This is a genomic window from Phycobacter azelaicus (assembly GCF_014884385.1).
GTDB classification, from domain to species: domain Bacteria; phylum Pseudomonadota; class Alphaproteobacteria; order Rhodobacterales; family Rhodobacteraceae; genus Phycobacter; species Phycobacter azelaicus.
Genome location: NZ_WKFH01000003.1, coordinates 225,179 through 340,521, shown reverse-complemented (window position 1 = coordinate 340,521; position 115,343 = coordinate 225,179). Strand labels below are relative to the sequence as shown.

At 59.4% G+C, this 115,343-nt stretch carries 98 protein-coding genes and 1 pseudogene (2 of these 99 running past the window's edge); 60 read left to right on the top strand and 39 right to left on the bottom strand.

Translation table 11 applies throughout. From position 1 onward, the window contains the following. Positions 1–465, top strand: partial view of an EamA family transporter gene (locus tag INS80_RS02730; RefSeq protein WP_192964133.1) — the 3' portion only. The gene continues 438 nt to the left of window position 1, outside the view; 465 of the gene's 903 nt are visible here — the last part of the coding sequence; its start codon lies off the left edge, out of view; its stop codon occupies positions 463–465. Positions 466–475: 10 nt separating this feature from the next. Here INS80_RS02730 and INS80_RS02725 read toward each other — a convergent pair whose 3' ends face one another. Both INS80_RS02725 and INS80_RS02720 read right to left on the bottom strand, forming a co-directional pair. Continuing rightward, entirely contained in the window at positions 476–1,207 is a 732-nt protein-coding gene (locus INS80_RS02725; RefSeq protein WP_192964132.1) for an NUDIX hydrolase, read from the bottom strand. 32 nt (positions 1,208–1,239) lie between these two features. After that, positions 1,240–1,644: a DUF983 domain-containing protein gene (locus tag INS80_RS02720; protein WP_192964131.1), complete on the bottom strand. Its 405-nt coding sequence runs from the start codon at positions 1,642–1,644 to the stop codon at positions 1,240–1,242. A gap of 197 nt (positions 1,645–1,841) precedes the next feature. Here INS80_RS02720 and INS80_RS02715 point away from each other — a divergent pair, with 197 nt between their 5' ends. Genes INS80_RS02715 through INS80_RS02700 form a run of 4 tightly spaced genes read left to right on the top strand, consistent with a single transcriptional unit; the run spans position 1,842 to position 3,888 of the window. Then, entirely contained in the window at positions 1,842–2,339 is a 498-nt protein-coding gene (locus tag INS80_RS02715) for an EF-hand domain-containing protein (protein WP_192964130.1), read from the top strand. 28 nt (positions 2,340–2,367) lie between these two features. After that, complete coding sequence (locus INS80_RS02710; protein WP_369411438.1) at positions 2,368–2,982, top strand: RNA polymerase sigma factor; 615 nt, start codon at positions 2,368–2,370, stop codon at positions 2,980–2,982. Next, the gene (locus tag INS80_RS02705) at positions 2,969–3,376 is read left to right on the top strand and encodes a hypothetical protein (protein ID WP_192964129.1); all 408 of its coding nucleotides are present in this window, start codon (positions 2,969–2,971) and stop codon (positions 3,374–3,376) included. The genes INS80_RS02710 and INS80_RS02705 overlap by 14 nt, the downstream gene beginning before the upstream one ends. Then, positions 3,373–3,888, top strand: a complete 516-nt coding sequence (locus INS80_RS02700; protein ID WP_226892540.1) for a periplasmic heavy metal sensor — start codon at positions 3,373–3,375, stop codon at positions 3,886–3,888. The genes INS80_RS02705 and INS80_RS02700 overlap by 4 nt, the downstream gene beginning before the upstream one ends. Before the next feature lie 77 nt (positions 3,889–3,965). On the opposite strand, the gene INS80_RS02695 is transcribed toward INS80_RS02700, so the two are convergent. Continuing rightward, a complete protein-coding gene (locus tag INS80_RS02695) occupies positions 3,966–5,366 on the bottom strand; it encodes a diguanylate cyclase (RefSeq protein WP_192964128.1) in 1,401 nt (466 codons plus the stop codon). Between the two features lie 114 nt (positions 5,367–5,480). Here INS80_RS02695 and INS80_RS02690 point away from each other — a divergent pair, with 114 nt between their 5' ends. From INS80_RS02690 to INS80_RS02670, 5 genes are all read left to right on the top strand, one after another. After that, positions 5,481–5,765 (top strand): DUF3572 domain-containing protein, encoded by a 285-nt coding sequence (locus tag INS80_RS02690; protein ID WP_192967164.1) that lies wholly within the window; start codon positions 5,481–5,483, stop codon positions 5,763–5,765. Positions 5,766–5,812: 47 nt separating this feature from the next. After that, a complete protein-coding gene (locus tag INS80_RS02685) occupies positions 5,813–6,511 on the top strand; it encodes an HAD family hydrolase (RefSeq protein WP_192964121.1) in 699 nt (232 codons plus the stop codon). A 238-nt stretch (positions 6,512–6,749) separates the two neighbouring features. Further along, positions 6,750–8,309, top strand: a complete 1,560-nt coding sequence (locus tag INS80_RS02680) for a trimethylamine methyltransferase family protein (RefSeq protein ID WP_192964119.1) — start codon at positions 6,750–6,752, stop codon at positions 8,307–8,309. Positions 8,310–8,770: 461 nt separating this feature from the next. After that, on the top strand, positions 8,771–10,663 hold the full coding sequence (locus INS80_RS02675; RefSeq protein ID WP_192964117.1) for a methyl-accepting chemotaxis protein: 1,893 nt from the start codon (positions 8,771–8,773) through the stop codon (positions 10,661–10,663). Positions 10,664–10,905: 242 nt separating this feature from the next. Beyond that, positions 10,906–12,237, top strand: coding sequence for an MFS transporter (locus tag INS80_RS02670; RefSeq protein WP_192967163.1), 1,332 nt, complete (start codon positions 10,906–10,908; stop codon positions 12,235–12,237). An 88-nt stretch (positions 12,238–12,325) separates the two neighbouring features. Here the strand turns inward: INS80_RS02670 and INS80_RS02665 are convergent, their stop codons facing one another. Continuing rightward, complete coding sequence (locus tag INS80_RS02665; RefSeq protein WP_192964116.1) at positions 12,326–14,542, bottom strand: NADP-dependent isocitrate dehydrogenase; 2,217 nt, start codon at positions 14,540–14,542, stop codon at positions 12,326–12,328. Between the two features lie 421 nt (positions 14,543–14,963). Between INS80_RS02665 and INS80_RS02655 the strand changes: the two genes are divergently transcribed. Continuing rightward, on the top strand, positions 14,964–16,112 hold the full coding sequence (locus INS80_RS02655) for a metallophosphoesterase family protein (protein WP_192964113.1): 1,149 nt from the start codon (positions 14,964–14,966) through the stop codon (positions 16,110–16,112). Continuing rightward, positions 16,109–18,733, top strand: a complete 2,625-nt coding sequence (locus tag INS80_RS02650; RefSeq protein WP_192964112.1) for an AAA family ATPase — start codon at positions 16,109–16,111, stop codon at positions 18,731–18,733. Before INS80_RS02655 ends, INS80_RS02650 begins: the two co-directional genes overlap by 4 nt. Positions 18,734–18,749: 16 nt before the next feature. Here INS80_RS02650 and INS80_RS02645 read toward each other — a convergent pair whose 3' ends face one another. Further along, on the bottom strand, positions 18,750–19,229 hold the full coding sequence (locus tag INS80_RS02645; protein ID WP_226892688.1) for an SH3 domain-containing protein: 480 nt from the start codon (positions 19,227–19,229) through the stop codon (positions 18,750–18,752). Between the two features lie 248 nt (positions 19,230–19,477). Between INS80_RS02645 and INS80_RS02640 the strand changes: the two genes are divergently transcribed. The 6 genes from INS80_RS02640 to INS80_RS02615 all read left to right on the top strand — a co-directional run bounded on the left by INS80_RS02640 (position 19,478) and on the right by INS80_RS02615 (position 27,748). Continuing rightward, positions 19,478–20,464 carry a 2-hydroxyacid dehydrogenase gene (locus tag INS80_RS02640; RefSeq protein WP_192967161.1) on the top strand — a complete coding sequence of 329 codons (987 nt, stop codon included), beginning with the start codon at positions 19,478–19,480 and terminating at the stop codon, positions 20,462–20,464. A gap of 52 nt (positions 20,465–20,516) precedes the next feature. Beyond that, entirely contained in the window at positions 20,517–22,307 is a 1,791-nt protein-coding gene (ggt, locus tag INS80_RS02635) for a gamma-glutamyltransferase (RefSeq protein WP_192964111.1), read from the top strand. A 97-nt stretch (positions 22,308–22,404) separates the two neighbouring features. Further along, positions 22,405–23,808, top strand: coding sequence for an FAD-binding oxidoreductase (locus tag INS80_RS02630; protein ID WP_192967160.1), 1,404 nt, complete (start codon positions 22,405–22,407; stop codon positions 23,806–23,808). A gap of 226 nt (positions 23,809–24,034) precedes the next feature. Then, the gene (locus tag INS80_RS02625; protein ID WP_192964110.1) at positions 24,035–26,542 is read left to right on the top strand and encodes a GcvT family protein; all 2,508 of its coding nucleotides are present in this window, start codon (positions 24,035–24,037) and stop codon (positions 26,540–26,542) included. A 122-nt stretch (positions 26,543–26,664) separates the two neighbouring features. Beyond that, the gene (locus tag INS80_RS02620; RefSeq protein ID WP_192964109.1) at positions 26,665–27,024 is read left to right on the top strand and encodes a CidA/LrgA family protein; all 360 of its coding nucleotides are present in this window, start codon (positions 26,665–26,667) and stop codon (positions 27,022–27,024) included. Next, on the top strand, positions 27,017–27,748 hold the full coding sequence (locus INS80_RS02615) for an LrgB family protein (RefSeq protein ID WP_192964108.1): 732 nt from the start codon (positions 27,017–27,019) through the stop codon (positions 27,746–27,748). Before INS80_RS02620 ends, INS80_RS02615 begins: the two co-directional genes overlap by 8 nt. Before the next feature lie 6 nt (positions 27,749–27,754). Here INS80_RS02615 and INS80_RS02610 read toward each other — a convergent pair whose 3' ends face one another. The 5 genes from INS80_RS02610 to INS80_RS02590 all read right to left on the bottom strand — a co-directional run bounded on the left by INS80_RS02610 (position 27,755) and on the right by INS80_RS02590 (position 31,504). Beyond that, positions 27,755–28,345, bottom strand: a complete 591-nt coding sequence (locus INS80_RS02610) for an HD domain-containing protein (protein WP_192964107.1) — start codon at positions 28,343–28,345, stop codon at positions 27,755–27,757. 60 nt (positions 28,346–28,405) lie between these two features. Continuing rightward, entirely contained in the window at positions 28,406–28,744 is a 339-nt protein-coding gene (locus INS80_RS02605) for a carboxymuconolactone decarboxylase family protein (protein ID WP_192967159.1), read from the bottom strand. 74 nt (positions 28,745–28,818) lie between these two features. Beyond that, the gene (locus tag INS80_RS02600) at positions 28,819–29,475 is read right to left on the bottom strand and encodes a DUF938 domain-containing protein (RefSeq protein ID WP_192964106.1); all 657 of its coding nucleotides are present in this window, start codon (positions 29,473–29,475) and stop codon (positions 28,819–28,821) included. Then, positions 29,475–30,551: an NAD(P)/FAD-dependent oxidoreductase gene (locus INS80_RS02595; protein ID WP_192964105.1), complete on the bottom strand. Its 1,077-nt coding sequence runs from the start codon at positions 30,549–30,551 to the stop codon at positions 29,475–29,477. Before INS80_RS02595 ends, INS80_RS02600 begins: the two co-directional genes overlap by 1 nt. Then, a complete protein-coding gene (locus INS80_RS02590; protein WP_192964104.1) occupies positions 30,548–31,504 on the bottom strand; it encodes an aldo/keto reductase in 957 nt (318 codons plus the stop codon). The genes INS80_RS02595 and INS80_RS02590 overlap by 4 nt, the downstream gene beginning before the upstream one ends. 119 nt (positions 31,505–31,623) lie before the next feature. On the opposite strand from INS80_RS02590, the gene INS80_RS02585 reads away from it, so the two are divergent. Further along, positions 31,624–32,238, top strand: a complete 615-nt coding sequence (locus INS80_RS02585) for a CDP-alcohol phosphatidyltransferase family protein (RefSeq protein ID WP_192964103.1) — start codon at positions 31,624–31,626, stop codon at positions 32,236–32,238. Positions 32,239–32,311: 73 nt separating this feature from the next. On the opposite strand, the gene INS80_RS02580 is transcribed toward INS80_RS02585, so the two are convergent. From INS80_RS02580 to INS80_RS02550, 7 genes are all read right to left on the bottom strand, one after another. Continuing rightward, a complete protein-coding gene (locus INS80_RS02580) occupies positions 32,312–33,385 on the bottom strand; it encodes a BMP family ABC transporter substrate-binding protein (RefSeq protein WP_192964102.1) in 1,074 nt (357 codons plus the stop codon). A 71-nt stretch (positions 33,386–33,456) separates the two neighbouring features. Then, the gene (locus INS80_RS02575) at positions 33,457–34,377 is read right to left on the bottom strand and encodes an ABC transporter permease (RefSeq protein WP_192964101.1); all 921 of its coding nucleotides are present in this window, start codon (positions 34,375–34,377) and stop codon (positions 33,457–33,459) included. Next, positions 34,377–35,459 (bottom strand): ABC transporter permease, encoded by a 1,083-nt coding sequence (locus tag INS80_RS02570; RefSeq protein WP_192964100.1) that lies wholly within the window; start codon positions 35,457–35,459, stop codon positions 34,377–34,379. Before INS80_RS02570 ends, INS80_RS02575 begins: the two co-directional genes overlap by 1 nt. 39 nt (positions 35,460–35,498) lie before the next feature. Further along, positions 35,499–37,016 (bottom strand): ABC transporter ATP-binding protein, encoded by a 1,518-nt coding sequence (locus INS80_RS02565; protein ID WP_192964099.1) that lies wholly within the window; start codon positions 37,014–37,016, stop codon positions 35,499–35,501. Continuing rightward, entirely contained in the window at positions 37,013–37,999 is a 987-nt protein-coding gene (gene xdhC, locus INS80_RS02560) for a xanthine dehydrogenase accessory protein XdhC (RefSeq protein WP_192964098.1), read from the bottom strand. The genes INS80_RS02565 and xdhC overlap by 4 nt, the downstream gene beginning before the upstream one ends. Beyond that, a complete protein-coding gene (xdhB, locus tag INS80_RS02555) occupies positions 37,989–40,286 on the bottom strand; it encodes a xanthine dehydrogenase molybdopterin binding subunit (RefSeq protein WP_192964097.1) in 2,298 nt (765 codons plus the stop codon). The genes xdhC and xdhB overlap by 11 nt, the downstream gene beginning before the upstream one ends. Beyond that, on the bottom strand, positions 40,283–41,644 hold the full coding sequence (locus INS80_RS02550) for a xanthine dehydrogenase small subunit (protein ID WP_192964096.1): 1,362 nt from the start codon (positions 41,642–41,644) through the stop codon (positions 40,283–40,285). Before INS80_RS02550 ends, xdhB begins: the two co-directional genes overlap by 4 nt. Positions 41,645–42,031: 387 nt before the next feature. Between INS80_RS02550 and dnaE the strand changes: the two genes are divergently transcribed. Next, entirely contained in the window at positions 42,032–45,544 is a 3,513-nt protein-coding gene (gene dnaE / locus INS80_RS02545; protein WP_192964095.1) for a DNA polymerase III subunit alpha, read from the top strand. A 176-nt stretch (positions 45,545–45,720) separates the two neighbouring features. Then, positions 45,721–47,283, top strand: a complete 1,563-nt coding sequence (locus INS80_RS02540; RefSeq protein WP_192964094.1) for a putative bifunctional diguanylate cyclase/phosphodiesterase — start codon at positions 45,721–45,723, stop codon at positions 47,281–47,283. A gap of 74 nt (positions 47,284–47,357) precedes the next feature. On the opposite strand, the gene INS80_RS02535 is transcribed toward INS80_RS02540, so the two are convergent. Next, positions 47,358–47,552: a SlyX family protein gene (locus INS80_RS02535; RefSeq protein ID WP_192964093.1), complete on the bottom strand. Its 195-nt coding sequence runs from the start codon at positions 47,550–47,552 to the stop codon at positions 47,358–47,360. 52 nt (positions 47,553–47,604) lie between these two features. Between INS80_RS02535 and INS80_RS02530 the strand changes: the two genes are divergently transcribed. The 4 genes from INS80_RS02530 (at position 47,605) to hisG (ending at position 51,861) form a co-directional block, all read left to right on the top strand. After that, a complete protein-coding gene (locus INS80_RS02530; protein WP_226892539.1) occupies positions 47,605–48,447 on the top strand; it encodes a crotonase/enoyl-CoA hydratase family protein in 843 nt (280 codons plus the stop codon). Positions 48,448–48,588: 141 nt separating this feature from the next. Beyond that, positions 48,589–50,073: a histidine--tRNA ligase gene (hisS, locus tag INS80_RS02525; RefSeq protein WP_192964092.1), complete on the top strand. Its 1,485-nt coding sequence runs from the start codon at positions 48,589–48,591 to the stop codon at positions 50,071–50,073. 4 nt (positions 50,074–50,077) lie between these two features. Then, positions 50,078–51,166 carry an ATP phosphoribosyltransferase regulatory subunit gene (locus INS80_RS02520; RefSeq protein ID WP_192964091.1) on the top strand — a complete coding sequence of 363 codons (1,089 nt, stop codon included), beginning with the start codon at positions 50,078–50,080 and terminating at the stop codon, positions 51,164–51,166. Then, the gene (gene hisG, locus INS80_RS02515; RefSeq protein ID WP_192964090.1) at positions 51,163–51,861 is read left to right on the top strand and encodes an ATP phosphoribosyltransferase; all 699 of its coding nucleotides are present in this window, start codon (positions 51,163–51,165) and stop codon (positions 51,859–51,861) included. Before INS80_RS02520 ends, hisG begins: the two co-directional genes overlap by 4 nt. 110 nt (positions 51,862–51,971) lie before the next feature. Here hisG and INS80_RS02510 read toward each other — a convergent pair whose 3' ends face one another. Then, positions 51,972–52,403 (bottom strand): DUF1489 family protein, encoded by a 432-nt coding sequence (locus INS80_RS02510; RefSeq protein ID WP_192964089.1) that lies wholly within the window; start codon positions 52,401–52,403, stop codon positions 51,972–51,974. A gap of 359 nt (positions 52,404–52,762) precedes the next feature. On the opposite strand from INS80_RS02510, the gene INS80_RS02505 reads away from it, so the two are divergent. Continuing rightward, positions 52,763–55,057, top strand: coding sequence for an adenosylcobalamin-dependent ribonucleoside-diphosphate reductase (locus INS80_RS02505; RefSeq protein WP_192964088.1), 2,295 nt, complete (start codon positions 52,763–52,765; stop codon positions 55,055–55,057). A 525-nt stretch (positions 55,058–55,582) separates the two neighbouring features. After that, complete coding sequence (locus INS80_RS02500) at positions 55,583–56,569, top strand: hypothetical protein (protein WP_192964087.1); 987 nt, start codon at positions 55,583–55,585, stop codon at positions 56,567–56,569. Positions 56,570–56,874: 305 nt separating this feature from the next. Here the strand turns inward: INS80_RS02500 and INS80_RS02495 are convergent, their stop codons facing one another. The 3 genes from INS80_RS02495 to INS80_RS02485 form a co-directional block, all read right to left on the bottom strand. Continuing rightward, a complete protein-coding gene (locus INS80_RS02495) occupies positions 56,875–60,897 on the bottom strand; it encodes a hypothetical protein (protein ID WP_192964086.1) in 4,023 nt (1,340 codons plus the stop codon). A gap of 164 nt (positions 60,898–61,061) precedes the next feature. Next, a complete protein-coding gene (locus INS80_RS02490; RefSeq protein ID WP_192964085.1) occupies positions 61,062–61,514 on the bottom strand; it encodes a hypothetical protein in 453 nt (150 codons plus the stop codon). A 74-nt stretch (positions 61,515–61,588) separates the two neighbouring features. Continuing rightward, positions 61,589–61,927: a hypothetical protein gene (locus INS80_RS02485; protein WP_192964084.1), complete on the bottom strand. Its 339-nt coding sequence runs from the start codon at positions 61,925–61,927 to the stop codon at positions 61,589–61,591. A gap of 765 nt (positions 61,928–62,692) precedes the next feature. Between INS80_RS02485 and INS80_RS02480 the strand changes: the two genes are divergently transcribed. Next, a protein-coding gene (locus INS80_RS02480; RefSeq protein ID WP_192963700.1) for an IS3 family transposase occupies positions 62,693–63,819 on the top strand; the annotation gives its coding sequence in 2 pieces (ribosomal slippage) (positions 62,693–62,957 and positions 62,957–63,819; 1,128 coding nt in all). Positions 63,820–64,015: 196 nt separating this feature from the next. Further along, the gene (locus tag INS80_RS02475) at positions 64,016–64,474 is read left to right on the top strand and encodes a hypothetical protein (protein WP_192964083.1); all 459 of its coding nucleotides are present in this window, start codon (positions 64,016–64,018) and stop codon (positions 64,472–64,474) included. Between the two features lie 17 nt (positions 64,475–64,491). Here INS80_RS02475 and INS80_RS02470 read toward each other — a convergent pair. After that, positions 64,492–65,618, bottom strand: a protein-coding gene (locus tag INS80_RS02470) for an IS3 family transposase (protein ID WP_192964082.1) whose coding sequence is annotated in 2 segments (ribosomal slippage) — positions 64,492–65,354 and positions 65,354–65,618 — 1,128 coding nt in all. Because the reading frame shifts where the segments join, the coding sequence is not laid out codon by codon here. Positions 65,619–65,660: 42 nt separating this feature from the next. On the opposite strand from INS80_RS02470, the gene INS80_RS02465 reads away from it, so the two are divergent. From INS80_RS02465 to INS80_RS02440, 5 genes and pseudogenes are all read left to right on the top strand, one after another. Further along, complete coding sequence (locus tag INS80_RS02465; protein WP_192964081.1) at positions 65,661–66,902, top strand: hypothetical protein; 1,242 nt, start codon at positions 65,661–65,663, stop codon at positions 66,900–66,902. A gap of 610 nt (positions 66,903–67,512) precedes the next feature. Continuing rightward, a pseudogene (locus tag INS80_RS02460) lies at positions 67,513–67,856 on the top strand (transposase); the annotation flags it as partial. 368 nt (positions 67,857–68,224) lie between these two features. Further along, positions 68,225–69,357, top strand: a protein-coding gene (locus tag INS80_RS02450; protein ID WP_226892492.1) for an IS3 family transposase whose coding sequence is annotated in 2 segments (ribosomal slippage) — positions 68,225–68,492 and positions 68,492–69,357 — 1,134 coding nt in all. Because the reading frame shifts where the segments join, the coding sequence is not laid out codon by codon here. Positions 69,358–69,682: 325 nt separating this feature from the next. After that, positions 69,683–71,914 carry an ATP-binding protein gene (locus INS80_RS02445; RefSeq protein ID WP_192964078.1) on the top strand — a complete coding sequence of 744 codons (2,232 nt, stop codon included), beginning with the start codon at positions 69,683–69,685 and terminating at the stop codon, positions 71,912–71,914. Then, the gene (locus INS80_RS02440) at positions 71,907–72,542 is read left to right on the top strand and encodes a biliverdin-producing heme oxygenase (protein WP_226892538.1); all 636 of its coding nucleotides are present in this window, start codon (positions 71,907–71,909) and stop codon (positions 72,540–72,542) included. Before INS80_RS02445 ends, INS80_RS02440 begins: the two co-directional genes overlap by 8 nt. On the opposite strand, the gene INS80_RS02435 is transcribed toward INS80_RS02440, so the two are convergent. The 5 genes from INS80_RS02435 to INS80_RS19455 form a co-directional block, all read right to left on the bottom strand. Further along, positions 72,536–73,615, bottom strand: a complete 1,080-nt coding sequence (locus tag INS80_RS02435; RefSeq protein ID WP_192964076.1) for a sensor histidine kinase — start codon at positions 73,613–73,615, stop codon at positions 72,536–72,538. The two genes, INS80_RS02440 and INS80_RS02435, sit on opposite strands and share 7 nt — an antisense overlap. A gap of 12 nt (positions 73,616–73,627) precedes the next feature. Next, complete coding sequence (locus tag INS80_RS02430; RefSeq protein WP_192964075.1) at positions 73,628–74,074, bottom strand: response regulator; 447 nt, start codon at positions 74,072–74,074, stop codon at positions 73,628–73,630. 1 nt (position 74,075) lies between these two features. Beyond that, positions 74,076–76,358, bottom strand: a complete 2,283-nt coding sequence (locus tag INS80_RS02425; RefSeq protein WP_192964074.1) for a sensor histidine kinase — start codon at positions 76,356–76,358, stop codon at positions 74,076–74,078. 147 nt (positions 76,359–76,505) lie between these two features. After that, the gene (locus INS80_RS02420) at positions 76,506–77,255 is read right to left on the bottom strand and encodes a response regulator (protein ID WP_192964073.1); all 750 of its coding nucleotides are present in this window, start codon (positions 77,253–77,255) and stop codon (positions 76,506–76,508) included. A 407-nt stretch (positions 77,256–77,662) separates the two neighbouring features. After that, entirely contained in the window at positions 77,663–78,514 is an 852-nt protein-coding gene (locus INS80_RS19455; RefSeq protein ID WP_192964072.1) for a helix-turn-helix domain-containing protein, read from the bottom strand. A 185-nt stretch (positions 78,515–78,699) separates the two neighbouring features. On the opposite strand from INS80_RS19455, the gene INS80_RS02410 reads away from it, so the two are divergent. From INS80_RS02410 to INS80_RS02370, 9 genes are all read left to right on the top strand, one after another. Continuing rightward, positions 78,700–79,911 (top strand): amino acid ABC transporter substrate-binding protein, encoded by a 1,212-nt coding sequence (locus INS80_RS02410; protein ID WP_192964071.1) that lies wholly within the window; start codon positions 78,700–78,702, stop codon positions 79,909–79,911. Positions 79,912–79,980: 69 nt separating this feature from the next. Beyond that, complete coding sequence (locus INS80_RS02405; RefSeq protein ID WP_192964070.1) at positions 79,981–80,853, top strand: branched-chain amino acid ABC transporter permease; 873 nt, start codon at positions 79,981–79,983, stop codon at positions 80,851–80,853. A 3-nt stretch (positions 80,854–80,856) separates the two neighbouring features. Further along, the gene (locus INS80_RS02400) at positions 80,857–81,783 is read left to right on the top strand and encodes a branched-chain amino acid ABC transporter permease (RefSeq protein WP_192964069.1); all 927 of its coding nucleotides are present in this window, start codon (positions 80,857–80,859) and stop codon (positions 81,781–81,783) included. Continuing rightward, positions 81,780–82,508: an ABC transporter ATP-binding protein gene (locus INS80_RS02395; protein ID WP_192964068.1), complete on the top strand. Its 729-nt coding sequence runs from the start codon at positions 81,780–81,782 to the stop codon at positions 82,506–82,508. The genes INS80_RS02400 and INS80_RS02395 overlap by 4 nt, the downstream gene beginning before the upstream one ends. After that, positions 82,501–83,235, top strand: a complete 735-nt coding sequence (locus tag INS80_RS02390; protein WP_192964067.1) for an ABC transporter ATP-binding protein — start codon at positions 82,501–82,503, stop codon at positions 83,233–83,235. The genes INS80_RS02395 and INS80_RS02390 overlap by 8 nt, the downstream gene beginning before the upstream one ends. Before the next feature lie 17 nt (positions 83,236–83,252). Next, entirely contained in the window at positions 83,253–84,701 is a 1,449-nt protein-coding gene (locus INS80_RS02385; protein ID WP_192964066.1) for an aldehyde dehydrogenase, read from the top strand. Positions 84,702–84,863: 162 nt separating this feature from the next. Further along, positions 84,864–85,919, top strand: coding sequence for a Hint domain-containing protein (locus tag INS80_RS02380; protein WP_192964065.1), 1,056 nt, complete (start codon positions 84,864–84,866; stop codon positions 85,917–85,919). Between the two features lie 271 nt (positions 85,920–86,190). Further along, the gene (rpsD, locus tag INS80_RS02375) at positions 86,191–86,811 is read left to right on the top strand and encodes a 30S ribosomal protein S4 (RefSeq protein ID WP_192964064.1); all 621 of its coding nucleotides are present in this window, start codon (positions 86,191–86,193) and stop codon (positions 86,809–86,811) included. Between the two features lie 218 nt (positions 86,812–87,029). Continuing rightward, positions 87,030–87,602: a PA14 domain-containing protein gene (locus tag INS80_RS02370; protein WP_192964059.1), complete on the top strand. Its 573-nt coding sequence runs from the start codon at positions 87,030–87,032 to the stop codon at positions 87,600–87,602. Positions 87,603–87,628: 26 nt separating this feature from the next. Here the strand turns inward: INS80_RS02370 and INS80_RS02365 are convergent, their stop codons facing one another. Further along, on the bottom strand, positions 87,629–88,090 hold the full coding sequence (locus INS80_RS02365) for an Lrp/AsnC family transcriptional regulator (protein WP_192964057.1): 462 nt from the start codon (positions 88,088–88,090) through the stop codon (positions 87,629–87,631). A gap of 101 nt (positions 88,091–88,191) precedes the next feature. On the opposite strand from INS80_RS02365, the gene INS80_RS02360 reads away from it, so the two are divergent. The 7 genes from INS80_RS02360 to INS80_RS02330 all read left to right on the top strand — a co-directional run bounded on the left by INS80_RS02360 (position 88,192) and on the right by INS80_RS02330 (position 96,975). Further along, positions 88,192–89,616: an aminotransferase class V-fold PLP-dependent enzyme gene (locus tag INS80_RS02360; RefSeq protein WP_192964055.1), complete on the top strand. Its 1,425-nt coding sequence runs from the start codon at positions 88,192–88,194 to the stop codon at positions 89,614–89,616. A 111-nt stretch (positions 89,617–89,727) separates the two neighbouring features. Next, positions 89,728–90,819, top strand: coding sequence for a histidinol-phosphate transaminase (hisC, locus tag INS80_RS02355; RefSeq protein ID WP_192964053.1), 1,092 nt, complete (start codon positions 89,728–89,730; stop codon positions 90,817–90,819). Then, positions 90,816–91,733: a prephenate/arogenate dehydrogenase family protein gene (locus tag INS80_RS02350; protein WP_192964051.1), complete on the top strand. Its 918-nt coding sequence runs from the start codon at positions 90,816–90,818 to the stop codon at positions 91,731–91,733. The genes hisC and INS80_RS02350 overlap by 4 nt, the downstream gene beginning before the upstream one ends. Further along, complete coding sequence (locus INS80_RS02345; protein ID WP_192964050.1) at positions 91,733–92,548, top strand: extensin-like domain-containing protein; 816 nt, start codon at positions 91,733–91,735, stop codon at positions 92,546–92,548. Before INS80_RS02350 ends, INS80_RS02345 begins: the two co-directional genes overlap by 1 nt. Positions 92,549–92,793: 245 nt before the next feature. Then, positions 92,794–93,324, top strand: coding sequence for a gamma-glutamylcyclotransferase (locus tag INS80_RS02340; RefSeq protein WP_192964048.1), 531 nt, complete (start codon positions 92,794–92,796; stop codon positions 93,322–93,324). 78 nt (positions 93,325–93,402) lie between these two features. After that, entirely contained in the window at positions 93,403–94,596 is a 1,194-nt protein-coding gene (locus tag INS80_RS02335; protein ID WP_192964046.1) for a biopolymer transporter ExbB, read from the top strand. Positions 94,597–94,599: 3 nt separating this feature from the next. Further along, complete coding sequence (locus INS80_RS02330; RefSeq protein WP_192964045.1) at positions 94,600–96,975, top strand: peptidoglycan -binding protein; 2,376 nt, start codon at positions 94,600–94,602, stop codon at positions 96,973–96,975. Between the two features lie 9 nt (positions 96,976–96,984). On the opposite strand, the gene INS80_RS02325 is transcribed toward INS80_RS02330, so the two are convergent. The 3 genes from INS80_RS02325 to gloB form a co-directional block, all read right to left on the bottom strand. Then, the gene (locus INS80_RS02325; protein WP_192964043.1) at positions 96,985–97,956 is read right to left on the bottom strand and encodes a M23 family metallopeptidase; all 972 of its coding nucleotides are present in this window, start codon (positions 97,954–97,956) and stop codon (positions 96,985–96,987) included. After that, positions 97,956–100,283, bottom strand: coding sequence for an ATP-dependent Clp protease ATP-binding subunit ClpA (gene clpA, locus INS80_RS02320; protein WP_192964041.1), 2,328 nt, complete (start codon positions 100,281–100,283; stop codon positions 97,956–97,958). The genes INS80_RS02325 and clpA overlap by 1 nt, the downstream gene beginning before the upstream one ends. 179 nt (positions 100,284–100,462) lie before the next feature. Then, positions 100,463–101,236 carry a hydroxyacylglutathione hydrolase gene (gloB, locus tag INS80_RS02315; RefSeq protein WP_192964039.1) on the bottom strand — a complete coding sequence of 258 codons (774 nt, stop codon included), beginning with the start codon at positions 101,234–101,236 and terminating at the stop codon, positions 100,463–100,465. 55 nt (positions 101,237–101,291) lie between these two features. Here gloB and INS80_RS02310 point away from each other — a divergent pair, with 55 nt between their 5' ends. The 7 genes from INS80_RS02310 (at position 101,292) to INS80_RS02280 (ending at position 107,808) form a co-directional block, all read left to right on the top strand. Continuing rightward, positions 101,292–102,038: a methyltransferase domain-containing protein gene (locus tag INS80_RS02310; protein WP_192964037.1), complete on the top strand. Its 747-nt coding sequence runs from the start codon at positions 101,292–101,294 to the stop codon at positions 102,036–102,038. A 417-nt stretch (positions 102,039–102,455) separates the two neighbouring features. Further along, a complete protein-coding gene (locus tag INS80_RS02305) occupies positions 102,456–103,016 on the top strand; it encodes a F0F1 ATP synthase subunit delta (protein ID WP_192964035.1) in 561 nt (186 codons plus the stop codon). Then, positions 103,017–104,555, top strand: coding sequence for a F0F1 ATP synthase subunit alpha (atpA, locus tag INS80_RS02300; protein WP_192964032.1), 1,539 nt, complete (start codon positions 103,017–103,019; stop codon positions 104,553–104,555). It abuts the gene before it with no gap. A gap of 14 nt (positions 104,556–104,569) precedes the next feature. Beyond that, on the top strand, positions 104,570–105,445 hold the full coding sequence (locus INS80_RS02295; protein ID WP_192964031.1) for a F0F1 ATP synthase subunit gamma: 876 nt from the start codon (positions 104,570–104,572) through the stop codon (positions 105,443–105,445). A 22-nt stretch (positions 105,446–105,467) separates the two neighbouring features. Next, a complete protein-coding gene (gene atpD / locus INS80_RS02290) occupies positions 105,468–106,892 on the top strand; it encodes a F0F1 ATP synthase subunit beta (RefSeq protein WP_192964029.1) in 1,425 nt (474 codons plus the stop codon). 11 nt (positions 106,893–106,903) lie between these two features. After that, a complete protein-coding gene (locus INS80_RS02285; protein ID WP_192964027.1) occupies positions 106,904–107,317 on the top strand; it encodes a F0F1 ATP synthase subunit epsilon in 414 nt (137 codons plus the stop codon). A 140-nt stretch (positions 107,318–107,457) separates the two neighbouring features. Further along, positions 107,458–107,808 carry an H-type lectin domain-containing protein gene (locus INS80_RS02280; protein WP_192964025.1) on the top strand — a complete coding sequence of 117 codons (351 nt, stop codon included), beginning with the start codon at positions 107,458–107,460 and terminating at the stop codon, positions 107,806–107,808. A 68-nt stretch (positions 107,809–107,876) separates the two neighbouring features. On the opposite strand, the gene INS80_RS02275 is transcribed toward INS80_RS02280, so the two are convergent. Continuing rightward, positions 107,877–108,896: a ribose-phosphate pyrophosphokinase gene (locus tag INS80_RS02275; protein WP_192964023.1), complete on the bottom strand. Its 1,020-nt coding sequence runs from the start codon at positions 108,894–108,896 to the stop codon at positions 107,877–107,879. 106 nt (positions 108,897–109,002) lie between these two features. Here INS80_RS02275 and INS80_RS02270 point away from each other — a divergent pair, with 106 nt between their 5' ends. Then, positions 109,003–109,599 (top strand): 2-hydroxychromene-2-carboxylate isomerase, encoded by a 597-nt coding sequence (locus tag INS80_RS02270; RefSeq protein ID WP_192964022.1) that lies wholly within the window; start codon positions 109,003–109,005, stop codon positions 109,597–109,599. Positions 109,600–109,604: 5 nt separating this feature from the next. Further along, entirely contained in the window at positions 109,605–110,420 is an 816-nt protein-coding gene (locus tag INS80_RS02265; protein ID WP_192964020.1) for an alpha/beta fold hydrolase, read from the top strand. Here INS80_RS02265 and INS80_RS02260 read toward each other — a convergent pair whose 3' ends face one another. From INS80_RS02260 to INS80_RS02240, 5 genes are all read right to left on the bottom strand, one after another. Next, complete coding sequence (locus INS80_RS02260) at positions 110,421–111,455, bottom strand: threonine aldolase family protein (protein WP_192964018.1); 1,035 nt, start codon at positions 111,453–111,455, stop codon at positions 110,421–110,423. Next, positions 111,455–111,907 (bottom strand): YcgN family cysteine cluster protein, encoded by a 453-nt coding sequence (locus INS80_RS02255; protein WP_192964016.1) that lies wholly within the window; start codon positions 111,905–111,907, stop codon positions 111,455–111,457. Before INS80_RS02255 ends, INS80_RS02260 begins: the two co-directional genes overlap by 1 nt. Beyond that, complete coding sequence (locus tag INS80_RS02250) at positions 111,904–112,836, bottom strand: bifunctional riboflavin kinase/FAD synthetase (protein WP_192964014.1); 933 nt, start codon at positions 112,834–112,836, stop codon at positions 111,904–111,906. The genes INS80_RS02255 and INS80_RS02250 overlap by 4 nt, the downstream gene beginning before the upstream one ends. 96 nt (positions 112,837–112,932) lie before the next feature. Next, positions 112,933–113,376 carry a MaoC family dehydratase gene (locus INS80_RS02245; RefSeq protein WP_192964012.1) on the bottom strand — a complete coding sequence of 148 codons (444 nt, stop codon included), beginning with the start codon at positions 113,374–113,376 and terminating at the stop codon, positions 112,933–112,935. A gap of 126 nt (positions 113,377–113,502) precedes the next feature. Beyond that, the gene (locus INS80_RS02240) at positions 113,503–114,378 is read right to left on the bottom strand and encodes a TIGR01459 family HAD-type hydrolase (protein ID WP_192964010.1); all 876 of its coding nucleotides are present in this window, start codon (positions 114,376–114,378) and stop codon (positions 113,503–113,505) included. Between the two features lie 246 nt (positions 114,379–114,624). Here INS80_RS02240 and INS80_RS02235 point away from each other — a divergent pair, with 246 nt between their 5' ends. Further along, positions 114,625–115,038 (top strand): hypothetical protein, encoded by a 414-nt coding sequence (locus INS80_RS02235; RefSeq protein ID WP_192964009.1) that lies wholly within the window; start codon positions 114,625–114,627, stop codon positions 115,036–115,038. Between the two features lie 66 nt (positions 115,039–115,104). Here INS80_RS02235 and INS80_RS02230 read toward each other — a convergent pair whose 3' ends face one another. After that, positions 115,105–115,343 carry the 3' end of a manganese-dependent inorganic pyrophosphatase gene (locus tag INS80_RS02230; protein ID WP_192964007.1) on the bottom strand. 682 nt of this gene lie beyond the right edge of the window, so the window shows 239 of its 921 coding nt (coding positions 683–921); its start codon lies beyond the right edge, outside the window — the gene reads right to left on this strand; its stop codon occupies positions 115,105–115,107.

Here is a 115,343-nt window from a genome sequence, read left to right as displayed (position 1 = left end):
AAAGGCGCCTGGTGGCAGCATCTGACCAACAAGGCATCATTGCTGGGGCTTGGATCCGGGGTGCTCTTTGCCTTTTCCGCCGTCAGCTATCGTGGGGCATCCCTGCAACTGGGCGACCTTGAGCCGATGCTGCGTGCAGGCATCACCCTGTCTGCCGTCGTCACCTTGCAGACGCTCTTCATGCTTGTCTGGCTGGCCTTGCGTGAAAAGGGAGAGATCACAAGGGTGTGGCGCGCGCGCCGAGTGGCGGTTTGGGTGGGGCTGACCAGCATGGGCGGTTCTTTCTGCTGGTTCTGGGCCTTCACCTTGCAGAATGCAGCCTACGTCAAGGCACTGGGGCAGATCGAACTTGTGCTTTCGCTTCTGGCCTCAGTCTTGTTCTTCAAAGAGAAAATCTCGGCTCGCGAGATTATCGGTATGGGGCTGCTGGGCCTGTCGATTCTTGCGCTGGTCCTGGCGCTTTGACCATGCCGCGTCAGTGGCTCTCGGGCATCGGATAGCCCTTGAGTCTCAGGAAAAGGCTGGTTTCATCATCGTTGCGGAAATAGGGCACACTGGCGGGCGGGCTGGTGTCGCGGATGCGACCTGTGACCTCGGCCAGAACAACTTCGGTAATGAAGGGGAGATCGAAGGTGCGCACCTCGCTCAGCGGGATCCACTGAAGATGGGACAGCTCATCCGAGGCTTTTGAAAAATCATCAAGATCGCCTGAGATCTCGGCCGCATCTATTAGAAAGAAGCGCGCGTCGAACCGCCGTGGCCGTCCGGGAGGCGTCAGGGCGCGGAACACGAACTGAAGTGCCCGGGCCGATGGCAGATGACCACTTTTGGCAAAGGCGTGCCAGTCTTCCGGTACCGCTCCGGACCACTCCCCCTGCCTCCCCAAGAGGAGGCCGGTTTCTTCCCACAACTCCCTAATGGCAGCGGCTGCAAGGGCGTGATGCAGGTCTTTGGGGGCCTGCTCTGACAGGCGGTTGCGGCACACATCGGGCAGGGGATCGGCCAGTGGAACGAGCGCATCGGCTGGATCGACAGCGCCACCTGGAAAGACGAACTTGTTGGGCATGAACGCTGCCTTGGCTCCGCGTTGTCCCATCAGGACCTGCGGGTCGTCGGACATCCGGTCACGCACTGCGATCACCGTCGCTGCGTTGCGGATGGCCGATTTGTCCTGGCTGGTTTCACCTTGTACCTCTGCTTTGCTCATCTGCCTCCCCCCTTGCTGGTCGTGGAAAGGAATCAGGTCCTGTTGTCGAACCCATGCATGCGCCGGGCCCATTGATAGGCCACGACAATTCCCTTCAGTCTCGGCAGAAGATATAGGGAGGACGCGAGACAGCCAATCGAGAAAACAGTAAATGTCACAAGCGGTTCCGGTCTGTACGCGAAATAGACCACATGCAGGATCGGGGCCATCAGATGGCCAACGATCAGGATGGTCAGATAGGCCGGGCCATCGTCGGCGCGGTGTCCGGAAAGATCGAGACCGCAATTGCTGCAGTTGTCGTTCACCTTGAGGTAGGAGTGCAGCAGGTCGCCTTTGCCGCAGTCCGGGCATTTGCGGCGCCAGCCTTTGATGAGGGCCGGTTTGGTGGGGCGGTCGTTTGCAATATGGGGCGCCTGTACGGCTTGAGACTCGGTCATGGAAAATCCTGTGTTGCGTGCCCATGTTCGCGCGCTTCATGCACGAGTAAAAGGGGGTGGCACAAGCTCTGCGGCTGGATGCCGCAAGGCTAATGCTCAAGACTTAATTCACTTTAGTGCGACGGAAAGTTGGATCCGGGGCGTTTCATACTTGCAACAGGCAGCACAGCGTTGCTGCGAGCACAAGGAAAATTGCTATGAAACATACGCACTTTATTGCCGTTATCGTCGCAACTGCTGGCCTTGCCGGGGCATCTGCCGCTTTGGCCAAGCCGGGAATGCACGGCCCTCGCGCCTCTTTCGAAGAACTCGACGCCGATGGCAATGGCCAAGTTACCAAGGCCGAGATCGAGGCTCACCGCGCTGCTCGCTTTGCTGCGACAGATACGGACGGAGACGGGAAACTGTCAGCGGCGGAAATCGAGGCGGAGGGCGTCAAGCGTGCGGCAGAGCGTGCAGTTCGCATGATCGAACGCCACGATAGCGATGGAGACGGTGCCCTTGGCCCTGACGAGTTGCCCAAATCGCGCCAGCGTGGTGATATGTTCGCGCGCATGGACAGTGATGGCAACGGCGCGATCTCGAAAGAAGAATTCCAAGAGGCACGTGCAAACATGCGCGGCAAACACCACAAAGGCCGGGATTGTGGCCAAAAATCTGGCCAAAAGCCGGGACAGGGCATGGGACAAGACTGATTTCTCAGGCGTGCTGCAAAGACCGGACATATCGCTGGGCGGGGCTTTTTCGGAAGGCCTGCCCGAAGTGAGCGGATCACCGCCTGATGATGACGCTCTACTGGCGCGTTTGGTGGCGGGCGATGGGCGTGCAGCAGCGGTATTGACTGATCGACTTGGCCCTCGCGCGTATGGGGTTGCTCTGCGGGTTCTTGGAAACCCCGCCGAGGCCGAGGATGTTACTCAGGAGGCGATGCTGCGCTTGTGGCGCATGGCTCCGGACTGGCAGCCGGGGCAGGCACGAGTATCGACCTGGCTCTATCGTGTGGTGATGAACCTCTGCATCGATCTCAAACGGCGCCAGCGCGGCGGACATCTTGATCTGGATGCAGTGCCTGAGCCGACCGACCCGGCAAAAGGTGCACCTGAGCAGATGCAGGATGACGCCCGCAACGACGCGCTGCAGGCAGCCTTGATGCAATTGCCCGAGCGTCAGCGACAGGCAGTTATCCTGCGCCACCTGGAAGAACTGGCGAATCCTGAGATTGCCACGATTATGGATATCAGCGTCGAGGCGGTCGAAAGCCTGACCGCCCGGGGTAAACGGGCACTGGCGGGCATGCTGGCCAAGCGCCGCGAGGAACTGGGGTATGACGATGGCTGACACCAATGAAGATCTGAACCAGCTGGACACATTGTTTGCAGAAGCGCGTCACAGCCGACCTGACATGCCGGAGAGCTTGAGGACGCGGGTTCTTGCAGATGCGATGTCTGTGCAGGCGGAGCAAAAGGGCCACGGTGCAATGCTGCAACAGCCTGCGCGGCAGGCGCTGGGTGCTCGTGTTTTGCGGAACTGCCAGCAGTTCTGGCGCGCCGTCGGCGGCTGGCCGGCCATGGGCGGCATGGTTGCGGCCTGCGGTGCAGGGCTTTGGATCGGTCTGGTGCCGCCTGATTTTCTGCCGGACCCGGTGGAAATCCTGACAACGCCCTCGCAGACAGAGGCTCTGCCGTATGAAAGTTACGACCTGACCGCGCTCTTGGATGAGGACACGCAATGAGCACCGATGAGAAGATCCCAACCTCCGGGCAGGAGCGCCGGACCGGCATGCGGCCTTGGCTGAAGGTACTTTTGGCGGTCTCATTGGCTGCGAACCTCGCGGTTGCGGGGCTGGCTGTCGGGGCCGCGCTGCGCTGGCATGATGGGGGACACCCCAGTCATCGCCCGCCCTCGGTCGGGTCATTGATTTTTCACGATCTGGACCCTGACACGCGCCGCGATCTGCGCCGCCGCGCCGAAGGAGAATTTCGCAGCTATTCTGCGCGCCGTCGCGCCGAAGGGGACGCAGTCATTGCAATCCTGATGGCGGAGCCCCTTGATTTGGACGCTCTGGCCGATCTGCTGCGCGTACAGGCCGACACCCGCCACGGTTTTCATCTGTCTGTTCAGCAAGCCTGGATCACTCAGGTCGAGGCCATGACGCCGGATGAACGCAAACACTATGCGACACGGCTGCAGTCCAAGCTGCATCACCATGGGGGCTGGGTAAAGCATCGTCCAGCCCAGGAGTAGGCGGTGATGTCCGCCTTGCAAGGCCACTCGGTGAGGTTCCATGTCTCGCCCCGAAATCTGGGCAAGGACGTGAAAGGTCAGGCGACTGCCGCACCCGGCGCTGAGAGTTTGGCGCGGTTGCGTCCTGCATTCTTGGCATTGTAAAGGGCCTGGTCGGCATTGGCGATCAGGTCGTTGACCGGGATCTTATCAGTCTTGGCCCCGCCGCCGACCACGGCGCCGATGCTGATGGTCACGGAAACCGGGTGATTGATCCCAGGCACCTCGAAGGGTTGACTGTTGATCGCATTGCACAGTGCCACGGCAGCCTGACCAGCCTCCAGTTCATCGGCGCCCGGCAGCACAATCATGAACTCTTCGCCCCCTACACGGGCCAGCAAATCGACAGGACGCAGATGGCCTTGTAGGCGACGCGCGGCTTCGATCAGAACGGCGTCTCCGGCCGGGTGGCCATAGCGGTCGTTGATCTGCTTGAAGTGATCTAGATCGGCCAGCATGAGGGCGAATTTGTCACCGGTTTCGGCAGCGCTGCGGGCGGTGCGATCAAGGAATGGCTTGGCATAGCGGCGGTTGTACAGACCAGTCATCGGGTCCTCGACGGCGGCGCGCAGCCCGTTGCGCACGCTGGCCCGCAGCAAATCATGGCGATGTTTGTACTGAAGTTGGGTATCAAGACGCAGCGCAAGCTCTTCGACGTCAAATCCGGTTTGCAGGACGTCATGAGCTCCCCGGTCGAGGGCTTCGGCTGCCACGTGCGGATCGCCCGGGTTGGGTACAGCGATCACAACCGATTGACGAGTGGCTGCCCGTGCCCGCAGGTCGGCGAGCAGTCGCAGGCCCGCGCCTGAGGTCGTCTCGTTCAGCTCAATGATAAAGACATCGGCAACGGGCTCGCTCATCAGCGGCTGGATGTCGCCGATCTGATGGGTGCGGATGTCGTGGTACACATGGCTCGACAGACGTTCGTGCCAGTCTCGGGCAGTCTGCAGATCTTCGGCTACCAATGCGATGCTGGCCGGCGGCGTGTGGGCTGTTGCTGCGCGGTCCGTCAGAGGCAGAACGAACCCGTGCGAAGCGTCTCGCTGCATGTTCAGCTCTTCGTTGGTGCTGCGCACTCGCAGGAGGCTGCGGATCCGGGCCTGGAGAATGACGTCGTCCAGCGGCTGCGGCAGCACATCGTCAATGCCCGCCGATAGGGCTTCGAGACGTCGGACGGGATTGTCGGTGCGGGTGACGGCGATCACCGGCACATCCGCCAAAGTGTCGTCACGTCTCAGCTCTTGTTTGACATCTGCGGCGTTCCCATCCGGGAGGGCATTGGCTGTGAGCACAAGATCGGGACGACAGCTGCGCGCAACCTCCAGCACGCCATCCACACGGGAGGCGAGTACGACGTCGTAATACGCCGCCGTCAGCTGGACCTTCATCATGATCCGGTTGGTGGAAACACCGTCTATGACCAGAATGGTTCCCTGCACGCAGTACCCTTTCGATGCATGGGTTTCGATGACTGGAAGTTTTCTCAGTCACTGGTTAATAAACTGTTTCGTATTTTTACTAAAATGGCTGCAACGTGTCAGGAAGGTGCCCATATGCAGATTTCCGCTGATCAAGCTGAGACAATCGCACTGCAGGCGCTGGCCTGGTTGTCTGGAAATGATGAGCTTTTTCCAGTGTTTATGGGAGCGACGGGCGCAAGCATCGACGATTTGAAGAGCCGTGCCGCGGATCCGGAGTTTTTGGGCTCCGTGCTCGATTTCTTAACGATGGACGATGCTTGGGTGATTGAGTTTTGCGATAGCGTGGGACTTCAATATGAATCACCCATGCAAGCTCGGATGGCCCTTCCGGGTGGTGCGCAGATCCACTGGACCTGATAGATCGCTCGCAGACTGATGTTGAAACTTTTGCGCAGGACATGCCCATGCCCGTAGATGCTTTTCTGTTCGACAAGGACGGAACGCTGTTCGACTTTGCCGCCACCTGGAACGGGTGGGCGGCGAAAATGTTGAAGTCGCTTTCGGCAGGGGACGAGGCGCTTGCGCAGGCGATGGCACACACGCTTGGCTTTGACTTGGCGGCGGAGGTTTTTCGTCCCGACAGCTTTGTGATCGCAGGCACCAATGCCGAGGTCGCCAGCGCCCTATGCCCGTATGTGCCGCATATGCCGGAACCAGAGCTTGAGCAGTACCTGGCCCGCAATGCTGCCGAGGCGGATCTGGCTGAGGCTGTGCCCTTGGCGGCTTTTCTTGATGGGCTGTTGGAGCGCGGCAAGGTTCTTGGTGTTATGACAAATGACGCTGAGGTTTCGGCTGTAAGTCAGCTTGAGCGTGCAGGGGTTCTGGACCGTTTTGCCTTTGTCGCTGGGTTCGACAGCGGGCATGGGGCTAAGCCCGACCCGGCACCTCTTCTGGCGTTTTGCGAGCATTGCGGCATTTCCCCGCAAAGATCTGCAATGGTAGGGGACAGCCTGCATGATCTTCAGGCTGGCGCCTCTGCTGGCATGCGCCGCATTGGTGTGCTCACAGGTTTGGCGCCTCGTGAGGAATTGCACCCGCATGCGGACGTAGTTCTTCCGAATATCGGACATATTCCGGACTGGCTTGATCAACAGGATCATTGAGCGGGAACGCAGTCCTAGCGCGTGGTATCCGATGCAAAGAGACACTCGCTCGTGACCATTACTGTTCATATCTGTCCAGAAAGTGCTGCTCACGGCGGTATGCTGCGAAAAAACGACAAGCGATGTCGTGAATGGAAAGGTTGCCTCCGTCGATATCGGGCCAGTTGAAAGCCGCAGAGCGGCAAACCGGAAGAGCCAGTCTTGGGCTGGCGCCGGGCGCAATTGGATGGAGGATACCATGGCACGAGCAGCAGCGGCCCGCAGGCGCGGTGGTGGCAGGGCAGGTGCGGCCGCTCGGCGCGGTGGGGCAGCGCTCAACCAGATGCCATGGTCTGTTCCCGTCAACACCGACCGGCCCACCGAACCGCTTGCCCCTGAAGGCGTGGCCGCCATTCACGACGGCGCCATGCGCATCTTGGAAGAAATCGGCGTTGTATTCCTCAACCCTGAAGCCATCGAGATCTTTAAGGAGGCAGGCTGCAGGGTTGAGGGCGATCTGGTTCGCATGGACCGTGAGTTTGTCATGGAGATGGTGGACAAGGCTCCGGACTGCTTTGAGATCACACCGCGAAACCCGGACCGCAAGATCCCAGTGGGTGGCAACCACATCCTCTTTGGCAATGTTTCATCGCCACCGAATTACTGGGATCTGGAACTGGGAAAAAAGGTCACCGGCACGCGTGAGCACTGTCAGAACCTTCTCAAACTCACCCAGTACTTCAACTGCATTCATTTTGCAGGCGGCTATCCGGTTGAGGCCGTAGATATCCATGCCTCGATCCGGCATCTGGACGTGCTCTATGACAAGCTGACACTCACGGACAAGGTGATGCATGCCTATTCGCTGGGTAAGGAACGGGTCGAAGACGTGATGGAAATGGTGCGCATCGCAGGCGGTCTCAGCCATGAGGAGTTCGAGAGCCGCCCGCATATGTACACAAACATCAACTCCACCTCCCCGCTGAAACATGATTTTCCCATGATCGACGGCTGTTTACGTATGGTGCGCAAGGGACAGGCAGTGGTGGTCACCCCCTTTACACTGGCCGGAGCCATGGCTCCGGTGACCATGGCGGGTGCGGTGGCGCAGTCGATTGCGGAATCCCTTTGCGCCATTGCGCTCTTCCAATATGTGCGCCCCGGCACGCCCTGCGCCATTGGTACCTTCACCTCGAACGTCGACATGAAATCGGGCGCGCCCGCCTTTGGCACACCCGAATACATGCGTGCGACGCAGATGACGGGACAGATGGCGCGTTTTTATGGCTTGCCGATGCGTTCTTCGGGAGTCTGTGCGGCAAATGTGCCCGATGGGCAGGCCATGTGGGAGACCTCCAACTCCCTTTGGGCGGCGGTGCAGTCGGGCACTAACATGGTTTATCACGCGGCGGGCTGGCTCGAAGGCGGCCTGATCGCTAGCCCGGAAAAGTTCATTATGGATTGCGAGGTTCTTCAGCAGATCCAGCGTTATCTGCAGCCCCAGATCTGCGCCACCGGCACCGAAGACATCGCCCTTGAAGCAATCCGGGAAGTGGGCAACGATGGGCATTTCTTTGGCATCCAGCATACCCAGGACCGCTACACCGACGCCTTCTATCAGCCCTTTTTGAGCGATTGGCGCAACTATGAGGCCTGGGAGGTGGCGGGCGCGATCTGGACACCGGAACGCGCGCACAGTCTCTACAAGGAGATCCTGGCGGACTTCGAAGCCCCAGCAATGGACGTGGCGATCCGGGAGGAATTGGCGGACTTCGTGGCCCGCCGAAAGGCCGAGGGAGGTGCGCCGACGGACTTCTGAGCAAAGAAATAACATTTGCCAGGGTGATGGAGCGAGAAGTGCCTCACGCGACGCTTCCAGCGTGATTCGACTTCTGCAAAGCAGCTTGGTCTGTGTCTGCGGTTGCAGCTTCCAGATAATTGAAAATGGGGCGTGCCTCCCAAGGGCGGTGCGGTGGGCTATGTCGAGTGAGAGCGCGACGATCACTTTCAGCGATCCGGTTTCATTTGCAGACGACTCCCCCCCAGAGTGCCCGACATTCTAAGTGTTTGTGCGAGAGGGCGAAAATGGTCCCTTTTCAAAATGGATAGTGTTTGAGCCCCTTTGCCGCCGATGTGTCCACAGACGGGCAGAGTTTGCCCAATTTCAGCGCCCAACTCTGAGGGCTGAAGTTTAAAATTCGAACAGGTGATCTAAGGGATTATTAGGAAAGGGTACTTATAACAGCGACCAAATGTGCCTCACTAAAGGACCTGTTAAACATGCCCACGTTTCTGTACCGGTTACCGGCTCGAATCTACGCTTTGGCAAGTTTGGCCATTGTGCTTGCCGCCGTCTTGACCTTTGCGATGCTCTCCCGCGCAGTTGAGAAATCGTATGATTTGCGCGCTGACAAGCTCGATAGCTTGACCGACTCCGTAATCAGCATCCTGGCCGATCTTGAAGCCCAGGTCCAGGCAGGGACGCTGAGCCCGGAAGAAGCGCGTGAGCTCGGTATCCAGGCGGTAGAAAAACCGCGCTTTGGAACGGCAGGCTATTTCTTTGCTTTCGACAGCAGCAACCTGATGGTTGCGCATGCTGTTGCCAAACAGCTGATTGGTAATGATCAAACCGAGTTTGAAGATGTAAACGGTGTGAAGGTCTTCCAGGAATTCCAGAAGGTTATCAAGGCAGACGGTGCCGGCTCAGTGATATACCACTTCAACAAGCCCGACTCTGACGAACCCGAAGCCAAAATGGGCTATGTGAAGTTGTTTGAACCCTGGGGCTGGGTTGTGGGTACCGGCGACTACGTGGCCGACATTGACGCAGATATTGCAGTCTTCCGTAACGCGGCTCTGGCAGCACTTGCGTTGGGCCTTGCCGCTATGAGCGTGGCCGCCTTCTTCATCGCGCGCAGCGTGATCAACCCGATCGAGAACCTGAAACAGCGCATGAAGTCCATGGCCGAGGGCGATACCGATTCTGAAATTCCGGGCATGAACAGCCAGAACGAGATTGGCGATATGTCCCGCACCTTGGATGTCTTCCGCAAGTCGCTGATCCGTCAGAAGGAACTTGAGGCCTCTCAGAAGGAGCGTGACCGCGCTCAGGCCGAGGTGGTGCAGACCGTGACCAGCCGTCTGTCGTCTCTCGCAGGTGGCGATCTGACTGTACGCATCGAAAGCGCCTTCCCCGAGGATTACGAGCAGCTGCGTTCCGATTTCAACAAAACGGTCGAAAACCTGAATGCCACGGTGGCCCAGGTCGTCGATTCTGCGCAGAGCATCCGCAACGGCGCGGCCGAGATCAGCCAGTCTTCGGATGATCTGTCGCACCGCACCGAAAGCCAGGCGGCCACCCTTGAAGAGACCGCCGCGGCCCTCGATGAACTCACCGCAAGCGTGAAATCCGCCGCCGAAGGTGCGCGCAGCGTCGAGAACATCATGGAAGAGGCCAAGCAGGAGGCCGAGAACAGCGGCGTCGTTGTGCAAAGCGCGGTGTCGGCGATGACCGAGATCGAGCAGTCCTCGACCCATATCGCGCAGATCATCAGCGTGATCGACGACATTGCCTTCCAGACCAACCTTCTGGCGCTGAACGCAGGCGTCGAAGCCGCCCGCGCGGGCGAAGCGGGCCGCGGCTTTGCGGTGGTGGCCTCCGAAGTGCGTGCGCTGGCGCAGCGTTCTTCGGATGCGGCGATGGAGATCAAGACGCTGATCAGCGACAGCTCGCGCCAGGTGGAGCGCGGCGTGGACCTGGTCGGCAAGGCGGGCGATGCGCTCACCAATATCGTCGAGCGGGTGAACCATATCTCGAAGCTGGTAACAGATATTGCCGAAGGTGCTGTGGAGCAATCCACGGGTCTCGGGGAAATCAACACCGGGGTGGTGCAGCTTGATCAGGTGACGCAGCAGAACGCGGCCATGGTCGAAGAGGCGACGGCTGCGGGCCATATGCTGAACAGCGATGCAACCAAACTGGCTGAGCTGGTGGCGCATTTCAAAGTCTCCGGCAGCAGCGGCATCACACAGATGAGCGCGCCGAAACCGGCCGCCAGCACACCGACGGCGCATGGGGATGACGACTGGGACTTCAGCGATTTCAACGAGGCCGCTCCGGCCGCAACCGGCACCGACGGCAACGCTGCTCTCGACAAGTGGCAGGATTTCTGAGACGCGCGCCACAGTTGTTTAACAGATTTTGCAGACCGCCCGGCAGCAATGCCGGGCGGTTTCCTTTTGAGGGGCGATGTTGGCGACGGGGCGTGCCATTGAGTTGTTGCGAAACCAGAGTATTGTCGGCGAGTGTGACTTCTGTGTCGGGTGGATGTGCAGCAATGGGCTGTTCTTCAGGCCTGGATGTGCGTGCAGTGCGAGACAGGCATTAATCTGGGGCGAACGTGACTGGAGCTACAATGTGGAACGCTTTGGAGGACCGTAGATACCGGCATCTCTTTCTGGCTCAGATCGTCGCCCTGGCAGGGACGGGGCTGGCCACGGTTGCCCTCGGACTTCTCGCCTACGATTTGGCGGGGGAGCGCGCTGCTTTGGTGCTCGGAACGGTGTTTACCATCAAGATGGTTGCCTACGTGGGCATTGCTCCGCTGGCTGGGGCGCTTGCCGAGCGGATTGACAGGCGGCGTTTGCTGGTCGGTTTGGATTTGGTACGTGCCGCCGCCGCTGTTTCACTTCCCTTCGTGAATGAGGTCTGGCAGGTCTATCTGCTCATTTTTGTAATGCAGGCTGCATCGGCAGGATTTACACCTGCATTTCAGGCCACCATCCCTGACTTGCTCCCGGAAGAGACACGTTACACTCAGGCGCTTTCGCTGTCGAGGCTAGCCTATGAGCTTGAGAATATCGTCAGCCCGCTTCTGGCCGGGATTCTATTGACGATCATGAGCCATGACGCACTGTTCTTGGGAACCGCCCTCGGCTTCTTCGGATCGGCTCTGCTGGTGGTCTCGGTGACTCTGCCAAAGCCGGAGCTGGACTATTCTGCGTCGCGTGGTGTCTACGAAAGGACAACGCGCGGGATGCGGATCTATCTAGCGACGCCTCGGCTACGGGGTTTGCTGGCGCTCTGCCTGTCGGTTTCCGCTGCAGGCTCTATGGTTCTGGTGAACTCGGTGGTTCTGGTCCGCTCTGAGCTTGGCTTGCCCGCAAGCGCGCTTGCTTGGGCGATGTGTGCCTTTGGTGCAGGGTCCATGATCGCCGCCCTGGCGCTGCCGCGTCTGCTTGAGAGCGTGCCGGATCGGCCAGTTATGCTGGCCGGTGCCGTTCTTATGGGAGGAGTTCTGGCGACTTTGGCCTTGGTGAACATGGCATTTGGAATGTCATGGGGAGCGCTGCTGTTGACCTGGGGGCTGGTCGGGCTTGGGTATTCCGGAGTGATGACGCCTTCGGGGCGTTTGTTAAAACGCTCAGCGAGATCCGCCGACCGTCCAGCGCTCTTTGCCGCGCAGTTTGCGCTCTCTCATGCCTGCTGGCTGGTGTCCTATCCGCTGTCGGGCTGGCTCATGACCCGATTTGGAACATCGGCCACCCTTTTGATTTTGGCGGGGATTGCAGTACTCGGGTGTCTCGCGGCACTACGGCTTTGGCCAACCGCGGATGATACCGAAGTGGAGCACATTCATGATAACCTGCCGCTGAGCCACCCGCACCTGAACGGGGAGCGAAGGCATCGGCACACTATGATTATCGATGACGAACATCCCCACTGGTCTGACCACTACCGCCGTTGATCAAAGGCCCATTAGGGGGAACATGTCCACGCAAAAAAAACACCCAGGGGTTAGCCTGGGTGTTTTTATGTCTCTCCGATGGCGGGCCTTAGTCGATGATCGCGTTCAGCGTGGCGCTGGGGCGCATTACCTTGGCTTTCAGCTCAGTATTCGGATGATAGTATCCACCGATGTCCGCAGCGGGACCTTGCGCGGCTGCCAGCTCAGCGAGGATCGCGTCTTCGCCATCGGCCAGCGCCTTGGCGATGGGGGCGAATTCGGCGGCCAGATCGGCATCGTCCGTTTGTGCGGCGAGAGCCTCGGCCCAGTAGCGGGCGAACCAGTAGTGGCTGTCGCGGTTGTCCGGCTCACCTACCTTGCGCGAGGGCGAGCGGTTGTTGTCGAGGATGCCTTGGGTGGCCATCTCGGCCGCGGCGCCCAGCACACCCGCCTTGGCGTTGCCCTTGACGTCTGCGAGGAAGTTCAGGCTTTCGCCCAGAGCACAGAACTCACCCATCGAGTCCCAGCGCAGGTGGTTCTGCTCGACCAGCTGCTGAACGTGTTTCGGCGCAGAGCCACCGGCACCGGTTTCAAACAACCCGCCACCCTGCATCAGCTTGACGATCGACAGCATTTTGGCCGAGGTGCCTAGTTCCAGGATCGGGAACAGGTCGGTCAGGTAGTCGCGCAGCACGTTGCCGGTGATGGCGATGCTGTCCTTGCCTGCTGTGATGGTCTCCAGCGACTGACGGGTGGCTTCGCGCGGGGCCATGATCAGAAACTTGTCGGCAACGCCAGCAGCCTCAAGCGCCGGTTTGACGTATTTGATCAGCTCGGCATCATGGGCGCGGTTTGCGTCCAGCCAGAAGATCGCCTCTGAGCCGGTCAGACGCTGACGGTCCATCGCGAGCTGGATCCAGTTCTCGATCGGGGCCTTCTTCACGGTGCAAGAGCGCCAGATGTCGCCCGCCTCAACCGCGTGCGAATGCAGCGTCTCGCCATTAGCTAGAACGATGCGGATCTCACCATCGGCGGGGGCCTCAAATGTGGTAGGATGGGAGCCGTATTCCTCAGCCTTTTGCGCCATCAGACCGACGTTGGCGACTGAGCCTGCCTTGGTCACATCGAGGGCGCCATTGGCTTTGAAGAAGTTTATGGTCTCGTCATAGACGGTGGAGTAGCAGCGGTCGGGGATCACGCAGTTGGTGTCGCCCTTGGCGCCGGTCTCGTCCCAGCCCTTGCCACCGGCACGGATCACGGCCGGCATGGAGGCGTCGATGATCACGTCTGAGGGAACATGCAGGTTGGTGATGCCCTTGTCGCTGTCCACCATATACATGGAGGGACGATCAAGTGCTGCGATCTCAGACTTGATCTCATCCGCGTTCGGGAGCGTGTCGATGGCGGCCAGAACCGCGCCCAGACCTGAATTCGGCGATCCACCTGCAGCGGCAATCGCTTCACCATGCTTGGTCCAGACCGGGCCGAGCCAAGCTTTCACAGCGTGGCCAAAGATGATCGGGTCGGAGACCTTCATCATGGTGGCCTTCATGTGCAACGAGAACATGGTGCCGTCTGCCTTGGTGTCTTCAATGGCATCGGCCAGGAAAGAGGCCAGTGCCTTGGCGGACATGAAGGTGGCATCGGCAACGGTGCCTTCTTCCAGTGGCCAGCCGTCTTTCAGAACTGTGACAGAGCCGTCCTTGGCGACGAATTCGATCTTGGCATCTCCGGCCTGAGCGGCCGTGATAGTGGCGGATTTCTCGTTGTCGTAGAAATCATTGCCGGGCATCGACGAGACTTTGGTCTTGCTGTCCGCGGACCATGCGCCCATCGAATGCGGGTTGTTCTGGGCGTAATTCTTGACCGCCTTTGCTGAACGACGATCCGAGTTGCCTTCGCGCAGGACCGGGTTCACCGCCGAGCCCTTGATGCCGTCATAGCGGGCGCGGATCTCTTTTTCCGCGTCGCTTTGCGGATCCTCGGGGTAGTTCGGAATGTCATAGCCCTGCGACTGCAGCTCTGCGATGGCGGCGGTCAGCTGCGGCACCGAGGCCGAGATGTTGGGCAGCTTGATGACGTTTGCATCAGGCGTTTTTACCAACTCGCCGAGGGCGGCCAGGTCATCGCTTTGCTTCTGCTCATCTGTCAGGTTTTCCGGGAAGGTTGCGATGATGCGGCCTGCCAGCGAAATGTCCTTGGTTCCGACGGTCACACCGGCGGCCGCAGCGAACTTGCGAATGATCGGCAGGAAGGAGGCCGAAGCAAGCTCGGGCGCTTCGTCTACGATGGTATACAAAATGTCGGGGTTAGAATTTTCTGTCATGTTCCACAACCTTTCAGCGATATCGGAAGCTTTGTCGACTTTGAGCGGCGGCCGCGCGCCCCGTTTTCTGTTGGCAGCGCTCCGCTTGGGGCGGGGCTGGTCGGGGGCTTGACCGGGTGTATCGCCTACCGTGTAGAACACAGACGGCCAAGGCGCAATTGCCGGCATGGGTTTTCGTCTGTGCAGTTTGACGCGGAAGCCACGATTTGCGGCGATATCCGGCCAAACGCCTCGAATACGTGGTATTTTGCGCCTTCAAACCGTGGGCGGGATGAGCGGATTCTGCGCCTGCACCTGCTATCACACCCGCAGGATCCCAGAATCGCCTTGGTGGAAGAAGAGCTGCGTTGACCCACGTGCCGTGCTCTGCCACTCATGAAAGCCTGCCGATTTCGTCTGGTCAGCCCCTTCGGAGATTTTCATGCCGCCGTTTCGTTTCCTGCACACCTCGGATCTGCATCTGGGCAAGCGGTTTGGACGGTTTGAAGAAGAAACCCGGATTGCCCTGCAGCAGGCGCGGCAGGATATCCTACCCCGGTTGGCCGCTTTGGCTCGGGACAAACAAGTGTCGCATATTCTGATCGCGGGCGATACCTTCGATACCGAAACACCATCGGACCGGGTTCAGCGGCAGGCTCTGGCCGCGATGGGGGCTGCGAACGATCTAAACTGGTGGATAATTCCCGGCAATCATGACAGCGCAGCAGCAGAGCCCTTGTGGGCCGCCATTTCTTCACACGCACCCGATAACGTGCATCTTTTGATGTCGCCTGAGCCGGTGGAGATGGCGCCGGGTGTCGTTCTGTTGCCAGCTCCTTGCAGCCATCGTTTTACAGGGCGCGATCTCACAGCCTGGATGGATGGCTGCGCGACAACTGCAGACCAGTTGCGGATCGGATTGGCTCATGGGGGTGTTGTAGATTTCGGCAGCGAAGGCGGCGATGGCGAGACGATTTCTCCACGGCGCTCCGGGCTTGCGCGGCTCGACTACCTGGCGCTGGGTGACTGGCACGGCAGTTTGCGCGTAGATGACCGCACCTACTATAGCGGTACGCCGGAAGCGGACCGTTTCAAACACGCAGGGCGCGGCAAATGCCTGCTGGTCGAGCTGGCCGCCTCGGCGCAGGTGCCACAGGTCGAAACCTTGGAGGTGGGTCAGTATCATTGGCATGATGTGGCGCTTGATCTTACCCCGACCACTGACATCGCCGCCGCCATGGACGGTTTGCTGCCGCCCGACCGGTCTGAATGGCGGTTTCACTTGCTGCGCATCCGGGCGACAGGCTGGGCAACGCCGCCGCAACGTCTGGTGCTTGACCAGTCCATTGCGCGTCTGGCACCTGAGTTCTGCCAGCTAGATCTGGTTGCTGAAGGTCTGGGCACAGAACATCACGTGGACGACCTCGATCTGATTGGACTGGGTGGCGCACTACGGGTGGCCGCCGAGGAGCTGATGCATGCAGCCAACAATACTGCCACGTCACAGGAGGATCCGGCAGTGGCTTCCGCGGCGCTCAACCGTCTCTTCGCTTATGTGCAGGCAGACAGCGATGCGGAGGATCGGTCATGAGGATCCGCGCAATACGCCTTAAGAACGTCCGCCGCTTTGTGGACCCGGTAGAAATCGGTGGGATCGGCCACGGTCTGAATGTGCTATCAGCCCCGAATGAGCAGGGTAAGTCTACCGTCTTTGATGGGCTGCACGCGCTGTTCTTCAAGGATGCAAAATCATGGGACAAGGACATCCGCGCGTTGGTGCCCCATGCCGGGGGCGATCCTTGGATTGAGGTGGATCTGGAGCACGCGGGGGCGCACTATCGCATTGCCAAGCAATTCTTCAAGACCGCTGGAAAGGGCGAAGTGCGTGTTTGGCAGGAGGACCGCCTGCTGCACCAGGCCGATGCGGCGGAAAACTGGCTGAAGACACTGATCAAACCTCCGAAGGATGGCGGGCCGTCAGGGCTCTTGTGGGTGCGTCAGGGGCTGACCTCCTTTGAGGACGCCAAGGAAACACAGCAGGCCCGACGCGACCTTTTGTCCTCGGTGGCAGGAGAGGTGGATATGATCACCGGCGGGCAGCGCATGGACGCGATATGCCGCAAGGTCCAATCCGCGCTGGATCAACTGGTCACAAAACGCGGGGCCAAAAAGGGCGGAGCGCTTGATCTGGCGGAGCGTGAGGTGGCCGATCTGCAAGATCGCCACGACGTTCTGAGTGCGCAGGTGCGCGAACTGCGAGAGCTTTTGGAGAACAGGCGCGGCCTGCGGGCGGAGCAGGTCGAGCTGGACGATCCTGAAGAGCGCACCCTGCGTGAGGAACGTCTTGAGGCTGCGCGGGCTGCACTTGAGGCCGCCAGCCGTCATCAGGATCAGCTCACGCGCGCCGGACATGCGGTGCAATTGGCTGAGACCCTTTTGGAAAACCACGCGCGCAAGGTAGACATTCTGTCTCAGACCCTGAAGGAGATGGAGGATGCGCGCGTTGCGCATGCGGCCGCGATTGACGAGGAGAGGATCGCGCGCGGCGCGCTAGAGGCGCCGACGGCCCGGCTTCAGGCCCTGTCTGAACAGGTGGGGGCTGCGCGCGCAAAGGCAAAGGCCGCGCGCCAGGCACTGGATCGGGCTCTTCAGGCCACCGCAGCCGCGCAGGCAGATGAGCTGCGCCGAGAGCTGACCGAGCGCATCGACAAGGCACAGGCCCAGATCGCTGTGATCAAAGCGCAGGCCAAACCCGCTTTGACGGGCCCCGACCAAACCATGATGCAGCGTATCGAGGCAGCGCAGATGGCATATGCCCTGGCAGTCCAGGCACACCAGGGCGCCGCAGCCGCAGTTACGGTTCATTACGAAAAGGCGGCCGGTGCCGTGCTCGAACTCAACGGTCAAAGCGTCGAAGACAAGGTGCGCTACCCGCTTCCCGATGGTGGCCGGATCGAGGTGCCAGGGGTTGCCGTCATTGATATTCAACCGGCGCAGGTGGATGGCGCAGAGACCGTGCAAAAGGCCGAGGCTGAGTTGCAAGATGCGCTCGCGCAGGTTGGCTATCCGACGATGGAGGAGGCACGCGCGGCGTTTGACCGGAGGCTGGCTGCAGCTGGGCAGCGGCAGGAAGCCGAAGCTTTGCTGGCGGTATTGGCGCCCGAAGGCGTAGAGGCCTTGCGCCGTCAGCTTGCGGGCCTGCCGACAGGGCCGTCTGATGAACAGGGCGCGGCAGATCAGCCCGAAGTCTTGGATCGCGCCGCTGCTAACGCGTTCTGCCGTGCTGCCGAGAGTGCGGTGGATCGCTTGGTCGCCGAGCAAGAGGCCTTGCGCAGCGTTGCGGATGCCGCGCGGCTTGCTGCAGAGACGGCGCGCTCGCGTCTCGAGGCTGCGGCTCAGCGTCTGGACCGGGCGCGGACTGCGGCGGGGGACGAAGAGGAGAGCAAGGCGTCGTTGGGTGCGCTTGCGACCGAACTGCCTGATCTCCAGAAGGATTTGTCTCAGGCTCAGGCAACCGAGGCCGCCTTGCGCCGGGCAGCGCCGGATATGGCGCTGGTCGAAGCCACCTTGAAACGCGCGATATCTGCCCATGAGACCGCTCGTCAGCGCAGCCAGGAAATCCTGCGCGATCTGGCTGTGCTTGACGCCCGTATCTCAGCGCATGCCAGTGCTGCGGTGGAAGAGGAACTGGCCGAAACCGAGGACCATCTGGCCCGCGCCAAACAGCGCCTGGACGCTGTGAAGTTCGAAGTCGCCGTTCAAAAGCGCCTGCTCTCAGCGCTGGAGGTGGCGCGGTCCGGCGCGAAAGAGCACTACGTGGGCCCGGTTATGGCAGAGCTCAAGCCGCTGTTGCGTATGCTCTGGCCCGAAGCCCGTTTGACGGTGGATGCCGATCAGGTCTTGCCGGAAGGATTGGAACGTCACGGCGAAAGCGCGGATTTTGACAGCCTGTCTGGCGGCACGCAGGAGCAGATCGCGCTGCTGGTGCGTCTTGCCTTTGCACGTTTGCTGGCAAAGGCGGGCACTCCAGCGCCTGTCATTCTGGACGATGCAATCGTCTACACGGATGACGCGCGGATCGAAAAGATCTTTGATGCGCTGACGCTGCAGGCCGATGACGTGCAGATCCTGGTCTTCACCTGCCGCCAGAAGGCCTTTCGCAGCCTTGGAGGCACGCCGATAAGCATTCGTTCTGTTGACTCCCGCGGCTGAACGTCGCCACGGGGTGTCACTCGCGGATTTCGTCAGGCCTGACGCCCCAGATCTTGGTCTTTGGGGCCCAGCCGCTGTAGCCGCCTGCTGAAATCTCGCACCAGTCTATTGTGCAGTCGCCAAGTCGTGCAACAACACCCAGTTCAAAGGCTGCTGTGACGGGGGATGTCGTGTCTGGGCGGGCATGGACGGTCAGCATGTCTTCTTCGACGAGCGCCGTTCGCACGCCTGAAATCAGCGTGTAGTGAACCCAGCCGCCTGCGTTGTCATGATCGCGCACCCGGCGCCAGTGTCCGAATTCTGCTGTCACCTCCAGCGGCATACCGCGGCGCTTGAACACCCAGTCGATACGGTGAGTTAGCGACGGCCCGCGGCGCACGTTGGCCTCGGAGGCCTTCATCGAAACGAACCTTGGAAGGGGGAGGTTAGTCACCGGCCCACGCGCATCGGCTGCCGTAGCCTCGCTGGTGCCTGCCAATGCGGCGCAAAGGGCCATCAAATAGAGACGCAGTTTAAAAGCCGTCATCGTTGCTGCCTGTTCGCCCATGTCCCGTTCGGAGTGTTTGTCCGACTGTTGCCGACCTTGTCGCGGCATATCGGATTTATCCATCTGACCGGCAGAGGAAAAGGTCCGAATGTCACGTCACCTAGCCTGGAAGGAGCGGAAGGGTTCTTGTGCCTGCCTGCATCCTGCGTCACGATGCCATGGCGGTGCTGGAACTGAAAAGCCATGGGAGAGCGCAAGTGGTAAGAGAACGTCTGACTGTTGTTGTTACGCGACGGTTGCCTGAGCCGGTGGAGACCCGGTTGAGCGAATTGTTCAACGTGCGGCTTCGCAGTGACGATACGCCAATGACCCGCAGCGAGTTGGCACAGGCGATGCAAGAGGCCGACGTTCTGGTGCCAACGGTCACCGATGCCATTGATGCTGGCCTCCTGGCACAGGCGGGGTCGCGTCTGAAGCTGATCGCGAACTACGGCGCCGGGGTTGACCACATCGATGTGGCCACGGCGCGCCAGCGCGGTATCCTGGTGTCCAACACACCGGGCGTTCTGACCGACGATACGGCGGATATGGCCATGGCGCTGATCATGGCCGTGGTCCGCCGCATTCCCGAAGGCCTTGCTCTGATGCAAAAAGGCGAATGGGAAGGCTGGGCGCCCACCGCGATGCTGGGCGGACGACTTGCGGGGCGGCGCCTTGGCATTCTGGGCATGGGGCGGATCGGTCAGGCTGTCGCGCGCCGGGCGAGGGCATTCGGTATGCAGATCCACTACCACAACCGCCGCCGCCTGCGCCCCGAGGTCGAGGAAGATTTGGAGGCAACTTACTGGGAAAGTCTGGATCAGATGGTGGCGCGGATGGATGTCATCTCGGTCAACTGCCCTTCGACGCCTTCGACATTCCATCTGATGAATGCGCGGCGCTTGAAGCTGATGAAGCCGGATGCGGTGATCATCAATACCTCGCGCGGGGAGGTGATCGACGAACATGCCCTCACACGGATGCTGCGGGCTGGAGATATCGCGGGGGCAGGGCTCGATGTTTATGAACACGGCATCGACATCAACCCGCGTCTTCGAGAGCTGCCCAATGTGGTGCTTCTGCCGCATATGGGGTCGGCCACTGTCGAGGGGCGGATCGAGATGGGCGAAAAAGTGCTCCTAAACATCAAGACATTCGAGGACGGTCACCGCCCGCCGGATCAGGTGGTGCCATCCATGTTGTAAGACCTAACGCGGGCCATTGGCCCGCGTTTTCCTTTTTGTGTTGGAGGATTTTATGAAACAGATTGCCATTATCGCGTTTGTCGTCGCGGCGAGTGTCGCCGGGGCGCAGGAGGCCGCCGACGCGGTCGCGCCGGAGGGGGCGACGGCGGGCAGCTTTGAGGCGCTTTCCCCGGAGGTGGCTGCGGCGCTGAAGGCAAAGGAGTCCGGTCAGCTCATTGAGGCACAAGACTGGATGATCGCGGCGGCCAACCCCCATGCGGTGTCTGCCGGAGCAGAGATCTTGCGTGTCGGCGGCACGGCGGCGGATGCCATGGTTGCGGTGCAAGTGGTTCTGGGACTGGTGGAGCCGCAATCCTCGGGTCTGGGCGGTGGGGCCTTCCTTGTCTGGTATGATGCCGCAAGCGGCGAGATCACCACGCTGGATGGGCGAGAAACAGCACCCTTGGCGGCAACCCCGCGCTTGTTTCAAGACCAGAGCGGCGCTCCGCTGAAATTCTATGATGCGGTGGTTGGTGGGCGTTCGGTCGGCACTCCCGGCACACCGGCGCTCTTAGAGGCGGCCCATCGCCGCTGGGGGCGGGCCAACTGGCCATCACTGTTCGAGGCGGGCATTGATTTGGCCGAAGGTGGTTTTTTGGTCTCTCCGCGTCTGGCCGGATTGATCGAACGCGATGGGGATCGCCTGTCGCGCTTTTCCGCAACGGCAGAGTATTTCCTGCCCGGGGGAACCCCCTTGCAGGCGGGCGACCGGCTGGTGAACCCGGCTTATGCCAAGGTTCTGCGCACACTGGCAGCCGAGGGCGCTGACGGGTTCTACTCTGGGCCGATTGCGGCGGATATCATTCGCACCGTGACACATGCGGAAGGCAATCCGGGCGTTTTGTCCGAGATGGATCTGGCGCTCTATCGGGTCAAGGAACGTCCCGCTGTTTGCGCGAAATACCGTGCCTTTGAGGTCTGCGGCATGGGGCCACCCTCATCAGGGGCGCTGACCGTGGGGCAGATCCTGGGTGTGCTGGAGCAATATGATCTGGCCGCGCTAGGCGCGGAAAACCCCGAGGCCTGGCGGCTGATCGGCGATGCATCACGCCTCGCCTTTGCCGACCGGGGCCGCTACATGGCCGACAGTGACTACGTGCCGATGCCCACCAAAGGTTTGGTAGATCCTGACTATCTGTCAGAGCGCGCGAAACTGCTGGCAGGCGATGATGCACTGCCCGAGGTCGCGCCCGGTGCGCCCGAGTTCGATCATGCGGGAGCGGAGCCGAACTGGGCGGATGATGCCTCGATCGAGCTTCCCTCGACCTCTCATATCTCCATCGTCGATGGCTATGGGAACGTGCTCTCGATGACCACCACCATCGAGAACGGCTTTGGGTCCCGTTTGATGACCAACGGCTTCCTGCTGAACAACGAGCTGACAGATTTCTCTTTCCGCACCCATCGTGATGGGGTGCCGATTGCCAACCGGCTGGAGCCGGGAAAACGGCCGCGCTCTTCGATGGCACCAACAATCGTGATGCAGGACGGCAAACCGGTTCTGGCCGTTGGGTCGCCAGGGGGCAGTCGAATCATCGGCTATGTGGCCAAGACCATCATCGCCTGGGCTGATTGGGGCATGGACGTGCAACAGGCGGTCGCCTTGCCCCACGCGGTCAATCGCTTCGGTACCTACGATCTGGAGGAAGGGAGCGCCGCCGCCGAACTGGCCGAACCGCTGGAGGCGTTGGGCTACAAGGTCAACCTGCGCGATCTGACCTCGGGTTTGCATGTGATCGAGATTGGCGACACGCTGAAGGGCGCCGCCGATCCGCGCCGCGAAGGGATTGCGCTGGGCGAGTAGGACAAGTCCCGCGCTCGCTTGCATATGGGCGCGGGAGATGTATAGTTTGCCCGCGTGTTGACATGACAACACGTAAATGGAGGAGAAGGGAACAGCCATGGTGCAAGCCACATCACTGCCGCGCAACGAACCGGGCATCAAAGCCGCGCTTGGGGTTTTGAAACAGCAGTTTGCGGATCGCTTGCAGACAGGGCAGGCCATTCGCGAACAGCACGGCCACACCACCACCTGGATCGACAATCAGGCGCCCGACGCGGTGGTTTTCCCGACCTCTACGCAAGAGGTTTCCGATATCGTTAAGGTCTGCGCGCAATATGGCGTGCCGGTCATTCCATTTGGCACCGGCACCTCACTAGAGGGTCATGTGAACGCGCCTGCGGGTGGCATTTCTGTGGACATGAGCCGAATGGACAAGATTCTCGCCGTTCATGCCGAAGATCTGGATGTGGTGGTGCAGCCCGGTGTCACGCGCGAGCAGCTCAACACCTTCCTGCGCGACCAGGGGCTGTTCTTCCCGATTGATCCCGGCGCCAATGCCTCGCTGGGCGGCATGGCGGCGACGCGGGCCTCTGGCACCAATGCGGTGCGCTATGGCACAATGAAGGACAATGTGATCGCACTTGAGGTCGTGATGGCCGACGGCGAGGTGATCCGCACCGCGCAGCGCGCCAAGAAGTCTTCAGCTGGGTATGATCTGACCCGGCTTATGGTCGGGTCAGAGGGCACGCTCGGTCTGATTACCGAGATCACCCTGCGTCTGCAGGGCATTCCCGAGGCGATCCGCTCGGCCCGCTGTGCCTTTCGCAGCGTCGACGATGCCTGCCGCGCGGTGATGATGACCATCCAATACGGCATCCCGGTGGCCCGGATCGAGCTTTTGGACACCATGAGCGTGAAGGCCGCCAATACCTATTCCAAGCTGGATCTGCCCGAGGTGCCGCTTCTGCTGCTAGAGTTCCACGGCTCCGAGGCGGGCGTGGTGGAGCAGGCCGATATGTTCAACTCCATCGCCGAGGAATTCGGCGGGTTTGACTTCGAAGCGACCTCCACCGCCGAAGAGCGCAACAAGCTGTGGCAGGCGCGCCATGACATGTATTGGGCGGGCCTTGGCCTGCGCCCCGGCGCCAAGGGGCTGTCTACGGATGTCTGTGTGCCGATCTCGCGCCTTGCGGAATGTGTTGGCAAGGCCCGCGACAAGGCCGAGGAAATGGGCCTTCTGGCTCCTATGGTCGGCCATGTGGGCGACGGCAACTTCCATGCCCTTCTGCTGATTGATATGGACAGCGCCGAGGAACGCCAGAAAGCTGATGACTATATCGGCTGGCTCAATGATATGGCGATTTCGATGGATGGCACCTGCACCGGCGAACACGGGATCGGCCAGGGCAAACGCCCTTATCTGAACAAGGAACTGGGTGCTGCGACCCGGTACATGGCAGCGGTCAAGGCGGCGCTGGATCCGGACAATATCATGAACCCCGGCAAGATCATCAGCGACTGATTCTGACAGGTTAAGAACCTGAGCGGAACACGGGCGGCGCGGGGCAATTCTGCGCCGTCTTTTGCATTTTTGGCTGCCTTTGGGTGCAGCCGGGGACAATATTGCGACCGCCATGACGCGAAAGGTCGGTTTTGTCGATTTTTGCGTCGGATGGATTTCGCGTCGCGCCCGCGAATTCCGGCATATGATTGGGAAAGCCTAGTCATTTCTTCCGGAGAAGCGGGACATGAAAACCCAAGTCAAAGCACTGGTTGTCGGCGGCGGCGCCGTCGGAACCTCGATCGCCTATCACCTGGCCAAGGCGGGCTGGGACGATGTGATGCTGATCGAGCGGGACGAGCTGACCTCCGGCTCCACCTGGCACGCCGCCGGTCTGCTGCCGCTGTTCAACATGTCCTACGCGACCACGCACATCCACAAATACTCGGTCGATTTCTACAAGACCCTGGAAGAGGAAACAGGCCTCAACGCGGGCTTTGCCGTGGTCGGCAACCTGCGCATGGCGCAGACACAGGAGCGGATGGATGAATACATGCTCTATGCATCCACCGCGGAAACCTGCGATGTGAAATACGAGTGGCTCACCCCCGACCAGATCAAGGAGCGGTGGCCGCTGATCGAAACCTCCGACCTGAAGGGCGCGATCTATCACACCGAGGATGGCTATATTAACCCCGCCGACGTGACCCAGGCGATGGCCAAGGGCGCGCGGCAGCGCGGGGTTGAGATCGTGCGCAAGATGCAGGCCGATGCCTTCCATTGGAACGGCACCCATTGGGAAGTGACCTGTACCAAGATGGTGGAGCAGGGCGGCAACCTTGTCCCCTCGGACGAGCAGGTGGTGATCACCGCCGAGCATGTGGTGACCGCGTCGGGCAACCACGCGCAGCGCACTGCCAAGATGCTAGGCATCAAGATGCCCGCGATCCCGGTCGAGCACACATTTATCGTCATGGACAAGGACCCAGAGCTGGTAAAGTGGCGCGAGGCGGGCAACCCCGAGCACCCGGTGATCCGTGATGCCGACAATGAATCTTATGCCCGCGAGGAGCGCGGCGGCTGGATCCTTGGCATCTATGAACATGGCGCGCCCGCACGGTTCGAGCACGGCGTGCCGGACAGCTTCCGCGCCGATCTGTTCCCGCTGGATCTGGACCGGATCGCCGATCAGTACATGGCAATGGCAGAGCGGGTGCCCTCCTGCGCCGAAAGCGGCCTGAAGGACGATTTCAACGGTCCGATCTGCTACACGCCCGACGGCAATCCGCTGGTCGGTCCGGCGCCGGGCCTGCGCAACATGTGGCTGGCCGAGGGCTTCTCCTTCGGGATCACCGCCGCGGGCGGTACAGGCTATTACCTGGCGCAGATGATGGTCGATGGCGAAGCCGAGATCGACATGGCCTCGCTCGACCCGAAACGCTATTCCTCTAACTGGATGACCACCGAGTTCGCCGCGCGCAAGAACGAGGAATGCTACGAGCACGTCTACATCCTGCACCACCCGGATGAGGAACGCGAAGCCTGCCGTCCTCTGCGGACCGCCCCGGCCTATGACCGGCAAAAGGCGCGCGGCGCGCAATTTGGCTGGGTCAACGGCTGGGAACGGCCGAACTACTATGGCCCGCTGGACGCGCCGGACAATTTCGACAAGGAGGCACGCTCCTTCCGCCGTGGCGGCTGGTGGCAGTATGCCGTCGAAGAGGCCAAAGCGATCCGGAATGGCGTGGGCATGATCGATGCGACCGCCTTTACCAAACACGTGATCAAAGGTCCCGGGGCGACGCAGTTCCTGGACTGGTTCACCTGCAACAAGCTGCCGAAAGTGGGCCGCATCAACCTGACCTATGCGCTGACCTCGGCGGGCACCACCCGCACCGAATACACCATCGTGCGCAATGGCGAGAACAATTACTACCTCGTCTCGGCTGGCGCTTGGAGCGAATATGACGCCGACTTCCTGCGCAAGGCGGCTGAGGACAAGATGGAGGAGTTCGGCTATATCGAGATCCAGGACGTGACCACCCAGTGGGGCGTCTTTGCCATCGCGGGCCCGAAATCCCGCGATGTGCTGAAAGAGGTGATCGTGGACGCCGACCCCGAAACGGCGCTGTCGAACAAGCGCTTCCCCTGGCTCTCGGCGCGGCAGATCGAACTGGGAATGTGCCCCGTGAATGCGATCCGTGTGGCCTACACGGGCGAGCTGGGCTGGGAACTGCACCACCCGATCGAGATGCAGACCTACCTCTGGGATCTTCTGAACAAGGCTGGTGAGAAACACGGAATGAAGCTGGTCGGCGCCCGCGCCCAGAACTGGCTGCGTCAGGAGAAAAGCTATCGCGCCTTCGGCACCGAGCTGGGCCGTGACGCCACTCCGCTGGAGGCGGACCTGCCGCGCTTTGTCGATCTTGAGAAAGAGTTCCACGGCAAGGAAGCGATGGTCGAAAAGGGCATCCGCGCCAAATGCTGCACGCTTCTGATCGATGGACCTGCCGACGCTGACCCTTGGGGACGCGAGGCGCTTTATGCCGAGGATGGCACCCGTGTCGGGCGTCTCACCTCTGGCGGCTATTCGGTGGCCTTCGAGAAGAGCATCGGCATGGGCTATGTCACCCCCGATCTGGCGGTCGAAGGCACCAAGCTGAAGGTCAAGATGCAGGACAAGCTGTGGGATGCGGTCGTGACCTGCGACAGCCCGTATGACCCCAAGAACGAGACCATCCGCAAGGACGGCTAAGCCACCTTCGCAGACCCCATCGAAGCCCCGGTCCATGTGCCGGGGCTTTTTGTTTGGAAACGGGCGCTTGTCTGGTCAGCGGCAGGGTGCAACAGTTGGGCCATCCAAGGGGGAGGAATGGGATGCTCGGCTACCTCACATTGATCCTGGTCTGCCAACTGGCCGGGGAGTTCATCACGGGCGCGCTTGCGCTTCCCGTGCCGGGGCCGGTTCTGGGGATGGTCTTCTTGTTCACCTTCCTGATGCTGCGCGGCCATGTGCCAAAGCGGCTGGATCAGACGGCGGATGGTCTGCTGCGCTCCATGTCGTTGCTATTCGTGCCTGCGGGCACTGGCGTGATCCTGCATTTCCAACTTCTGGGGGAGGCGCTGCTGCCGCTTGGCCTGGCGCTGGTCATCTCAACCCTTGTCACAATCGCGGTGACCGGCCTGTTGATGCAGTGGCTGGGCAAGGGGGAAAGCCCGGAGAACGGCGATGGATAGCCTTCAGGATACCTGGGTCTACCTCAGCGCTTCGCCTCTGTTTCACCTGACCCTGACATTGGTGGCGTTTCAAGCGGCCAGTGCCGTTTTTGAGCGGATGGGCCGCAATCCACTGCTCAATCCGGTGTTGGGCGCGGTGCTGATCGTGGTGGCGGTCCTGGTGCTGACCGGCACGGATTATGGCACCTATTTCGAAGGGGCGCAGTTTGTGCATTTCCTGCTCGGGCCAGCCACGGTCGCCCTTGCGGTGCCGCTTTACCGACAATGGCACCGGGTGCGCAGATCCGCTCTGGCGATTGCCGTGAGCCTTGTTGCGGGGTCGCTGACGGCGATCCTGTCGGCAGTATGCGTGGCCTGGCTTCTTGGCGGGTCACAGGCGGTGCTGGCCTCGCTTGCGCCCAAATCGGTGACAGCCCCCGTTGCCATGGGCATTGCCGAGAAACTGGGCGGGCTGCCCTCGCTGACGGCGGTTCTGGTGATCGTCACAGGGATCCTTGGCGCCATGCTGGGGCCCAAGCTCTTGGACATGACCGGTGTTGTCGACTGGCGCGCGCGGGGGCTGGCGATCGGCACTGCCAGCCATGGTATCGGCACGGCCCGTGCCTTGCAGGTGAATGAAACCGCGGGTGCCTTTTCCGGCCTTGCGATGGGGCTCAACGCATTAGCAACCGCACTGCTGCTGCCGCTGATCTGGGGCGGGGTCGTCTGGCTGCTGGGCAGCTGACCTAAATCAGCCGTCGCGGGTCTCGTTCAGCTCCATGTGGCCTTCACCGCGCGCCAATACCCGACGCAGGATCGGCTCGAAAAACTCCAGTGGTTTCGTCGGATAATCCGGGTCGAATGCGCATTGATCGTAGTCGTGACAGAACTTGCGGCAGTCTTCCCAATAGGGGCTGTCGCTGTATTTGTCGCGGGCATGTCGGTCCCCGCCAAGGTGGTGATTGTAGTAATACCCTTGGAAGACGCAGTGGTGTTTCAGGATCCACCAGGTGCGCTCGCTCACGTAGGGTTTCATCATCGCGGCGGCCAGTTCACCGTGATTGTAGGGCGACAGGATATCACCCACGTCATGCACCAGAGCGGCGACAATGATCTCATCATCGGCGCCATCGGCATGGGCGCGGGTCGCGGCCTGCAGACAGTGTTGGTAGCGGTTGACGGGATAGGGCGTCCAGTCCTCGTCAAGCGAGCGGATCGCATCCAGGATGCGGTCGGGCAGGGCGGCGTTGTAAGCCTCCTCATACTCCATGACCGCGTCCCAGTCGGCCTTTCCCGCTTCTTCAAAGCTGGTCCAGGTGGGTGTGTGACACTCGTCTTTCATGGCAGGCTCCCGGTTTGGAGTTTTGGGAAGCCTAGCCATTCTGTTTCGCTCTGTCAGCGATTATCCCGCTGTCAGTTCATCAAAGCATGTCATCGCCTTGGCGGCATACATCATCGAGGGGCCACCGCCCATCTGGATCGACATGGCCAGCACATCGGCCACTTCCTCTCGGCTGGCGCCTGCCTTTATCAGCGTCTCGACGTGCAGGCCGATGCAATCCTCGCAGCGCAGGGCGACTGCGATGCCCAGGGCGACGAATTCCTTTTGCTTGAATTCCAGCGTTCCCCCCTGTTTCACGGCCTTTCCCAGCGCGCCAAAAGCCTGCGCCGTGTCGGGGATCGCCCGGTTCAGGTTGCGCAGGCCTGCGCGGGTCTTGTCGAGTTTGTCATGCCAGTCCATCGGTTTTCCTTCGATCTTCATATTCGATTTTTCGAAGGAGTAGGGTGGGTAGGGACAAGCGGCCTTGATCTGGGTCAGAAATCCGGCTTTTGCCCCACCAGCGCGAGGTTGTTGGCGGGCATTTCGATCACGTCTGCCATGTCGAGGCCCGAATTCTGTATCCAGTCGATGGTGTCGAAATCGTCCTTGTAGCCGATGTCCGGATCATGAGCGATGAGGGAGGCATGAAAGGCACGGTCGCCCTCGCTGGTCAGCTCCTCGGCTCGCATGAAAGGGCCGTAGATGCAGAGCTTTCCCGATGGTTTCAGGGCGCGCGCGGCCTCGCGGATCAGGGTCTTTGCGTCATTTTCGGTGATGAGGTGCAAGAGGTTCGACAGAACGATGAAATCGACGGGCTCAACACTCTGCGCCCAGCCGGGGGCGGTGGCATCCAGCTCTTGCGCGGGACGGATGTTATCTAGGTCGGCCTCGGCAGCATGGATATCGATACTGGCGCGGCGGGTGGCGTCTACCTCACTCGGTTGCCAGATGAGGCTCGGCAGGCGGGCGGCATAGGCCACCACGTGCTGGCCGGTGCCGCTGGCGATCTCCAATGCCTGACCTGACTTGGGTGCGATCTCTTCCAGCAGATCACAAAGCGGCTCCAGATTGCGCGCGGCGGAGGGGGCGAACAGCTTCCCATCCTGACTTTCGGTGACAGACGCAGAGCCGGGAGTGGAACGAATGGGCATCAGCGCAATCTTTCGGGAGAGAGGGCCGCGAGGATATCGCGGTCCAGTTCTGATGGGCGGCCGCCGATCAGATCGGCGATCAGACGCGAGGCGGCAGGTGCGGTCTGAAAGCCGTAGCCGCCCTGCGCTGCGCACCAGATGAAATCGGGCCGTGCAGGATCGGGGCCCAGAACAAGCGCCCCATCCGGGACGAAACTGCGCAAGCCCGCCCAGTTGCTTTCGACGCGGGTGACGGGTTCTGTGACCTTTTCCTCATAACGCGCCAGTCCCTCGGCCAGCACCATATCGTCCGCAAAGGCGTCATGGGGGTCAACAGGGTCCGCATCGGCGGGGGAGACCAGCAGCTTGCCGGCATCGGGTTTGGCATACCAGCCCTCGCCCACGCCCATCATCATCGGCCAGGAGGTTACATCATGCCCGCCCGGCGCAGGCAGCCGCGCCATGGAACGGCGTTTGGGGACAATACCGATGGGATCAACCCCGGCGAGGGCTGCGATGCGGTCGACCCAGGCTCCCGCGGCATTGACCAGTTGCTTGGCGGCATAGACCTCACCGCCTGCCGTGACCTGCCAGCCTGCGCCGGTATGTCTGATCGCGGTGACTTCAGCTTTCGTCACAACCTTACCGCCAGCGCCACGCACGACGCGGGCGAAATCCTGGATCATGCGGTCGGTATCGAGATCCTGCGCCTCTTCATGCAGGGCGGCCAGCGTGACCGTTTCAGGTTTCAGAATGGGAACGCGGGCATAGGCATCCTCAACCGCGATCGGGTGCAGGTCCAGCTCTTTCACATCGGCGGTGAATTGTTCTTCCTCGCCGGGACCCGCCACCAGCATGAAGCCGCGCGGGGTCAGATAGCCGCCATTGGCGGTGCGGTGATACTCCGCACTGGCCTTGTTCAGGGCAACGGTGGCCGGGTTGCCGTAGTTTTCCTCGAACATCGCGGCGGATCGACCCGAAGCGTGGTAGCCAAGCGCCTCTTCCGCCTCCAGCACCGTGACGCTGCCCAGATCCGACAGGCGTGCAGCTGCGCTGATACCGGCAATGCCGCCACCGATGACAATGAAATCGCTCATGCCGAGCTGCCTTCGTCCTGTTCTTCCAGCCGGTCGGTGGCGGGCGCGGGACGCGGGCTGAGGGAGGAGATGCGTGCATAAAGATCCGGCGTTATCTCGAATTCCAGCGCGGCCAGCGAGGGGACCAGTTGATCCGCGTTACGGCCCGAAATGATCGGCATCGGCGCCGAGGGGTGGGCAGCGGCCCAGGCCACGGCGAGAGTCGCGGGATCAGTGCCGACCTCCGCGGCAAGGGCCGCCAGATCGGCGGCGGACTGATGCATCCAACCCTGACCGTAGCGACTGTTGTAGCGCTCATCCTCCTTGAGACGCCCTTCACTAGCGCCTGCGGCATATTTGCCGGTCAACAGACCGCCGCCTAGCGGGGAGTAGGGTGCAATGGCGATGTCCTGATCGGCGCACATGGGCAGGATTTCCACTTCGACCTGACGTTTCACCAGCGAATACATCGGCTGAAAGATATCCGCCTTGAGATCGAATTCGGCGCCGATCATCTGTGCCTTCATCACCTGCCAGGCGGCAAAGTTCGACAGGCCCACATAGCGGATCAGCCCCTGTTGTTTGAGGGTTGCAAAGCACTCCAGCGTCTCATGCAGGTCGGTGTCGAGATCGAACCGATGCAGATAGAGGACATCGACCATATCAAGATCCAGCCGCTTGCGACTTGTGTCGAACTGCGCGCGCATATTTGCGGCACCTGCACCGCCGGTATAGCCGACCTTGGTGGCAATCAGCAGCTTTTCCCGTTCACCCTTGATCAGCTTGCCCAGAATGGTCTCGCTTGCGCCCTCAGTATAGACCCAGGCGGTGTCGAAATGGCTGATCCCGGCGGCGCGGCAGGCGGCATACATTTCGGCCGATTGCGTCTCATCCGCGCGGCCTCCGAACTGCATGGTGCCAAAGGCAAAGCGGCTGGCGGGGGTGTGATCGGGGGTGGTTAGGGTGCGTGTCATGCGCGCAAACTGCCACGTCCGTGTAACAGGGAAAAGAGCCAAGATGGCGCCCCAGCAGAAATGTCCGCACGCGCGATTGTGACTGGAGCGCGGCGCAATTGCAGGGCAAAACAGATCCCATGTTCGATGCCCGCATCCGCCCTCTGATCGATCCCGCCCTGAATGCCCAGGGCCGGGTCATTGCGCGCTGGGGGATCACCGCCAACCAGGTGACACTGGCTGGACTGGGCTTTGGTTTATTGTCGGCGGGGATGATCGCGCTGGGCGCCTTTGGTTGGGCTTTGCTGCCTCTGTTGTTGTCGCGGCTGGCCGATGGGCTGGACGGAGCCGTGGCGCGGGCAAGTGCTCCCACGGGGTTTGGCGGCTATCTCGATATCACCTGCGATTTCCTGTTTTATGGCGCGGTGCCCATGGGCTTTGTGCTGGCCGACCCTGCTGCCAATGGCGTGGCGGGGGCGTTCCTGCTCATGTCCTTCTACGTCAATGGCGCCAGCTTCCTTGGCTATTCCGTGCTGGCCGAGCGGCACAAGATGACCAGCTCAGCCCGCGGTGTCAAAACGCTGTATTTCACCGGGGGGCTTTTGGAAGGGGCTGAGACGATCGGTTTCTTCGTCGCGCTTTGCCTGTTTCCGGGAGCGTTTGCGCCAATGTCCTGGGTGTTCGGGGGCTTGTGTTTCGTGACAGCTGGGTCTCGGGTGCTGTTGGCCTATCGGGTGTTTTCGCAAAAGGCCTAGCCGCTCAATATCCAGAACATGAAAAAGGCCCGCTAATTTGGCGGGCCTTTTCGTATTTCAAATGGCAATTCGCTTACTGCGGGATGGTGCCTTCGAGGCCTTCAACGTAGAAGCTCATGCCTGCAAGCGTACCATCATCGGCGGTTTCACCCTCGGCCAGGAACACCGAGCCGTCCTGCTTGTTCAGCGGGCCGGTGAAGGGGTGGTATTCACCCGATGCGATGGCCTCTTTCAACGCCAATGCCTCTGCCTTGACGTCTGCCGGTACCGCATCGGTGATCTCACCGATGCCGACCATGCCGGCGCCGATGCCGTCCCAAGTGTCAACAGACTCCCAGGTGCCGTCCATCACGGCCTTTGTGCGAGCCACGTAGTAGGGCGCCCAGTCGTCGATGATGGAGGAGACGCGCGGGAAGGGTGCGTACTGGCCCATGTCGGAGGCCTGGCCGAAGGTCACGACGTTGCCCGCTTCCTTGGCAACGGCCTGCGGCGCGGTGGAGTCGGTGTGCTGCAGAATGACGTCCGCACCCTGTTCGATCAGGGCCTTGGCCGCATCGGCTTCCTTCGCGGGGTCGAACCAGGTGTAGGCCCAGATGATCTTGAACTCGACGTCCGGGTTCACTTTGCTCGCGTGGATATAGGCCGAGTTGATGCCGCGGATCACTTCGGGGATCGGGTAGGAGGCGATGTAGCCGATGATGTTCGACTTGGTCATCTTGCCCGCGATGTGGCCCTGGATGGCGCGCCCCTCATAAAAACGGGCAGAATAGGTCGAGACGTTGTCTGCGCGCTTGTAGCCGGTGGCGTGCTCGAACTTCACGTTCGGGAACTTCTTGGCCACGTTGATGGTCGGATCCATGAAGCCAAAGGAGGTGGTGAAGATCAGGTCAGCGCCCTGCAGGGCCATCTGAGTGATCACGCGCTCCGCATCGGGGCCTTCGGCGACGTTTTCAACGTAGACGGTTTCGACTTTGTCGCCGAATTCCGCAACCACGGCCTTGCGGCCTTGATCGTGCTCATAGGTCCAGCCGCCGTCGCCGACGGGGCCAACATAGACAAAGCCAACCTTGGTCTTGTCTTCGGCCATGGCGCTGGTCGCCAGGCCCAGAGCCATGGCAGCGCCGGTCAGAAGTTTCGTCAGTTTCATCAAAGGGATCCCCCGTGTTTGTTTTAATATACCCGGACTGTCGGGCAGGGTGTTTGGCCTTCCGTCAGATCCTAACGGGAGGCATGGAAATTGCGGCCAAGGGCAGCCGGTGCGCTGCTCTTATCAGCCGAGAGAATGACAAGCACCACAATGGTGATCAGGTAGGGGGACATTGCCAGATACTCGACCGGGATGGCAACGCCCGCTGCCTGAAGATTGAGCTGTACCACGGTGACACCGCCAAAAAGATAGGCACCCAGCAGCACGCGCCAGGGTTTCCAACTGGCAAAGACCACCAGCGCCAAGGCGATCCAACCGATTCCGGCAGTCATGCCTTCGGTCCATTGGGGCACGCGGATGAGGCTGATATAGGCTCCGCCCATGCCTGCGCAGGCGCCGCCAAAGAGGATCGCAAGCACGCGGATTCTCAGCACCTTGTATCCCAGCGCATGAGCGGCATCGTGGTTTTCACCCACCGCGCGCAGGATCAGACCGACACGGGTATACTTGAGGACCATCCAGACGGCTGCGATCAGCGCGATCCCGAAATAGAGGATGATGTCGTGGCCAAAGATGATCGGGCCTACCACGGGCAGATCGCTGAGGAGCGGGATATGGATGTCCTGCATCTGTGGCGGTTTGATCCCCACGTAGGACTGGCCCATCAGCGCGGATAGGCCAAGCCCGAACAGCGTTAGCGACAGGCCCGAGGCAACCTGGTTGGCCTGAGCAAACTGGGTGAGGATCGCAAAGAGCGTCGATAGCGCCGCACCGGCAACCGCCGCCACGACAAAGCCGAGCAGCGGAGAACCGCTTTCGACGGCAGTGGCAAAGCCTGCGATCGCGCCAACGATCATCATGCCCTCGACACCAAGGTTCAAAACGCCGGCCTTTTCCACCACCAGCTCACCCACGGCGGCCAGCAACAGAGGCGTCGCCGCCACCATCAGAGAGGCGACCAGAAGGACCGGATTGATTGCAGAAAGATCCATTACGCCACCTCCGGCTTGCCTAGACGCAGGCGAAAATTGGTCAGAAGGTCAAAGGCCAGGAGGAAGAACAGAAGCATCCCCTGAAAGACCTGGATTGCGGCCGAGGGCAGGCCCATGTTCGACTGGGCAATATCACCGCCGATGTAGGTCAGCGCCATCAGCCCGCCTGCCAGCAGGATACCAACAGGGTGCAAACGGCCGAGGAAGGCAACGATGATGGCGGTGAACCCGTAGCCCACGTTGAAATCGATCGAGACCTGACCGGATGGCCCGGAAACCTCGAACATGCCCGCAAGGCCCGCCAACATGCCCGATGCGCCAAGGCAGAACAGGATCAGGCGGGCCGGTTTCACGCCCGCAAAACGGGCGGCGCGCGGAGCTTCACCGGTCAGGCGGATCTGGTAGCCCAGCATGTGCCGGTTCAGCAGAACATAGGCAAAGATCACTGCGATCAGTGCTGCAACCACGCCCCAATGCATACCGGATCCGGCAATCAGATCGGCATTATGGGCGCTTTCGTATTGTTGCAGGTTACGGCTGCCGGGAAATCCAAATCCTTCGGGGTTTTTGAGTAGTCCCAGCGACATGGAGGCGAGAAACTGCTCAGCCACGTAGACCAGCATCAATGAGACAAGGATCTCATTGGTGCCGAACCTGACCTTCAAGAGCGCCGGGATCATCGCCCAGAGCCAACCGCCAAACGCTCCCGAGATCACCATCAGCGGGAAGATGTACCAGGCTTCATGGGGGTAGAATGCCAGCCCCATGCCCGCCCCAAAGAGAGCGCCCATGATGTATTGCCCCTCGGCGCCGATGTTCCAGATGCCTGCACGAAAGCCTAGTGAAAGGCCGATAGCGATCAAGACCAGTGGGGCACCCTTGACCAGAAGTTGCGGGCGATAGTAGAAGGCAAATTCGCCAAACAGCGGCTCCCAGAAGATGGTGCGGATCGCCTCCACCGGGTTCTTGCCAAGGATTGCAAACAAAAGCCCGCCTGCAATCATCGTGGCCAGAACCGCCACCAGCGGCGTGGCCATGGACCAGGCGCGGGATGGCTGCGGGCGTTTTTCAAGCCGGATCATGTGTCGGCTCCTTCCTTGAAGCTTTTATCATGGCGGCGTTCAGACATGAGCCACCTCCATGCCATGCGCTCCGCCCATCATCAGGCCGATCTCATCCACCGTCAGGCCCGTAGCCGCGCGTGGGCTGCTCAGGCGGCCTTCGTTTAGGGCCGCGAAGCTGTCGGAAATCTCCATCAGCTCGTCCAGATCCTGACTGATGCAAATGATCGCTGTACCGCCTGCGGCCAGATCCAGGAGCGATTGCCGGATTGCAGCGGCGGCAGAGGCATCGACACCCCATGTGGGCTGGTTGACCACCAGAACCTCGGGGCGCTGCAGCACTTCGCGGCCAATGACAAATTTCTGCAGGTTGCCCCCGGAGAGGGAGCGTGCGGCATTCTCCGGCCCCGGCGTGCGCACGTCAAACTCAGCGATAACGCGTTTCGCAAATGCCTTGGCGGCGGGCCAATTCAGGAAGCCGCGGGTCACAAGGTTTTCACGCACGGCGGCGGTCAGCAGAGCGTTTTCCGTGAGGCTCATATCAGGCGCCGCCGCATGGCCAAGTCGCTCTTCAGGGGCCGATAGCAAGCCGAGGCGACGGCGGGCGACCGGGCCAAGCCTGCCGATAGGTTTGCCGTGCAGTTTGACCGCATCCGGAGCCGCTAGGGTTTCTCCCGACAGCACCGCCAAGAGTTCATCCTGTCCGTTTCCTGCAACGCCACCAATGCCCAGAATCTCGCCTTTTCGTACGGTCAGGTGGACATTCTTCAGGGACGTACCAAAGGCTGAAGGCGCAGAGACGGAGAGGCCGCTGATATCAAGCGCCACATTGCCAACGATGCGCTCAGACCGCTCCGGTGTTTTAAGAGCAGTGCCAACCATCATCTCGGCCATATCGCGTGCCGAAGTTTCGGACGGGGTACATTCGCCCACGTTCTTGCCGAGACGCAGAATGGTTGCATGGTCGCACAGCTTTCGGATCTCTTCCAGCTTGTGGCTGATATAAAGGATCGAGGTGCCCTCGCTGCGCAGCTTTTGCAGGGTCTCGAACAGGATCTCCACCTCCTGCGGCGTCAGGACCGAGGTCGGCTCGTCCATGATCAGGAGTTTTGGATCCTGCAGCAGGCAGCGGATGATCTCCACCCGCTGACGTTCCCCGGCAGAAAGGTCGCCCACGGTGCGGAAGGGATCAAGCGGCAGGCCGTAGGTTTCCGAAACCTCACGGATGCGGCTGGCCAGATCCCGCAGCGCAGGCGGGTTCTCCATGCCAAGGGCGATGTTTTCCGCGACGTTCAGCGCATCGAACAAAGAGAAATGCTGGAACACCATGGCGATGCCATCTGCGCGGGCGGCGCGCGGCTCTGCCGGGGCAAAGGGTGCCCCGCGCAGCAGCATCTGCCCGCTGTCCGGTTTCACCAGCCCGTAAATCATCTTTACGAGGGTTGACTTGCCGGCGCCGTTTTCCCCCAAAAGGGCATGCACTTCGCCTTCACCGATATCGAAGGAGACATTGTCATTGGCGACGACGCCCGGATAGGCCTTGGTCAGGCCCTGAAGGCTGAGTAGGGGGACTGTCACGCGCGGCGATCCTTCCACTGTTTTACTTCTGCGCCATCTGATGCGGCGGGTGTTGTCTCGTGCCGGGCGTCAAGCGCCAGCAGTTGCGCTGCCACACCGATCGCTATCATCTGCGGGTGCTTGCCTAAGTTGGGATCCCCAATCGGACAGGTGATCCGCGTGATCTGCTCCGGGCCGTGCCCTAGAGCGGCAAGGCGAGACCGGAAGCGTGCCCACTTTGTGGCAGACCCGATCAGACCAGCAAATGCAAAATCGTGTTTCAGCAGGGCGTGGCATAGCGCCAGATCCAGCTCATGGGAATAGGTTAGGACCAGATGTTGTGCAGATGACGGCGCGTGGGCTACCAATAGAGCCGGATTTTCAGCCCAAACAGGGGTCACGCCACCGTGAATGGACTGGGGAAACCGATCTGCGGCGGTATCGACCCATGTGATTGCGTGATCTGGCAGTGGAGACAGAACATCGACCAGCGCGCGACCCACATGCCCTGCGCCCCAGATCCAAAGCGGGCGATTGGGGCGGTGCACGGGCTCGATCATCCAGCCGTCGATCAGCTGCGCCTGCGGGTACTCCCCCTGATTTCGAAGCCTGGACAGCCTGCGGTGGATGGAGAGCGGCATGTTGCTTTTGCCGCCAGCGGGCCGGGCGATCACGTCGTGATTCAAGGCGTCCAGATCGATGACCTCGAAGACCTCGCTCAGCAATGTGACCGATCCGCCGCAGCATTGGCCCAGATCCGGCCCCAGCGCGTGGGTGCTGAGAATTGAGGGTGTGTCCTGCGATGCAGCCCGCTGCGCCGCTTCATACTCCAGCGCGCCGCCGCCTATGGTGCCGGACTGGGCAAAGCCATCTTCGGTGCACCACACCAGCATCGCCGCGCCAACTTCACGGGGGGAGGAACCGCGGATCGCCGCAATCACCACGCGGGTGACACGTCCGTGGGTCGCCACGGCGGCTTTCAGGCCCTCAAGGTCAAACCCCATCAGAGACCCTCCGCGCCGCGTGCCAGATCTCTTCCGCCGTGGCGGGGGCGTTCAGCGCCGGGTAGGTAGTGCCAAAGCTGGCAACCGCATCCGAAAGGGCCAGCCAGGCGGAAATGCCCAGCATGAAAGGCGGCTCGCCCACCGCCTTGGAGCGATAAATGGTGTCCTCGCGGTTCTGCCCGTTGAAAAGGGCCACGTTGAACACATCGGGCCGGTCTGAGCAGGCGGGGATCTTATAGGTCGAGGGCGCATGGGTGCGCAAAGTGCCTTTGCCGTCCCAGACCAGTTCCTCGGTCGTCAGCCAGCCTGCGCCCTGCACATAGCCGCCTTCGACCTGGCCGATGTCCAGAGCAGGGTTCAGCGAGGCACCCGCATCATGCAGGATGTCGGCGCGCAGGATGCGGTTTTCGCCGGTCAGCCGGTCCACGACCACCTCGGTCAGGGCGGCGCCATAGGCGAAATAGAAGAACGGGCGGCCTTCGCCTTTGATCCGGTCCCAATTCAGTTTCGGTGTTTTGTAGAAACCGGTGGAAGAGAGGCTTATCCGACCTTCATAGCAGAGTTTCGCGGCCTCATTGAACGTGATCTCGCGTGCATCGCCGATACGGACCATGCCTCCGTCGAAAACCACGTGGGAGGGGTTGATCTGATGCAGGTTAGCCAGATGCTCGGCCATGCGGGCGCGGATGATGTCGCAGGCCGCCTTGACCGCCATCCCGTTGAGGTCCGACCCGGAGGAGGCTGCTGTGGCGGAGGTGTTGGGCACCTTGGCGGTGTCGGTTGCGGTGATCTTCACCTTCTCCAAGGGGATGCCAAAGCGGCTTGCGGCGACCTGCGCCACCTTCTGGAACAACCCCTGTCCCATTTCAGTGCCGCCGTGGTTCAGATGGACCGAGCCGTCCTGATAGACATGCACCAAGGCGCCTGCCTGGTTCAGATGTGTCAGCGTGAAGGAGATTCCGAATTTTACCGGCGAGAAGGCCAGGCCGCGCTTCAGGTGGGTCTGGCCTGCATTCCAGGCGGTGATATCTTCCTTGCGGGCGGCGTAGTCGGCGCTGTCGAGCAGCTGCGCGGTCATCTCGTGCAGCTCGAAATCACTGACTTCCATTCCATAGGGCGTGGTATTGTCGCCCTTAGCGGTACCGGGGGCGGCATAATAGTTGCGACGCCGCAGCTCAACCGGATCAAGGCCTAGGTCATGTGCGATGTGATCCATCACCCGCTCGATCCCGACCATACCCTGCGGGCCGCCAAATCCGCGATAGGCGGTGGCGCTTTGCAGGTTGGTCTTCAGTCGATGGCTTTCGATGCGGATCGCCGGGATCGCATAGGCATTGTCGGCATGCAGCATGGCGCGGTCGGCCACTGGCAGCGAAAGATCCTGCGCCCAGCCGCAGTTCACCAGATGGGTGAACTCCACCCCCAAAAGCCGCCCATCAGCATCGAACCCCGCGCGATAGGAGATACGGAAGGCATGGCGCTTGCCGGTAATGACCATGTCGTCGTCACGATCATAGCGCATCTTGCAAGGTAGGCCGGTGTGGCGCGCGGCAACGGCGCAGGCAACCGCCAGCGCGTTGCCTTGGCTTTCCTTGCCACCAAAGCCGCCGCCCATGCGCCGGGTTTCGACCCGCACCGCATGCATCGGCAGGCCAATCGCATCGGCCACCTTGTGCTGGATCTCGGTGGGGTGCTGGGTAGAGGAGTTGACCAGCATTCCGCCATCCTCTTGCGGCAGGGCCAGCGCGGCTTGACCTTCCAGATAGAAGTGTTCCTGCCCGCCTAGTTCAAAGCTACCTTCCACCACGCGCGGAGCGGCAGCGATGGCTCCTGCGGCATCGCCTTTCTCATAGATGCGCGGGCCTTCCTCGAACCGGCTGTTTGCGGCAAGCGCCTCGTCCAGGGTCAGAAGCGGCGTTTCCTCTGAATATTCAATGATGGCGTTTCGCGCCGCAATGCGCGCCGCCCGGTGGCTGCTGGCAACCACCAGAAACACTGGCTGGCCCACATAGTTGACGGTGCCATCCGACAACAGCGGCTCGTCGTGGTTTGATGGCGATACGTCATTGTCAAACGGCAGATCCTCTGCAGTCAGCACTGCAACCACGCCGGGGCAGCTGCGCACCGGGGCTAGATCCATCGAGGTGATCCACCCCTTGGCGATGGAGGAAAGACCAAAGGCCAGGTGCAATGTGCCGCGCGGGGTGGGGGTATCGTCCACATAGCGGGCTGCACCGGTCACATGCAGGCGGGCGGCATCATGGGGGAGGGGCTTTGCTACGCTCATTGGCTCACCTCCAGCACGCTGACGGCTTCACCCGCCAGATCCGCGAAATAGCGCAAGAGCATGTTGCGGGCGCAGTCGAGCCGGTAGGCGTCCGAGGCGCGCATGTCGCTCATCGGGGTGAAGTCCTTGCCAAATGCGCCTTGGGCTAGGGTGATCGTCGCCGGAGTCCAGGGCTGGCCCATCAGGGCTGTCTCCACATGGGGCGCCCGTTTCGGCACGCCCGCCATGCCGCCAAAGGCGATGTGGGCGGAATGGACGACGCCATTCTCAACCCGGATATTGAAGGCGCCCAGCACCGCCGAAATGTCCTGATCGAACCGTTTCGAGAGCTTGTAGACGCGCAGGTGATCTGGCTGACGCGGGAAAGAGACCGCCTCTACGAATTCGCCGGGCTGGCGGTCCTGCTTGCCGTAGTCTAGGAAGAACTCCTCAAGCGGCAACTCGCGGCGGGCATTTCCCCGGCGCAGGTGCAGCGTCGCCCCCAGCGCAATGAGGGCAGGCGGGTTGTCCCCGATGGGCGACCCATTGGCGATATTGCCCCCCACCGTGGCGGCCGCGCGCACCTGTTGCGAAGCATAGCGGCGGATCATCTCGCCGTATGAGGGATGCAGGGGCGCGATGGCGGCGCGCATCCGGTTCATGTCCACCATGGCGCCGATCCGAACGGTCTTTTCGGTGATCTCGATCTGTTTCAGATCCTCGCAGGCATCGAGAAAGATCATCTGGGAGAGATCGCGCAGCCCCTTGGTGACCCACAAGCCCACATCCGTCGCCCCGGCCACAAGGGTCGCGTCGGGGTTGGCGGCATAAAGCGCGGCCAGCGCGTCTGATGAGGTCGGCATGTTCTCCAGCGGCGCCGCCTTGGCGGGCGCCTCCGCAGCGATCCACTCCGGCACGGGCTGATCTGCGGCAGCCTCGGCGGCGCGGATGATCGGGGCATAGCCGGTGCAGCGGCAGAGGTTCCCGGCGAGGCGATCATCGAAATCCCGCGCGCCGTCCTTGTGGGCGGTGACCATCGACATCACAAAACCGGGGGTGCAGAAGCCGCATTGGCTGCCGTGATGATCGATCATGGCGCTCTGAACCGGGTGGAGGCTGCCATCCGGCCCGGAGGCGCCCTCGACGGTGCGCACCGATTTGCCATTGAGCTGCGGCAGGAACAGGATGCAGGCGTTGAGCGGCTTGGCCCCGCGCGCGTCCGTAACCATCACCGTGCAGGCACCGCAGTCGCCCTCGTTGCAGCCTTCCTTGGTGCCGCAGAGCCCCCGCTCTTCGCGCAGCCAATCAAGCAGCGTTGCCGAAGGATCTGCATCCTTCAACGCTACCTCCTCACCGTTCAGATGAAAGGTGATTGTCATCTTGTGAAACCCGTCGCCTTACCCTGTTTCCCCAAATGGCGGACCCTTCGATGCGACGTAGAAGAGCCAGCGGGGTTTATCCGTGTTATACGAAGCAGAGTAGAAAGGCAGGGCGCTGTCTGGCAAGAAAAAGCGACGCTTGCTTTCATATTTCGACAAACAGGCAGGGCTGACCGCCCAAAGAGGGGTCTTTGAGTATTATGAGTGGGTTAGGGATCAAGTGGTTGGCCTGAGTTTGCCGAAGGCTCTTAAGGTCTTTTCTGATATTTCTGAAAATCGCGCTTATTATTCGTGCAAATGGGGGCTTTTTCGGGCTATGGGCCTTCGTCTTTGGCTTCCTGACGAATGCGCTTTTATCCCGCGCATCGGATCGGATAGCCTATCGGCATGACAGACGCCCCCCGATTCATTCACCTGCGCACCCACACCGAATACTCGCTTCTGGAGGGCGCGCTGCGGCTCAAGAAGCTACCTGACCTGTGCAAGGCAAACGACATGCCTGCCATCGCGGTCACGGACACCAATGCGATGTTCTCGGCGCTGGAGTTCTCAGTTACCTTGTCGGGGGCCGGGGTCCAGCCGATCATCGGCTGCCAGGTGGATGTGAGCTTCGAGAAAAGCGAGCCGGGAGAGCGCCCCAAAGCGCCAGCCCCTGTCGTTCTCTTGGCGCAGAATGAAACCGGATACGAGCATCTGATGAAGCTCTCCTCCTGTCTTTACGTGGACAAGGGCGGGCAGTTGCCTCAGGTCACGCTGGAAGAACTGGAGGCGAACTCCGAAGGGTTGATCTGCCTTTCAGGCGGGCCGAATGGGCCGGTGGGAAAGCTTTTGCAACAGGGGCAGCGCCCGGCGGCCGAGGCGCTGATGCAGCGCCTGAGACAGATCTATCCGGATCGGCTCTATGTGGAGTTGCAGCGTCATCCGGGCGAGGATGGTCAGCCCGAGGCGGAAAAGCTGACCGAGCGTGGCCACGTGGAGATGGCCTATGCGATGGATCTGCCGCTGGTCGCCACCAATGACGTCTACTTCCCAAATACCGAGATGTACGAGGCCCATGATGCGATGATCTGCATCGCGGAGGGGGCCTATGTCGACCAGTCCGAGCCGCGCCGCCGCCTGACCGCGCAGCACTATTTCAAAAGCCAGCAGGAGATGGTGACGCTGTTCGCCGACCTGCCCGAGGCGGTTGAGAACACCGTCGAAATCGCCAAGCGGTGCGCCTTCATGGCTTACCGGCGCGATCCGATCCTGCCGAAATTCGCCGATGACGAGGTGCAGGAGCTGCGCCGCCAGGCCAATGAGGGCCTGCAGAACCGGCTTGCGGTGATCCCCCACGCGGTCAGTGTCGAGGAATACCAGAAACGGCTCGATTTCGAGCTGGACATCATCGAGGGCATGGGCTTCCCCGGCTACTTCCTGATCGTTGCCGACTTCATCAAATGGGGCAAGGAACACGGCATTCCGGTGGGGCCGGGCCGTGGCTCGGGCGCGGGCTCTTTGGTGGCCTATGCGCTGACCATTACCGACCTTGACCCCTTGCGCTACAGCCTTCTGTTCGAACGCTTCCTCAATCCCGAACGGGTGTCGATGCCCGACTTCGACATCGACTTCTGCATGGATCGGCGCGAAGAGGTGATCCGCTACGTTCAAGAGAAATACGGGCGCGACAAGGTGGGGCAGATCATCACCTTCGGTGCGCTCCTGTCCAAGGCGGCGGTGCGCGACATTGGCCGTGTCTTGCAGATGCCCTATGGGCAGGTGGATCGCCTGTCGAAGATGATCCCTGTCGAAGGGGTGAAACCCGTTTCCATCGAAAAGGCCCTGCAGGACGAACCCCGGCTGCGCGAAGAGGCCAAGAATGAACCCGTGGTGGACCGTCTTCTGACCTATGGTCAGCAGGTCGAGGGGCTTTTGAGGAATGCCTCGACCCACGCGGCGGGCGTCGTGATCGGGGACCGGCCCTTGGATGCGCTGGTGCCGCTCTATCAGGATCCGCGTTCCGATATGCCGGCAACCCAGTTCAACATGAAATGGGTTGAGCAGGCGGGCTTGGTGAAGTTTGACTTCCTTGGCCTGAAGACCCTGACCGTGATCCAGAATGCGGTGGATCTCATTCGCCAGTCGGGGCGCGATCTGCATGTGGCCGCCGATGGCACCCAGCTTTATGACCCGCCGGAAGGCGCCGTGAACGAGATCAACGCCATCCCGCTGGATGATGAGGCCTCTTATAAACTCTACTCCGCCGCCAAGACCGTTGCCGTCTTCCAGGTGGAATCCACCGGCATGATGGATGCGCTCAAGCGCATGAAACCCACCTGTATCGAGGATATCGTGGCGCTGGTGGCGCTTTATCGTCCGGGTCCGATGGAGAATATTCCGACCTATTGCGAGGTGAAGAACGGCCAGCGCGAGATCACCTCGGTCCACCCGCTTATCGACCATATTTTGGAAGAAACCCAAGGCATCATCGTTTATCAGGAACAGGTGATGCAGATCGCCCAGGTGATGGCGGGCTACTCCCTTGGCGGCGCGGACCTTTTGCGCCGTGCAATGGGTAAGAAGATCAAAGAGGCGATGGATGCCGAACGCCCCAAATTCGAAAAGGGCGCGGCGGAGAATGGCGTCGACAAGAAGAAGGCGTCGGAGGTTTTCGACCTTCTGGAGAAATTCGCCAACTACGGCTTCAATAAATCCCACGCGGCTGCCTATGCGGTGGTTTCCTACCAGACTGCCTGGCTGAAGGCGAACCACCCGGTCGAGTTCATGGCCGGGGTCATGAACTGCGATATTCACCTCACGGACAAGCTGGCGATCTATTTCGAAGAGGTCCGCAAGGGGCTGAGCCTGCCTTACGTGCCGCCCTGCGTGAACCGCTCCGAAGCGACCTTCAACGTGGTCAATGGTGAGCTGGTTTATGCGCTGGGCGCCCTCAAAAACGTCGGTGTCGATGTGATGCGGCTGGTAACAGCGGCGCGGCGCGAGGATGGAACCGAGCGGCCCTTTGTCAGCATCTTCGACTTTGCCCGCCGGGTGAACCTCAAGAAGGTCGGCAAGCGGCCGCTTGAGATGCTGGTGCGGGCCGGGGCCTTTGATCAGCTTGACGGCAACCGCCGCCGTCTGTTCGAAAGCCTTGAGGGGCTGGTGAATTACTCTGCCGCGATCCACGAGCAGAAGAACTCCAACCAGGTGTCGCTCTTTGGCGAGGCGGGCGATGATCTGCCCGAGCCGCGTCTTGCGGGCACGCCCGACTGGCTGCCTGCCGAACGCTTGAGCGAGGAGTTCAAGGCGATCGGCTTTTACCTGTCAGGGCATCCGCTGGACGACTACATGCCCGCCCTGAAACGCAAGGACGTGCTGACCCTGGATGAGGTCACCTCCAAGGCCGAGCGCGGCCCCTTCATGGCGAAAATGGCCGGGGTGGTCGCCGGACGGCAAGAACGGAAATCGGCGCGCGGCAACCGCTTTGCCTTTGCACAGCTCAGCGATCCGAGCGGCGCCTTCGAGGTGACTCTATTCTCGGAAGTTCTGGAAAAATCTAGAGAGTTCCTCGAGACTGGCGCCAAGGTCGTGATCACGGCCGAGGCCACCATGGAAAGTGATCAGTTGAAGCTACTGGTCAGGTCCGTCGGACCGGTTGATGCCGCGATTGCTGATGCAGGCAAAAGCTCCCTGCGGGTCTATGTCAGTGATCCCGGCGCCATTGCCACCGTGGCGCGCGTGTTGGAGGATGCCAAATCGGCAGCTCGAAACGCCAGCCGAGGCGAGGTGCTGATGTACTTGCAGGATCCCGGTCTGCCTGGAGATGTGGAGATGGATCTCGGGCAGGTTTTTCCGATCAATCCGCAAATAAAAGGTGCTTTGAAATCCCTTGAAGGGGTTCTGGATGTGGAAGAGATCTAGGCGAACAGGCTCCGGACGGGACTCCTGCAGCGTTAGGAGGTGTCTAAAGCTTTAGGAAAAGAGGCCTTTCTGACTGAACAGGATGTTAGGAAAGCTCGTATAGCACTGGAGTGGAGTGCTATTTCTGGTGGAGCCACTGCGTGTCATCTTTCCTTGATCGGTTGAAGGAAAACTGGGTGTACCTGCTGATTGCGGCGGGTACGGCACTGACGTTTATGATCAGTGCCGAGCTTGAGCTATTCGAGGAGTTTTACGAGTTTAGTCGCGCTCACGAGGATTGGGAACTGGACGAGCTGGCGGTTCTTATCCTGAACTTGACAGCGGGTCTGATGGTGGCCTTGATCGTCAGATCACGCCAGCTGTCAAAGTTGGCGACAGAACGGGACAATGCCGAACGGCAGGCGCAGCAAGTTGCCCTCAATGATGCCCTGACGGGCCTTCCGAACCGTCGGGCTTTCATGGATCATCTGCAGTCCCTGGGTCGCACTGGGATGATCCAGGAGGGGATCATCATGATGCTTGACCTGGACCGCTTCAAGGCGGTTAATGACGTGCACGGACATGCATACGGCGACCTCGTCCTCGTGCGCACAGCTGAGCGGTTACTGGCTGAGTTGGAAGATGGCGATTTGGTTGCGCGCCTTGGCGGGGATGAGTTCGCTATCGCACTGGCGCCTGGGGCATCCGTTGAACGTGCCGAGAATATTGCTAAGCACATCTTGGCATCCGTATCGCAGCCGATCATTGAGAATGGTGTCCACCTTTCTATTGGGACCAGCATCGGGCTTGCTCGTCTCACCGCCGAACAGGTCCGGGCGAGTGCGCTGCAACGGGCCGATCACGCGCTGTATTCGGCCAAGAAAAGCGGGCGGGGGCAATTCGCCTGGTTCGACACCACCCTTGAAAAAAAGGCGCGCGAACGCAGGGCTTTGGAACTTGATTTGCAGCATGCCGTTGAAAACGACGAGATCATTCCGTTTTTCCATCCGGTTTTTGATATTGCCGGAGGCAGATTGCGTGGGTTCGAGGTGCTGGCCCGCTGGACACATGAAACGCGTGGTGTGGTGCCACCGGATGTCTTCATCCAAATTGCCGAAGATGTGGGCTTGATCTCCTCCCTAGGGTGGAGCGTCCTTCGGCAAGCCTTGATGACCGCAAAAGGCTGGAGCCCGGCCTTGCGTCTTTCGTTCAACGTTTCACCCACCCAGTTCCGGGACGGACACCTGGTAGAGCGGATAAAGGAAAGCTTAGAAGAAACGGGGTTTGATCCGGATCGCCTCGTCATTGAGCTTACTGAAGCCGCGATTATGTCCGATTTTGCAATGGCACGAGGCGCGCTAGCTGAATTGCGTGACCTTGGTGTTACCGTTGTGCTTGACGATTTTGGGGCAGGTTTTTCAGCTTTTTCCAACCTGCGGCAGTTGCCCTTTGACAGCATCAAGATCGACGGCAGTTTCATTTCCCACATTCAGGACAGCCCGGAAAACCAGCGTATCGTGGCTGGCATACTGGCTCTTGCGCATGGGTTGGACCTGTCGGTCATCGCCGAAGGGGTTGAAACGCCTGAGGAGTTGGATTTTCTGCAATCGGTCAATTGCCAGATGGGGCAGGGGTATCTTTTTGCTCGTCCCATGTCTGGTAAAGACGTGGAGTGGATGCTGGAAACCAAATGGTCCTCCCTGAAGATTGGGCGCGACACCATGGACCCTCCCGAACAGCGTTTCCCCAGAGCTGGCTAGGCCTTTCTGTTCAACGAGCTCTCTTCTGTTTGGCATAGGCGTAAATGCCTTTCCATGCTGTCAAGCGTTGGGCGTCAGTAATGCGGCGGCCGCTCGTCGGCGAAGATGACACCGCCGGTCCCCTCCTGCGAGCGGCTTGCCTCTCGCTCGAGCAGCATTTGCAGCCGATGGCCCAGGCGGTCCAGCTCGGCCTGCTGGCGGGCCACCACATCGCTGAGTTCGTCCACGGTGCGGGTCAGATGTGCGATCTGCTCTTCCAGATGCTGCATGATAGCTCTCCTTCGCTCCGCCACGTCATACGCCCACAGGGCTTGTCGGTCCATGGCAGAAACGACAGGCTATGCCTCGGGAGGACCGCTTATGACTGTGACCTGCGAAACCCGCGAGGGAACCACCACCATCTCCATCTGTCGGCCTGCAGCCCGCAATGCAGTCGATCCTGAGACCGCACGCGCCCTTTTTGAAGCCTTCCTTGCATTCGAGCAGGACAATGATGCGCGTGTTGCGGTACTGACTGGGCGAGGCGGATCTTTCTGCGCTGGGTTTGACCTGAAATCCGCAGGGTCCGGTGCTGCTGATCACTGGATTTCCGGCCTGGATATTCCCGATGATTGGTCTGACCCCATGAATGATCCCCTGCCGGGGCCAATGGGACCGTCGCGCCTAATGCTGCGTAAGCCAGTGATTGCCGCTATAGAAGGCGCTGCCGTTGCAGGCGGGCTGGAGCTTGCGGCCTGGTGTGATCTGCGGGTGATGGCGAGGGGTGCTATTGCAGTGGTCTATTGCAGGCGCTGGGGAGTGCCGCTGATTGATGGCGGCACGGTGCGCCTGCCGCGCATCCTGGGGCAGGGGCGGTCCAATGACCTGATCCTGACCGGGCGCGGGGTGGAAGCAGAGGAGGCGCTCTCCATGGGGCTGGCGGATCGCTTGTGCGCCGAGGGTGAGGCCTTGCAGACAGCGCAGGCTCTGGCGGCCGATTTGTCCCGCTTTCCACAGGCCTGCATGCTCGCCGATCACCTGTCCGCGCGTATGGCCCCGGTCGATCTTGCGGCGGCTCTGAGACGGGAGTGGCGCTCGCAGGGGGTCTTTGCGGCTGAGGGACGCGAAGGCGCCGCGCGATTTGCCAGTGGAAAGGGACGTGCGGGAGATTTCTCGGACATCTAAGTCGGGTCTTGCCTGCAGTGCATCTGTCGCAGCCGGGTCGCGTCGGCGCCCGAAGGCGCCGCGCTACCTTGCCGTTGTTACATCCATCGGCTAGACCGCGCGGCACAGATCAGACCCAAAGACACCCGTGAGGAGGCCACAATGGCCAAAGTCAAGAAACAACCACGTCCAAAGGCCGTAACGCCAAAAGGCTTCCGCGACTATTTTGGCGCTGAGGTCACTCAGCGCACGGAAATGCTGCAGACGATTGCCGGGGTCTATCATCGATACGGGTTCGATGCGCTGGAATCCTCCGCCGTGGAAACGGTCGAGGCGCTGGGCAAATTCCTGCCGGATGTGGACCGCCCGAACGAGGGTGTCTTTGCCTGGCAGGAGGCCGATGAGGATGGCAAGGGCGACTGGATGGCGCTGCGCTATGACCTGACGGCGCCCTTGGCGCGTGTTTACGCGCAGCACCGCAACGATCTGCCCACCCCCTATCGCCGCTATGCCATGGGTCCGGTCTGGCGAAACGAAAAGCCGGGGCCGGGCCGCTATCGTCAGTTCTACCAGTGTGACGCCGATACCGTAGGGACGGCCTCTATGGCGGCTGACGCGGAGATTTGCGCCATGCTGGCGGACACGTTGGAGGCTGTCGGCATTCCGCGCGGCGACTATCTTGTACGGGTCAACAACCGAAAGGTTCTGAATGGCGTGTTGGAGACCATGGGGCTGGCCGACGAGGGGCAGCGTGATGCGGTGCTGCGTACCATCGACAAATTCGACAAGGTCGGTGAAGAGGGCGTGCGCCAGCTTTTGGGCAAGGGGCGGCTTGATGCCTCGGGGGCCTATATCGATGGCGTTGGCCTCAGCGATGAGCAAGCCGCTCCTGTGCTGGCCTTCCTGACCTCCAAGGCAGCGGACACGGCAGCGACCCTTGCAAACCTGCGGGCCGCCGTGGGCGATAGCAAGATCGGAGCTGAAGGTATTGCGGAGCTGGAGCAGATCGGTACGCTGCTGGCAGCGGGCGGATATGGTCCCGACCGGATCGAGATCGACCCTTCGGTGGTGCGTGGCCTTGGCTACTACACCGGCCCCGTGTTCGAGGCCGAGCTGACTTTTGAAATTCTCGATGAGAAGGGCCGCAAGCGGCAGTTCGGATCGGTTGCAGGTGGCGGTCGCTATGATGGGCTGGTCAAGCGCTTCACCGGGCAGGAAGTGCCCGCCGTTGGGGTGTCTATCGGTGTCGATCGCTTGCTGGCGGCGCTTCGCGAAAAGGGACGCCTTGCGTCCGAGTCCACTGGCCCCGTGGTGGTGACAGTGATGGACCGTGATCGCATGGCAGATTACCAAGCCATGGTGACGGAACTGCGGGCTGCGGGCATCCGCGCCGAGGTCTACCTCGGTAACCCCAAGAACTTTGGCAACCAGCTGAAATATGCGGACAAGCGCCATTCCCCCGTCGCCGTGATCGAAGGCGGCGACGAAAAGGAACGCGGCGTGGTGCAGATCAAGGATCTGATCCTTGGCGCCAAGATCGCCGAAAGCGCGACGCTGGAGGAATGGAAGGAACGCCCCAGCCAGTTCGAAGTGCCGCGCGCAGATCTCGTCGCCAAGGTGCGCGAGATTCTCGACAGTCAGGACTAGGCCGATGCCCACACGCTCAGACACATTGGCCCGCGCCGCTCGGCTGCGGATGACTTTCGAAGCGGCCGGCGCGCAAGTGGTGGATCCGCCTTTGTTGCAGCCCGCAGAAACCTTGCTGGATCTTTATGGCGAGGATATCCGCGCCCGCGCCTATATCACCTCGGATGCCTTGCGCGGTGAGCAGATGCTGCGCCCGGATTTCACCGTGCCCGTAGTGCAGATGCACATGCGCCAAGGGGCAGAACCGGCTCGCTATACATATGCCGGCGAGGTCTTCCGTCGCCAGGAGCACGACCCGGATCGGGCCAATGAATACCTTCAGGTTGGCTACGAGGTCTTTGACCGGGAGGATCCAGCCGGCGCAGATGCTGAGGTTTTTGCCCTTTTTGCGCTGCAGCTGCGCGGATTGCCGCTTCGGGCGGCGACCGGCGATATCGGCATCCTGATGGCTGCGGTCGATGGGCTGAACACGACCGCAAAGCGCAAATCGGCCCTGATGCGGCACATCTGGCGCCCGCGTCGCTTCCGCAGCCTGCTGGAGCGCTACGCCGGACGCGCCGTCCTTCCGGAAAGCCGCAAGAAACTGCTGTCAACCGAAGGCCCGCTCAGTGGATCTGCCCCCGAAATAGGCAAGCGTCGCGCGGCAGAGGTGGATGCCCGTGTCGAGCTTTTGCGTGCCGATGCGGCCATGCCGCCGATCTCGGAGCACGAGCTTCTGGCCTTGGAGGCCTTGATGGCCGTGCGCGAGACGCTGCCATATGCGATCGAGCAGATGCGTGATATCGCTGTCGACCTCCCGTCGATTCTGCCTGCTCTGGACCGGCTTGAAGCGCGCACCGCCGCAATGAAGGCGCGGGGTATCGATGTCGAAAGTCTCGATTTCGAAGCTTCTTACGGGCGCACCTCGATGGAGTACTACGACGGATTTGTCTTCGGGTTCTACGCGGAAACCAAGCCGGGTCTGCCGCCGGTGGCCAGCGGTGGGCGCTATGACGCACTGACCCGGCAACTGGGGCAGGGGGACGAGATTCCTGCGGTCGGCGGCGTCTTGCGCCCTGACCTGATGCTGATGCTCGAGGAGGGCAAGTCATGAGCCTGAAACTGGGCGTGCCCTCCAAGGGGCGATTGATGGAGAAGACCTTTGACTGGTTCGCCAAGAGGGGCATTACCCTGTCCCGCACGGGAGCCGAGCGCGAATATGCCGGGGTTGTCGAAGGGGTCGAGGGCGTCGAGCTGGTCCTGTTGTCTGCGGGTGAGATCCCGCGTGAACTGGCGGCAGGGCGTATTCATCTTGGGGTGACTGGTACCGATCTCATCCTGGAAAAACTGCCGCGCTGGGAGCAGCAGATCGAAGAACTGGAACGGATGGGCTTTGGTTTTGCCGATCTGGTGCTCGCGGTGCCGCAGTTCTGGATCGACGTGGATACGCTGGACGATCTGGATGCGGTGGCAGCGGCGTTTCGGCAGACTCATGGCCACCGCTTGCGGATTGCGACCAAATATCACCGGCTCGTGCGCGAATTCCTGAACGAAGCGGGGGTTGCGGATTACCAGCTCGTCGACAGCCAGGGCGCGACCGAGGGCACGGTCAAGAACGAGACGGCCGAAATGGTGGCCGATATCACCTCGACTGGGGAGACCCTGCGCGCAAATCACCTCAAGCTGCTGAGCGATGGGTTGGTGTTGAAATCCCAGGCTACCCTCTGGCGCAGCCGTGAGGCAGATTATGGCCCGCAGGAAAAAAAGACCCTGAAGGACCTCCTTGCCTTGATCGAAAAGGCGGTCTGACCTGGGTGAAGCCGCCCCCGCGCCAGCGGGGGGCGAGCGCTAGGTGAAAATGGTATTTTAAGGCGCGTATCCGTGGCGGGACCGCTCGCCAGCTGTGCGGGCAACCGGCTTCAGAGAACACCGATATCGGCAAGGGCTTGGGAGAGTTCTGGCGGCAATGGCTCTTCCTGTTCGCGCCCCTCTGGCAGATCTGCCGGGGTTTCCTCGGGCTTGAGATAGCGCCAGCCCTGAAAGGGACGTTTTGGGGCGGTGTTCGTTCGATGGATCTCTGGCTCTAGCACGATAGCGCAGCGACGGATGCCATCGCTACCGATCACTTCGTCCAGCCGCATGATGCGCTGGCGGCACTGGATGAGCCCTTTGATGACCCAGTAGATGGAGCCGCCGTTCAGCAGCTCCGACTCGCGCTTGGGCCACATGCGCGTGACATGGCGAGGCAGCCCCTCAGGCAGTGTCCTGCGATACTGGGATTGCCAGGTGGCAAGCGAATCCACGCTTTCGGTGCCCACAGAGAGTTTGACGAGGTTCACATGTTTGTCCAAAGCGGCTCCCTTTGGTTTTGGCCCGTAGCGTTGAATCCAGAAGGCACACTTTAGACTTTCTGCAGCCGACGGCAACCTGACGCAAACTCCTTTGCATTGCGCGTCCAACAGATCGGTTTCACAAAGACCGCTCCGAACGGGCAGGTCGGATTTGCCGGGTGACTTATCCACAGTCTGCCCACAGAGTCTTCCCCGAATTTGTCATTATATGGTGTTTGCCTGCAGTCCTTAGCGCAACATATGGTGTAATCAACAGTAAAAAACTGTGTCTGAAATGTGAATTGGGCGTTGAGATGCGGTCAAACCGTGTAGTATCGAGAGCGCCACCCCACAACAAAAAGCCACAAGGGATTCGCTTTATGAGCCGCTTTGCTGCCCCCATCGCCGAGCAGATCTGGGACATGAAATACCGCTTCAAACAGGCGGACGGAACCCCGATCGATGTCACCGTAGAAGACACCTGGCGCCGGATCGCGCGGGATCTGGCAAGGGCAGAGGCCAAGCCGGATGTCTGGGAAGCCAAGTTCTTTGACGCCCTGGAAGACTTCAAATACCTGCCCGCGGGCCGTATCACGGCAGGGGCCGGCACGGCGCGGCAAGTGACGCTCTTCAACTGTTTTGTCATGGGCACCGTACCGGACAGCATGGGCGGCATTTTCGACATGCTGAAAGAGGCGGCCCTGACCATGCAGCAGGGCGGTGGCATCGGCTATGACTTTTCGACCATCCGTCCGCGCGGCGCGGATGTGAAAGGCGTGGCGGCTGATGCATCGGGACCATTGTCGTTCATGGATGTCTGGGATGCCATGTGCCGCACGATCATGTCCGCAGGCTCGCGCAGGGGTGCGATGATGGCTACAATGCGCTGCGACCATCCGGATATCGAACAGTTCATCACTGCGAAATCCGACCCGGCCCGGCTGCGGATGTTCAATATGTCGGTGCTGGTGACGGATGACTTCATGGATGCGGTGAAGGCCGATGGATCCTGGGATCTGGTCTTTGGTGATAAGGTCTATCACACGGTGCAGGCACGCGATCTTTGGAACAAGATCATGCAGGCGACCTATGACTATGCCGAACCGGGCGTGATCTTCATCGACCGGATCAATAAGGCCAACAACCTCTCTTATGTCGAGGAAATTTGCGCGACCAACCCCTGCGGGGAGCAGCCGTTGCCGCCTTATGGCGCTTGTCTTTTGGGCTCGATCAACATGGCGCGACTGGTGTCGAACCCGTTTGAGGCAAACGCCGAACTGAACCTTGAGGCGATGCAAGACTTGGTCGCTACTGCCGTGCGGATGATGGACAACGTCGTCGATGTCTCCAAGTTCCCGCTGGAGGCCCAGGCCGAAGAAGCCCGCAACAAGCGCCGGATTGGCCTGGGGGTGACCGGTTTGGCCGATGCCCTCTTGATGCTGGGGCTGCGCTATGGCTCGGACGAGGCGGCGCGTCAGACGGATCAATGGCTGCACCAGATCGCCCGCGCCGCCTATCTGGCGTCGGTGGACCTGGCCAAGGAAAAAGGCGCCTTCCCGCTGTTCGATGCGGAAAAATATCTGGCCTCGGGCAATATGATGAACATGGACGAGGACGTTCGCGATGCGATACGTGAACATGGCATCCGCAACGCCCTGCTGACCTCGATCGCACCCACCGGCACCATCAGCCTTTATGCGGGCAATGTCTCCTCAGGGATCGAGCCTGTCTTTGCCTATGCCTATACCCGCAAGGTTCTGCAAAAGGACGGCTCGCGCACCGAAGAGGAAGTGGTGGACTACGCGGTGAAGATGTACCGCGACAAGTTCGGCGCCGATGCAGAGCTACCCGAGTATTTCGTGAATGCTCAGACCCTTGCGCCCGCAGATCACGTCAAGATGCAGGCAGCGGCGCAGAAATGGATCGACAGCTCGATCTCCAAGACGATCAACTGCCCGGAAGACATCTCGTTCGATGACTTCAAGGACGTCTACATGCAGGCCTGGGATCAGGGTTGCAAAGGCTGCACCACCTACCGTCCCAACGACGTGACGGGTTCGGTTCTGTCGGTCAGCGAAAGCGCCGACACGGCGCCGGGAGAGACCCCAGACGCGCCCCACGAAAGCGATACGGAAAATGGTGCCGAAGTGGTTTACATGTCCGAACCGCTGGATCGTCCGCAGAGCCTTGAAGGTCATACCTACAAGCTGAAGTGGCCGGACAGCGAGCACGCGATCTACCTGACGATCAACGATATCATCATCAATGGGCACCGCCGCCCGTTCGAGGTTTTCATCAACTCCAAGAACATGGAGCACTATGCTTGGACGTTGGCGCTGACGCGGATGATCTCGGCCGTGTTCCGCCGCGGGGGCGACGTGTCCTTTGTGGTGGAGGAGCTGAAAGCTGTGTTCGATCCGCGGGGCGGTGCTTGGGTGCAGGGCAAATATATCCCCTCGATCCTGGCGGCCATCGGCGGTGTGATCGAAACCCATATGGTTGTGACAGGCTTTCTCGAAGGCGAGGGCATGGGGCTCAAGTCTGATCCCAAGGCCGAAGTGGTAAGCCTAAATACACCGCGTGGAAAAGCCTGTCCCAGCTGTGGTCAGTTCGAAATGCAAATGGTCGAAGGATGCATGACGTGCAGGAGCTGCGGCCACTCCAAGTGCGGCTGAAGGCTGTCGGGACTGGTCGTTGTGTGGTTGAAAGCAACTATTGGCCATTTTCGGTAGGAAATTGGCCTCTTTGAAAGCACAAAATGCCCACCGGCGTGAAAACCGGTGGGCATTCGCGTATTCTGCGGTTGTGGAAGGACGTGATAGCTCCATAACCAGTGGTTGGTTTTAATCGATCAGCCGCAAAAAACCTGCGGCAGTCTTGCCTAAGGAGCGGATAAATTCTTCGTCACCGTGTATCGACCCAGCGGAAGCTGCTCAGGTCAGGCCGCTAATGTGATTGCCTCGGCAGGCGCTCACCACAGTGCAACCGCTGACGAGATTGGATTTTGTATCCCAAAACGCTTGGAAAACCCCAGCCAAGCCATTCTGCTTGGTGCCAAGTTGAACAGAACGAAGGGGCGGGGAGCTGCGATTGGGATCAATGACCGCTAAGCACAAAATCTTGACCAAGCAGCGTGAAGTATAATCTGGCAGGTAACGCTTTGCGGATGAAATTACAAAAGCTCTATCGTAGTGTGAGACATGACTATTTTTGCCCTGACCCGACCTACAATTTATCAAGCTCCAAAAGGACTTAAGTTTGAGGAGCTCAAAACCTTTGTTCCTGATGCAGGTCGACGCCGCCTTTTATGCACGCCCGGCGACTTCGATACTCGTGCTGCGTTCTTGGGAACTAAAATTGAGGACCACTGGAGCCTCGAAGTAAAAGAAAGTTGGTTAGAAAATAAGGAGAGCATTAAAAGAGGTCTTGCACATGAGTTTGGTGAAAGTGAATTGGGAGATAAAATAGAAAGATTTATTGAAATTGACACGAAGCCTATGTCGGTAATTTCATATCACAATGATTTTTTTGCGCAGGTGCGTGCTGCATATGTGATGGGGCATTTTTACCCGTCATTAGTGGGAGCGTGTGCATTAGGTGAGCGGATACTGAATCACCTTATTATCGATATGCGTCCCATGTTCCAAAATACTAAAGAGTATCGAAAAGTTTATCGAAAGAACTCATTCGATAACTGGGATGTTCCAATATCTACGTTAGAGGCTTGGGGTGTTCTTCTACCTGAAGTGGTGAAGGAATTTAAACAGCTTAAAAAGTTGCGTCATCGATCAATTCACTTCAATACCAGCACCTATGATACATTGCGAGATGATTCTATTAGTGCAATCCTCCATATGCGCAAAATCATCGACTATCAATTTGGAACATGGGGTGCTCGCCCTTGGTTCATCGGCGGAACAAAAGGAAGCATGTTTGTGGCCAAGGATTTTGAGAACCATCCCTTTGTCCAAACCTATTTCGCCCCCCACTTTCCCTATGTTGGACCATTATTTGGAATGAGGAATGTCGAGGGTAAAGGTCTGGAAGTGATGGATGTCCCGGATTATGGTGATGGTGAGTGGACAGATGAAGAGTTTGCGCAAGAGTTTAACGATCGAAACAAGGAGCAAGTAATAACTAAGCCGCCTAAAATGAGATGGTCCGAAGAAATGCCGCCTTCCACATAGCTCTATTGCACTCCATCCAAATTCTTGATGGATGCTCATGTGTAAAGCAGACTTTGACTTCGGACCGCACCAATCTTGAATTCGGGCCGTGGGTGACAACGCTCCCCAGCTGCGGAGGCTCATCGTTCTATACACGTGCGAGGGCTCACTGGTCGCAGCATGAAAATAAACATTAGGACAACTTCTCATCGTCAAACTCAGCGCGGCAACCACCCTCCAAAAAGCGAGGGGCGCGAAGGTTCCGATTTTCGTGCGAACAGATGGTTCGGTCTTCGCGCTTCTACGACTCTCGCAAGATTTCGGAATCATTCGAAAGTTTGTTCTCTAGCCGCATCTTCCGCTTTCTCCCGCTTTTTTTCTTTTTCCGAAACCTCTTTTGCAAAGGTGAGAAGCTTTTCGGTTGCGGCCACTATTCGGGCATCCTCACTGTTCAATAGCTCACTCAGTGCGGCAGCTCTTTGTTCAATGTGCACCGACCTATTTCCAGACCATGAGCTTGGGCTTAGATGAAGGCCAAATCGCCCGATAATCGCCTCCGGTTCTGGACACAGTCTGACAAGTGCTTGCGCTTGTTCCGACAACCTCACGCCACCTTCTTTTTCCTTCTCAAAAACGGAAATAGCGTGGCCAATAAGTCTCCACCGGCGGATGTCGTTTCCCTTGCTGCACCAATCAGCCAATTCTGTTGGGTCGATCCCGTCCAAAGGAGCGTTTTCCCCGAATGAGTTGTCCACCCAGTGGAGCTCTTCATCGTCTTTCCTGCCAGCATATGACATTAGTCGGTCCAGGAAGGCATCTGGCCGTGCTTTCGCAAGCACTTGTATTGCCTTTTCGTAGTGCGGGAAGAGGCCATATCGCCTTTCCATTCTTGAGAAGAGGCTATCCAGTAGTTCCGCTTCTACAGCGTCATTGTCGTGGTAAGCTAATGCAGAGGTTAATGTCTGCTCGAGATCGTAGTCCCTTGTTCCTCCTGGATCGCTCTCATCGCTTCTCATTGCGACTGCAGAAGCCTTGATAGCCAGCGCTCGGAGGTCTTGGCCGAGGGTATCAACCGAGCGGTCAGCTCCATGCAGCATCATACTGAAGGCATGCAGAAGGACAGATGCGCCACCCTCTTCAGCCAATACTTTTTTGGCCAGCCTGCTCTTATCCTCTTTACTTATAGAGGCGGAGCTATCCCGCCATAGCAAGGTATCCACGCCCCACAGTTCGAGACCTATCGCGTCGAAAACTCGCTCGCATCTATGAAAGTCCTCGCGAGAAAAATTATCAGCTGGAATGAGCCCTACTGTTCTGTGTCGAAGATGCTCGTCTTTAGCGCTTTCATCCAAGATTGCTTGGGCCAGATCTGGTTCGACCTGCGATACCTCTCGGAGAAAACCGGACAACACGCAATCATTGAAGTTCGTGCAACCTAACGCTCTTATACGCTTTACGAGATTGTGCCAGAGCCCAAGTCGATCGCTGGATGCTGCCGCCAATCCACGCCCGAAAGAAAATCGATTGGGACCGTGAGCTTGCTCGAAGAAATCATCCGCGACAGCGTCAAATACAGCGGGATTGGTTGCTACGTCCCGACCAAGCTGAAACGCCTCTTCGACAAGCCGTTTTCGAGACGATTCATATTTTTGCGGATCGTCGTGATCGAACTCTTCATCCAAGGCGAAGATACGATGCCCTTCCGCGAGTGCGATAGCCCGAACTCGTCCCTCCAGGTCTGATGGGGCAAGTAGTTCGCATAGCTTGACCAGCTCTCGGTCTTCTTTTGCCGTCCGTCCCGATCGACTTGATCGCAGCGTATCGTAGTGAAGCTTGCCCTTCACGGCGCGCCAGCCTTCTAACCATCCACCATCTGCATGTAATTGTTCGCCAAGCTCGACCAGCACTGGTCGCAGGCTTTCGACAGTCCACAACCCACTAAATTGCGCTGCGATGATGCGTCGAGTTGGCTTGCGATCAGCGGGAATGCTCGAGAGCGCCATTTGCGCGGCAATAGTCAGAAACGTAGACAGCCAAGTAAATGCTTCGTCGCCATAAGGTCGGGCCCCATAGTCACGTGGACGTGCGCCAAACTCTATATCTATCAGATTTGTGTTCCCAAAATGTTGGGTTTCAAGTCCCGACTCCAAGCAATCGAGGGCAAATGCGTGCCTTTTACTATCCGCCAGGCAAGTCTCAAGCACGTTAACACGCTGTTCAAGCGTTGCATGAGTTCCTGACCCACGGATTTGGAAGAATCCTTGGACACGTTTTCGAGCCCCATCTGATCGATCTTCGCCACTCTCCTCATCCGCAATTTTGAGGAGTAAGGAGGCGGATCTGTCAAAATGTTCCGGCTCATAGGCGATCTTGCCGATCAGTGAAATCACACGCCGAAGTTCCGTTCGCTTATAGATATCATTCACTGCGGCAATAATTTCAGCTTCTTCGCTTTCAAAACGTGCCAGAACGGTTTCGCAGTCGATTGGAGCAATGTTGTCTAACATCGTCGCCCCAAGTTTATTGAGCTGCATTACTTTGGGTAGCAGGCCAGTCGGTTGAAGCCATCGCCTCGCGATTGTTCGCGCTTGAGGGCTTGTATGTAGGAAACCAAGTCTTCGGCTGAACGATTTCAGCATTCGTTCTCCGGCGTTCTCTTCGAACGTTCGCAGAACATCGTCAATCGGGATGTGCCGCAATGCATCGGCTGCCAACCGGTTCGCGATTGCGTGGGGCAGAACCGCGCGCCAGCGACCCCGCTTTTGCGCGATTTGCCGCTCGAGCAGAGTGTTTGACGCGCGCCCCATTCTCCGTCCGCTCACCTCACACAGGTCACCCAAGACGGCAAGTTCGTTGACACCCTCTTCGTCTTCTGCCGTTGAAAAAGAGTAGACTAAGGACAGGACTTCCGCCTGTTCCCGAAGGTTTTTGTCAGCCTCGTGTCTTTGTTCGAACAATCTCTCAAAGAGTTCTTCGTCGGACAAGCCAGCCAGACTGACGTTGTCAGGCAAGGCATCCGCGAGAGCCAGGGCAAGCCGAGCATTTCCGCCTGAGAAATCCGCAATACGCCGTGCGTTAAGAATGCCAAGCTGAGGATATCGCCTTGCGACCAATTTCTCTGTGATCTCAGTTCCGCGCGGGGTCAATCGCACCACTTCCGTGGTTTGTGGCGTATCGTCACGGATATCGTATTCAATCGTGATCAGTTTAATCGATGACTTCGTCCGAGCGATCCGGTTGGCTATGAATGAATGTTCTTCCTTTGCACAGTTGTCGAGCACGACTATTGCGTCTCTTTTCTCAGCAATCAGTGAGTCAATTAATACGTTTGCCGATGGCTCTACGCCGAAGCCAATATCTCCGTAGATCACCTTGGTGCGATCAAGCGTTTCCGTTTCCAACCCTTCTTCAAAAAGAGCCTGAACAAACCGGGTCTTACCAACCCCTGACAACCCTGCGACCCTGATAGATTTCGAAGAGGTCACAATCAGGTCGCGGACCGCGGGTATCCCTTCAGCTATTGACAGATCGGAGTTCTTTCCGGGAAGCGATACATATAGCCCTTCTCCGACGATCAAGGTGTCGTCAGAATTACACGGGACATTCGTCCAACGCTCAAATGGTCTCCATCCTGTGAGCGGTTTTCCCAAAGCACGGCGAACCCATAGCTGGACGGATATATGCTGACGAAGCCACTGATGCAGTGTCGACCGATCAAAGAAATCCAATTCAACGGAATTTGGCGCAACAAGTTTATCTACTTCGGCAGACATGAGGCTGCGCCGTTCTGCCAACTTGATAGGCGCAAGGTCATCTTTCAGACTGACGATGATGTATGCGCCACAAGATTTAGCTAAATCTTGAAATAGATCCTTGCTGGTATCCTTGCCTGAAATCTCTTTCTGTATGGCAGCCTGCGCCATGGATGGCACTTTAGCCTGAAAGACCGTATCCCTACGTCTGATAAAATCTCCGGTAAAGGTGCTGTCTTTGACTGTTACGCGAACGTCGACACCGCCATCCGCCGCCGTAAGACTCCCACCCCATCGAACGCTGCTAATTGCATGGTTTTTTGCGCCGATTTCGGCCTCACAAAGGCGTGCAATCAGCTCCTCTAACTGACCATCATCAAGGCCAAGAAGGTCATCTTTTTCGATCTCGAAAATAGGCATTTTCTTCTTAATATCCAGTTTGAACGAATGGGCTTGAGTTTGGTGGTTAATACGCCATTGGATGTGTGACGCTTTAGGCAGATGAACGCATTCAAAGCCCGATGAAACTCCTACGGCTAATCGTTGTATTGAACCTACCGCGTTGAAAATGCGACGTAAAGGCGCTGGCAGAGTCAAGCGGTAGACTTGAAATCGCGACTACTGCGTATGAGGTGGGCACGCCCAAAGAGGCGTAAGGGTAGAAAAGGTCGAAGCCCGCAATGGACCGGTTTTTCCGATGGCGATCGGCGCGCTGCAGAAGTTAAGGGTTGCAGGCCCAAGGGCCCGCAACTTGATGACGCTCAAGCCAATGTTGTGGGGCGAGATAAGGTTGCTGAACCCTCCGCCGGAGCCGATTTCAGCAGCCTCTCAGCAAGCAAGCGATCGTGCACCTGCCAGCCGAGGTCGAGATAGCTGCGCAAACGATCGGCGATGATCTGCAGATGTTTGCTTGCTTCCGTGCCACCGGTGAGATGCGCATCTCCATATTCGGTGCGCTCGACCTGGGGCACGCCGCCGTTTTGCGCGACATCGTCTGCGAGACGAAAGATGAGCTCTTGGGCTTCGGCAAGCGTGTGCTGTGCGAACAGGTCTTCCGGACTGGCCTTGACCAGTTGATCCAATCCGGTCCGGTTCGCATAGGTGACGAGGTGACGCCGATCTTTGTAGCTGTGCGCGAAGCGTCGATGGTTGGCAATGGCTTGCGCTGCAAGCCTTTCGAGTCCGTCTTGGCGGACGGTGGCGGTCTCATGCATTGCGATTCCTCTTCGTCTGCATCACCCGTTTTGGAGGATGCTTCAAGCTGGCGCGCGTTGCGCGCCAGGGGTGTTTATGCGGCCCGGGAAGCCCTCCGGGCATCTCGCAGGCCGTCCAAGAGCAAGCAGATCTCTGCGACCACGGGGTCGCTGGGATCGATCTCGGCGAAGAGTTCTGCCTCGATACGATCGAAATCGTGAACGTGTTCGAGCCCAAGCAGGTCTTCGAGCCAATCCAGCTCGCGTTCGAGACGGCGGGTCGTCGATGAACGCAGGCACATATCGTTGTAGAGGTTTTTGAACCGACGCTCGGCGGCATAGCCGCCCAGCAATGCCGTGGCGGAGCATAGAGCCTCGCCATGGTTGAGAATAAAAGCGGTTTGCGGAAGGGTTAGAGTGAAATCACGGGGCATAATGCTCTCCTACAGTGCTGCCCAGTATGGGCAGCTTCAAGATTTCCGCTCATCGCTTTGTGTTTGTTTGTTTGCTTGCTCCGATAACAAGGTTGGCTGTTTCGCGAGAGACGAAACGAGTTTAGTAATGTTTTCGATTTTCCTTATTTTTGATCAGCGATTTTCTGGGAGCTCCATTGTCGATGCGCTCATTCAATGCGCACTCGACAATGGAGATCCCGGAAACGCACTGCCTGCTCTTTTGAATTAAACATGCAGTTCTGTAAGGCGACATTGATGTTTAGCGCCCTCAACGTCTTCGGCCATATGCCGCCCCCGTAGATTAGCTCAGCGTTCCCAGCCTGGAGCCGACGCTTGAGTATGGGCTCGAACGCGTGGCCCTCCGAGGTGACGAGCGCCAGATGTTGCTCACGGCTCGGGCGTGCTCAGATAATCGGCTGTTCGTGTTTGGGGCGGGCGGTTACGCCTCGGAGTGGGTCACAGGCACGCCAGGGTGCCTTGTTGATCTCGACGCGTCCAGTCGGCTCCGGTCGTCTGCTCATCGACTCTCGGCGAGTTTGATAGCGGGCTCAGGAAGCCGAACGCGCTCTTTCTCTTGATTATCCTTCAGAAAAACAAAGCCTTAAGGAAACAGAAAAAAGTTTTAGGAATTTCTTCGGAAATTTCTAAAGAGGCCAATCTTCTCGACAGTCCAGAGGCCACGAGGGCCTGATCCTCCCCCACTGAAGTGGTCCGCCGTTATGTTTAGGAAAACGGAGGATCAGAATGGCTACGAAGAGACACAAGCCGGAAGAGATTGTCACGAAGCTGCGGCAGGTTGAAGTGCTTGTCGGGCAAGGCATGGCGCGGGCGGATGCGATCCGCGAGGTTCGCATTACTGAGCAGACCTATTATCGCTGGCGCAAGAAATACGGCGGTATGGGAACCGACCAACTCAGGGAACTGAAGCGCCTCCAGAAAGAGAACGAACGGTTGAGAAAAGCCGTCTCGGATCTGACTTTGGACAAGCTGATCCTGGCGGAGGCGGCAAAGGGAAACTTTTGAGCCCCGCTCGCCGCCGTGCCTGCATCGATCACGTTCGCACCCGGTTCCATCTGTCCGAGAGACGCGCCTGCCGTGTCTTGGGTCAGCACCGATCCACGCAGAGGAAGGTGCCGCATGGCCGTGCCGATGAGGAGCGTCTGGTCGCGGACATGGTCGAACTGGCGCGGCAGTATGGCCGTTACGGCTATCGTCGGATCGCGGCTTTGCTGAGAGATGCGGGCTGGGAGGTGAACGACAAGCGGGTCGAGCGCCTATGGCGACGAGAGGGGCTGAAAGTGCCAATGAAGCAACCGAAGAAGGGACGGCTCTGGCTTTATGACGGATCCTGTGTCCGGCTGCGCCCTGAGTATCGCAACCACGTCTGGAGCTATGACTTTGTCCACTGCCGGACGGAGGACGGAAAGGTCTTCCGGACGCTCAACATCTTGGACGAGCACAGTCGGGAATGCTTGGCGATCAAGGTGAAGCGCAAGCTGAACTCGGGTGACGTGATCGATGCCTTGAGCGACCTGTTCATCATGCGGGGTGTGCCGGATTACATCCGGTCTGACAACGGCCCGGAGTTCGTGGCTCAGGCCGTTCAAGATTGGATCAGGGCCGTCGGCGCCAAGACCGCCTACATCGCGCCCGGGTCACCTTGGGAGAACGGCTACTGCGAAAGCCTCAATGCCAGGTTCCGCGATGAACTGCTCAACGGAGAAGTCTTCTACAGCCTTCGGGAAGCGGAAATCCTGATCGAACAATGGAGGAAACACTACAATACCAAACGACCACATAGTGCCTTGGGCTATCGCCCTCCCGCCCCGGAAACCATCATCCCGATGGACCCGAGACCGGTCATGCACTAACAATCAAAACGGACCACTCAGGTGGGGCTGATCAGTGGGGCGCAAACGCCCACAGCGAGAGGGTTTCGCAATGATGGAATTAGCAGATGGGGGCGTTCGCCTTCCGCGGCCGGCTGTTGATGCACGCAAGGTCGCCAAGGGGCGGCGTGAGCACTTCACCGGCCAGCTTGTATTGGGCCCGGATGAGGGAGAGGGGATGAACTTCGAATCCCTCTATGAGCTTAGGGTTGGTCTGGTGGTTCAGGCACGAAAAGACATCGCGAGCTTGGAAAACCAGGTGCCCTTTTTCTATCGGAATGCTGACGGCAGACCCGCAACGCATTTCTTCGACTATCGCGCCACCCAGCGCTCTGGGAAGCGGATCGCGATCATGGTGAAAGCTGCCGAACGGGCGGCAAGCCCAAGGGTCGATGATGAGCTGCGGGTTATTGCAAGGCAGGTGCCGTCATCCTTTGCCGACCGTGTTGTCGTGATGACGGAAGAAGACCTTGATCCAATCGAGGTCTACAATGCTGAGCTTTTACACGAGATGCGCATGCCGGAGCCGGAAGTTGACGCTGCTGCGCGGCGCGCGGTGTGTTCGATGGTAGGGCCGTGCGAACTGGGGCGTCTGATCGAGATGATCGGCCATGCTGGACTGATCAGCCCCACCTGAGTGGTCCGTTTTGATTGTTAGTGCATGACCGGTCTCGGGTCCATCGGGATGATGGTTTCCGGGGCGGGAGGGCGATAGCCCAAGGCACTATGTGGTCGTTTGGTATTGTAGTGTTTCCTCCATTGTTCGATCAGGATTTCCGCTTCCCGAAGGCTGTAGAAGACTTCTCCGTTGAGCAGTTCATCGCGGAACCTGGCATTGAGGCTTTCGCAGTAGCCGTTCTCCCAAGGTGACCCGGGCGCGATGTAGGCGGTCTTGGCGCCGACGGCCCTGATCCAATCTTGAACGGCCTGAGCCACGAACTCCGGGCCGTTGTCAGACCGGATGTAATCCGGCACACCCCGCATGATGAACAGGTCGCTCAAGGCATCGATCACGTCACCCGAGTTCAGCTTGCGCTTCACCTTGATCGCCAAGCATTCCCGACTGTGCTCGTCCAAGATGTTGAGCGTCCGGAAGACCTTTCCGTCCTCCGTCCGGCAGTGGACAAAGTCATAGCTCCAGACGTGGTTGCGATACTCAGGGCGCAGCCGGACACAGGATCCGTCATAAAGCCAGAGCCGTCCCTTCTTCGGTTGCTTCATTGGCACTTTCAGCCCCTCTCGTCGCCATAGGCGCTCGACCCGCTTGTCGTTCACCTCCCAGCCCGCATCTCTCAGCAAAGCCGCGATCCGACGATAGCCGTAACGGCCATACTGCCGCGCCAGTTCGACCATGTCCGCGACCAGACGCTCCTCATCGGCACGGCCATGCGGCACTTTCCTCTGCGTGGATCGGTGCTGACCCAAGACACGGCAGGCGCGTCTCTCGGACAGATGGAACCGGGTGCGAACGTGATCGATGCAGGCACGGCGGCGAGCGGGGCTCAAAAGTTTCCCTTTGCCGCCTCCGCCAGGATCAGCTTGTCCAAAGTCAGATCCGAGACGGCTTTTCTCAACCGTTCGTTCTCTTTCTGGAGGCGCTTCAGTTCCCTGAGTTGGTCGGCTCCCATACCGCCGTATTTCTTGCGCCAGCGATAATAGGTCTGCTCAGTAATGCGAACCTCGCGGATCGCATCCGCCCGCGCCATGCCTTGCCCGACAAGCACTTCAACCTGCCGCAGCTTCGTGACAATCTCTTCCGGCTTGTGTCTCTTCGTAGCCATTCTGATCCTCCGTTTTCCTAAACATAACGGCGGACCACTTCAGTGGGGGAGGATCAGGATCAAGCAGCGCGTGGCACAGAACTTCTTGGTGTTCTTGTCGCTTACGGGCCGAAGCAGTTGCTTCCAGAGCTCACTGTTGACCAATGGGACCATGCTGGGGCGATAGGCTTTCATTTTACGTCACGCGGTGAGACTGGCATCCGAGAGGCTCTCACGCATCGTCTCCGCGAATTCGCCGAGACGGGCAAGAAACCTGGCACCCGCAGTCTGTTTGGCTGTTTCTATAACGCATTGGCGCACTCCAAATCGCTGAAGGAGCCAGGCGATATCGTTCGGATCACTCGAGAGTTCATATGGGACCATCTGCCCATGGCGCCTGGCGAGAAAATCTTGGGCGCAGAATTGCATCGTCGTCGTTTGCACACGGTGACTTCTTTGGCCAAGCAGGAGCAGCTCGACACCCGTTCCTTGCGCAACCTCCTTGCGACGGCGCGTGTGATCGCCCCCAAAGCCCCATCGCATTTCGCGTTCCCCGCACTTGCGGGGGAGGAGGTCGCTCGTCGCTTCAAAAAGACCGAGAAGCTGAAGGACCTGCCCGACCTCTTGAACTGCTCCAGGCCCCTCGCTGAAAACTTGGTAGCAGATCGTTGGCTGGAGCTGATCTACCATGACCATACTGACTCGCGAGGAAGGGCGCATAAGACGGTCTTGTCGGAGGATGTTCAGCGCATATTGGACGAGTTGGAAGCGGTCGCTCAGTCGGTGTCAGGCTCAGAGCTTGAACTCGCGCCGCTTTCGAAGGTGGCCGAGCGGACCCGGCTCTCAGCAATTCAGGTTCTTGGCCTGGTTCTTGGAGGTCACTTGAAAAATGTCTCTCTCGCAGAAGGTGAGCGCGGCATCGGTGGTCTGAGGCTATCTTCGGAAGAAGTGAAAGCTGTAGCGAAACGGGTTCTAACTGGCTGGTCGAATGAACAGGTCTGCAGCTTGTTGAAGGCTTCGCGAGAAGCCTGCGTGGAGTTGACAAAGCTGGATGATGTCGACCTTCGGCTGCCGTCATTCAAGGTGAGCGGGATCAACGGTGGGCGCGACATCATCCGTTTCGATCCCCAAAAAGTCGCAGAGTTCCACGCCACCTTCGCCACGGATCGTCGCATCAGAGAGCTCACCGGGTTTTCGGCGAGAGAAAAGTTTTTCTGGCTGAAGAGGCATAGGGTGAAACCCGCGATCTCTGAGGCCGCGGTCGGGATCGACTTGTATCGCACAGCAGCTTTGCCGCCATGGTGAGTAATAAAATGACTCAGCGAAGTGCACCTACTGTATAGAGAAGAGCCGCCCCGGTCCGGGGCGGCTTTTTTCTTGTATGCCAATAATATTCATGGGAAAATCACTGGAATACTTCGGCGGCAAGCCAAGTGGCCAATATGTGCTTTCAGAGTGGCCAAATTAATTGAAAGTCGCGCTGGCCACAGTGTGTTTTTTCAATGGCTTAGCGTTGCGAAGTGGCCGGTATTTGCTTTCATTTACACGTTGTTTTGTGTGAAAGCCCGCATCAGTCTGCAATTTGACGAGTTGAGGCTGCAGTTCTGACCACCAAAAGTTTGCCACCGCTGAGAAGTCAGCGGTGGTTTTTTTGGGGGGACGCCGAGGGTCCCGTTCCTTTAAAACACGGTAGAACTGTTCAGTTTAAAGCTGCTATGCGGCAACATAGTGCCGATAGGTTTCGCCTTTTCGAGACATTTGGTGGCCGATCTGATGCCATTGATGTCGAGGCGTATTGAAAACGTTTTAGACAGGCCAGTCGACTCATAACACGAAGATAGGGCCTTGCGGGCTTTGTTGCCCAAATCATCTGAGTGGGATGCGCCTTGTGAAGCCAGTATGGTAGCTGGAGGTCATGAGCCGCTGGGCCCCCACGAAGCACAAGACGACAAATTGCTCGGTTTGCAATGACAGCTTCAATAGTCGCGGATCGCTGTTCATCTGGTTAGATCCCGACATGGTTTGGACACTGCCGCCGACCAGCAAACGCGGGCGTCAGTGCCATTTCAGCGACCCTGCGATCCAGACTGCCTGCCGAAAAAGGTGCAGTTCGGCATGCCGCTTCGGCAGACGGCAGAGTTCGTGGAGAGCCTGCTGCGGCTGGTCGGATTGGACTGGACGGTGCCGGATTCCAGCACGTTCTGCCGCCGCCAGAGATCCCTCAATGTGAGCCGACCCTATCGCAACGGATCAGGTCCGCGTTGCGGTTCTCAACCGCTACAGGGGTCTTGGCATACCTGTCACAATGCCAATAGAACTAACACGTCCCGGAAAAGGGGAAGTGCGCCCACATACGGATTTGTACAGCAGAGCCCCCTAGCGCGCGCGAAACCCGTGGTTCAACGATCTTTGCGAGAGTCACAATCTAGGGTAGCATTGCTTCGTCTCGCGCGAAGCAGACATGGGGGTATTTCGTAGCCTCAAAGGATCACTAATGTGACCGAGTGAGTCACTTTTGGGGGTGTTATCAGGAAGGCCGATTTGAGACTCTGGAATGAACCAGAGGTGGTCGCGGAAATTCGGACCAGTTGTTAAGGTGGATCGTATGACGAGAGAGACGATCCGAAATGGCAAAGAGAAAGACGCATACGCCTGAGTTCAAGGCGAAGGTTGCGCTTGAAGCGATCCGAGAAGAGATGACGCTGGCCGAGCTGTCGAAGAAGTATGGCGTGCATCCGAACCAGATCAGCACGTGGAAGCGGGCGGCGATCGAGAACATGGCCACGGCGTTCACCCGGCGAGGCGCTGATCCCGGGAAGGGGAAGGAGGCAGAGATCGAGAAGCTGCATTCGAAGATCGGGCAGCTGGTGGTGGAACGGGATTTTTTAGCGAATGCCTCGGTTCAACTGCTCGGGACGCGAGGCAAAAAATGGTGAGCAAGGATCATGAGCTGAGCCAGCGGCGGCAATGCAGGCTGCTGCAACTGTCGCGCTCGACGCTGTATTACCGGCCCAAGGGGGAGAGCGCTGAGAACCTGGCCTTCATGGAGATCATCGACAAGCAGTTCCTGGAGACCCCGTGGTATGGCTCTCGCCAGATGGCGCGGCACATGAAGCGGCAGGGTCACAAATGTGGCCGCCATCGTGTGCGGCGATTGATGCGCCTGATGCGGTTGGTGCCGATCTACCAGGAGCCCAACACCAGCAAGAAGCACCCGGCGCACAAGATCTATCCCTACCTGCTCAAGGGACTGGCGATCAACCGGCCCAACCAGGTCTGGTGCGCCGACATCACCTATATCCGGATGGAGCGGGGGTTCCTGTATCTGGTGGCGATCATGGACTGGTATAGCCGCAAGGTGCTGGCCTGGCGGCTGTCGAATACCTTGGAGGCAGACTTCTGTGTCGCGGCGCTGAAAGAGGCGCTGGCCAAATATGGCCCGCCGGAGATCTTCAACACCGATCAGGGATCGCAGTTCACCAGCAGCGACTGGACCGATGAGCTGAAGGAGGCCAAGGTGAAGATATCGATGGATGGCAAGGGCCGCTGGATCGACAATCGCATGATCGAGCGGTTGTGGCGGTCGTTGAAATACGAATGCGTCTACCTGCGCGCCTTCGAGACCGGGTCACAGGCCCGAGACGGTATTGGGAAATGGCTGGCCTATTACAACGCCGAGCGGCCCCACTCGACCCATGGCATATTGACCCCCGAAGAGGTCCATGTCAGCAAACCGGAACCCATGAAAATGGCAGCCTGATGTGAAACCCTGATCCACCTTAACTGGGCTGCATTCTGGTCGAAAAAGCAGGACCACCTCTACCAACGGTTCTTCGCTCGTCTCAAAACCAAACTGCGCAATGCGCCGGTTGCAGGCCAGTATGATCTGGGCAGATTTTTTACGATAGGTTTAAAGTTTTGACGCGGGGGTTTTCTGCTCGCAAGCTATACTCCTTTGACATGACCTGATTTTTTCGCCCCTGCGGCTCATTTGGGCCGATCGTCGTAGTCCCATCATGACGGGGTAAGTCGTTTTCGTGCACTGCGCGAGGTCCTTTTCTGGCGATTCAAAAATAGGGGGAGAAATGACTGCACCGCGTTCCCTGTCTCATTTTTTTAATACAACTGATCCTGCCAATTTAGACTCCTGCGATCAGGAGCAAGTACACTTGTCTGGCAAAATTCAGCCCATCGGAGCTCTTCTTTTGATTGATTCTGAGAGTGGTGTCGTGACCGGTGTCTCCGAGAATATTGCTGAACTGTGGGATATCGATTCTGACGCTGTGCTTGGAATGCCCTTGCGTGAGATCGACGCGGATCTTGCGGCGCAAGTAACTCATGCAAGGCAAGATCAGGGCATGCTGCATTGTGTCCTGGATTATGATCTTCAGCGCAACGGCACGCTTTTTGATTTTGTGGTGCACAGTCACGCTGGGCTACAGATCATCGAGATCGTGCCCAATTGCAATGAGACAGCAAATCAGGTTCGTGCGAAGATGCGCATCTGTAGTTCGGCTTGCGCGCGCATAATTCACGCAGAGAACTTTGAGGCATCCTTGCAAATCGCAGTGGATGCGGTGCGTGACATCACCGGTTATTCGCGTGTCAAAATCTACAGGTTTCACGAAGACTGGTCGGGAGAGGTGATCGCAGAGAGTTCCGATGGCACACTTCCATCCTATCTGGGGCTTTGCTTTCCCGCCACCGACATCCCGAAGCCGGTGCGCGAACTCTATTCGATCGTGCCCTACCGGGCGATTGGCACGGTTGAAGGCGAACCGGCGCGGATAGTGTGCCTTCCCGGGGAGAATTCGGAATTGGACCTGACGGGCTCCGTTCTGAGATCGGTTTCGAATATGCACGTTGAGTATCTCAGGAATATCGGGGTGTCCTCGAGCTTCTCAAACGCGTTGATGCATCAGGGAAAACTATGGGGCTTGATCGCTGTTCATAACGGCGACGTACAGCAGATCCCCTTCGATAACTGGAGCCTCGTTCAAGAGATTGCCACGTCACTCATGTTGCGCCATTCCCAACAGCAGCGTACCGATACGGCAGACATGATCTCGCGCTTACGGCAGATCGAAAGTCTGTTCTCCGCTGCACTGCGACGCAATGGTAATATCGAAGAGGTCATCAGCAGGCTGATACCGGTTTTGCGCGAGTTCCTTGGCGCTGACGGGTTCGCATTTCAGTTCGGCGTGAACCTGCACACATCGGGGCGTACACCGCCGCCTGATTTCATACGAAAGCTGATAAAATGGGCCGTCAATCGGCCGGGTGGATCAGACCAGTTCCAGACCATTTCGCTGCATAAGGAATGGCCAGATGCCGCCGAACATATCGATACGGCTTGCGGGGTGTTGATCCAGCCGATCGTGGTGCATCGGGTTTGCCAACTGATCTGGTTTCGCGGACCGGTTACACGCACGGTTCACTGGGCAGGTGAGCCGAAGAAGGAGCTGGATGCCGAGGGGAGGCTCACGCCGCGAAAGTCTTTTGAGAGCTGGACGCAAGAGCATAACGACCAGAGCATTCCGTGGAATGTCGCAGAACTGCAAAGCGCCCGGGAGATTTTCACTGAATTCCTCGATATTATGGCCTCTCAGCTCTTGTTGAAAGAAGAGAACGAAAACCTGCGTTCCTTTGCTTATACGGCGGCGCATGATCTCAAGGCGCCCTTGCGCGGGATCAACATGGCATTGGAATGGATGAGCGAAGATGGTTTCGATCCGGAGGCTGTGCGCGAAACCCATGCTTTGGCACTCAAATCCAGCGAGAAACTATCAGAGCTGGCAGAAGGACTACTGGAGCTGGTCATCTTGGAAAACCAGCTATTGAAGCGCAAGCCTGTAGATCTTTCGAAGGTGGTTGCAGAGGTCCAGGATCTTCTTGCCGGACAAATCCAGGCCGAGCATGCGCAAATCACCGTTGGTCGCCTCCCTGTCATCGAAAGCAATGAACAGATGATGCAGCGTCTCTTCCTCAATTTGCTTTCTAATGCATTGAAATACCGTCATCCTGACCGTTCGCCCGTAATAGAGATTACATCGGTTTTGTTTGCTGAAGACGTTTTGGAGATTTCGGTTGCGGACAACGGATTGGGTGTCGATCTGAAATTCGCTGACAAGATTTTTCAGCCGATGGAGCGCGCACATGGAAATACTGCCGTGGAGGGGAGCGGTCTTGGCCTGGCTATCTGTCAGCGGATTGCGCACAAACACGGCGGTACGATTGCCCTTGATCTTGAGAGGCAGGAGAATGGGGCACGTTTCGTGATCAGAATTCCTCAGCATGCCGACTATCTTCATGGCTGATATTCCGAGGATCAGTGTGCGCCGCAGCCTTGCCATAGCCACAGCGGAGGAGCACGAACGGCTGCATGATCACCCATGGATCGCATCTTTGCTTGAGCCAGGGCTGACCGCAGATAGGTATTGTTTGATCATGTCGGCTTATCTGGAGTTCTTTCAATCGCTTGAAGAATTGCGCTTGGGGATGAACGCGCTCGCTGAGTGTTCGTTGCGCAGTAACATAGAGGCACTAAGGCGAGATACTATCGGGGGCGAGAGCTATTGCAGGCCCATGGTGCAGATCGATTTGGCCCATGTGGCACTGTCCCGTGATGCTTTACTGGGAGCGCTCTACGTGGTGCATGGAGCTGGCTTTGGGGCAAGGACACTCTTGAACGCTGTGCAGACTGCCCTTCCTGGGGCAGGGGTCTCCTATCTGTCGGGGGGGACCGCGCCGCAGCTCTGGCGGGCGCTATTGGCAGAGTTGGAGCGGTTGGCGGACGCCCCTTGGCGGCAACAAGACCTATGTGAAAGTGCGGCAGAAACCTTTGTCAGCTTTGGCCGCTTTGTAACCGACTATTGTGAATGCGCGCACAAACCTCTGCAGGGGGGGGCGCGGCAGAGAAAGTGCGCCGATCTTGGGCGTTATTGATCCGGCGCGTCCGGTCGCGCTTTCAGAGTCAGGTGGATGGTTGTGCCGCTTTGCGCTTCGTCTCCGCACCAGATGTCGCCGCCGTGACGTTTGGCAACTTTCTGGCAGGTGGCCAGGCCAAGACCGCTGCCGGGCAGGCTGGCCGTTTGTTGCAACCTCTTGAACGGTGCAAAAACGGTCTTGCGAAATGCCTCAGGTATTCCGACGCCATTGTCCGAAACCGCGATATGCACACCGCCCTCTATTTCCCGGACATCAATATGCACCCGAGGAACAGCGTCCCCTGCGTATTTAATGGAATTGGCGACAAGGTTCTGCAAGAGCTGCGCGATCTCGGGGGCAATGCAATACGCGGACAGGTTGCGGGTTTCCCAGGTCAACTGTGCGCAACTGTCTGATATCTCGCGCGCAAGGGCCATTCGCACCCGCTCGCACAGGTTTTCCAGTGAGACGTGTTCCCAGTTGGCGCTGCCATCAAGGCTGATATGGCTGGCTAGGCTTTCAATCAGTTCCGACATGCGTTTCACCGAGAGCTTCATCATGTCGAACTCTTTGTACACATCTTCCATCTGGCCGTTTTCAAAATCCGTCTGGATCTGCTCGCTCAGGAATTCTATGGCGCGCACCGGAGCTCTCAGATCATGGACCAGCGTATCCGAGAACAGGCTGAGTTCGCGCCGTTGCTCTTCCAGCTTCCATCGCATGCGGGACAGTTTCAGACCGTTGTCCACCATGCGATTGAGCGCGCTTGATGTCATGATCGACTTTGGAATGTAATCAGATGCGCCTTGCAGGATGGCCGTCTTGGCGATCTCTTCGTCGCCTTGGCCGGTCATGAGGATAATGGCCGCCTTCGGCCAAGTTTGAACGAAACGTTCCAGCAGATCCAATCCGGTGAGACCGGGCAAAAGGTGGTCTAGGAAAATGACATCGATGTCTTGTTCCGCGTATTCTAAGGCTGACCGGCCGTTGCTGACTTCTCTGAAGACCCGATCCTCTTCGGATGATTTCAACAATCGACGCAGCAGCTTGCGATCTGCGATATCGTCATCAACGATCATGATGTCGAGCATGACAAAACCTCTTTAAATATCAGGCAGTTCTACGACACGCCAATAGGCGTCGAGTGTGTTCATCAAATCAAGGAACATATGCCCGGCTCGCGATTTGACTATATAGCCAGCGACGTTGTTGCGGTATGCGGTATCGATGTCGCTGCGGTCATCTGATGTGGTGAGCATGAAGATGAGTGTCTTGCACAGCTTAGGATCTTTGCGAATTTCTGCAAGCAGCTCGAGACCGTTCATGCGGGGCATGTTTATGTCACATAAGACAACGAATTTCCTTGGGGGAATGACGTCCATTTGCCCCCGCAACAAGTCTAGGGCTTCTACACCGTCTCGGACCCGGATAAGAGGGTTTGCGATCTTAGCTCGCTGAAATGCGCGTTGCAGGGCCTTTGCATCGCCATCGTCATCTTCGACAAGAACTATGTTTAATGCCTGCTGCGAAAGAGATGGATGTTTGCTCATGTCAGCCTACCAGTTCTTGCGGCGCCGTCTGCTTGGGCCAATGTAGCGTGAATGTGGATCCATCTGTTCCATCAGACTCGACGAGTATCTTGGCATTGGCCAGCGTGGCATGTTTCTTGACCAAAGCCAGTCCCATGCCACTGCTTTCGATCTCATCCCGTGGTCTGAGGGTTTGGAAAATTTCAAAGATCTTGTCGTGATACTCTGCAGGGATGCCCGGGCCGTTGTCTTTGACACGGAAAACGATTTCCTGAGGTCTGTCCTCGGCATCGACCCAGACCTCCCCGGTTGGCTTGTCGTGATGACGAATGGCGTTGCTAATGAGGTTCAGTAGGATGATTTGCAAAGGGAGCCTGCGCAGCTCCAGATCGTCGAAGGGTTTGCCAAAGTGCACCTGAATGCCGTCGGGTACGTCCAGCAGCTCTTCCAGTTCCTCACGCAGATCGCGACCGGATATGATGACTGCGGGCCCGTCGTCGCGCCCGATGCGGGAGTGACGCAACAGATCATCCAGCAACCTTTCCATGCGTGTTGCCCGGTTGCGCAGGAGGTCCAGGCTTTCTTGTGTATCCTCGGTCAAGTGAGGGGCAAGGTCCTCTGCCAGCCAGGTGGCGGCATTGTTTATCACCCGCAAAGGCGCCTTTAGATCGTGAGAGGCCACGTAAGCGAATTGGTCCAACTCTTCATTGGAGCGTTGCAGTGCGGCAATCAGCTCATTCACCTCAGCCTCTGCGGCTTTGCGTTCGGAGACGTCCCTGATCATTCCAATGAAATGTACCCGATTACCATAAAATGCGCGGGTGACTGAGATGCTCAGAGGGATCTGACGTCCGTCCTTGCAGACACCGAATATGTCCCGGTTTCTACCCATGACTTTTGGGGTGTCCGACAGCAGAGAACGATTGACGTACTCCCCATGGCTTAGACCTTCGCGATCGGGCATGAGGATGGTGACTGATTTGCCCACCAACTCGTCCGAGGTATATCCGAACAGTTTCTCTGCTGCTGGATTGACCTCTGAAATAGTTCCATCACTTTCGATGGCGATGATCCCATCGGCCGCGCTTTTTACGATCGCGTCAAGGCGGGCTGCCTCGGCGATGCGGGTATTGACGACTTGCGAGAAACTGTTTGCCAGATCCGACACCTCATCATTGTGACGGGTTTCGAAGGTCACGGGTTCAAAGCTGTCGATCCTTGTCTGGATCTCCTCGTTCAGGCGGGTGAGAGGCGACAGAAATTTTGCCGCTAGCAGATAGGTTCCAAGGGCTGAAAGAACCGCCAGACAGGCCGAAATCACTGCGATGCCCTGCAGTCTGGTCAGACCCGGCACAATGACGGTATTGCTATCTGCTATTGCCAGAATGCTGATGTCGAAAGGGATGTTGTCGCCTTGCTCAAGGGCTGACGACCAGTAGACCAGACTCCCCGTTTGCGGATCAAAAAACGTTTGATCTTCCGCTTGTTTCAGCTGGTTCGCAAAGGGGGGGGCGTGCCAGCGGGTGTCTTGGTGAAACACGAAGCGGGGCGCGTCTTCGCCTGTGCCAAATGCCATGTAGTCCAGGTTGTCACTGATTGCGTAGACTTGAAACCCAGGGGTCACGGTCAGGTCGGCACTGGCAAGCAAGGTTGCTGCGTTTGCGTTGATGATGATTGCTCCGATGATCTCGCCATCTTGCTCTCTCAGCGGAGCGACCACACGGATCGTCGGCGCCCCGACGGTTTGGCCGTGCTCGCGATTGCGGGTCAAATCCGAAAAATAGACCTGTGCAGACGTGCCATCGTTCATCGGTTGCACGTAAGGCTCGCTGCCCTTTTGCTGCAACTCTTCGACCGGAACGATCACCAGATCGCTGCCCTCACGGTTGACCCGGACACGTTCCTGCCAATTGCCGTCTTTGGAAAGTAGTCGCAGCTGTGTGTAATGTTCATGCTTGGCCATGAACTCCAGAAAGATCTGGGCGGTCGCGTCGCGGCGCCGCTGCCCGTCGACGGGCAGGCCCTCTTGCGTGTTTTGCCCCTCAAGGATCAGATCGGTGATGCCGAGGGAGTTGAGCAGCAAGGCCATCGTTTCGGCATCACGTTCTCCCCCCTTCAGGACGTTTTCAATGCGCTGAGAATAGGCCGTTCCCGCAAACCTCATGCGCTCCAGCAATGTGTAGTTGTGTGATTGACGAAGCTGCAGGAACAGAAGGGCCGAAGAGCACAGCAACGCCAAGCCGGTGGAGGCAAAAACCAGCAGCGCGATCCGTGTTCTCAGAGTAAAGCGCCGGACGGTCGGCATCGGCCTTTTACCTCCGTGACTGCCGCAACAGGCTGCAGTCGTTCAGCAGGCTTGCGCCATATTGGCGACTGTCTGCCGCTTTGTTCGGGTTGGAATTAATGGCCTCCCAAATGGTCCGCATCTGGGAGCTCCTGGCCCAGTCTGCGATCACTTGGTGATCTTTTGAGGTTTTCGATCAGAGGCGTCGCGGGCGGTGGTCACAACGCTGGTCAGATCGTCCATGAGCACTGTCAGATCCTTACAGCCCCGTTCCAGAAGTGTGAAATTGGACAGGATTACCGGATCAAGCGTGTTTTCGCTTCGATTGATTGCCTTCAAGCCGCGCAGAGTTTTGAGGGTCTGACCAAGGATTTCCCGCATTTCCGGCCCGCATGTGCGCATGAAACGTTCGATGACCTCTGTGATAGAACGCTGAAAAGCCTGGGCGCCGGTGAGTTGAGAAAAAAGAATGCGTCTCTCAATGGCGGAGGTGACTGATTTGACCAGCGAAGACACCGTCAACTCTTCTTTCACGATGTAGTCGGCGCAGCCTTCCCGCATAGCCTGAACCGCAATGGCGTGAGAGGTGACGCTCGTGAGCATGATCGGTATTGCGTTGGTCTGATCTTCATGGGAAATCAGAACCTTCAGTGCATCGAGGCCGGTTTCCATACCAAGGTTGTGATCGAGGAACACGATATCGAACATGTGCTGATCAAGTTGCTTGCGCATCTCATCAACGGTCGCAGCCTCGATAAAGTCGATCTTTAGCCCGGCCTTCTTGCAGATTTTCGAAAGCCTTAACCGATCGATCGGGTCGTCATCCACACAAAGAGCCAACACGGGACGCTCAAGCACGTCGGCCTTTGCCTCAATCTCTGTTTCACCCCTCGACTTTTTGTCGTCGTATTCACGCATAACAATGGACCTTATAACATCAAGGCGCCGAGCAGGTGAGCTGCTTTGATCCATCTGTGGCTAAGCTGCGCGCACAGGGAGCAAGACAGGTGCCACCTCGACACATTCCAGTATCGGCGAGTGTAACTAATAATTTGTGAATTGCTATCTTTCTGGCGTTTAAATAGCTGCAAATGTTCGTAGCGATCTGCCCCGGTGTGCTACAGACGTCGCCGACTGCAGGTTTTGGTCGCTCAGTCATGACGTCGCCCCCCCCCCCTGTTTGTATTCGGGTTTGGCTGCATTTCGCGGTCTGAACGTATGTCATGTTTTGCTGGCCTGCTTTGTCGCCATTTCACGTATTCCATACGACCCAAGCGTATCTGGCTAACCAACTGGCCGGGCTACCTGCGACAAGAGAGCGGTGTTCAAGGCCAAGCAGAAAAGGAGGTTGGTTGACGGCCGCGCGTGGCCATCTTTCTGCGGAACCGTCCGGGTGAAAGTCCCTGTGCTCGTGTGAAGAAGCGGTTGAAATATGCTGGGTCAGAGAACCCGAGGCGAAAGCTGACTTGGGCCACCGAGAGGCCCGAATTGGCCAGGAGTTCCGACGCTTCGCGGATCAAGGCCTCGTGGAGATAGCTCTGAGGTGAGCGTCCGGTCGCGCGGCGCACGGCACTCCCAAGCCTGTCGCGGCTGACACCCAGTGCATTGGCGTAGTCCGTCACTTTCCAGTGATCCCGTAAGTGTAGGCCGACCAGTTGGACGAAATTCTGCACCAGCCCTCCGGTTGCTGCAGCTGAGCGGGGGCGTTGCTCTCGGGCAAGCCGCCAGATCTGTATCAGAAGAAGGGAGAGAAGGTGCTCTGCCGCCAGCTCGGAAGCCGGTTCGGCACCGGAGAGTTCTTCACGCAGGTCTTGCATCCACCCCGTCATCCGCTCTGATTGACGGCTCAGAGGTTCTGACAGATCACGGCGCAGAATGCGCGCCAACTCGTCCCCAAGAGACGTGGCGGGCAGGGCCCTGGCTATTGCATTGTCGCTTAGCTGGAGTATTTCCCCGCGGCTGCCAGAGGCCAGCCGCAGTTTGCCTTGTCTAGGTGTTGAGAGCCAGACCGCGCGCGGAGCGTCGAAATGAAGCTCTTCAGAGGCGCCGCCTACCTGTCCTTGGCCTGCCTCCAGCAGCAGAAGGATGCTTTGGGCGTGGGGCAGGTTGTAGGCCGTCTCGGCGAGCGGGCTTCGAATCTGACGGGCAATGATCTGCGGTTTTTGGTCGGAAATCACTTCGGGCTGTGCCTGTCGGATGGAAACACTCTCATAAGTGCAATTCTTACCTGCAAAAGCACATTTTATAAAGGCCGGATTTCAATACGCTGGGTGCGTGGAGGAAAACTCGCCTTCTGCGGGCGGGAAAAAGCCGGGCGGCATCACGGACGCAGGCCCGCGACTACATGACTGGGAGGAGACACATGTCTGTATTTTCACGGCGCGCGTTGCTGCGCGCGGTTCCCGTTGCGCTCGGCGCGATGATGGCGTTTGGCGGTCCGGCGATGGCCGAGGCACCTGTCAAAATCGGCTATGCGGTATCGAAAAGCGGCCCAAATGCCACCGGAGCTGGGATCACAACCATACCGAATTATGAACTCTGGATTTCAGAGGTAAATGCCAAGGGTGGCCTGATGCTGCCCGACGGTAGCCGACGCAAGATCGAGGTGGTTGAATATGATGACCGTTCCAGCGCCGAGGATCTGGTGCGCGCGATCGAGCGTCTCGCGACGCAAGACAAGGTCGACCTGATCCTGCCGCCCTGGGGCACCGGCAGCAATCTGGCGATCGCGCCGCTGATGGACCGCTTTGGGTATCCGCAACTTGCGGTGACGGCGGTGACCGATAAAGCGCCAGAGTTTGCAGCACGCTGGGATCGATCTTTCTGGATGCTGGGCGGAGGTCACGACTACGCCACTGCCTTGGTCGAGGCCTTGGCCGCAGCGCGTGATGCTGGGGCGATAAACAATAAGGTTGCAATGATCTCGGTAGCTGACGGTTTTGGTATCGATCTGGTGAAGGCTGCGCGCCCTGCGCTGACAGACGCCGGGTTCGAAACTGTCTATGATGCATCCTATCCGCTCGGCACGTCGGATTTTGCCACCATGCTGAACGAGGTGCAGGGATCGGGGGCGGACAGTTTCATCTCCTTCTCCTATCCGCCGGGCAGTTTTGGCGTGACGAAACAGGCGATGACCACGGGCTTTAACCCAAAGGTCTTTTATATTGGTGTGGGCGGGGCCTTCCCGGTCTATACCAAAATCACCGGGGGCAAGCAGGAGGGCGTGATGTCCATCGGCGGTATCGATGCCGCGAACCCGGAGATCCAGACCTATTTCCAGAAACATGTCGAAGCGACCGGCAATGCCCCCGACAGCTGGGCAAGTGCCATCACCTATGCCTCTCTGCAGATTCTCGAGGAGGCGGTGTCGCGCGTCGGTCTCGATCACGCGGCCCTGGCCGAGGAAATTTCGACCGGCACCTTCGACACCATCCTGGGTGAGACCGCGATGGAGAACAACCAGCTACGCAAGCTTTGGTTCGTGGGACAGTGGCAGGGCGACAGCTTTGTGGCCGTCAGCCCCTCTGACCGCACTGGCGCGGCCGCGCCTGCGATCCCGAAACCCGAGTGGTAATAACCCCCGGGTAAAACTGCCTGCGGCCCCGAGTGAGGGCCGCAGCACAAAAGACTTCAAGGACATAAGATGTTGATCTCGACCCTTCTCCTCGGCCTAGTGCTGGGCGGGACCTATGCGCTCTTGGCGCTGGGCCTGTCGCTACAATACGGCATATCCAGGATCATGAACCTGGCTTACGGCGAATTCATGCTGCTCGCCTGTTTTGCAGTGACGCTGATGTTCACCGGCTGGGGCGTTGGCCCGCTCTGGGGGCTTTTTGTGGTGGCACCTGCAGGCTATGGGTTTTCCTGGCTGATCTACCGCGTGATGATGCGCCCGCTGGTCAAACGTGCGGGCGGCAGCGGGCGGCTTGAGGTCGACACCATCCTTGCGACCTTTGGCCTGCTGTTCGTCCTGCAGGGCGTGATGCTGGTCACATTCGGCAGCGATTTCACCTCCTATTCCTACCTCAACACCGGGGTGGAGATGTTGGGTGTGACCATTGCCGCCAACCGTCTCATTGCCTTTGTCTTGTCGGTGGTGATCGGGCTGGGTCTGTTCACACTGCTGATCCGCACCCGCTGGGGCACTGCCATGCGTGCCGTGGCGCTGTCGCCGGACTCGGCCTATCTCGTGGGCATTGATGTGGACCGTATGGGACGACAGGCCTTTGCCCTTGGCGGCGCGCTGGCGGCGGCGGGCGGCGCGCTCATCTCCATGTATCAGACGTTTTCGGCCACCGATGGCGTTGTCTTCACCATGAAGGCGCTGATCGTGGTGATCATGGGCGGGGTCGGCAATATCCTGGGCGCTCTGATCGCCGGGCTGTTTCTGGGGCTGGCAGAGACTTTTGTGGCGGCGTTCATTGACCCCGGTCTAACCCTTGCGGCCACCTATACGCTGTTCCTGGTGGTGCTCTTGTGGCGTCCGAACGGGCTCTTTGGCAAGGCGGGAGGCTGACCTATGCGGATTGTTATTGCAGTTGTGGCCCTTGCCTGCCTTGCAGCGCTTCCCTTTCTGCTGGATAGCTATGGTATCGGCCTTCTTGTGGGGCTTGCGGGCTATGTGACGCTGGCGACCTCCTGGGCGATGTTCTCGGGGCCGACGCGCTATGTCTCGCTGGCAACGGTCGCCTTCTTCGGCGTTGGCGCTTACACGGTTGCTGTCCTCAATGAGGCGCTGCCCTATCCGCTGGTGCTGCTGGCCGCCGCCGGGATCGGCGCCACCATGGCGCTGCTGGTTGGCCTTTCTACCCTGCGCCTTGCAGGCATATACTTCGTAATCTTCACCTTTGGCCTCGCCGAACTGGTGCGCCAGTTGATCACCTGGTTTGAGGTCAATGTCACCGGAACGCTAGGGCGCTATATCTTCCTCGATCTGGAGGCCAAGCATATCTACTGGCAGCTTTTGGCGCTGGGGGCGCTGACACTGGCGCTGGCGGCATGGATCCGCCAAAGCCGCCTGGGCCTTGCGTTGCGGGTGATTGGCGACGATGAAATTGTGGCCGCCCACAGCGGGATCAATCTGGCGCGCACCAAACTGGTGCTGTTCGTGGCCTCTGCCACCATCATCACCCTTGTGGGCGCAATCCAGGCGCCGCGCTGGGTCTATGTGGAGCCCTCCATTGTCTTCAACCCCACTGTCAGCTTCCTGACCGTGATCATGGCGCTGTTGGGCGGAGCGGGCAGACTATGGGGCCCAGCCTTCGGCGCCGTGCCTCTGTTCCTGCTGTTCGAATGGCTTTCGGCGCGCTTCCCGGATCACTTCTCGATCCTCTTGGGGCTGATGTTCCTCGCAGTGGTCTATGCGCTGCCGGACGGATTGCTGGCCGCCGCTGAAAAACTTCGCGGTAAGGCAAGGGGTGATGCAAAAGGGGAGGCGGCTCAATGAGTGTTCTTCTGAAAACAGACGGCCTCACCAAACGCTTTGGTGGCCTGACGGCAGTCAATGATGTTTCACTTGAGGTGCGCGAAGGCGAGGTTCTAGGCCTGCTGGGGCCCAACGGGTCCGGCAAGACGACGCTCCTCAACCTTCTCTCTGGCGCGCTGCGTCCGTCGGCGGGTCAATTCGCGGTGGAGGGTCGGCAGCTGGCAGGCGCGCGCCCCGATGTGATTGCGGGCGCAGGTGTGGCCCGTACGTTCCAATTGGTGCGCATTCTGCCTTCGCTGTCGCTGGAAGAAAACGTGATGGTCCCGGCGGCCTTCGGCGCAAAACGCCTCTGGGTAGCGGAGCTGGCTGCCCGTGTGAGGGAGTGCCTTGCCATGGTTGGTCTTGAGGATCGCGCGGCGGGTGCGGCTGCCGATCTCACCTATATCGACCAGAAACGATTGGAGCTGGCCCGCGCCTTGGCGGCGGAGCCGCGCATCCTGCTCTTGGACGAATGGCTGGCGGGCCTCAATCCCACTGAACTGCACGAGGGGATCGCCCTTATCCGCAGGCTGGAGGAGACCGGCATCACCATCATCATGGTCGAGCACATCATGGATGCGGTGCGCGCGCTTTGCCCACGCTGCGCGGTGATGAACTCTGGGGCGCTGATCGCCGATGGACCAACGGCCGAGGTATTGGACGATCCCCATGTTGTGGCGGCTTACTTGGGAGAAGAAGATGCTTGAGATCCATGACCTCACCGTTGCCTATGGCAAGCATGTCGCCCTGGATGCGGTGTCGATGCGGGTGGAGCCGGGTGAATGCGTGGTGATCCTGGGGGCCAACGGGGCCGGGAAATCCAGCCTGCTCAAGACCGTCGGTGGTGTGGTGGAGCCGCATGCGGGCCGGATCAGCCACGAAGGCACCGATCTGGCGACGGTTGCCGCGCATGAACGGGTCGGGCGCGGTATCGCCCTGGTGCCCGAGGGTCGCGGCATCTTCCCGCGCATGTCCGTGGCCGAGAATCTGGCGCTGGGCACCTATCCAGATCGCGCGCGTGAGGGCGTTGCCGCGCGTCAGGCTGAGGTGTTCGAACTGTTCCCGCGCCTTGCCGAACGGCGGCGGCAGCTGGCAGGCACCATGTCGGGCGGGGAGCAGCAGATGGTCGCCATCGCCCGCGCGCTGATGTCGAACCCCAACATCCTGCTTTTGGATGAACCGAGCCTTGGCCTGGCCCCCATCGTAGTGAAGGAGGTCTTTGCCGCGCTCGCCCGGATCCGCAGCACCGGCCTTACGCTGGTGATCGTGGAGCAGAACGTGCGCGCAAGCTTGGCGCTGGCCGACCGGGGCTACCTGCTCGAGGCCGGTCGCGTCGTGGGGCAAGGCACCAGTGACGAATTGCAGAATGATCCAGCGGTACAGCACGCCTTCCTTGGCGGCACGAGCGAGCCGCTGGACAATGAAATTTCCTGACAGACGGAGAGAGTGAAATGGATACTCTGAAACTCTTCATCAACGGCGAACATGTTGAGGCTGAAAACGGGCGCCAATTCGAACGCCACAACCCTGTGACCGGCGCTCTTGCCACAACCGCGGCGGCGGCCAGCACCGCTGATGCGATGCGGGCGGCAGATGCGGCGGCGGCGGCTTTTCCGGAATGGTCGGCCATGGCGCCCGGCGTGCGCCGCCGGATGCTTCTGGATGCGTCCGAGGCGCTCAAGGCGCGCGGTGATGCCATCGTCGAGGCCATGAAGGCCGAGATCGGCGCGACCGAGGCCTGGGCGCGTTTCAACATCATGCTGGCCTCTGAAATGCTGGTAGAGGCGGCAGGCCTAACAACCCAGATCAAGGGTGAGATCATCCCCTCGAACCGGCCCGGCAGCACCGCCTATGCGGTGCGTCAGCCCGCGGGCGTGGTGCTGGCCATGGCGCCTTGGAATGCGCCGGTGATCCTTGGCGTGCGTTCTATCGCGACGCCGCTGGCCTGTGGCAACACGGTTGTGATGAAAACCAGCGAACTCTGCCCGCGCACCCATGCACTGATCCTTGAGGCGGTGGCCGAGGCGGGGCTGCCCAAGGGTGTTGTCAACGCGATCTCCAACGCGCCCGAGGATGCGCCCGAACTGGTTGAGACGCTGATCGCACACCCGGCGGTGCGCCGCGTGAACTTCACCGGATCGACCCGTGTGGGCCGTCTGATCGGGGAAATCTCAGCGCGCCACCTGAAGCCTTCGCTGCTGGAGCTGGGCGGAAAGGCCCCCTTCATCGTCCTGGAGGATGCCGATATCGACGCTGCCGTCGCGGCTGCGGCCTTTGGCGCCTATATGAACCAGGGGCAGATCTGCATGTCGACCGAACGGATCATCGTGGTCGAAGAAATCGCCGACGCTTTTGTCGAGGCTTTCGCGCGCAAGGTCGAAACCTTGACCGCAGGCGATCCGACCGAGGGCAAGGCACCGCTGGGATCGGTCGTGAATGCCGCCGCAGCGGACCGCATTCGCGAGTTGATCGAGGATGCGGTGCAGAAAGGCGCGCGCCTGATTGGTGGAGGTGGGTCTGGCACTATCCTGAACGCAGCTGCTCTGGATGACGTCACGCCGCAGATGCGGCTCTATTCCGAAGAAAGCTTTGGCCCTGTAACCTCCATCATTCGCGTGGGCGATGCGGATGAGGCGGTGCGGGTCGCTAATGAAAGCGACATGGGCCTGTCGGCTGCCGTATTCGGCCGGGATCAGGCGCGGGCAATGCAGATCGCCAACCGCATCGAAAGCGGGATCTGTCACGTGAACGGGCCAACCGTGCACGATGAGGCGCAAATGCCCTTTGGCGGGGTCAAGGACTCTGGCTATGGGCGCTTTGGAGGTCAGTGGGGCATTGCCGAATTCACCGACCTGCGCTGGATGACCACTCAGAACGGCGGGATCCACTATCCGATCTGAGGCAGGGTCGGCAGCCCAAAACGGGGGCTGCCGGTCATTCAACCCTTGCGTTTGTGTTGCGCTCATGCGCCTAGTCATCTCGGTGTTTGGGATTTCGCTTTGAGCGCGGGAATTCGATTGCTACTCTTTGCCCAATAACAAAAACAGAGGCAGCAAAGAGCAATGAAAGCGGGCTTTACTGGCACGTTTGTTATGTCTTGGGCGCAAACGGAACTGGACGGTCAGAGATCCCCGTCACCAGATTTGGTGCGTGTTGGATCTGCTTGGTCTTGGCGCGGGAACGCCCTGCGGGTGGATGGCCCAACAGAGGTATTGCGTCTGGATATGGCGGACAGCGAAAGCGATCTGCGCCGACGTGTGGCGCAATCTGTGCGCAAGCTTGTTGGTGCGGCAGGTGCTGCACCCTCGTCAGAAGCTGTATTGGCGCAGTTGGTGGACAGGGGTTTTATCCTCACAAACGGGGTCGATAGGTTTACTGCCACACTGATCGAGGTGGCGCCGGGTAAGGCGCCGCTTCTGATGTTCGTGGATGAGCTGCCTCCACGTGATCAGGAGCTCTGGGTTCTCAAGTCGAGGCTGAAAGCTTGGGGGCAAGATGCACCAGATCCACCACAGAGCGGGGTGATCTGTTTTACGCCGGGCACGTTGATCGAGACGCCCGAAGGGGCCCGCCCGGTGGAGACGCTGCGCGAAGGAGATTACGTGCAGACCCGTGACAATGGCCCCCAACAGATCCAGTGGATCGGTGGGCGCCGGATGACGGGGGCGCGGCTTTTCGTCTATCCGCACCTGCGCCCCGTGCGCCTGCGGGCAGGGGCGTTTGCCTCTGGCCGCCCCGGTGAGGATCTTTTGGTCTCGCCCGAACACCGGCTGCTGCTGCGCGGGCGCCATGTGGAGGCTTTGTTCAATACGCCCGAGGTTCTTGTGGCCGCCAAAGATCTGATAAATGGCAGCTCGATCATAACGGATACCCAAGTGCGGGAGGTCACCTATATCCACCTGCTTCTGGAGGATCATCAGGTGCTTTGGGCCAATGGGGTGGAAAGTGAAAGTTTCCACCCGGCCAATGCTGCCCTTTCGGCTCTGTCGGATGGTGATCGTCGGCGGTTGCTGCAGTTCTTGCCTGCGGTGGAACAAGATCCGCTCAGCTATGGTGCCTTTGTGCGCCGCAACCTGAGCGTCAGCGAGGCCGCGATCCTGTGCCACGAGGCGGCCTGAGGCGCAGGGAAAACTCTGCCGGAAGGGCTATTGACTCGGGTGTGTACCTCTATATAAGCGCGGCTTCATTGGTGTTGGTGGCCCCCGCAAGGGGATGCCTGTCATGGGGAGGTCCATCCGGACCAAACCAAGAGGACAACGCCCTTTATAGCCGCAGTTTGCCCGGCTGCGTTCTGGCTGATCCGGTTTGCTGGCCCCCGTGTCCGCAATCCGAAAAGTGGGAACCGGTTTTCGGATAAAATTGCGGAGCCAAAAATAAAGGAGATCAGCCGTGACCAAACGCACGTCTGCCAAGTACAAAATTGACCGCCGTATGGGCGAAAATATCTGGGGCCGCCCGAAGTCCCCGGTCAACCGCCGCGAATACGGTCCCGGCCAGCACGGCCAGCGCCGCAAGGGCAAACTGTCTGACTTCGGTATCCAGCTGCGCGCCAAGCAGAAGCTGAAAGGCTACTACGGCGACCTGACCGAGAAACAATTCCGCCGCATCTACGGTGAAGCCGAGCGTGTCAAAGGCGATACCGGTGAAAACCTGATCGGCTTGCTGGAGCGCCGCCTGGACGCGGTCGTCTACCGTGCCAAGTTCGTTCCGACCGTCTTTGCTGCCCGTCAGTTCGTGAACCATGGTCACGTTCTGGTCAACGGCAAGCGCGTCAACATCCCCTCCTACCGCGTGAAGGAAGGCGACGTGATCGAGGTCCGCGACAAGTCCAAGCAGCTGGCTGTCCTGCTGGAAGCCACCCAGCTGGCCGAGCGCGATGTGCCCGATTACATCGAAGCCGACCACTCCAAGATGAAAGCCACCTTCGTGCGCACCCCGTCTCTGGGCGACGTGCCTTACCCGGTTGTGATGGAACCGAATCTGGTCGTCGAATTCTACGCCAAGAACTAAGCGATTTCCCTTTTCTGGGATGTGTATGGGGCTGCCGGTTGGTGGCCCCTTTTCGTTGGCGACAGCAATGCGTCGTTGGCGCGCTTTCCGACAAGACCATGCCCGCCTTGGCAAAATCGCGCCGTCGCAGGCATTTCCATTTGGTGATTGAGGTCAGGCGGTATTAGGCTCACATCAAGCTGCCTTGATTGTCCGAGGCATCGATATGGAGAATTGCCATGAAAGCCATTTTGGGTGTCCTTTCGGCTCTCGCTACGTTCGGAGTGGCGGGTGTCCTGTCGGCCGAGCCGCTCAAACTGCAGCCTGCCAACCCTCAACCGGGCAGCCTGCGGCCAGGTCTGGCTGTGCGCTACGCCTATCCGGAGGACGTGAAAGACCTGAGCCAGGCTCGGGCGGCTCTGAAAATCAGATCAGAAGCGGGGCCTCCTCTCAAAGGGCTGGACTACAGGGATACCAACGAGGGAGATCTGACGCTCACCTCGAAACGCGCGATGCATGTGGCAGCGCGGATTACGGGCTATGTTCGCTTTGAAAAGCCCGGTGTCTACAATATAGATTTCCTGACCAACGACGGCCTGCAAGCCAAGATTGGGGGGCAGATCGTTGGCGAGTTCAACGGTCGTCAGCCTTGTGACACCACGGTCATGACCGAAGTCGAGGTGCCGCAGGCTGGGTGGTATAAGCTCGATACGCTCTATTTTCAGCGGTTTGGAACGTCCTGCCTGCACATGCGCATGGGGCCCGAAGGCAAGAGGGTGAAATGGATGCCGAACTCGGCCTTTGGCCACTAACTGCGTGACGTACTTCTGCGCCCAGGTCACAGCGGGAGGGGGCGTCCTTCGGCGATCGCCTCCATCGCGAAATAGGACGTGACGCTGTCCAGTTCGACCCCTGAAATAAGGCGCTGATATACAGTGTCGTAGCTGGTCATGTTCTGGGTGACCACTTTCAGCTGATAATCATAGTCCCCACCGATGCGGTGAAAGTCCACGACCTCTGGTATAGTCAAAACATGCGCACGGAAGCGGTCTAGCCAGTCCGCTGAATGGTGCCGTGTACGCAGCATAACGAAAACCACCAGATCAAGGCCAAGCTTGGCGCGGTCGATTCGCGCGGTTGAGCCCTGCAAAACGCCCTTTTCGTTCAAAGCCTTCAGTCGCCGCCAGCAGGCATTTTGCGAAAGACCCACCTTGTCGGCCAGATCGCGCTGCGACAAGTTGCCGTCCATCTGCAACGCCCGAAGCAGGCGTGTGTCAATATGATCTATATTTTCTGTCATAGTTCGATCATATGACACAAGTTTCATCCAATCCATCGAAAATTATGTGAGAAATTGGCAGTTCAGTTCAGGCACTGTCATGGCAAAAGTCGGAGAATGTCATGCCTTTTGCTTCACTTAAACACACCCTGAAAGATGCAGTTCAAAATGGTCATCTGACCGATGATCTGATTGGCAATGATGTGAAGATCCCAGGGCCGGATGGACCCGTGCCAATGGTTTATGCAGATTACGTTGCCTCGGGGCGGGCCCTGCGCTTTGTGGAAGATTTTATTGCCGAACAGGTCCTGCCGTTTTACGCCAACTCTCGCACCGAGGCCTCCTACTGCGGGGCACATATGACACGAATGCGCCGTGCCGCGCGTGCCGAGATCGCACGCATGACAGGCACCACATCAGACGATGCGGTGATCTTTGCCGGATCTGGCGCGACGGCCGGCCTGAACCGGCTTGTGAGCCTATTCGGTTTGAATAGCGCCAAGGCACCCGTGGTTTTCATTGGCCCCTACGAGCATCATTCCAACATCCTTCCCTGGCGGGAGAGCAAGGCAACCGTGGTTGAGATTCCCGAGGCACGGGATGGTGGTGTCGACCTGCGGGTGCTTGAGGCGGCGTTGAAAGAGTATGCCCACTGTGATGTGAAAATCGGTAGCTTCTCTGCGGCTTCCAACGTGACAGGGGTCTTGACCGATGTCGATGAGGTGAGCCGTATCCTGAAGGCGCATGATGCTCTTGCGGTCTGGGACTATGCGGGGGGTGGCCCCTACCTGCCCATCGACATGGGCGGACATGGCGGTGTGCGCAAAGACGCCATCGTAGTCTCACCGCATAAGTTTCCGGGTGGCCCTGGCGCGTCAGGGGTGTTGATCGTCAACAGCCAGGTCGTGCGTCGGCGTGCCCCGTCCTGGCCGGGCGGCGGTACCGTCAGCTTCGTGTCTCCATGGGATCATGCCTATAGCGATGATCTGACTGCGCGCGAAGAGGCTGGCACGCCCAATGTGATTGGCGATATCCGCGCGGCGCTTGCTTTTCTGGTCAAAGAAGCGGTTGGTGAAAAAGAAATCGCCCGCAGGGAAGCAAATTTCGCCGATTTGGCCAAGGCGGGCTGGCAGGACAATCCGCGCCTTACACTATTAGGGCATGCCAGCGCCCCGCGCTTGCCGATCTTTTCATTCACAGTTCGCGGCGTGTCCGGACAGCCCGTGCATCAGCAACTCTTCACCAGGATGCTCAGCGATTTCTATGGAATCCAGGCAAGGGGCGGTTGTGCCTGTGCCGGTCCCTACGCTCACCGGCTTCTCGGTATTGACGAACCTCAGTCGCGGCGCCTGTTTGCCGATCTGCAGGCGGGGCAGGAGTTACGCAAACCGGGCTGGGTGCGGCTCAATTTCTCCTATCTGATGAGCGATAACACCGCGCACTACATCATCGACAGCGTAAATGAGCTCACCCTGCGGGCCGAAGAGCAGGCTCAGCGCTACCAGGCAGATCCCAGCACCGCGCGGTTTCATGCCAAGGCTGCCTAGGAAAGGAAAGCGCAAGGTGTTGTGGCGACTGGTCGCGCCGATACGCATCTTGCGCCTTTTCGATTGCTGCGCGCGCGGTTAAACACGGGGCGGAACCAAGGAGTCCGTCGAATGAGCCAGATCACACCGCAGCCCGGAATTATGGACATTGCTCTCTACCAGGGCGGGGCTGCCCATGTGGAAGGGGTGAGCAATACTGTCAAGCTCTCCTCGAATGAGAACCCTCTCGGCCCAAGCCCGCGCGCAATTGACGCCATGCGTGAGGCGGCGGCCAATATGCATCGCTATCCCAGTTCGGATCATGCCGAGCTGCGTGCGGCAATTGGAGAGGTTTACGGGCTCGACTCCAAACAAATCATCTGCGGTGCGGGCAGTGATGAGATCATCACCTTTCTTTGCCAGGCCTACGTGGGGCCGGGGGATGAAGTTCTCTATACCGAACATGGCTTTGCCATGTACCGCATTTGCGCGCAGGCTGCCGGTGCGACGCCGGTCGAGGTGCCTGAACGGGAGCGCGTGACGGATGTGGATGCGCTTTTGGCTGGCTGTACCGAGCGCACCAAGCTGGTGTTCATTGCCAACCCGAACAATCCAACGGGCACCATGATTGGCGCTGCCGAAGTCGCGCGGCTTGCCGATGGTATCCCCGAGGGGGCGCTGCTGGTGCTGGACGGCGCCTATGCGGAATACGTAGAAGGGTTCGACGCCGGGGCGGCGCTGATTGCACAGCGCCGCAATGTCTTCATGACGCGCACCTTCTCCAAAATCTATGGTCTGGGTGGCGCGCGGGTCGGATGGGGGTATGGTCCGCAAGAGATCATCGACGTGCTGAACCGCCTGCGCGGGCCGTTCAATGTTTCCTCCACCGCGCTGGCGGGCGCCTTGGCTTCGGTGTTGGATACCGAGTATGTCGCTCAATGCCGGGCGGAGAACGCCAAATGGCGGGGCTGGCTTGCCGATGCATTGGCCGAACTGGGCGTGCCGTCTGATACCTCCTGCACCAATTTCATCTTGGCGCGGTTTGCCAGTCGGGTTGAGGCAGAAGCCTGTGATGATTTCCTGAAAGCCAGAGGTCTGATCGTGCGCCGGGTGGCAGGCTATAACCTGCCCAATGCCCTGCGTATCTCAATCGGCGATGAAGCCGCATGCCGCGCAGTAGCCGATGCGGTGAAGGCCTTCAAGGCAGGGGAGGGCGCAGCATGAGCGCGCCTGTCTACAATCGTGTTGCGCTCATCGGTCTGGGTCTCATTGCGTCTTCGATGTTCTGGGCGATGAAACGCGCCGGATTGGCCGCAGAGGTCACGGGTTATGCCCGCAGTGCACAAACACGCGAGACGGCTCGAAGCATTGGCCTGTGTGATCGCGTTTGCAACAGTGCGGCAGAGGCGGTCGAGGGGGCGGACCTTGTGGTCCTCTGCGTGCCGGTTGGCGCAATGGGCGCGGTGATGGAAGAGATTTCTTCCGCATTGATGCCCGGAGCCACGGTGTCCGACGTGGGCTCGGTCAAACGTCATGTGATCGAGGCCGTATCGCCCCATATCCCCGACGGTGTGCATTTCGTCCCCGCGCATCCTCTCGCGGGGACCGAACACTCCGGTCCCGAGGCGGGCTTTGCCGAGCTGTTTGACAACCGCTGGAGCCTTTTGGTGCCGGTGGAGGGAACGGACCCGGCCGCTGTTGAGCGTTTGCGCCGCCTTTGGGAAGGCATGGGCGCCAATGTGGATGAGATGGACGCTGATCACCACGATCTGGTTCTGGCCGTGACCAGCCATGCGCCGCACCTCATTGCCTATACGATGGTTGGGGTGGCAGACGACCTGCGTAGGGTCACCGACAGTGAGGTTATCAAGTATTCGGCGGCAGGCTTTCGGGATTTCACGCGGATCGCGGCGTCGGACCCTACCATGTGGCGTGATGTCTTTCTGACCAACAAGGATGCAACGCTCGAAATCCTAGGGCGGTTCACGGAAGAGCTTTTTGCCTTGCAGCGTGCCATTCGGACCGGCGACGGCGAGCATTTGCATCAGTATTTCACCCGAACCCGCGCCATTCGCCGGGGCATCATCGAAGCGGGGCAGGACACCGACGCGCCGGATTTTGGGCGGTCCAAAACGTGATGTTCGGGCGGGTTGTGGTTCTGGTTGGCCTGATGTTGGCGGGACAGGCAAACGCCATGGCGCCCGAGGCATCCCTTCGCCCAAACCTGCGACCAGCCCATGCCCTGCGGGTGCATGAACCAGAGCTGCCACAGGTCCGGTCCGTGGCGCGCCCTTCCGTAGAGGCCGGTCCGGTACTGGCATCCGCTCAAACGAGCAGTCCCGGAGTAGCCATTGCCACACCTGGACTGCGCCCGGTGGCGCGGCCCCAGGCCATGGTCGAGCAGGTCCTCTTCAAACGGCGCGCCTTGCGAAAAACCTCGGTCTGCGGCGACATCGATATACAGGGAGAGGCCGTGGGCGCTGTTACTGGCTCCTTGCCGGGCTGCGGCGCAAAGGACGCGGTGCGGGTGCGGTCGATCTCTGGCGTGCGCCTGAGTACCCCTTCGGTGATGCATTGCGATCTGGCCAAGTCGCTGAACCGCTGGGTCAGCAAAGACGTGGAAAAGGCTTTTGGTCGGCGCAACAAGGTTGTGTCACTGAGGGTAGCGGCGCACTACGCTTGCCGCACGCGAAATAGCCGCCCCGGCGCGCGTATTTCCGAACATGGCAAGGCGCGTGCAATCGACATTTCAGGCTTTACGCTGGAAGACGGCCAGACCATTACCGTTTTGGAAGGTTGGAAGCAGCGACGGACCCGAAAGAAATTGCGCAAGATATGGAAAGCGGCCTGTGGACCTTTCGGCACGGTGCTCGGACCGGATGCGGATCGCTATCACCTTGATCACTTTCATCTGGATGTGGCGCGGCATCGCGGCGGGGCCTATTGTCGGTGAGACCTGCAAGAGGAGCGGCATGCTCCCGCCACTGAAAGCGCCTTTGCCCTGATCGGGCCAGACGATTTCCAGTGTTGGGCATGGCAGCCCGCAGGACGGGCTGCTTGCGCCTTCGGCACATTGGGTTCAGCCGAAAGTGGAAACAAATCATGACAAGCCGGTACAGATAACATAGGCCCAATGAGGCACTTTTGCTGTCGCGGAATTTCCTGTTAACAGACGGGAATCAAAAAGGACCAGTTGTCATGACCATGTGGGTATTCGGATACGGATCGCTTCTTTGGAACCCGGGTTTTGCTGTCGCGCGGCGTGAAGTCGCGACATTGCATGGCTATGCCCGATCGTTCTGCATGAGTTCGATCCACCATCGGGGAAGCGAGGAGAAACCGGGGCTCGTGCTGGCACTTGATGCAGTCCCGGGCGCGCGGTGTGCCGGTTTGGCGCTGGCGGTCGAGGCAGGCGCCGAGGCGCAGACGCTGGACTATCTGCGCGAGCGGGAGCTGATCTCTTCGGCCTATCTAGAGCGCAACTTGGACGTGGAGTTGCACTCCGGAGATATCGTCACAGCCGTGACCTATGTGATCGACCCCCATCATGTGCAGTATTGCGGTGGCATGAGCCTCGAAGATCAGGCCCACATCATTGCCAGAGCTGTCGGTGGACGCGGACCGAACACAGAGTATCTGTACAATACTGCTAGCCATCTGTCCGAGATCGGCCTTCATGATGAAGAACTGGACTGGCTCGCACGGCGGGTACGCCAAATCACATCATAAAGCCTTGGCGTTGCAATCTCTTTCCTTATAGGCTGCAGTCGCGAGAAGAGCACGAAAGAGCGGCAGGAGCCCCTGAATATGGCGCAGCCAGACGGTAAGATCAGGCCTCAGTTTTCCCAGCCCGTCCGTCAAGTCATTCTGATGCTGATCGCATTGGGGCTTGCAGGCTTCGGGGCCTTTGTGGCGTTGCCGCGGGTGCTGCCGGTATTTCAGGCAAACCCCTGGCTCAATGGCTTCATCCTTGTGGTGTTCATCATTGGTGTTCTGGCCTGCTTCTGGCAAGTCGTGCAGCTTATCGGCTCGGTGCGTTGGATCGAAAGCTTTGCCGCTGGCGGCGCGCGCGGTGATGGCCGTCCACCGTCGATGCTGGCGCCGCTGGCGTCGCTCTTGCGCTCGCGCGGGGCGCGTATGCAGCTGGGGTCGTCCTCGACCCGGTCAATTCTCGATTCGGTTGCTACACGGATCGACGAAGACCGTGAGATCACCCGCTATATTGTCAACTTGTTGATTTTTCTCGGTCTGCTCGGGACCTTCTACGGTCTGGCGACCACAGTGCCGGCCGTGGTGGACACGATCCGAAGCCTCGCCCCGCGTGAAGGAGAAGAGAGCCTTGATATCTTCAATCGCCTGATGACAGGCCTTGAAGCGCAACTTGGCGGGATGGGGGTGGCCTTTGCTTCCTCACTTCTGGGGCTGGCAGGCTCTTTGATCGTTGGGCTTTTGGAACTCTTTGCGGGACATGGTCAGAACCGGTTTTACCGTGAGCTAGAAGAATGGATGTCGACCTTTACCCGTGTGAGCTTCTCCTCCGGTGAGGATGGGCCGGGAGACAGCGGTGTAGTTTCTCAGGTGCTCGACACCATGGCCGAGCAGATGGATGCCTTGCAGGCCATGTTTGCAGAAACCGCCCAAGGGCGCGCGGCCGTCGAGGACAAGCTGTCGCAACTCGTGGATAGCATCAACGACATGAATGCTCGTCAGGAGCAGGCAGAAGCCGTGAGTGCGGCGCTTGAACGAGTTGCTGTCGGGCAAGAGACACTGACCGAAATCATGCGTGCTCATGGTGATGTGGGTATGGATGCCGAAAGCCGGATGCGCCTGCGCTCGATCGATGTCCAGATGCTGCGGATCCTGGAAGAGATTTCTGCAGGCCGACAGGAAAGCCTGGCAGAGCTGCGCAAGGACATTGACCTGATGGTCAAGGCATTTGCGCCACCGAGGGGAGCTCAGCGCGCGGCTCGCTCGACGCCGACCTCGCAGGACGAGGACTGATCCATGGCCCTCTCACGGCGCACTGGCCAACGATTCCAGGCTTCGATATGGCCCGGTTTCGTAGACGCGATGACTGGTCTGTTGTTGGTCCTGATGTTCGTGCTCACGATTTTCATGATCGTACAGTTTGTTTTGCGCGAAACCATAACCGGCCAGGAAAGTGAGCTGGATGAGCTTTCTGCCGAAGTGCGAGCGCTGGCAGATGCGCTTGGCCTTGAGGAGCGTTCAAATAGCCTGCTGACCGCACGGCTTGGTGCTCTGAACGCAACGCTGAACACGGCGCAAACTGATCTGGAACAGGCCGAGGCTCAGCTTGCGCAGCAGCGCAGCCTGATCGCATCGCTCACCTCCGAACGAAATGCGCAGGCTGCCGATCTTGAGGCCGCGCGCAGCCAGATTACGGCCTTTGAGGCGCAGGTGGCTGCAATGATCGCTGATCGCGAGGCCGCTGCCGGGCAGATTGCAGAGCTGACAGCTGAGCGCAGCGCCCTGGAAGCGGAGCGGTCCGACTTGCTGAACGAGCAGGAGGCGCTGAACTTGGCGCTTGCACGGGCCCGCGAGGAGATCGATGCGGGCGTCGAGGCGGCGAGGCTAGCGGCCGCGCGCCGTGAAGCCCTGGAAGCGATGATCGCTGATCTGAGGCAGGAAGGCGCAGCGCAGGCCGATGTTGTTGCCGCTTTGGAGCAGCAGATCAGCGACGAAGAGGCCGCGCGCCTTGCCGAAGCCGCAGCCGCCGAAGCCCTGCGCAAGAAGCTTGAGGATGCCGATGCCGAGCTGACTGCAATGACACTGGCGCTGGAGGCGCAGCGCCAGGAGGCAGAAGATACCCTGACGCTGCTGGCAGCGGCAGATGCAGCCAAGGCGCAATTGGACCGCAAGCTGGAAGAGACGCTATCGGCGCTGGAAGCCGCACAGGCCCAATCGCGGGAGCGCGATGAACTGGCCGAACGTTTGACACGTGTGCTGGCTCAGATGGAGGTCAGCCAGTCAGAGGCCGATGCGCGAGTCAGTGCGCTCGAGGCTGAACTGGGGCGTGTTCGCACAGATGCGGAGGCCACGCGGGCGCGCTTGACGGCGGAGGTACAAGAGGCCCGTCAAGTCGCGGCGCGGACACGGGACGAGTTGGAAGCCGAGCTGGCGCGGCAACAGGCTGCGTCGGCGCAGACACAATCAGAATTCGAGGCGCGGATTGCGGCACTTCAGGACGCACACGCCGGGGCGCGGGCGGATCTGGAAGCGCAGCTCGAACAAACTGCACTTGCAGCCGAGGATATGCAGCGTGGTCTGGAGCAGCAAATTGCCAGTCTCCGCGCGGATGCCGCCGGGGTAAAGGCAGGTCTTGAGGCGCAGTTGAAGCAGGCACAGGCAGACCTGGCGGCGGCGCGCAGTGCGGCGAGCTCGACCGAGGAAGACCGGGCTGCCATCGAGCAGCGTCTGCTCACCGCATTGGAAGCGCTGGAAAATGCTCAGGCGGCGGCCAGCGATACAGATGTATTACAGCAGCGCCTGCTGGCTGCGCTCAATGCGCAAAGTGCAGCGGAAGCCCGCGCGGAAGAACAGCTTACTCTGGCCGAGCAGCGCGCCAACCTGCTGGCCGAAGCGCGGGTCGCGTTAGCCAATCAAAAACAGCTTTCAACAAAGGCGCAGCGAGAGGCGGCTTTGTTGAACCAGCAGATTGCCGCCCTTCGCGAGCAGCTTGGCAGTCTTCAGGCCATTCTGGATGACTACCAGGAAAGGGATGCAGCGCAGCAGGTTCAGTTGCAGAACCTCGGTCAGGATCTGAACGCGGCTCTGGCTCGGGCTGCCTCGGAAGAGCGTCGTCGGCGAATCCTCGAAGAGCAGGAACGCAAGAGGCTTGAAGCCGAAGCGGCTGCACTGGCCGACCGGGCGCAGAGCGCGGAAACCAAGGCAGAAGATCTGGAGCGATACCGCTCTGAGTTTTTTGGGCGCCTGCGGGATGTTCTGGGTAGCCAGGAAGGGGTTCGTATCGAAGGCGACCGATTTGTTTTTGCCTCTGAGGTGCTGTTTGCCCCTGCAAGCGCGGAGCTGTCCGAAGAAGGCAAGGCCGAGATCGCCAAGGTCGCCCGCATCCTGCAAAGCGTTGCCGCTGCTATTCCGCCGGAGCTGGACTGGATCATCAGGGTCGACGGGCATACTGATAGCACCACGCTTCTGGGTCATCCGAGGTTCAAGGACAATTGGGAGTTGAGCCAGGGGCGTGCCCTGTCGGTGGTACGGTACATGATCGACGCGCTTGGTATTCCGCCCAATCGATTGGCTGCCAACGGCTTTGGCGAATATCAGCCCGTGAATCCGGCCGAGACTCCCGAAGCCTATTCGCAGAACCGTCGGATCGAGCTGAAATTTACCGAACGCTAGGCCGCATTCCTATTCAAACCTGAGAGGCCGCATTATGCGGTCGACCTCCTTGCCATCCCGGACAAGCCGCGCGATCCCGGTATAAAGCCCTGTGGGCCAGGAAAGTGAGCGCAACCGCTTTCCAGCCGCCCTGAAGAACTGCGCTTGATCCTTCTTGAGAGTGACCTTCTGGTCGATCAGGACGCCGCATGGTCCCTCAATTGTCAGGGAAACCAAGTCTCCCTCGCGCCCTCCATAGGCATAGGCCCATAGAACCAATGCGGGGGATGCACCTGTCATGGCCTCTTGGCGAGCGGTTGCCGCACCGGATTTTATGTCCTCATAGGCTGGCACCTCGGCGCTGAACCCTGCGGCGATGAACCCACCCGCAGTGTAGGCCACTGGCTTTGCCCAAAGCGTTGCGCCGTCAGTGCTGCCACAGGCGGCGGTGGCGGATGTTTGAAACGGATCCACCACTGCCCCATTCTGGCGCACAGACAAGTGGAGGTGTGGGAACTGGGTTCTACCAGAAAGGCCGACTTCGCCAAGGACGGTGCCGGCTGCAATGCGGTCCCCTGTCTTGACCCGAACAGACCCACTCTTCATATGGCAATACTGCGTCTCCCAGCCTTCCGAGTGGCGCAGCACAACTCCATTGCCGCAATCGCGCCCTTCAATTTCCGCCGAGCCAGCATCCGTTGCATATCTGTCCGCCATGCCGTCTCGCATGCCAACAACAATGCCGCTCGCAGCTGCGCGTACCTGAACTCCGATCTCCATGTCGCTCAGAGAGGGCAGGGCGATGTCGGTCCCTTTGTGCCCGTCATACGTCAGGGGGCCACAGGCAAAATCTAGCGCTCCGGGCCCTGGGTCTCGGTCCACATACTGCTGGATGTGGCAGGTTTCTCCCAAGGTGCAGTCAATTGGCCAGGACAAAGCGAAATCGCCCGCCGCAACAGGTGCGGCGAGCGATGAAAGCAGCGCAACAAAGATGCGACACATCAGTCTGCGGTCAGCAGCGGTGGCTTGTCTCCAGAGATACGCGGTTTGCCGGTCCCTTCGAGACGAAGATCGATCTTGCCATCCTTGATACCGACCTTGACGATACCGCCCTTCGTCAGTTTGCCAAACAGCAGCTCTTCGGCGAGTGGCTTCTTGATGTGCTCTTGGATGACACGGCCCAGAGGACGGGCGCCCATCTTGTCGTCGTAGCCCTTGTCGGCCAGCCATTCGGCCGCCTTGCGGGTCAGCTCGATCGAAACATTGCGGTCCATGAGTTGGGCCTCAAGCTGCAGAACGAACTTTTCGACCACCTGCAGGATGACCTCTTTTGGCAGCGGTGCGAAGGAGATCACTGCATCCAGACGGTTGCGGAATTCCGGCGTGAAGGTGCGCTCGATCGCGGCCGTATCCTCGCCTTCGCGACGATCGCGGCCAAAGCCGATGGCTTCCTTGGCCTGTTCCGCGGCACCGGCGTTCGAGGTCATGATCAGAACTACGTTGCGGAAATTCACTGTCCGGCCGTTGTGATCGGTCAGTTGCCCGTTGTCCATCACCTGCAGCAGGATGTTGAATACATCGGGATGCGCCTTTTCGATCTCATCCAGCAGCAGTACGCAATGCGGGTGCTGATCGACGCCATCGGTCAGAAGGCCGCCCTGGTCAAAACCGACATAGCCCGGAGGCGCGCCGATCAAGCGGGAGACAGCGTGTTTCTCCATGTACTCGGACATGTCGAAGCGCAGCAGTTCAACACCAAGGGTATCTGCGAGTTGCTTTGCGACCTCTGTCTTGCCGACCCCGGTGGGACCCGCGAAGAGATAGTTGCCAATGGGTTTTTCCGGCTCGCGCAGGCCTGCACGCGCCAGTTTGATGGCACTCGACAGAGCGTCGATGGCATCGTCCTGACCGAAAACCACGCGCTTGAGGGACTTCTCCAAATCCTTCAGCACTTCGGCATCGTCCTTTGAGACGCTCTTGGGCGGAATGCGGGCGATCTTGGCGACAACAGCCTCGACCTCTTTGACGCCGATGGTCTTGCGGCGCTTGCTTTCTGGGACCAGGTGCTGGGCGGCACCCGCTTCGTCAATGACGTCGATGGCCTTGTCGGGCAGCTTGCGGTCATTGATGTAGCGCGCCGACAGCTCCACCGCGGATTTGATGGCATCGGTGGTGAATTTCACACTGTGATGCTCTTCAAAGTAGGGTTTCAGACCCTTGAGGATGGCAATGGAGTCCTCAACCGTCGGTTCGTTCACGTCAATCTTCTGGAACCGGCGGGACAGGGCGCGGTCCTTTTCGAAATGCTGGCGGAACTCCTTGTAGGTGGTGGAGCCCATGGTGCGCAGCTTGCCGCCCTGAAGCGCGGGCTTCAGAAGGTTGGAAGCATCCATTGCGCCGCCAGATGTTGCGCCGGCGCCGATCACGGTGTGGATCTCGTCGATGAACAGAACCGCGTCGGGGTGTTCTTCGAGTTCAGTGACAACTGCCTTGAGACGTTCTTCAAAGTCGCCGCGATAGCGGGTTCCGGCCAGAAGTGCGCCCATGTCGAGCGAGTAAATCGTAGTTTCCGCCAGGACCTCGGGCACTTCGCCTTGTACGATCTTGCGGGCGAGGCCTTCGGCTATGGCGGTCTTGCCCACGCCAGGATCGCCGACCAGAAGGGGGTTGTTCTTGCGGCGACGGCACAGCACCTGAATGCAACGTTCCACTTCGTGGCCGCGCCCGATCAGCGGGTCGATGTCGCCCTCACGCGATTTTGCGTTGAGATCCACGCAGTATTTCGCCAGAGCGCTTTCCTTCTTGTCGCCTTCAGAGCTGGGTTGTTGTTGCGGCTCTTCCTCGGCGTCATGCGCGCCGGTCACTGGGCGTTGTTCCCCATAGGCAGGATCTTTTGCAACGCCATGCGCGATGAAGTTCACTGCGTCGTAGCGGGTCATGTCCTGATCTTGCAGGAAGTAGGCTGCGTCGCTTTCACGTTCGGCAAAGATCGCAACCAAGACGTTCGCGCCAGTCACCTCGGTGCGGCCCGAACTTTGGACATGGATCGCAGCCCGTTGGATGACCCGCTGGAAGGCCGCCGTCGGGACGGCCTCGCTGCCATCGATATCGGTAACCAGGTTAGACAGGTCCTCGTCTACAAACGTAACCAAAGACGATCGAAGCTCATCCAAGTCTACGCTGCAGGCGCGCATGACGCGCGCTGCGTCCGGTTCGTCGAGCAGCGCCAAAAGCAGATGTTCCAGCGTTGCGAATTCATGTCGCCGCTCATTCGCCAGCGCCAAGGCTGCGTGAATGGCTTGTTCCAGTGTGCTCGAGAATGAAGGCACGGGCGTGCTCCTCTGTCTTGGGTTGAGAGGGCGGGCGGGCCTGTTAACCATCCTGCCCCATCTTCAACCATGGCCTCATAGTGTTAGAGTTTGGTTGATAGATCGCCTTCTTCAAGCGGATTCTTTCATTTTTCGGTCACATTTCTTTTTGTCTGGGCAGAAATGGCGCAGAAAGACCGTTAAAAAGTGTCTTTGCGTTTGCGAACTTCTCTAAACACCTCAACTGGTTCCGCCCCTGCCATACCGACAGCCTGCTTAACTTCAGGCAGGTGGGCGCGCAGAAACGGGTTGGTATCAAGCTCCAGTTGCATCGCGGAGGGAACGGTCGCCTTTCCCGCGCCACGCGCTGCTTCGATCTGCGCTACCCGAGTCTTGAGGGCCGGGTTGTCGGGCTCGATGGTCAGGGCGAAGGCGGCGTTGGATTGGGTGTATTCATGGCCGGAGTAGACCAGAATGTCAGAAGGCAGCTGCATCAATTTTGACAGGCTTTGCCACATTTGCTCGGGCGTGCCTTCAAACAGCCGCCCACACCCCAGTGCCATGAGGCTATCGGCGGTGAAGACTGCGTTGCTGCCGGGGATGTAAAATGCGATGTGACCAATGGTGTGACCAGAGACATCAAGAACTTGCACCTCATGCCCAAAGAGATCAAAGCGGTCTCCCTCTTTTACGGCTCTGTCCAGTTCCGGCAGTCGGTGTGCATCGTTAGCGGCGCCCGTGACCTTGGCGCCGTAGGATTTGCGCAGCGTATCTGTCCCGTCGACATGGTCCCAGTGGTGATGGGTGAGCAGAATTTCATCGAGGCGCCAGCCGCGCGCGGTCAGTTCGGCGGTGACGGCATCGGATTCCGGTGCATCGACCAGGGCCGTGCGTCCTGACTCGGTGTCATGCAGCAGAAATGCGTAGTTGTCGGAGAGGCAGGGGACTGTGACGATCTCAAGAGGCATGGCCATTCGCTTTTTCATTGTTAAACTGCCCCCAGAGTGACCCAAGCAGCAGGCGCCCGCAATGCATCTTGATGTGCAGGATCTGAGGAACTTTTATTATCGCAGTACCCTCGGCCGCGCTGCTCAGGCTTCTGTGCGCACGCGCTTGTTGCAGATGTGGCCAGAGGCCGTCGGTCAAACCATGGTTGGGTTTGGTTTTGCGGCGCCACTGCTTCGTCCATACCTCATGGACGCGCGCCGGGTCATGGCCTTGATGCCGGCGCCACAAGGGGTGATGCAATGGCCTGCGGGCCTTCCAAATGTTTCGGTCCTTTGCGAGGAAACCCAATGGCCAATCGATACCGGCCGTGTAGACCGGTTGGTGATGTTACATGCGCTGGAAACGTCCGAGCGACCCTCGGATCTGTTGGAAGAGGCGTGGCGTGTCCTGGGGCCAGGGGGGCGGGCGATTTTCATCGTCCCGAACCGGGCGGGCTTTTGGGCCCGCTCGGACCGCACACCATTTGGTTACGGGCGACCCTATACTTTGATCCAGCTGGAGAACCAGTTGCGGCTGCATCAGTTCACGATCGAGCAGCATACTGCCGCCCTTTATCGTTTGCCGAGCTCAAAGCGCTTTTGGCTAAAGTCAGGCGCGCTTTTGGAGAGGATGGGCGCTCGCCTGCCAGCGATGCTGGCCGGGGGCGTGTTTATGGTCGAAGTCAGCAAACAAACCCACCAGCAGAAGGGACTGATGACCCGGGTCAAGCGCTCCAACCCGATCCGCGTGCTAGAGGGGCTCTCAAACCCTGTGCCCGATCCGGCTTGATCAAGGCGCGACACGTCGTTGGTCAAAGGGTATGGTGCCACGCTCCGAACGAGCGGTTTTGATGTGTCGATTCCCGCCACAAGGCGTCCCTGACTGAAAAGCTGTCCGATGTTTGCGCCGCACGAAGGGGGAACAAATGTGGTTTTGTGACCTTCAGGAATCGGAAATTCATGAACAAGACGTTCATTTTTTGATGTTCATGAAAGGGGCAAAGGGCCGCAGTTTGGCTAAGGTATTGAAAATAATAAATTCAGTCATTTTGCTGTTACCGTTATAGGCAGTTGATAGGTTGGGAACGCTCTGCTACATCCACGCTGATTTCGATGACCTGCCGTAACGGTGGGCTGACTCACACCCCCGGGTGCTGCCCTCTTCGGGTATGCAGACCGGGGCCAAAATAATATCGGAAGGGTGGACGTGTCCGAACCAGCTTCGATTTCTGCAGGCATCGCCGAGCGCTATGCCACAGCGGTCTTTGAGATCGCTGAAGAGAACAAGGCGCTCGACAGCCTTGAGACCAGCATCAATGACCTGGCAGCTGCCCTGGCTGACAGCGACGACCTTCAAAATCTGATCAGCTCGCCCCTGGTGACGCGTGAAGAGCAGGCCGCGGCAATCACTGCCGTTGCCGCCAAGATGGGATTGGACCCGGTTCTGGCCAACACCCTGTCGCTGATGGCCTCCAAGCGCCGCCTGTTCGTGGTGCCCGCGCTGATCGACGCCCTGCGCGCCAGCCTGGCCGAGGCCCGCGGTGAAGTCACTGCCGAAGTGACCTCTGCCAAGGCGCTGACCAAGACCCAGAGCGAAAAACTGGCCAAGACCCTGGCCGAGCGCGTGGGCAAGAAAGTTACCATCAATGCAACCGTCGATGAAAGCATCATTGGCGGTCTCGTCGTTAAAGTGGGCTCGAAGATGATCGATAGCTCGATCCGCTCCAAGCTCAACTCCCTACAGAACGCAATGAAAGAGGTCGGATAAATGGGTATCCAAGCAGCAGAGATTTCTGCGATCCTGAAAGACCAGATCAAGAATTTTGGTCAAGAAGCAGAGGTGGCCGAAATCGGCCGCGTGCTGAGCGTCGGTGACGGTATCGCCCGCGTTTACGGCCTCGACAACGTTCAGGCCGGTGAAATGGTCGAGTTCCCCGGCGGCATCATGGGCATGGCGCTGAACCTCGAAGCCGACAACGTCGGTATCGTGATCTTCGGCTCGGACCGCGACATTAAAGAAGGTGACGTTGTCAAGCGCACCAACTCGATCGTGGACGTTCCGGTTGGCCCCGAACTGCTGGGCCGCGTTGTGGACGGTCTGGGCAACCCGCTGGACGGCAAGGGCTCCATCAACGCCAAAGAGCGCGGCGTTGCCGACTCCAAGGCGCCGGGCATCATCCCGCGTAAATCGGTTCACGAGCCGATGGCAACCGGTCTGAAGTCCGTTGACGCGATGATCCCGATCGGCCGTGGCCAGCGTGAGCTAATCATTGGCGACCGTCAGACCGGTAAAACCGCCGTTGCTCTGGACGCGATCCTGAACCAGAAGGTTTACAACGACGCCGCAGGCGGCGATGAGTCCAAGAAGCTCTACTGCGTCTACGTCGCTGTCGGCCAGAAGCGGTCCACCGTTGCTCAGCTGGTGAAGAAGCTGGAAGAAAGCGGCGCGATGGAGTATTCGATCGTGGTTGCTGCAACCGCGTCCGACCCGGCTCCGCTGCAATTCCTGGCGCCTTACGCCGCAACCGCGATGGCCGAATACTTCCGTGACAACGGCAAGCACGCGCTGATCATCTATGATGACCTGTCCAAACAGGCCGTTGCATATCGTCAGATGTCGCTGCTGCTTCGCCGCCCGCCGGGACGTGAAGCCTATCCGGGTGACGTTTTCTACCTGCACTCCCGTCTGCTGGAACGTTCGGCAAAGCTGAACGAAGACTTCGGCGCCGGTTCGCTGACCGCTCTGCCCGTAATCGAAACCCAGGGCGGCGACGTGTCGGCCTTTATTCCGACCAACGTGATCTCGATCACTGACGGCCAGATCTTCCTGGAAACCGAACTGTTCTACCAGGGCATCCGTCCTGCTGTGAACACCGGTCTGTCGGTTTCGCGTGTGGGCTCCTCCGCTCAGACCAACGCGATGAAATCCGTCGCCGGTCCGGTGAAACTGGAACTGGCTCAGTACCGCGAAATGGCGGCCTTTGCTCAGTTCGGCTCCGACCTCGACGCCGCAACCCAGCAGCTGCTGAACCGTGGTGCGCGCCTGACCGAGCTGATGAAGCAGCCCCAGTACGCTCCGCTGACCAACGCTGAAATCGTCTGCGTGATCTTCGCGGGCACCAACGGCTACCTCGACAAGATCGACGTCAAGGACGTTGGTCGCTACGAGGCAGGCATGCTGGCGCACCTGCGCGGCAAGCATCAGGACCTCTTGGACTGGATCACCAACGAAGATCCCAAGATCAAGGGCGATGCCGCTGACAAGATCAAAGCCGCGCTGGACGAATTCGCAGCTGACTTCGCTTAAGGGGGGACGAGGCAATGCCGAGTCTTAAGGACCTTAAAAACAGGATCGAGTCGGTCAAATCGACCCGCAAGATCACAAAAGCCATGCAAATGGTGGCCGCGGCGAAACTTCGCCGCGCCCAGGAAGCTGCAGAAGACAGCCGTCCCTATGCCAAGCGGTTCAACGCCGTGATGGCCTCTCTGGCGGCTTCGGTCGGTGACAGCGACGCAGCGCCCAAGCTGCTGCGCGGCACCGGTAGCGATCAGGTGCAACTGCTTGTCGTCATGACAGCCGAGCGTGGTCTGTGTGGTGGCTTCAATGCCAACATCGCCAAGCTGGCTCGTCAGAAGGCACAGGAGCTCAAAGCCGCTGGCAAGACGGTCAAGATCCTGACCGTCGGCAAAAAGGGCCGCGATGCCCTGCGTCGTGACTTCGGTGACGATTTTGTCGGCCACGTGGACCTGAGCGAAGTCAAGCGCATCGGTTATGCTAACGCGCAGGACATCGCAAAGGACATCCTGACCCGTTTCGATGCTGGTGAATTCGACGTTGCCACGATCTTCTATGCGGAGTTTGTCAACGTCGTGACCCAGGTGCCGACGGCGCAGCAGATCATCCCGGCCTCTTACGAGGGCGGCGAAGCCGAAGGGACCTCGGCGGTATACGATTACGAGCCCAGCGAAGAGGCGATCCTCGCCGACCTGCTGCCCCGTGGCGTATCCACCCAGATCTTTGCGGCGCTGCTGGAAAATGGCGCATCCGAACAGGGTGCCCGGATGAGCGCGATGGATAATGCGACCCGCAACGCGGGCGATATGATCGACAAGCTGACCATCGAGTTCAACCGATCCCGCCAGGCCGTGATCACCAACGAGCTGATTGAAATTATTTCGGGCGCCGAGGCGCTCTAAGAGACAACCGGAGACCAATCACATGGCAAATGCAAAAGGCAAGGTGGTTCAGATCATCGGCGCCGTTGTCGACGTCCAGTTCGACGATGACCTGCCCGCGATCCTGAACGCCCTCAACACCGACAACAACGGTAAGAATCTGGTTCTGGAAGTTGCGCAGCACCTGGGCGAAAACACCGTCCGTACCATCGCAATGGACGCAACCGAAGGTCTGGTTCGCGGTCAGGACGTGACCGACACCGGCGCGCCGATCTCGATCCCGGTTGGCAACGCCACCCTGGGCCGCATCCTAAACGTCGTGGGTGAGCCCGTGGACGAACAGGGCCCGGTCGCAGCGGAAGAAACCCGCCCGATCCACGCTCCCGCTCCCGAGTTCAACGACCAGTCGACCGAGTCGGAAATCCTGGTGACCGGCATCAAGGTGATCGACCTTCTCGCGCCTTACTCCAAGGGTGGTAAGATCGGCCTGTTCGGCGGCGCCGGCGTTGGTAAGACCGTTCTCATCATGGAACTGATCAACAACATCGCAAAGGTGCACTCGGGCTTCTCCGTGTTCGCCGGTGTTGGCGAACGGACCCGTGAAGGCAACGACCTTTACCACGAGATGATCGAATCCAACGTGATCAAGCCCGACAACCTGTCGGAATCGCAGGTTGCGCTGGTTTACGGTCAGATGAACGAGCCTCCGGGTGCCCGTGCCCGTGTTGCGCTGACCGGTCTGACCTTGGCCGAACAGTTCCGCGACCAGTCCGGTACCGACGTTCTGTTCTTCGTGGACAACATCTTCCGCTTTACCCAGGCGGGTTCCGAGGTGTCCGCTCTGCTCGGCCGTATTCCTTCGGCGGTGGGCTACCAGCCGACCCTGGCCACCGACATGGGCGCCATGCAGGAACGCATCACCTCCACCAAGAACGGCTCGATCACCTCGATCCAGGCTGTGTATGTTCCCGCGGACGACCTTACCGACCCCGCACCTGCAACCACCTTTGCGCACCTTGACGCAACGACGGTTCTGAGCCGTGCGATCTCCGAACTGGGCATCTACCCGGCTGTGGACCCGCTCGACTCCACCTCGCGTCTGATGGATCCCTCGATCGTTGGCGAAGAGCACTACAAAGTGGCTTCCGACGTGCAGCAGATCCTCCAGCGCTACAAGTCGCTGCAGGACATCATCGCCATTCTCGGCATGGACGAACTGTCCGAAGAGGATAAGCTGACCGTGGCCCGTGCCCGTAAGATCCAGCGTTTCCTCTCGCAGCCGTTCGACGTTGCGAAGGTCTTCACCGGTTCTGACGGCGTACAGGTTCCGCTGGAAGACACCATTGCCTCGTTCAAGGCGGTTGTGGCCGGCGAATACGACCACCTGCCCGAAGGCGCCTTCTACATGGTTGGCGGCATCGAAGAGGTGAAGGCAAAAGCCGAGAAAATGGCTGCTGAGGCGGCCTAAGGAGGGCCCTGATGGCTGATACCATGCAATTCGACCTCGTGAGCCCGGAGCGAAGCCTTGCTTCGCTTCAGGTGAGCGCGGTTCAGATCCCCGGCGCGGAAGGCGACATGACGGCTATGCCGATGCATGCGCCGACCATCACCACCCTGCGCCCGGGTGTCCTGCGGGTCGAAAGCCCCCAAGGCACTTCGGAGTATGTGGTCACCGGCGGGTTTGCCGAAATCGGCTCCGAGGCGCTCTCGGTTCTGGCCGAAAAGGCGATCCCGATGGATGAAATGACCCGTGCGCATCTTGATGAGTTGATCGAGGATGCTCGCAATACCTACAAGACTGCCAAAGAGGCCGACCAGCCCCACGACATCGTTGAGGAAGCTGCGAAACTCTTGGCGGACATGGAGGCCCTTGGCACCCACATGAGCCTCTGATCGGCTCTGAACGCCAAGTTGATAAGACTTTGGAAACCGGTCCCGTTGGGGCCGGTTTTCTTTTGGTTTGCCAGATGTTTGAATGCTGAGTTGAACGCCGGGTCGAAGAACAACCCAAAGTCGCAAGGAGACACCCGCGAATGAAGAGACTGCAAAATCCCCGCACGGGCATCGATCAAGGCGATGTGGTCGTATTTTCGGAGTTTGACAGCGGTGGTACCATGTGGACTGGGCAGGGCGCGCGGGAGCGGCGCAAGGCCGTGCGGTTTTCCGAGGCCTTTGCCCGCCCGCCCGCGGTGCAGGTGTCGCTGTCGATGTGGGATATGGATACTGAGGCGGCCGTGCGGGCAGATCTATCCGCCGACAACATTAGTGAGACGGGTTTCGAAATCGTCTTTCGGACCTGGTCAGACAGTCGCATCGCCCGCGTGCGGGCTGCCTGGATGGCCATCGGCGATCTGCCCTTTCAGGATGATTGGGATGTCGTTTAAGGGGCAAAGAAAAAGCCCTGCGCAAAGGTTTGCTCAGGGCCTTGCCGGTTGTTTCCGTGCAGCCGCGATCACACGTGGCTGTAAAGCGACTCATAGATCGGGATCAGGGTCTTGTCCTCAAACAGGGAGGAGACCGAAGTACCGTGCCAGATGTTCAGGATCGCTTGGGTGAACAGTGGCGCCGTGGGGAGGATGCGGATATTGGGAGCGCCCAGAACCGACTCTGTGGGCTGAATGGTGTCGGTCAGAACCAGGGATTTCATCACCGAGTTGGTCACACGCTCCACCGCAGGGCCGCTCATCACGCCGTGGGTGATATAGGCGTGGACCTCTTTGGCGCCATTGTCGAGCAGCACCTGTGCTGCCTTGCAAAGGGTTCCAGCGGTGTCGCACATGTCGTCCACGATCAGGCAGATCTTGTCGGTGACATCGCCGATCACGGTCATCTCGGCCACTTCACCGGGCTTTTCACGGCGTTTATCCACGATCGACAGAGGTGCGTTGATGCGCTTGGCCAATTCCCGCGCGCGGGCCACACCGCCCACGTCAGGTGACACGACCATCAGATCGGCCATGCTGTCCTTGAACTGGTGGCGCACATCCAGCGCGAAGATGGGCGAAGCGTAAAGGTTGTCCACGGGAATATCGAAGAAACCCTGGATCTGGGCCGCATGCAGATCCATTGTCAGGATCCGCTCGATCCCGGCACCGGTCAGCATGTTGGCAACCAGCTTGGCGGAGATCGGCGTGCGGGCCTTAGTGCGGCGATCCTGGCGGGCATATCCGAAATAGGGGATCACAGCCGTTGTGCGGCGCGCGGAAGAGCGGCGCAGCGCGTCGGAGATGATCAGCAGTTCCATCAGGTTGTCATTGGCCGGGTTGGAGGTCGGCTGAATGATGAACATGTCCTCGCCGCGGACATTTTCGTAGACCTCAACGAAGATCTCGCCGTCGTTGAACCGTTCTACACGTGCATCCACCAGTGTCTGGTCCACACCGCGGTGCAGACTCATCCGGCGGGCAATGGAGTTGGCAAGAGGAAGGTTGGCGTTCCCAGCGATTAGCTTGGGTTCGTTCATGGTCGGCATTGGCTGGTATCCCCGGGCAGCAAGGCAATGTGACAGATTCGTGATATTGAACCCCGCTTAGCATGCGCCTAGGGTCCAGCCTAGTTCTTAGCCGGAGAAAACCGACATGACGGCCATCGATTTCTACTTTTCGACGCTTTCCCCCTATACCTATCTGGCGGGAAACAGGCTCGAAGAGCTTGCTGCACGCCACGGCGCACAGATCATCTACAAACCCTTGGACATCATGGCTCTGTTCCCACGAACCGGGGGCACCCCGCCGAAAGACCGTCATCCCGCGCGTCAGGAATACCGTTTGATTGAGCTTGAACGGCAGGCCAAGAAGCTCGGCATGCCTATGAAACTCCAGCCTGCCCATTGGCCAACCAATGCGGCCCCTTCATCCTATGCGATCATTGCTGCGCAAAAAGAGGGCGACGGTGGCATGGGGGCTTTGGTCCAGAGCGTTCTGCGGGCCTGCTGGGCCGAGGAAAAGGACATTGCTGAGGACACAGTGATCAAAGAGTGCCTCACGGCCGCTGGGTTTGATCCGTCCTTGGCGGATAGCGGATTGCTGGTAGGGGCGGAGACGTATGGTCAAAACCTTGAGGATGCGGTTTCCGCTGGCGTTTTCGGCGCACCGTTCTATGTCACTGCGGATGGTGGCCGGTTTTGGGGCCAAGACCGTCTGGATGATCTGGACAGGTACCTATCGGAGCAATAGCACTCATGAAAGATCTGCCGCAGCGCCTGCCGCAGCCCGTATTTTCCCGCAGTTTCGGGACTGGTTCGCGAGAAATGCTGGCAGTGCATTGCTCCCTGGCTCATTCGGGAACATGGCGCGGTCTGGCAGAGGCGATGGACGGTCAGGTCGCCATCACTGCCTTTGACATGCTATCCCACGGGCGCAGTCCGGATTGGGACCGCAATGGAGATTATCAGGACCGAAATGTCGATGCAGGATTGTCTTTGCTGTCGGATGCGCCTGTTGATCTGATCGGGCACTCCTTTGGCGCCACGGTTGCCTTGCGCATGGCTCTGGCGCGCCCTCAGAACGTGCGCAGCCTCATCCTTGTAGAACCGGTTCTTTTCCGCGTGGCGGTGGAGGATGCGCCCGAGGTGGCCCGCCGCACGCAGGAAGACAGCAAGCCCTTCGTGGAGGCCTTTGAGGCCGGGGATGAGGCGCTGGCAGCGCGGTTGTTCAACCGCAGCTGGAGCTCTGGTGCGCCGCGTTGGCCCGACCTGCCGGAGGCAACCCGCGCTGCCATGACTCGTGCCATTCACATTGTTCCAGCTTGCGATGCGGCGGTTTACCAAGATCGATCGGGCGTTTTGCACCCCGGCATTTTGCAGGGCCTGGACCTACCGGTCTTGCTGGTTCGCGGAGGCGAGACACAGCCAATTATTTCCGTGGTCAATGAAGGTCTTGCGCGGCGCCTGACTAACGCTCGCTCAGAGGTAATCGAAGGTGCTGGACATATGGTTTCCATCACACACCCGACCGAGACGGCTGCGGTGATTCGAGATTTCTGGGCTGCTCTTTGATCAGAGCAGATTCAGAAATGCGGTGATCTCATCGCGGCTAATCGACCAATCACAGACAAAACGTGCGGTGACCTCTTCGTCATCAGGGCCTTCCAGCGGGCCATCCCAGAGGTGATAAACGGCACCGGCATCCATCAGGCGTTTGTGAGTGCTGCGGGGCAGGGCGGCAAAGACCATATTGGCCTCAGGCGCTGACTGGAACCTAGCACCCGCCTTGCGCAGGCCATTGGCCAAGAAGGCTGCCGAAGCATTGGCGGCCTGAGCACTGGAAAGCCACAAATCATCACGCAGGTAAGCCAGCATCTGGGCCGAAAGGTAACGGTGCTTCGAGAAGAGATGCGCGCCGCGTTTTCTGCGCAACTCGAACTCCCAGGCGTGTTTGGGATCGAAAAAGATCACGGCCTCGACCCCCATAAGCCCGTTCTTGGTGCCACCAAAGGACACGGCATCCACGCCCGCCTTCCAGGTCATTTCGGCTGGGGAGCATTTCAAAGATACCAGCGCGTTGGTGAAGCGCGCGCCATCAAGGTGAACAGGCAGGTCGTATTCCTTGGCCACCGCGCAAAGGGCGGTCAGTTCCTCAACGGTGTAGACCGATCCGCGCTCGGTCACCTGCGTGATCGACACAGGACCGCGCTGGGGACCGTGAACGCCACGTGTCTCTTCCCCCGCGATGCTCTGGCGCAGGGCCTCGGGGGTCATCTTGTCGCCGCCGGGCACCAGCGTCAGCTTGGCGCCGCCCGTGTAGAATTCAGGCGCGTTGCACTCGTCCTCATGGATATGCGCGACGGGGCTGCAAAAGACGGTTTGGAAAGGTTCACATAGGGTCGCCAGTGCGAGGGAGTTGGCAGCAGTGCCGGTGGCCACCAGGTAGATCGCCGCCTCTGGTGCCTCGAAGATGTCGCGCAGGCGCTGGCGCACGGCCTCCATCTGCGCATCGGCGCCATAGCCCATGGCATAGCCCATGTTGGCTGCGCTCAGCGCTTCTAGAACTTCGGGATGAACGGGACCGGAATTGTCAGAAGCAAAGAACATCAGATAGGCTCCTCGATAATGTAGTCTTCCCAGTCTTCTTCGGGGGTGTCGAATTCTGAAACAGTCATGCCTTGAACCGACACGCCAGCGCTATGCACCGAATTCGGATCACCCGAGATCAGCGGGTGCCAGCCGGGTAGGGGCTTGCCCTGCCATAATAGGCGATAGGCGCAGGTCTGCGGCATCCAATAGGCGTGGGTGTCGAGGTTTTCTGGCCGCAGGACGATGCACTCGGGGATGAACTGGTGGCGGTTTTCGTAATGGGCGCAGCGACAGGTCTGATCGTCCAGCAGGCGGCAGGCCACGCGGGTGAGGGCGACCTCGCCGCTGTCTTCATCCTCCAGCTTGTTCAGACAGCACTTGCCACAGCCATCACAGAGTGCTTCCCACTCTGCCTCGGACAGCTTCTCGAGCGGTTTTTTCTCCCAGAACCGAGGGGCGAACTTTGTCATGTCGCCGCCAAGAGGTCGCGCGCCTTGGCGCAATCGGCGTCCATCTGCGCTATCAGCCCCTCCAGCCCGTCGAACTTCATCTCAGGCCGCAGGTAATCCACCAGCCCGACCGAGAGGGTCGTGCCGTATAGGTCGCCGGTGAAATCGAACAGAAAGGTCTCGATATTGGGGTGGTCGCCATCGAACATCGGGCGCACGCCGATTGAGGCCGCACCATGATAGCAGCCCTTGTGCGGCCCATCCAGCACGTCGACGAGCACGGCATAGACGCCGAATGCAGGGGGGTGCAGCCCGTCGATGGACATGTTCGCGGTGGGGAAGCCCAATTCGCGGCCACGCTGTTCACCGCCGATCACGGTGCCTTCGATCCGGTGCCAATGTCCCAGCATGGCCGCTGCATCACGCGGGCGACCGTCCGTAAGGGCCTGGCGGATCGCGGTCGAAGACACTGTGTGTTCGGTGTACTCCATCAGGGGCGCGATGGTGACACCAAAGCCCATCTCCTGCCCAAAGCGGGTCAAATCCTCAGCCGTTCCCGCACGCGCCTTGCCGAAACAGAAATCGGCGCCCACAACAACGTGCTTGAGGCCAAGACCCCGCGCCAGAACCTTACTGGCAAATTCTTCCGGGGTGAGACCGGAGAGGGCGGCGTTGAAGTTCAGTTGGTAAAGCTTTTCCACCCCCAGCTTTTCCAGCCGAGAGGCCCGCGCGGCGGCGGACATCAGGCGAAAGGGCGGGGCGGCGGGGGCAAAGAATTCGCGCGGGTGCGGTTCAAATGTGACCACGCCCAAGGGGGCATCCGGTGCCGCCGCACGGGCGAGATCGATCACGGATTGGTGGCCCCGGTGGACGCCATCGAAATTGCCGATCGCGACGCTGGCGCCGCGGTCCCGATCTTCAACAAACTGGTAGTCACGAATGATGCGCATGGCGCCTGCCTAGCGCCCCGTGACGGGGCATGCAAGCGTGCCGTTGCGCATCATGGTGGGTGTGTACTGTGGGTGTGTCGAGGACGGGGGCGCGCGTCAGTCGAACTTGCGCGAGGGCGCCATGACCATGGCTTCGCCGACCAGCACCTTCTTGCCGTCAACCATGCAGCGGCAATCAAGCCGGACGCGGCGCTTGTCGATCTGGATGTCGGTCACTTCGACCTCGGCCAGCACCATGTCGCCGGGGCGCACTGGGGCTAGGAACTTCAAGGACTGGCTCATGTAGATGGTGCCATGTCCGGGCAGCTGTTCGCCAATGACGGCAGAGATCAGACCAGCGGTCAGCATCCCGTGGGCGATACGCCCTTCAAAGATGGTGTCGCGGGCATAATCGTCATCCATATGCACCGGGTTATGGTCGGTCGAGACATCTGCGAACTTCTGGATGTCCTCATCTGTTACCACCTTGCGCAGGTATCGGACCATGCCCATTTCAATGTCTTCGATGCAGATGGTTCCGCGCGGCAGATTGTCCAACATGCGCCCCTCCGGGTTTACGGGCAGCAACGGGTGCCCTTGAAATTTTTGGGCGCGTAAGCGGCCCGTTCTGCAACTTTATTACTTTGCAGGTGCAGAAAATCAAGGGTTTTCTGACGGAATTGCGCTTCAGCGAAGGCGGCCGATCGTGAAGGTCGGAGCGCTTTCTTCCTTTTCAAGGTAAGCGGTTAGCGCATCCGGGTCCGGTTGGTGCGACGTTTTGGTCTCGGCCGCGGCCAGGCCGCCCGAGATAAAGAGAGAATCAATCCCCTCGCCCATGGCACCGGCCACGTCGGTGTGCGGGCCGTCTCCAATTGCCAGAATGTCGCCATCTGCGATGTCTTGCCCCAGCTCTGCCAGGCGGCGGCGGGCAAGGTCATAGATCGGGGGATGTGGCTTGCCGAAGTACAGGCTCTCTCCGCCCATTTCGGTATAAAGCCGCGCCAGGGCGCCTGCGCACCATTCGCGGGTTTCACCGCGGTCTACGACAATGTCGGGGTTGGCGCACAAGAGCTTCATGCCTTTTTGTTTGGCGAGGAGGAAATCCGCCCGGTTCACATCCGGCTCCGCCATTGGGTCAAAGGGCCCACAGCAGACGATACCGGTGGCCTCCTGCAGGGGGACGCGGGTGATTTCGATGGGGGAGTCGATGACGTGCAGCGGCTCAAAGAAGCCCGCATCGCGCTGCCATTCGCCCATGAAGTAGACTTTGTCGCCCACAGCACCGGTGAACATGGCCGCGCGCGCAGAGTCGCCCGAGGTGGCGATGGTGTCATATGCGTCCTGCGGCACGCCGAACTGTTTCAACTGCTCAGCCACGCCTGCGCGCGGTTTTGGGGAGTTGGTCACAAGGACTACGATCCCGCCGTTTTTCCGGTAGGTCTGCAGGGCGGCAACAGCCTCGGGATAGGCGGTGATGCCGTTGTGCACACATCCCCAAAGGTCCACAAAAAGGACGCGATAGGGGGCTGAGACCTCCGCGAGCGTTTCGATGATACGGGTCATGGTTTTGGCCTTTCCTGTCTGGACATGCAGCGTTGGACATCGCGCGCCAGATATGACCGAGTTCCCGCCGTAGTGCCACCGCTTAATATGCCACCGGATTTGGGCGGAACTCTGCGTGTTCCTATGCTTTGCCGCAGTTTCCCGCGCAGCCGTTGCACTGTGTCCGCGGGTAGGCCTTCCTTAAGAATTCAAAAAATAAGATGTGTTTGCGGGCGAACAGGAGCAGCAATCTGAAAAGGCAAAACAATGAAATTGAAGACACGCATGAAATCCTTGGCGCCAGCTCTGACCCTTGCGGTTTGGGCCGCCGGTGCACCTCAGGCCTTTGCCGCGCATGCAAACCCCTGGGCGGATGAGGACGATGAAGTTCAAGAGCAATTCCACGACGTCAATCAGGCCAAATCGGCAGATACTCCAGGACAGGACCAAATGAACGGCGCGATGACGCGTAGCGCGCATGGCAAACTCGGCACGGCGGCCGATTCAAGCGGTCTTGCTGGCGGTACAAACAGTGGTGGCGGCGTAGGAAGCGGTGGCGGCCATGGCGGCGGTGGCGCTGGGAACGCTGGTGGCGGGGGGCACGGCGGGGGCGCAGGCAATGGTGGTGGCGGCCATGGAGGTGGGGGCGCCGGAAACGGAGGTGGCGGCGGCCGCGGTTGATCCTCTGCCGGTTATGAAAAAGGCGCCCCCAGGGGGCGCCTTTTGTTTTGTCCGTTGGTCGAGCAATCAGACCTTCAGGTTCGGAATGATCTGTTTTTTCCGGCTCATGATACCGGGCAGAACAACGGTGTCGCCTGCGGCCTCGGCGTCAAAGCTTTTCTTGGCAACGGTTTTGACCAGATCATTGGGCACCAGCAGGGTGGCTTCTTCGTTCAGAATGTCCACCACGAAGAGCAGCACCTGATCAACACCATCTTCGGACGCGACGGTGGTCATGCTCTCCATAAGGCTGGCCTTGCGATTCA

Excerpts from the sequence above, each read along its gene's own strand:
- INS80_RS02725 (WP_192964132.1), bottom strand. The coding sequence starts at position 1,207 with ATGAGCAAAGCAGAGGTACAAGGTGAAACCAGCCAGGACAAATCGGCC.
- INS80_RS02720 (WP_192964131.1), bottom strand. The coding sequence starts at position 1,644 with ATGACCGAGTCTCAAGCCGTACAGGCGCCCCATATTGCAAACGACCGC.
- INS80_RS02715 (WP_192964130.1), top strand. The coding sequence starts at position 1,842 with ATGAAACATACGCACTTTATTGCCGTTATCGTCGCAACTGCTGGCCTT.
- INS80_RS02705 (WP_192964129.1), top strand. The coding sequence starts at position 2,969 with ATGACGATGGCTGACACCAATGAAGATCTGAACCAGCTGGACACATTG.
- INS80_RS02700 (WP_226892540.1), top strand. The coding sequence starts at position 3,373 with ATGAGCACCGATGAGAAGATCCCAACCTCCGGGCAGGAGCGCCGGACC.
- INS80_RS02690 (WP_192967164.1), top strand. The coding sequence starts at position 5,481 with ATGCAGATTTCCGCTGATCAAGCTGAGACAATCGCACTGCAGGCGCTG.
- INS80_RS02685 (WP_192964121.1), top strand. The coding sequence starts at position 5,813 with ATGCCCGTAGATGCTTTTCTGTTCGACAAGGACGGAACGCTGTTCGAC.
- INS80_RS02680 (WP_192964119.1), top strand. The coding sequence starts at position 6,750 with ATGGCACGAGCAGCAGCGGCCCGCAGGCGCGGTGGTGGCAGGGCAGGT.
- INS80_RS02675 (WP_192964117.1), top strand. The coding sequence starts at position 8,771 with ATGCCCACGTTTCTGTACCGGTTACCGGCTCGAATCTACGCTTTGGCA.
- INS80_RS02670 (WP_192967163.1), top strand. The coding sequence starts at position 10,906 with ATGTGGAACGCTTTGGAGGACCGTAGATACCGGCATCTCTTTCTGGCT.
- INS80_RS02665 (WP_192964116.1), bottom strand. The coding sequence starts at position 14,542 with ATGACAGAAAATTCTAACCCCGACATTTTGTATACCATCGTAGACGAA.
- INS80_RS02655 (WP_192964113.1), top strand. The coding sequence starts at position 14,964 with ATGCCGCCGTTTCGTTTCCTGCACACCTCGGATCTGCATCTGGGCAAG.
- INS80_RS02650 (WP_192964112.1), top strand. The coding sequence starts at position 16,109 with ATGAGGATCCGCGCAATACGCCTTAAGAACGTCCGCCGCTTTGTGGAC.
- INS80_RS02645 (WP_226892688.1), bottom strand. The coding sequence starts at position 19,229 with ATGGCCCTTTGCGCCGCATTGGCAGGCACCAGCGAGGCTACGGCAGCC.
- ggt (WP_192964111.1), top strand. The coding sequence starts at position 20,517 with ATGAAACAGATTGCCATTATCGCGTTTGTCGTCGCGGCGAGTGTCGCC.
- INS80_RS02630 (WP_192967160.1), top strand. The coding sequence starts at position 22,405 with ATGGTGCAAGCCACATCACTGCCGCGCAACGAACCGGGCATCAAAGCC.
- INS80_RS02625 (WP_192964110.1), top strand. The coding sequence starts at position 24,035 with ATGAAAACCCAAGTCAAAGCACTGGTTGTCGGCGGCGGCGCCGTCGGA.
- INS80_RS02620 (WP_192964109.1), top strand. The coding sequence starts at position 26,665 with ATGCTCGGCTACCTCACATTGATCCTGGTCTGCCAACTGGCCGGGGAG.
- INS80_RS02615 (WP_192964108.1), top strand. The coding sequence starts at position 27,017 with ATGGATAGCCTTCAGGATACCTGGGTCTACCTCAGCGCTTCGCCTCTG.
- INS80_RS02610 (WP_192964107.1), bottom strand. The coding sequence starts at position 28,345 with ATGAAAGACGAGTGTCACACACCCACCTGGACCAGCTTTGAAGAAGCG.
- INS80_RS02605 (WP_192967159.1), bottom strand. The coding sequence starts at position 28,744 with ATGGACTGGCATGACAAACTCGACAAGACCCGCGCAGGCCTGCGCAAC.
- INS80_RS02600 (WP_192964106.1), bottom strand. The coding sequence starts at position 29,475 with ATGCCCATTCGTTCCACTCCCGGCTCTGCGTCTGTCACCGAAAGTCAG.
- INS80_RS02595 (WP_192964105.1), bottom strand. The coding sequence starts at position 30,551 with ATGAGCGATTTCATTGTCATCGGTGGCGGCATTGCCGGTATCAGCGCA.
- INS80_RS02590 (WP_192964104.1), bottom strand. The coding sequence starts at position 31,504 with ATGACACGCACCCTAACCACCCCCGATCACACCCCCGCCAGCCGCTTT.
- INS80_RS02585 (WP_192964103.1), top strand. The coding sequence starts at position 31,624 with ATGTTCGATGCCCGCATCCGCCCTCTGATCGATCCCGCCCTGAATGCC.
- INS80_RS02580 (WP_192964102.1), bottom strand. The coding sequence starts at position 33,385 with ATGAAACTGACGAAACTTCTGACCGGCGCTGCCATGGCTCTGGGCCTG.
- INS80_RS02575 (WP_192964101.1), bottom strand. The coding sequence starts at position 34,377 with ATGGATCTTTCTGCAATCAATCCGGTCCTTCTGGTCGCCTCTCTGATG.
- INS80_RS02570 (WP_192964100.1), bottom strand. The coding sequence starts at position 35,459 with ATGATCCGGCTTGAAAAACGCCCGCAGCCATCCCGCGCCTGGTCCATG.
- xdhC (WP_192964098.1), bottom strand. The coding sequence starts at position 37,999 with ATGGGGTTTGACCTTGAGGGCCTGAAAGCCGCCGTGGCGACCCACGGA.
- xdhB (WP_192964097.1), bottom strand. The coding sequence starts at position 40,286 with ATGAGCGTAGCAAAGCCCCTCCCCCATGATGCCGCCCGCCTGCATGTG.
- INS80_RS02550 (WP_192964096.1), bottom strand. The coding sequence starts at position 41,644 with ATGACAATCACCTTTCATCTGAACGGTGAGGAGGTAGCGTTGAAGGAT.
- dnaE (WP_192964095.1), top strand. The coding sequence starts at position 42,032 with ATGACAGACGCCCCCCGATTCATTCACCTGCGCACCCACACCGAATAC.
- INS80_RS02535 (WP_192964093.1), bottom strand. The coding sequence starts at position 47,552 with ATGCAGCATCTGGAAGAGCAGATCGCACATCTGACCCGCACCGTGGAC.
- INS80_RS02530 (WP_226892539.1), top strand. The coding sequence starts at position 47,605 with ATGGCAGAAACGACAGGCTATGCCTCGGGAGGACCGCTTATGACTGTG.
- hisS (WP_192964092.1), top strand. The coding sequence starts at position 48,589 with ATGGCCAAAGTCAAGAAACAACCACGTCCAAAGGCCGTAACGCCAAAA.
- INS80_RS02520 (WP_192964091.1), top strand. The coding sequence starts at position 50,078 with ATGCCCACACGCTCAGACACATTGGCCCGCGCCGCTCGGCTGCGGATG.
- hisG (WP_192964090.1), top strand. The coding sequence starts at position 51,163 with ATGAGCCTGAAACTGGGCGTGCCCTCCAAGGGGCGATTGATGGAGAAG.
- INS80_RS02505 (WP_192964088.1), top strand. The coding sequence starts at position 52,763 with ATGAGCCGCTTTGCTGCCCCCATCGCCGAGCAGATCTGGGACATGAAA.
- INS80_RS02500 (WP_192964087.1), top strand. The coding sequence starts at position 55,583 with ATGACTATTTTTGCCCTGACCCGACCTACAATTTATCAAGCTCCAAAA.
- INS80_RS02490 (WP_192964085.1), bottom strand. The coding sequence starts at position 61,514 with ATGCATGAGACCGCCACCGTCCGCCAAGACGGACTCGAAAGGCTTGCA.
- INS80_RS02485 (WP_192964084.1), bottom strand. The coding sequence starts at position 61,927 with ATGCCCCGTGATTTCACTCTAACCCTTCCGCAAACCGCTTTTATTCTC.
- INS80_RS02475 (WP_192964083.1), top strand. The coding sequence starts at position 64,016 with ATGAACTTCGAATCCCTCTATGAGCTTAGGGTTGGTCTGGTGGTTCAG.
- INS80_RS02445 (WP_192964078.1), top strand. The coding sequence starts at position 69,683 with ATGACTGCACCGCGTTCCCTGTCTCATTTTTTTAATACAACTGATCCT.
- INS80_RS02440 (WP_226892538.1), top strand. The coding sequence starts at position 71,907 with ATGGCTGATATTCCGAGGATCAGTGTGCGCCGCAGCCTTGCCATAGCC.
- INS80_RS02435 (WP_192964076.1), bottom strand. The coding sequence starts at position 73,615 with ATGCTCGACATCATGATCGTTGATGACGATATCGCAGATCGCAAGCTG.
- INS80_RS02430 (WP_192964075.1), bottom strand. The coding sequence starts at position 74,074 with ATGAGCAAACATCCATCTCTTTCGCAGCAGGCATTAAACATAGTTCTT.
- INS80_RS02425 (WP_192964074.1), bottom strand. The coding sequence starts at position 76,358 with ATGCCGACCGTCCGGCGCTTTACTCTGAGAACACGGATCGCGCTGCTG.
- INS80_RS02420 (WP_192964073.1), bottom strand. The coding sequence starts at position 77,255 with ATGCGTGAATACGACGACAAAAAGTCGAGGGGTGAAACAGAGATTGAG.
- INS80_RS02410 (WP_192964071.1), top strand. The coding sequence starts at position 78,700 with ATGTCTGTATTTTCACGGCGCGCGTTGCTGCGCGCGGTTCCCGTTGCG.
- INS80_RS02405 (WP_192964070.1), top strand. The coding sequence starts at position 79,981 with ATGTTGATCTCGACCCTTCTCCTCGGCCTAGTGCTGGGCGGGACCTAT.
- INS80_RS02400 (WP_192964069.1), top strand. The coding sequence starts at position 80,857 with ATGCGGATTGTTATTGCAGTTGTGGCCCTTGCCTGCCTTGCAGCGCTT.
- INS80_RS02395 (WP_192964068.1), top strand. The coding sequence starts at position 81,780 with ATGAGTGTTCTTCTGAAAACAGACGGCCTCACCAAACGCTTTGGTGGC.
- INS80_RS02390 (WP_192964067.1), top strand. The coding sequence starts at position 82,501 with ATGCTTGAGATCCATGACCTCACCGTTGCCTATGGCAAGCATGTCGCC.
- INS80_RS02385 (WP_192964066.1), top strand. The coding sequence starts at position 83,253 with ATGGATACTCTGAAACTCTTCATCAACGGCGAACATGTTGAGGCTGAA.
- INS80_RS02380 (WP_192964065.1), top strand. The coding sequence starts at position 84,864 with ATGAAAGCGGGCTTTACTGGCACGTTTGTTATGTCTTGGGCGCAAACG.
- INS80_RS02370 (WP_192964059.1), top strand. The coding sequence starts at position 87,030 with ATGAAAGCCATTTTGGGTGTCCTTTCGGCTCTCGCTACGTTCGGAGTG.
- INS80_RS02365 (WP_192964057.1), bottom strand. The coding sequence starts at position 88,090 with ATGACAGAAAATATAGATCATATTGACACACGCCTGCTTCGGGCGTTG.
- INS80_RS02360 (WP_192964055.1), top strand. The coding sequence starts at position 88,192 with ATGCCTTTTGCTTCACTTAAACACACCCTGAAAGATGCAGTTCAAAAT.
- hisC (WP_192964053.1), top strand. The coding sequence starts at position 89,728 with ATGAGCCAGATCACACCGCAGCCCGGAATTATGGACATTGCTCTCTAC.
- INS80_RS02350 (WP_192964051.1), top strand. The coding sequence starts at position 90,816 with ATGAGCGCGCCTGTCTACAATCGTGTTGCGCTCATCGGTCTGGGTCTC.
- INS80_RS02345 (WP_192964050.1), top strand. The coding sequence starts at position 91,733 with ATGTTCGGGCGGGTTGTGGTTCTGGTTGGCCTGATGTTGGCGGGACAG.
- INS80_RS02340 (WP_192964048.1), top strand. The coding sequence starts at position 92,794 with ATGACCATGTGGGTATTCGGATACGGATCGCTTCTTTGGAACCCGGGT.
- INS80_RS02335 (WP_192964046.1), top strand. The coding sequence starts at position 93,403 with ATGGCGCAGCCAGACGGTAAGATCAGGCCTCAGTTTTCCCAGCCCGTC.
- INS80_RS02330 (WP_192964045.1), top strand. The coding sequence starts at position 94,600 with ATGGCCCTCTCACGGCGCACTGGCCAACGATTCCAGGCTTCGATATGG.
- INS80_RS02325 (WP_192964043.1), bottom strand. The coding sequence starts at position 97,956 with ATGTGTCGCATCTTTGTTGCGCTGCTTTCATCGCTCGCCGCACCTGTT.
- gloB (WP_192964039.1), bottom strand. The coding sequence starts at position 101,236 with ATGGCCATGCCTCTTGAGATCGTCACAGTCCCCTGCCTCTCCGACAAC.
- INS80_RS02310 (WP_192964037.1), top strand. The coding sequence starts at position 101,292 with ATGCATCTTGATGTGCAGGATCTGAGGAACTTTTATTATCGCAGTACC.
- atpA (WP_192964032.1), top strand. The coding sequence starts at position 103,017 with ATGGGTATCCAAGCAGCAGAGATTTCTGCGATCCTGAAAGACCAGATC.
- INS80_RS02295 (WP_192964031.1), top strand. The coding sequence starts at position 104,570 with ATGCCGAGTCTTAAGGACCTTAAAAACAGGATCGAGTCGGTCAAATCG.
- atpD (WP_192964029.1), top strand. The coding sequence starts at position 105,468 with ATGGCAAATGCAAAAGGCAAGGTGGTTCAGATCATCGGCGCCGTTGTC.
- INS80_RS02285 (WP_192964027.1), top strand. The coding sequence starts at position 106,904 with ATGGCTGATACCATGCAATTCGACCTCGTGAGCCCGGAGCGAAGCCTT.
- INS80_RS02280 (WP_192964025.1), top strand. The coding sequence starts at position 107,458 with ATGAAGAGACTGCAAAATCCCCGCACGGGCATCGATCAAGGCGATGTG.
- INS80_RS02275 (WP_192964023.1), bottom strand. The coding sequence starts at position 108,896 with ATGCCGACCATGAACGAACCCAAGCTAATCGCTGGGAACGCCAACCTT.
- INS80_RS02270 (WP_192964022.1), top strand. The coding sequence starts at position 109,003 with ATGACGGCCATCGATTTCTACTTTTCGACGCTTTCCCCCTATACCTAT.
- INS80_RS02265 (WP_192964020.1), top strand. The coding sequence starts at position 109,605 with ATGAAAGATCTGCCGCAGCGCCTGCCGCAGCCCGTATTTTCCCGCAGT.
- INS80_RS02260 (WP_192964018.1), bottom strand. The coding sequence starts at position 111,455 with ATGTTCTTTGCTTCTGACAATTCCGGTCCCGTTCATCCCGAAGTTCTA.
- INS80_RS02255 (WP_192964016.1), bottom strand. The coding sequence starts at position 111,907 with ATGACAAAGTTCGCCCCTCGGTTCTGGGAGAAAAAACCGCTCGAGAAG.
- INS80_RS02250 (WP_192964014.1), bottom strand. The coding sequence starts at position 112,836 with ATGCGCATCATTCGTGACTACCAGTTTGTTGAAGATCGGGACCGCGGC.
- INS80_RS02245 (WP_192964012.1), bottom strand. The coding sequence starts at position 113,376 with ATGTTGGACAATCTGCCGCGCGGAACCATCTGCATCGAAGACATTGAA.
- INS80_RS02240 (WP_192964010.1), bottom strand. The coding sequence starts at position 114,378 with ATGACCCGTATCATCGAAACGCTCGCGGAGGTCTCAGCCCCCTATCGC.
- INS80_RS02235 (WP_192964009.1), top strand. The coding sequence starts at position 114,625 with ATGAAATTGAAGACACGCATGAAATCCTTGGCGCCAGCTCTGACCCTT.